This window comes from Olivibacter sp. SA151, assembly GCF_054130995.1.
Genome location: NZ_CP096391.1, coordinates 5,823,756 through 5,939,098, shown reverse-complemented (window position 1 = coordinate 5,939,098; position 115,343 = coordinate 5,823,756). Strand labels below are relative to the sequence as shown.

Sequence of the window (115,343 nt, the reverse complement as noted above, 5' to 3'; positions counted from 1 at the left end):
CAAAGATGAAGTTTACTATCTTTTTTAAATACACGACCCGGCTCCAATGATGGGCTAAATCGCAGGCACCTAAATGTTCCCAGAGGGGTTTTTATATTTTCTTTACCTAAATAGGTAATGTAGAGATAAGCTAAAGAGTCTTTTAGAAAATAAGAGAGCTTAAATGATTCTCCCTCCTTTATATTCGATAAGTCTAGTGTTCTCGAAAAATAATAGGCAGATAGCAAATCGAATGTCTGCGATTCTTTAGCGGTAAAATTGCCACGCGTTGCCTCAATCTTCTTTTTATCTTGATAAAATCGAATCTTATCGTTTCTCCTATATTTACCTTCTTTGATATCCTCGCTAAAGAAATAAGGAAGGTATGTTTTCTGATCAATATACGAATCGTATTGGTCACGTATATTATAAAAGATACTGAATGCCTTTGAAGTCTTACCAACAGCTGTTAAATGATATGTTGGTTTTCCATCAAACGTTAGATCAGACGGTAAGACTTTTAATACACCTTCTGCTGCCGAAATAAAGCCATATTTAAGCTTATAAGTCAGCTCTTCTCCCGGTTGAAATACGCCCTTTTTTAAATAGGGTAAGACCTGCGCGGACACATGGGCTGAAAACGTAACTGAGATAATAACCGCTAGTAGTTTCTTCATCATAAATTATTTATCGCTAAGCATTAACCAATGCTTAGACGATACTTTATGTCGTTCGTTTAAATATAGGAACTGTAGAACAAGGCTCACCGTACATAATACTTTTGGCAACTTTTGATAACTTATAAGCAAAGGTAACGAAGGCCGATTCCGGAATTTTTATGTCTCCGCAACCCTTTACTACTACTCGCTGGTCTCTGAACTGCTCTATGTCCAGATTGGATAAGGCACGCTCAAATAATATATCTTCAAAGGTTTTTTTGTCCCCGAAAAAAAGCTCATTTACATAAGGTTCCAATTTATTAGCCAGAAGCATATAGGCCCATGTAGGAACGATTGCATCTGCACTGCAAGTAATCAGCACATTTTTACCTGCGTATTTAGACCAGTCGTTTTCTTTTACAAAGGCACGAAAATCCTTTTCACGTAAAATAAGTCCCTGAAATAAATTGTCTTTTATATCGTAAACGGCTACTTCAGCTTTTGATTTGAGTGATGCTAAATCAAAGGTTAGCAGACCACTGTTTGCAACCCTGTTTACTATGTTTTCTTGAATTTCCATACCCCTCGAATAAATTACAAAATTCCTCTATTGCCACTAATGTTAGGCCGTCTTAAAATAAAAAATCCGGATAGTATGTTATAGCTATCCGGATACAAAGGTATGAATAAATAATTTTAGTAGAACCTCACACGATTATCCTTAATGTCTGCTTTATCTAATAAAGCTTGGAAGGATTGGTTGGAAGCCCGTTGTCTCAGTTGTTGTCTAACTTGTTGCTTTTGTTGATCAACTTTATCTAAGGCAGGAGGATTTACGAAGTCAGTAACCTGTACCACATATACACCTTGATTTCCTTCGATTGGCTTAGATAGCTGCTTCGGTTGTAATCCGAACACCGTTCCTACCACTTTATTCTCCTGTGCAACCCCCGGTAATATCGGGTTTGCAAAAACGATGTTTTGTTCTGCTTTCGGTGTTTTTCCAACTTTTTGTGCTATCTGGTCAATTGATTTTGCGCCTTGAAGAGCATCGTTCAACTTCTGTGCTAGCTTTGTGGCCTTTACCTTATTTAATACTGCCGGCTCGATTTCTTTCTTCACATCCTCCAAAGACAACTGTCCTTTGGGGCGAATATTAGTCAATTTAGCAATCACATATTGATTGTCAAGCTCGTAGACCTTGTCCGTTAAATCGCCTTTTTCGGCTTTGAAAGCCCACTTAATCACTTCCCTTGGTGTTTCAAGGTTAGGCAGATAGCCTTGCATGGGCGTAATGTTATCCGCATGTTCTACGGTCAAACCAGCCTTTTTGGCCTCTTCAGCAAAGTTTTGGCTATTTGCTTTTCCAAAGAAGTCGGATGCTTTGCTATAAGCTGCTCTTAACGTCTCATTGCTGCTACTCACGCTTTTATCGATAATAGCTGCCTTTACCACTTTAGACATCCCTTTTTGTGCATCTACCTTAATGATATGCACACCATATTGTGTGTTTAGAACGAATACATCACCTGGTTTTGCATCAAAAACAGCATTTTCGAAAGCAGGGATCATGCTGCCTCTAGCGAATGTACCTAATTCGCCGCCATTATCTTTTGTCCCGTCCGTACCAAATTCCACTGCCAGTGCAGCAAAGTTACCTCCTTTTAGAATAAGGTTTTTGATAGAGTCTGCTTTTGCCATGGCCTTATCGACTCCGCCTTCTGTTGCAGGATTTAATAAAATATGGCGTGCGGTGACCGAATCCGGACTATTGCGTACATCCAATATTTTTGCAGACTCGTAGACACCGTTCGAATATACAGGCCCTACAGTTGAACCTTTAGCCGCGCTAAATACCAGTGAATCCAAAGCAGGGCTCAAGGTTCCTTTCTTTATGTAAGAAACGGGTCTCTTTTGCTCCGAGTTGGATACAGCAAACAACGAGTCATTGGTAGACTTGGCCAATTCTTCCGTTAGTTTAGTAATCGTTTCCTTGGCTAAAGCCGTATCTTGTGCGGTTGGTTGCGCATTAAATACAACGTAGTCAAAAGAACGCGTTTCCATCTGATTCTTGAAAGCGGCCTTGTGTTCGTTGTAGTAATTTTGATAATCAGCGTCCGTTAACTTGATGTCTTTGTCGGGTATGGAAGCATAATCTAACAAAACGTAGCTAAAATTGGCAATTTTATTCCGTTGATTATAATCTTCGGTTGCTTCTAAGGAAGTTACGTAAACACTGTTTTGTATCAGGTTGTTATATTTCTGCTGTAGACGGTTATCTCTCATGGCTTCCAAAAAAGTACCCCACTGTCTACTTAGCTCGCTATTTGCAGGTTCTTTTGCAACATTGGCAAGAAATTGGTTCAATTGATTGCGATCTATTTCTCCGGTCTGTGGATTGCCGAAATTCTGCGCAATCATCGGTGATGGATTTTTACCGGTTACCATATCTTGCAACTCGTTCTTTCCTACACCCAGACCAATACGCTCGAGTTCTTTGTCGAGTAATAGCCGTCTTAAGTTTTGATTCCATGCATCTTCAACCGCATAGGATGTCATTTGTGGACTCATATTGCCCCCCATTTGCTGGCGCATATTGTTGATGCTTTGTTCCACTTGATTATTGAAATCCGTATACGATATAGATTCGCCATCTATATTACCCACCTCATTTTGATGAGATGCCCAAAACGGGGTGCCGAAGCGGATAACGTCGCCTAATAAAAATGCTACGATTGCTAAACCGATAATTACTACAATGATTATTCCCGCGCGGTTTCGCAAAAAGGTCATTAATCCCATATGCTCTTTATACTATTTTGATTGAAGGTTTTAAGTTCTTTATTATAAGTATTTAAAATAAAAATTCAACAAATTTTTAAATGAGGGCGCAAGATACAATTTTTAACAATAAAAAAAGTATTTGCGATGGAGTATTGTCATAATCCATCACCTTCTTTTAAATTGTATACTCCCCTTGCCCCGTTTATTTTCCGGTGTTCAAAATTTTCATCAGCCTCGAAGAAGTTCCCTTCCAATATACTTCCATCAGGACTGGTGATGGTCAATGGCAGTTTATTGAAGAAAATCCGTTTATCGTTATCCCAAAAAAGTTCTTCCGATTTGAAGATCGTTCCATCAGCCATGGTAACAACCACGTTATGCCTCAATTCGACCAGGTTTTTCTTTTCAAAGTATAGACCATATTTAGAGGTGACTCTTCTCTCCTCTTTTTTGTTTTTATCATAAAAGATCAAAAGCACATCTTTTGGGAACTCGTAAAAGGGACTATCTACATTATGCTTAATCATTTTGCTGGAAATCAACTTAGCTTTTACGACCGCCGAATCACTGTAAATGACGGTAACACCATAAGAGACATCAATCGGTTCTTCAGCATTAATGTTCGCTATGCGCTCGACATCCTTTAGGTCATTTTCGCAAGAACATAGGAATAAGACAGCAAAAAACAACGAAACCATGGTTTGTTTAAAAACCATGGCTTGTCTTTTTTGGAACCTATAGATTAATTGATGAGTCACCAAATACATTTCATTTGCCCCATTCTCTTTGCTTAGTCGTATCGATACCGTTGGAACCAACGATCGTTCAACATAAAGGAAACGGTAAAATTAAAATACCTTTCCTTAACCAGGTTATTGGTTAGGGTTCCTCTTTGTCCGTATTCCGCTGTCAGGTTGATTTTGTAATAAGCTTGAATACCCGACTGTGCCCGGATGGGAAGCCCTAAGCCCAGACTAACGGCCATATCCTTTATGTCTTGCCCGTTTAGATTTAAATAGGTTTTATCATAGCGTAATCCGAAACGGTAATCAACCACGTTCCAGTAGCGAATAGAAGTAATATCAGGAGTCCATTGGCCTCCAAGGCTAGCCCCGTAACTGTCTTTGAATTTCGTTTGATCGTCCAGGACAGATCCATCTTTATAATCGGACCACTTAGCATAACGAAGATCAGCGCCTAGTAACCATTTATTAGCACGGTTAATACTGAAGCCAAAGCTATGGCGCATAGGGAGTGTTATCTTTTCTTCATTACCAAAATAAGAAGATACGGTATCCAAAACCGAATTGATCGTACCGTCAGATATATTGCTCGATATACGTGTTACAATTTCGGAAGCAGTAGAATTAAGCTTAGTGCCCAAACTGTTGGTATAGCCAAGTGTTAGGAGCGTTTTTTCATTCAAGGTGGTGTGATATTGAAGGCCTAAATCGTAATTAAAGCCGTTAATATCCCGTTTATTCTCAATTCTCGAATTAGTAGCTCCTAGTTGGTTAGGATATTCGATTCCACTAATATTATTTAGTTTTCCGAACAAATACGATACATTCGCTCCCACACTGAAGTATTTGCCGATCTGTACCCCGTATCCAATATAAGCTTTACTGAGACCGCCTTCACCCGCAAAAGCTCTGTTCGCCCGTGTTGTATCTCCGGAGCCGAATGACATAGGCGAGGCATAGTTATAGCCCATATCCGAAAAGGGCATAAGGCCAAAACTAAAGGCAGAACGCTGACTTAAAGGAATGGCAAAATTAATATGATTTAAAGCAAAATTTCCGCTTGCTTCACTGTTTCCTCCTTTTTCAAGGATGGTTCTGTTCATGTAAGCTCCGATATCAAACGTTGATAGGCGAATGCTGGAATAGGCGGCCGGATTGGCTACGTTAATATTGCTATAGCCTCCTAAACTACGCACCCCTGTTGACAGTCCACCCATTGCCCTGTATTGCGGTAATTGGTCGCCCCTTAAAGCGCCTAGCCCAAATGCCGAATAAGGTGAGCTGCTGTTCGATTGTGCACTAGCGGTTGCACTAACGCATATTCCAATGATATAAAGGTATTTCTTAATGTGTAATCTCATGCGGATCTACTGTTCATGAAGCTATATATGTCAATTCAAGACTGCAAAGCTATTTATTTTTTAGTTGTGAAGTGGGGTGTTTTTGTTAAAAAAGGTTAAAACAAACAGTTTTACTTGGTTAAAAAAGTTGAAAGTATAAAATGGCAATGACTAAAATAGCGTATACGCTTTCATAAAACCAACTGGTTTTCGCGAAATTAAAATAGTAGGCCATATAAATAGAGATAGGCGGTGCGCATATTAAAAAATGATATTGCGGTGCATCGGCTTTCAAATAATAAGAGAAAATGCCGAACAGAAACATAAAAAACAGCAATTGAAAGGATTTTCTTACATGGACAATGCTTTTATAAAAGTTTTCTCTCAGGGTATTTAAAAAGAGAATCAAAACCAGGGCCAAGGGCATTAACACCCAATAATCATAAAGCTCAATATGAAATGATGTGGGAATTGGGTTGGTTAAAGGCTTCCAGATGGCGTAAAAATCATTAATGCGATCCTTCCAAAGATAAATGATGCCCAGTAAAAAGTAGATGGTTATAAAGCCAAGCAGTCCGGCAATCCATTCGCGCCAATCAAAAGGTCTGAAAATAATGAGTGCTATCCATAAAAGCAAGAACATGAGGATGAAAGGAAAATAGAATAAGGTTCCGAGCGCAACCAACATGCCTAAATCGTATAGGGTAGATTTTACTTCCGCACGATGATAGGTTTTCAGCAATTTATCGATCATCCAGATCAATAAAAAATTACAGATGAGTGTAGGAGTTAAAGCGAGAAAGGGCAGTAAAAGACTGGCGGTTGTTACGTACATTAACGCAGGCAAAAAAGTGGGTCTACCCAGTAAATTATGATTGTCGACGATCCGATTTAATAACAGCGCTTGCGCAATGGTAATCACTAGGGTGAGGAGAATACTTGCTAAAGGCGTAAATGTTAAATCGTTTGCGTTTTTCACAAACGTCATAATAGCTTGCTCAAAAAGAATCGGATGGAACGATTCCGGCATGTGAATAAAAGCCCCTATACAAAGGAAGCAGGCGATGATTATTAAAAATAGAAGATTAGAGGGAGTAAATTTTCTAAATAAATTGATCATTACCTGTTTTGCTTTTTACCTATCTGTATAGAACTACAATATTAGTGTAATCAAAGTAAAAAGTAAAAAGTAAAAGTAAAAAGCTGTCACGTTAGAAGGATATCCGTTGAAAAAGGAGAGACAGACTTCAAGCATTGGGGATTCTTAATCTTCAGCTTTCAATAGCGCCAACAACTTGTTTACGTTCAGTTTTTCATTTAGGTCTTCACTTTCAAAAGGATCAATCTCCTCTGATGCAGTATTTGCCATTTCATCTTTGCTGTAACGGTAAATTTCCCACTTACCTTTGTTGTATTCCAAGGCAGTCAGGTTCTCAACCCAGTCGCCGGAGTTTAAATAAGTAACCGTGCCATTTTCTGTTTCTATTTCCTTTATTTCCGGTTGGTGTATGTGGCCACAAATCACATATTGATATCCCTTTTCAATGGCTAGCTCGGCAGAGATCGTTTCGAAGTTGTTGATAAACTTAACAGCATCTTTAAAACTTGCTTTGATTTTCTTGGAAAAACTCATCTTTCCCCTGCCCATTTTAACTAAACACCAGTTTACAAAGCTGTTAAGCAAGATCAGTGAATCATAGCCAATGGCACCTAAGCGTGCTAGCCATTTTGAGTGCTGCATGGTTACATCAAAGATATCACCATGGAATATCCAGGCTTTGCCGTTTGATAACGGAAGTACCAATTTATTGCTAAGCTGCAGAGAGCCAAGATTGAAATCAGCAAATTTTCGAAGCATTTCATCGTGGTTGCCCGTCAGATAATGAACAGGGATACCTTCGGCCACAAATTTGAGCAGCTTACGGACCACTTTCATATGGCTTTCCGGCCAATAACGTTTGCTAAATTGCCAGATATCAATGATATCGCCGTTTAATATGATTCTTTCAGGTTTAATGCTCTTGAGGTAATTTAGGAGCTCTTTAGCGTGACATCCGTAGGTCCCAAGATGAACATCTGAGATAACCACCAGCTCTATTGCACGTTTTGACATCAAAGTATAAACTTTGTATACAAAGTAACATTTATATTGTTAAGTTGCTGTTAATTAGTTGTTATATTTCGTTTGCATCGGCTCTTCGATATCAACTTTTTATGCCTGACGCTTCCAAATTCATATCCATTATTTCATTTAGCCGAAAAATTGGTTCCATAATCCGACCTTTTGGAATTGATGGCGCTGATTTGTCAAACTACTTTTGTGTTGTAAAAACAAATTAATAAGAATCATTAAGCAGCAATTTTTTTGGATAGAAAGACGCTATCAACTTCTTAGTAACAATAATGAGAAAAACTTACAATTAATTTTAAAAACATGAAAAAGGCAATTAAACTGAGTACATTTATATTAGCTGCATTAACTTTGCTTACATTTTCTGCTAAGGCGCAAGACCGCGAAGGCTTTCGTCTAAGCGTTGGACCGGAGTTTGGTTTACCGGTAGGAGATTTCGGAGATGCTTATGATTGGAGCGTGGGAGGTTCAATACAAGCTGAATACCCGATCCTGAAAAATGATTTATACGTAACCCTGAATGCAGGATTCAGTAATTTCTTTGCAAAAGATTTCAATGGCATTTCCGGCGAAGACTTACAATTGCTTCCTGTAAAAGCAGGCTTGAAATATTTTCCTGTCGGGAACTTTTATGTTCAAGGCGAGGCTGGGGTGTCTTTCTTAACAAACAAAGACGATATAGGCGCCACTAAATCTGCTACATTTGCCTATGCACCACAAGTAGGCTATCAATTCAATTTAGGTGGTAAAAGCTACTTGGATGCGGGTGTACGTTTTCAAGGTAATAGCAAATTTACAGACAATGGAAGTAGCAATAACTTCTTTGGTTTACGGATAGCTTATGGTTTCGGTTTGTAAGAACCCCTAGATGCTTAGTGATTTTTGTTTATTTTAAATTTGGCCTGTTTCCTTTTGGAAACAGGTTTTTTTTGCCTGTTTTTGACATTAAACCTATGTTAATATGATATTCAATTTACCTTGTTACGATAGGATATGCTTTGCTTTGCATGATCAAAAGGTAATATATGAGCAATTCCTTAAATAAATTAGTAATAACTGAGAAGAACGATCCTGCTTTCAACTCCGCAGTGGACAAAAACCCCCACTTTATTGTCATGCAGGCTAACCGAAATACCTTAACAAGTTTATCTAATTTTCATTTACATGAATACATGTCTCTTATTCTAAATGTTAGAGGAGAGGGAATAGTCAATATAGAAAATTATTCATTTAAGCTAGCCCCGGGGACGCTGTATCTTATTAAACTGACACCGGCAACAGTGTTTGAATCACTGACAGCCGATATCCAGAGCTATATTATTCTTTTTAAGAAGGATTTTATTATTAATGCAGTTTTTCAAGAGCCATTGATTGAAAATGTATTGGTGAATGGTTTTGATGAACCCGCTATATGCACGTTAACTAAGCCTAATTTTGCTACCATTCAGATAACTTTCAAGCGACTACATCAAGAATATCACAACAGTAAGTTGTTTCGCGACAAGATGTTGCGACTGCTGTTTATTGAACTTCTTCTGGAAACGAGTCGCGCCAGTACGCATGTTTCGGCCAAGGCACTGACTTTGCCTTCGCGGCAGCAGCAGCTGGTCAATAAATTTAAACGACTTATTGATGATCATTTCTTAACCAAAAGAACTGTTCAGGAGTACGCGGAGCACCTTTTCGTGACCGCAAAATATCTCAGTGAAGTGGTTAAAGAGTATACAGGAACAACGGCATTGTATATGATACACAGCAGGATCATGGAAGAGGCCAAATATTGGTTAACCACGTCAGACCTAAGTGTTAAAGAGATCGCCGGTAAACTTAATTTCGACACAAGCTCGCATTTTAGTCGTTTCTTTAAGCATATCGCCGGATATAATCCGACTGCGTTTCAGCAACTTTACAGTTTGCAATATGCGAGATAGCACGAGCGCAATTCGTTTCAAAGCTGTGAAGAGTCTGTAATGAAGGCTAACTAGGTCATTCGCTATCAATAAAAGGCAAATAATTCTTATCTTTGCACCTTAAAAAACATTAAACGCCGTTTGCAGCGGTATCAATGACATATGAAAGCATATCAAACCTTGCTGTATTATTGTTACAGCCCAATCGAAAACGCAGAAGAATTTGCCGAAAACCATCTAGCTTTTTGTAAGTCTTTAGGACTTGTCGGACGTATTATTGTGGCAAATGAAGGACTGAACGGAACAGTATCAGGTACACCGGAAGCATGTCAAGCGTATATGGATGCCGTGCATGCTGATCCTCGTTTTGCTAAGACAGATTTTAAAGTGGACGAGGTGGATGAACCTTCATTTGTTAAGATGCATTGTCGGTATAAACCGGAGATTGTGCATTCGGGATTGAGAGACCCGCATATAATTGATCCAACAAAGAAAACAGGTGTACATTTAGAACCCAAGGAGTTTCTTGAAATGAAGGATCGGGACGACGTAGTGGTATTAGATGTTCGGTCTGATTACGAACATAAAGTTGGCCATTTCAAAAACGCAGTACGTTTAGACATTGAAAACTTTAGGGAATTTCCGGAAAAGATTAAGGAACTTGCTAAGTATAAAGACAAGAAGATCCTTACCTATTGTACCGGCGGAATAAAATGCGAGAAAGCATCCGCTTTACTCTTGCATGAAGGTTTTGAACAAGTATACCAATTACATGGAGGGATTATAAAATACGGGAAGGAAGCTGGCGGAAAAGACTTTGAAGGGAAATGCTATGTTTTTGACAACCGTGTGGCGGTCGACGTGAACACCGTAAATCCCTCAGTCGTATCTACTTGCTTTAATTGTGGCACACAAACCACTAAGATGATCAATTGTGCCAATCCTGAATGCAATGAGCATTTTACCCAATGCGACGAATGCGGATGGAAGATGGATGGATGTTGTTCAGATGCGTGTAAAGCACACCCTAGAAAAAGAGAGTACGACGGAACGGGATATTATGTCAAAATTCCACAAACTGTCAATCTCAGCAAAAGAAAACATAAAAAATTTCCGGCAAAGACCTAATTTAGCCTGTATGCGCAACAATTGGTCGTTTTCTTTTAGCCTATTAGTTCTGTTGCTTCTTAGCCTTTCGCTTAAACCGGCAATGGCGCAGCCAAGTAGGCCAAGAATCGGAGCGCCTGTTGCTAAACAAACAGTTGCTATGGGCGATGTCCATTTTGCCGGTGCGCCTCTTGTCCAAAATTTCAGTAAAACTTTCTACCAGGCGGGGAACCAGAACTGGTCGGCAAGCTACGGGCCCGACGGGCGAATGTATTTTGCCAATAGCGATGGTTTGCTTTCTTTTGACGGGCAGCATTGGGATCTAAATACCATGCCGCGCAAAATTTTGGTGAGAGGTGTTGCTGTTGGAAGGGAGGGGGAAATATATACCGGCGGATTTGGCCAATTCGGTGTATGGGAAAGAAATGCTTTCGGTTTGCTGGTATACCGCTCATTAAGTGATCAACTGACGGAAGCGGACAAGGTCAATGACGAAATTTGGAAGATTTATGTTGATGATGAGCAAGTGCTTTTTCAATCCTTTTCTGCCATCTATACCTACAAAAATGGAAAGTTAAGCGTATTAAAGACAAAAGACCCTTTTTTATTCTTATATCAAGTTAATGGACGTTATTTGGTAGAAATAATATCAAAAGGCTTGTTCGAGTTCAAAGACGGAAAGCTCGTAAAACTTTTAGATAAACAATTCTATGGAAATTCAATCATTCTTTCCATACTTCCTTTCACATCCAATGCCTTGCTTATTGGTACGGCCAAAAGTGGTTTGTTTATCTTTGAAAATGGAGATGCTCGGCCCTGGATCAACGAAGCAGACGTAGCGCTAAGACAATACCAACTCAATAATGGGCTGAAAGTACTTGGAAATCAATATGCTTTCGGGACCATTTTAAATGGGGTTTACATACTTGACCAAGCAGGGAAGCTCATTCAGCACATAAACAAAAGCAATGGCCTGCAAAATAATACCGTTTTAAGCTTACAGTCGGATGCGTTTCAAAATATATGGGTTGGTTTGGACAATGGAATCGATCGTATAGAAATCAATTCACCTATTTATTACTTTGACGATCGCGCGGGGATCTTAGGTACTGTTTACACCTCGAAAATCTACAAAGGCAAACTCTATATCGGGACTAATCAGGGACTCTATTACAGTAATTGGCCAGCCAACAATAATCGTTTCGATTTCCGACTAGTAGAAGGCTCACAAGGACAAGTTTGGGAGCTCTATACCCTAGGCGACGAATTGCTCTGCGGTCATAACAATGGAACTTTTCGGGTCGAAAACGAGCGGCCACACTGGCTATCAACGGTTACCGGAGGCTATACTTTACATACCTTACAAGGGAAGAGTGATAGCCTGATACAGGGAACCTATACGGGTTTAGCTCTTTTTAAGAAGAGTAATAATCGTTGGACTTTTGATCGGAAACTAGGGAACTTCAACGAACCTGTTCAATACCTCGAGCAGATAAGTAACAACCGATTCTGGGTAAGTGGATACAAAGGCCTGTATGCTGTCCAGCTAAATAATGAAGCTACCCTTGTTCGGCATCAAAAGAAATATACAGAGGATGATGGGTTACCTCAAAGTCCGTATGTCAACGTATTTAATATAGCCGGTAGAGTCGTTTTTGCAACAGACTCCGGGTTTTATTTACATGATGAGATAGCGGATCACTTTCATGCTTATACCCAACTGAATGAACGCTTGGGTACCTTTGCCAATGCAAACAAGGTAATGCCGGCTGCGGGTGGCAAATATTGGTTCATTCGTAAAGGACATTTGGCGTTGGTTGGTTTTGGTGATGGTGGCAAAGTCCATATTGATTCTACTGGTTTCACGGTGTTGAATAACCGTATGTTGAGTTTTTATGAAAATGTAAACTTGCTCACGCCAAACCTATCGTTAGTTAGTTTAGATGACGGTTTCGCGCTTTATAGAAAAGTCACCGGATCCCCGCAACAACAAATTGCCCCGCCAATTATCCAGAAGGTAGAAGATATTGCTGATAGTACAGCCAAACCAATCGCATTTTATCAATCGAGCGAAATTATTTTGGAAGCCAAACAAAATAATATACGTATTACTTTCGCGTTGCCCTATTTTTCTACCAATACCATTCAGTTTCAATATCAACTGGAGGGAAACTCAAAGAACTGGTCGGCCTGGAGCAGTATCACTCAGAAGGAGTTTACCAATCTTTCACCGGGTAAATACATCTTTAGGGTAAGAGCAAATGTAAATGGTTATGTAACGTCGGTCAGTGCACTTTCTTTTGAAATAAGTGCCCCTTGGTATAGAAATAGCTTGGCCTGGATAGCCTATGCGTTGCTGTTTTTGCTGCTGCTTTACGGCGTTAGACGTTATTACTTATATAAGCTTAAAAGGCATCGCGAGGAAGTGCAGCAAAAAATGTTGCATGAGCAGGAGGAGCGGTTACAAAAAGAAATGTTTGAAAATGAGCAGCGACTTTTCAGGATGAAAAATAGTCAATTGGAAAAGGAGCTTGCGAGCAAAAATAGAGAATTGGCCAATTCAGCCATGAATATTGTCTATAAAAATGAGTTGCTGAATAATGTACATGATGAGTTGCTTCAATTGAAGGACGGAGATGGACGCAGGTTATCAAGTGATCAACTAAAAAGGATCAGCAAGATTATAGACGACGCTCGGAGCGATGAGCGCGATTGGAATCTCTTTGAAGAAAGTTTTAATGAAGCGCACGAGAATTTCTTTAAAAAGTTAAAAGCCAACTATCCCGAGTTGGTACCTAATGACCTAAAACTGTGTGCGTATTTGCGAATGAACATGTCAAGCAAGGAAATTGCTTCCTTACTTAATATCACCACTCGAGGAGTTGAAATCAGAAGATATCGATTACGGAAAAAATTAAACCTTGGGCACGACCAGAATCTTACCGAGTTTCTAATGGATGTGTAGTGGCCCTCTTGTTTTGGTATATCCTTATAGACCCTATTAGATGTAAGGTAAAACACTACATCATTACCTCATCAAACACTTCGTGTATTAAGTACACACTTACCGATAAATATGAGAGGTGATGTATCAGATTATTTATTTGTTAATCAGCGTTTTAAAAAAATATAATCCAGAAATGAGCAAGTGGTTTTACGCTTGATGTATTGATGTAGAGTCTCTTTTTTTCCAAATTTTAAAACAATCGGGCAACTTTGTTTTGTTAACCACTAATGAGGGTGCGCTCACTTAGGAGAGTAAAACCCAACTATATTAAAGAGACAATTTATAACCAATCAAAAAAGCTATGAGGTACAGATTTACGTACTGCCTAATGGTTTTATTTATTTTTATCGCAGCGCCATCTTTCGCGCAGCAGGAAATAACCATTCAAGGTAAGGTAACAGATTCGCTCGATGGAACAGGGATTCCAGGCGTGAGTGTATTAATCAAAGGGACGGGTAAAGGGACCCAGACGGACGCCAATGGTAACTATAATGTCAAGGCACCGTCGAATGCCACCCTAACATTTAGTTTCATCAGTTATCGAAGACAGGAGATAGCCGTAAACAATCAAACCACCATTAATGTTACCTTGGCCAGTGAGAGCGAGGTATTGGATCAAGTGGTAGTTGTTGGTTACGGTACACAAAAGCGGAGCCAGATTGTCGGTTCAGTAAGCTCCGTTAAATCAGAAGAAATTACCAAACAGCCCGTGTTGACAGCGGCACAAGGCCTACAAGGAAAGGCATCAGGCGTACAGATTAACGCTTCGGGACAGCCTGGTTCGCAACCGCAAGTAAGAATCCGTGGGGTAGGATCAATTACAGGGAACCAAAATCCGATTTATGTGGTAGACGGTGTAATTACGGACGATATTACGAATATTAATAACTCGGATATCGCTTCCATTGAAGTGTTGAAAGATGCGTCTGCTCAAGCAATTTACGGTAGCAGGGCTGGTAATGGTGTGATATTGGTTACTACAAAAACCGGTCAAAGTGGTAAAATGCAAGTGAATGTAAATGCTTACGCTGGTTTTCGAAACATGACTAGCAAGGTAGATATGGCTGGTGGTAGAGATTATGCGATTTATACCAATGAAGCGATCATTAATGGGACACCCGTGGGAGAAGAACCTGAATTGTTATTCGATCCGAATAATTTGCCTAATCAAACCACTGACTGGATGGATGCCGTAACTCGCCAAGGGTTAGTCCACAATTATGACGTAAGCGTGAGTGGGTCGTCAGAAAAGACAACGTACTACTTTAGTGCAGGTTACTTTGGCGATCAAGGTATTCTAAAAGGATCAAAATATGATCGCTTTAACGCAAGGGTAAATAATGAGTATAAGTTAGCTCCAATTCTCTCTGTTGGTCATAATCTTACCGTAACCTACAGCAAGTCGAATAATATTCCCGGAAGTGTTTTTGCGTCAGCCTACCGGATGTCGCCTGCGGCCTCTATCTATAATGAAGACGGTAGTTATGGGTATCAACCAGGGTTAAATGTTGGAAACCCTGTAGCGACGATTAATTATACCAATGACTTTACCAATACGTTACGTTTGCAGGGAAATGGCTTTATCTCTTTAAAACCCGTGGAGGGTTTGACTTTACGAAGTGATTTTAATTTCGATAAGACAAATGGAGATGGTCTTCAATATGCTCCTGTGTACACCGTTTTCAGTGCGCAGCAAAATAATCGCTCGAGATTAAATGTATTGGATAACAACCGCTTCTATTACATTTGGAATAACCAAGCTACTTACAATAAAACTTTCGCGGAGAAGCACGAAGTTAACGCCACCGTAGGCTATTCCTTTGAAAGAGACCGTGCAACAAGGTCAAACGTTCAAGTATTAGATGTCCCTAATCAACGAAATCTATGGTATATCAGTCAAGGAGATGTATCGACAATTACTATTGATCCAAACAACAATATTAATGGCGGTGATTTGGTACGCCGCCAATCCATTTTTGGAAGATTAACATATACCTATGACGGTCGATACAACATTAGTGGTTCTTTGCGTAGAGACGGGTCAAGTTCATTCCCTGTCAATAATAAGTGGGGAACTTTTTACTCAATTGGTGGTTCGTGGAATATCGGTGAAGAGAACTTTATGAAGGATCAAGATTTATTTGATTATTTACGGCTAAGAGTTGGGTACGGTAAAGTTGGAAATGACATCAGTATTTCAGGGAATAACCTGGCAGCTTTATTAGGCGTTTCTCAAACAGGGTATTATCCTTTTGGTTTTCCTAATTTTGATCCGGTGCTTGGGATCAATTATAATCAAATACGGGATGCGGGCGCTTCGTGGGAAACGACAAAAGGAGTAGATGCTGGATTGGAGTTCGGTATTATTCAAGGAAAGTTATCTGGAAGCTTTGGATATTACAATAAGTTGACCGACGCCTACGTTCCGGTAACAATTCCTTCGCTCTTCGGCGATGCAGACAGAGTTGTCTATACACAAGCAGCTCGTGTTCGGAACAGAGGATTTGAAGTTGCCTTGAATTGGGATAATCGGGTAAACGACGATTTCTCCTATCGATTTGGCGGAAATGTTACTTTCAATAAAAATATCGTCGACGAAGTTACTGGAAACCTAAGGTTACAGGGAGGAAGTCTTGGCAATGGACAAATTGTTACCATGACCCAAGTAGGCGAACCCGTGGGCAGCTTTTGGGTTTATGAAGTGACTGGCCATGATGATCAGGGGAACTTTACTTACCGAGACGTAAATGGAGACGGTACTATCGACGACAACGATCGTGTGTTTGTCGGGTCTTATCAACCAAAAGCTTATTTCGGATTCAATGCGGGTGTGAATTATAAACAGTTTGATCTGTCGTTTGATCTCTACGGAAACTTAGGAAACAAAATTTTCAATGGTAAACGCGCTGTACGATTTGGCAATGATGCGGTAGAACAAGAAGTCTTTGCTAATCGCTGGACACCGGAAAATCAGAACGCTTCTGGGCCTGCTGCATCCAATACTATTCCTCGGCCCTCTACATATTATGTCGAATCCGGTAATTTCTTGCGAGTAAACAACATTACATTAGGCTATACGTTTGACAATCAAAAATGGACATTCTTAAAAGATAGTAAGTTACGTGTGTTTGCAACTGCACAAAACCCGTTTGTATTCAAATCTTATAGCGGATTTACTCCCGAAATTGGAGGTGCAACCTCAGGAAATATTTCCGATGCTGATCGGCGTAATGCGGGCTCGGCAATTAATTCAGGTATCGAATTGGATGTATATCCAATTTATTCAACCTATATGTTTGGTTTAAATTTGACATTTTAAGATCATGAAGAAATTCATCCATCATATCAGTATACTAACTGTCCTTATTTTAGGTATAGTTGTATCCTCATGCAGTAAAGACTGGTTAAATCCCGCTCCCGAAAATCAGGTTTCGGGCGACGATTCAACATTTACTAATCCCCAGAATGCTCAACGCTTCGTCAATTCAGCTTATACCAACCTCCTTACTTGGGATCAAAGTTCCTTTGCTTGGATCGGCGTGACAAGTATTACTTCTGATGATGCAGACAAAGGAAGCTCGCCAGGTGATACCGGATCCGATAAAGACCAATTGGATAACTTCACTTTTAGCGCGTCAACTCCATCCTTTTATAGTATGTGGAGCAGCAACTATTTAGGTGTAAATTATTGTAACCGGGCTCTGGAAAATGTTCCACAATTTTCTATAGAGGAGGCTTTGAAAACTCGATATGCTGCAGAAGTACGTTTTCTGAGAGCATACTATTATTTTAACTTGGTAAGAATGTTTGGAAACGTCCCAAAAATAGACCGTGTTATAGATTACGAAAATGTCGAAGAACGTGAAACAGCATATACACAGTTACCAGCTGATTCAATTTATGCATTTATTAAGAGCGATTTAGAATTTGCGTTGAACAACTTGCCGAAGAACACCGAATATGCTGCGCAGGATTTGGGACGAGCTACCATGGGTGCGGCTGCAGGTCTGTTGGCAAAGGTGTCTATGTACAGGAAGGAATGGAATCGTGCTTATTCCTTGACGGATAGTATTATCAATGGGGCCGTGGGAGCTTATGGATTAGTAAACGATTATACTACTATTTGGAGAGAGTCGGGGGAAAACTCTTCCGAATCCTTATTCGAAATCCAAAGCAGTGGATTGAGAAATAGCAGTGTTCAACAATTTAGTCAAGTGCAAGGCATCAAAGAGGGAGCCTTTAATGTGCCTTCTTCACAAGTATTTCAAGGATGGGGGTTCAATACGCCTAGCGCTGATCTGTATAACGCTTATAGTGAAGGTGATGTGAGACGGGATGCGACAATCATCAGTGTAGGGAATACACTTTTTGACGGAGTGCGCGTAATATCGGCATTTAATCCAAGATATAACTACAAAGCTTATCAAAGCATTTTAAAGGAAACGTATGGAGGTAGTACTGATTACTCGAATGTGAACATTCGGATTCTCCGTATGGGCGAAATATACCTTATCCGGGCCGAAGCGGCTAATGAGTTAGGCAATACTTCTGTAGCGTTATCTTCGGTAAACGCGATTAGAGCGAGAGCAAGGGGAAACAACCCAAATGCAGTACCTGATATCCAAGCCGCAGGTCAAGATGAACTTCGTCGGTTAATCTGGAATGAAAGACGGCTCGAAATGGCGATGGAATTTGACCGTTTTTTCGACTTGGTTCGCACCGGTCAAGCAGGAGCTATTTTGAGGGCGCAAGGTAAGCAGTTTGTGGATGGCAAGCATGAGCTATTTCCAATTCCTCAAAACGAGATCATTGCTAGTGAAAATAGATTGCGGCAAAATCCAGGCTATTAATTCGACAACTTGCAAATCTGGAAGTCTTACCTTCCAGATTTGTTGATACCTTCCTTCAGATACAAACGAATCTGTCTGAGTTACTACACCAAAAAAATGTGTAATAGCTTGGGCGGGCTTCATCACCAAAAACAAACATCAATGAAAGTTTCTTCTTACGTATTATTATTAGCAATTCTGTCTCTTTCCTTTTCCTGCTCTCAGTCGCCCTCTAATAAAGAAGCGCAACAATCAGAAGAAAAGATGGATACACTTTCCAACGATTCCTTACTGACGCTTGTACAACAACAAACCTTTCAATATTTCTGGGAGGGTGCTGAAAAGACGTCTGGCTTAGCACGTGAACGTATTCATCTAGACGGTGTGTATCCGGAGAATGATCAAGATGTGGTAACCATTGGTGGGGGTGGTTTCGGTGTTATGAATATTTTGGTCGGAATGGAACGTGGTTTTATTACCCGTCAAGCCGGAGTACAAAGACTAGAGCAAATTGTTAATTATCTGGAGAAAGCAGATCGTTTTCATGGTGCATGGCCTCATTGGTTGCATGGCCCTACCGGTAAAGTAAAGCCCTTTGGCCAAAAAGATAATGGCGGCGATTTGGTAGAGACAGCCTTTATGGCGCAAAGCCTCCTATGCGTACGACAGTATTTGGCGGGGGGCAATGAGCAGGAGAAAGCGGTTGCGGACAAAGCGGATCAATTGTGGAAGGAAATCGATTGGAGTTGGTATCGTAAAGGTGGGCAGAATGTATTATACTGGCATTGGAGCCCTGAATATGGCTGGGAAATGAATTTTCCAGTAACGGGCTATAACGAATGCCTGATTATGTATGTGCTGGCAGCTGCCTCTCCTACGCACAGCGTACCTGCCGCGGTATACCACGAAGGTTGGGCAAAGAGTGGAAAAATTAAAACCGATGCGGAACAGTACGGACATAAAATCGTTTTGGACTTTAATGGACATAAAGGAACCGTTGGACCTATGTTCTGGGCTCATTATTCTTACTTGGGATTAGATCCGAGAGGATTGAAAGACCAATACGCCGATTATTGGGAACTCAATAAGAATCAAACACTCATTCAACGCGAATATTGCATCGAGAACCCCAAACATTTTAAAGGCTACGGCGCCAATGCTTGGGGTTTAACTGCGAGCTATTCGGTAAAAGGTTATGCCGGGCATAGCCCCAAAGAGGATTTAGGTGTAATCAGTCCAACGGCAGCCTTGTCTTCTTATCCTTATACGCCTGAATATAGTATGCAAGTCATCCGTTATCTTTATGATCAATTAGGCAGTAAAGTATGGGGAAAATATGGATTTTATGATGCTTATAGTGAAACGGACAATTGGTTTCCTCAACGTTATTTAGCGATTGATCAAGGACCGATACCTGTCATGATCGAAAATGAACGGAGTGGATTGCTTTGGAATTTATTTATGAGTGCTCCGGAAGTAAAGGAGGGATTAAAGAAATTAGGTTTTTCAAGTAGTCAACATACTTTATAGTTATGAATTATCAGTTGTTAGCCACCAGAGGTGTTACCCATTGGCCGATTATTAGAAGGGCAGTTTTCGTTTTTTTAGTATTCGGATTAAACCTCCAGGTACATGCGCAACATCAGCAGACCTATTGTAACCCGCTCAATCTGGATTATACTTATATGATCTACAATGCCCATAACGATATTTCTTACCGTTCGGGCGCTGATCCCGCTGTTGTTAAATTCCGGGGAGAATATTATATGTTCGTTACACGGTCAATGGGTTATTGGCATTCTACCGACTTAACAAACTGGAATTTTATTACACCGGAAAAATGGTACTTCCAAGGCTCTAACGCTCCGGCAGCACACAATTATAAAGATTCTGTACTTTACGTGACCGGGGATCCTTCGGGCTCTATGAGCATTCTTTATACAGATAATCCAAAAAAAGGAGATTGGAAAGCGGTTCCTGCTATTTTAAATGATTTGCAAGACCCGGATCTTTTTATAGATGATGACGGCCAGGCTTACATGTTTTGGGGATCTTCTAATAAATTTCCGATCAGAGCGAAAACGCTGGATCGGTATAAGCGGTTCAGGCCTTCAGAGAAAACTTATGAGCTATTTAATTTAGATCCGGACAGACACGGATGGGAGCGCTTTGGCGAAAATCATCAAGATACGGTTCTCGGAGGCTATATCGAAGGGCCATGGCTAACCAAATATGGTAACAGGTACTATATGCAGTATGCTGCACCGGGTACGGAGTTTAATGTCTATGGTGATGGCGTTTATGTCAGTGATCACCCGCTCGGCCCCTATCGTTACGCGCCAAATAACCCCATCGCCTATAAACCGGGAGGCTTTGCCAATGGCGCCGGACATGGTAGTACGGTATTAGGATCAGAAAATCAATATTGGCATTTCGGATCGATGGCCGTTTCAGTCAATGTGGGATGGGAGAGGCGCATCTGTATGTTTCCAACCTATTTTGATGATGATGGCTTAATGTATACTAACACCCGTTTCGGCGATTATCCGCACTATGCTTCGGGAAGCCCGAAGCAAGGTGAATTCACGGAATGGATGTTATTATCCTATCATAAACCTGTTTCCGTTTCATCAACTGCGGGGGAGTTCAATGCACAACATATCGTAGATGAAAGTATAAAAACTTTCTGGCTTGCGGCAGCGAATGATGATAAACAATGGGTGCAGATCGACCTCTTGAAGCCGGCAGCGGTACATGCTGTACAAATCAACTATCATGATTATAAATCGGATATGTATGGACGGATTCCGGGCCTTAAGCATCAATATATCCTAGAAGGGTCATTGGATGGAAAGAATTGGAAAGTGATTGTTGACAAACGGAATAGCCTACAGGATGTGCCGAATGAATATGTTTCTTTAGCTTCTCCGGAACGTATTCGATATGTCCGTTATAAAAATATACACGTGCCGACTCCCCACCTCGCTATTTCCGGAATACGTGTTTTTGGCAAAGGTGAAGGGAAAAAACCTGCTAGGGTCAACAACTTCCAAGTAGAGAGGCATCAAGATAAAAGGGATGTTACCATAACATGGAATCAACAGAAAACCGCGCAAGGCTATAATGTCTTATGGGGTATTGCACCAGATAAACTATATAGCGCATGGATGGTATATGATAACAATAAACTGAATATGAAGAGCTTGACAACTGATCAAACTTATTATTTTGCCATCGAAGCTTTTAATGAAAACGGTGTATCTGAAAGAACGAAGGTACAGGAAGTGAAATAAAGCGATTAGCTTTTAGGTATTAGCTATTAGTTAACGCCTAAGACCTAACAACTAGTAAAACATGAACAAACTAATCATACCAAGCATGGCAATTGCGCTGATGATGGCAGTACCATGTACAACACAAGCACAGCGAAAGGTGGATAAGAAACCCACATTGGCGATCAAGCCGACAGATAAAAGCAAGATGAAGGCTTTTATTGATGAATTGATGGCCAAGATGACCGTTGACGAAAAGATTGGCCAGTTAAATTTGCCCACCGGAGGAGAAGCAACTACGGGATCAGCGGTAAGTACTGATCTGGAAAGCAAAATCAAAGCGGGTCAAGTGGGAGGTGTATTTAGCTTAACTACGCCTGATCGCGTAAGGAAAACACAGGAATTGGCTGTCAATCACAGTAGACTGAAGATCCCATTAATATTCGGACAGGATGTGATACATGGTTATAAAACACTTTTTCCAATCCCCTTGGGGCTTTCGGCGACTTGGGATTTGGCCTTAATTGAAAAGACAGCGCGCATTGCCGCAACGGAAGCGAGCGCCGATGGCTTAAATTGGGCTTATTCCCCAATGGTTGATATTTCACGTGATCCGCGGTGGGGGCGTATTTCCGAAGGAAGCGGCGAGGACACGTATCTAGGTTCGCAAATTGCTGCCGCCATGGTGCGTGGTTTACAGGGTAACGATCTGGCAGCGAATAATACCCTGATGGCCTGTGTAAAACACTTTGCCCTATACGGTGCCGCTGAAGCTGGGCGCGACTATAATACAACGGATATGAGTTTGCATCGTATGTATAACGAATATCTTCCATCCTATAAGGCCGCAGTGGACGCAGGGGCGGGCAGCATTATGACGTCTTTTAATGATATCAACGGCGTACCTGCTACCGCTAACCACTGGTTATTAACCGATGTGCTACGGAAACAATGGGGATTTAAAGGGATGGTCGCTACCGACTACACTGCGATCAATGAATTGATTGATCATGGTTTGGGCGATCTGCAACAGGTTTCCGCTTTATCCCTTAAGGCCGGTGTTGATATGGATATGGTAGGAGAGGGCTTTTTAACAACCTTGAAGAAGTCGTTACAAGAAGGGAAAGTCAGCGAGGCCGATATTGATCGTGCTTGTAGAAATGTATTGGAAGCCAAGTATAAACTAGGGCTTTTTGATGATCCGTATAAATATTGCAGTGAGGAACGTGCAAAGAAAGAGATCCTAGCAAAGGAACATTTAGATTTTGCACGTGAAGTAGCGGCACAATCTTTTGTGTTGTTAAAGAACGAAAATAATGTCTTGCCTTTGAAAAAATCGGGGACTGTAGCTTTAATCGGTCCACTGGCCAATACCGGAAGCAATATGCCGGGGACATGGAGCGTCAATGCGGATCTAAAGAATACACAGTCATTACTGGAAGGTATGCAGGAAGTGCTAGGGTCGAATGTGAAAATACTCCATAGCTTGGGAGCCAACCTGTTGGAAGATGCTGCCTATCAAGAACGGGCTACGATGTTCGGTCGGGAAATTCCCCGAGATAATCGCTCGGAAGAAGCTTTGATACAAGAGGCGGTAAAGACAGCGCAACAGGCGGATGTGGTGGTGGCCGCATTGGGAGAAAGTTCTGAAATGAGCGGAGAAAGTTCGAGTCGTACGGACCTGAATATCCCTGCCGTGCAACAGCGCTTACTCGCAGCTTTATTGAAAACAGGAAAGCCGGTGGTATTGGTGGTTTTTGCCGGTCGACCACTTACACTCACTTGGGAGCAGGCCCATGTACCTGCCATTTTGAATGTATGGTTCGGTGGTACGCAAGCTGCTAAAGCCATTACCGACGTGTTGTTTGGTGATGTCAACCCTTCCGGTAAGATCACAGCCACTTTTCCTAAAAATGTAGGACAAATACCAATTTATTATAGCCATAAAAACACCGGTAGACCACTAGCGGAGGGAAAATGGTTCCAAAAGTTCCGCTCCAATTACTTAGATGTGGATAATGAACCGCTCTACCCCTTTGGTTACGGTTTAAGTTATACCTCATTTGCTTATAGCGATATCAAATTAAGCAAGAACGCGTTCAGTGCGGGAGATTCCTTAGCGGTATCGGTTACGGTGACCAATACAGGGAAGATGGCCGGTAAAGAAGTGGTGCAATTATATACGCAGGACTTGGTTGGCAGTATAACCCGTCCGGTTAAAGAACTTAAAGCGTTTCAGAAAATTGAACTAAAGGCAGGCGAGCGCAAACAGGTGGTTTTCCATCTTTCTGCAGAAGATCTGAAGTTTTATAATGCCGACTTGCAGTATGTAGCAGAACCGGGTGATTTCAAAGTTTTTGTGGGAGGCAATTCGCGCGATGTGAAAGAGGCTCAGTTTAAGTTGCAGTAAAGTCAGTTTATTATTAGCTAATTAGCCAATGTGATCATTAGCCGATTAGCTAATACTATCGATTAGGTATGCTGGCGAGCGAATTGATCGCACGAACTTAGCATTACCTGGCTCATGCAAAGTTACTGCTACTTGCAATCGTCGTATATATAGCATTGATAATTCATCCTTCATAATTCCTGCCTACCGGCAGGTAGGCATCACTACAAAACACCGTTCATCACCAACAAACTACAACTTATAAGACCTGTAGCTTTTTCAAATCCTATTCCGTTATGTAGGTTGTGTAAAGAAAGATAAACTAAACAAAAAAGGAATATGAAAACGAAAAATTACTTTGTCCTCTTGATGATGTTGTTTGTGGGAGGATTAACTTTTAGTGCGTGTAGTAACGATGATGACGGTTATACCTACTTACCTCAGTCGGCTGTACAGTTCGTGAATGCTTATCCTTATGAGGAGGCATTGGGCTTTAAAATGGACGGATATACAGTGAATCGACAAGGGAAAGTTGATTATGGCATGTATTTACGATATCAACCCTTTGGTGTAGGAACTGGAAAATTTAGCGCAGGCATCTCCGGAACAGATGAATCCATAGTTGATAGTACGATTACACTTAAAGATAGCACTAGTTATACTTCTATCGTATATGGCACAGAGGAGGTAGCAACCAGCATATTGGTAGAGGACAAGAGGCCAAGTGATTTTGATCAAGGAAAGGCTTACGTTCGTTTCTTCAATGTAGCAGATAATACAGTTGCTATGGATGTTAATTTAATCAACGCTAGCCAAACCACTGAAGTTTTTACCAATAGAGGATATGATAATCAAACAAGTGCTACCGCCAATCAAGGTTTCATAGCCGTTTCCGCGGGAATATATACAATTCAGTTTACAGATGTAAACGGAACAGAGTTAGCTAAGCGAAATGAAACAGCTGATCTGAAACAAGGTGGATTTTATACCATTATTGCTAGAGGGATAAAAGATAATACCTCTACCCCGTTGGCTGTAGGGTTGGTGTCCCATTAGTTTTATCAATTAAACAAAGCATACAACCACTCGCCGAGCAAATAACCAAAGCGAAGCGATAGGGCAATGATTAATAAAATAAAAGCCAATCCAAATGCATATTTGTAGATTGGCTTTTTTAGTTCTTCTTTTAATCTGTCTGTGAATTGATTGGCCATCGCCGCTCTCCCATAATCTTAACGTTTATCCACACTATATTTTCCGGGCCCTACTAAAGCCAAACCTATAAAGACAAATAAGAGCTCTATTGGATGTCCGGCCGACATAAAGCCTTCGGTCTTGTAATGATGCAGCGCGGCTACCAGCATGACGAAAGCCAGTAACAAAGCAGCTGGTCTAAAAGCTAGACCTATGATTAATAGAAAACCGCCTAAGGTTTCCGTGATTGCCGCAAGAAAACCCCAAAACGTATAACCAAAAGTAATGCCAACATGGTTCATCGAAGTGCCTACACCCCTCCACATTTCGGGGCCACCCATAATTTTTGGATATCCATAGGTAATAAACATAGCGCCTAGCGCCAAGCGGATAATCAATAATCCCGTGTTTTTGTAATTTCCAAGAGTCGAAAGTATTGCCATTTTTTTAAGTATAAATTCAAAATTCAAAAAGCTGGCAACTCGCAACTAGCAACTATACCTCCAAGCCTTACACCTTATCCCCTTACACCTATTGCCTATTGCCTACTGCCTATAGCCTACTGCTCATCTATATAAGCCAAACATACATGGTGCTCATTGACACTTAAACTAGCTTGCGCACCAAAAATTAAGGTGTAGTTATTATCAATATGTCCTGCCGGAAAGTCAAAGGCAACCGGATAACCGTATTCGCCTACGATTTCCAAAATCAGCTCTTCTAGCGTGATCCCAAAGGGTACTTTATTATCTTTTAAGTTGGTGAAGCCACCTACCAAAAGACCTTTCAAATTTTTTAGTTTTCCTGCTCGTTTCAAAGTCCACAACATTCGGTCGATGGAATAATAGAACTCTCCCACATCTTCAATAAACAAAATTTTTCCATCATAGTCCATGTCCGAAACCGAGCCCAGTACGTTAACCAATAGAGCCAAGTTACCTCCAATCACGACGCCTTCACCTTCACCCGGGATATTCGTATGTTCACTTTGATATTCGTATAACGGCATTTCACCAAAAAGCGTATCCTTTAAGCTGAGCAATGATTCCTTGGTAGCATCAGGAATGGTAATAGGCATTTGCCCATGTATGGTTGGGATTCCAAAATTTCTGTGAATATGGCTATGAATAACAGTCACATCACTGAATCCGATAATCCATTTGGGCTTTGCGGCAAAATGTGAGAAATTCACTAAATCAATCATCCGCACACAGCCATAGCCACCTCTCGCTGCAAAGACAGCTTTTATTTCGTCGTTATCGAGCATGGACTGGAAGTCCTGTGCCCGCAGTTCATCGCTGCCCGCATACTGCCGGTAGCTGCTGTGAACGGTTTTACCGACCACAACGTCAAGATCCCACGATTTTAAGAGCGCTATAGCGTCTTCCAAATCATTATCTACCTTCCATGCCGGGCATACAATACCCACCTTGTCACCTTTTTTTAAATAAGGAGGTGTTTTCTTCATATCTGTTTATTATGAAGTGCAAATTGATGTATCTTTGCCGAATTAACAAATCATTTTTGAAAAAAGCGCTCGCGTTATAAGTGATAAGTTGTAAGTAATAAGTACTATCTACTGCTTAAAACGTACAACTTAACACGTACAACTTGTTACAACAAAATGAAAGATTTTAAACGTTATACCATCACTTCTGCCCTGCCGTATGCCAATGGGCCTTTACATATCGGTCACCTCGCCGGAGCCTATATTCCTGCCGATATCTTCGTGCGCTTTTTGCGGATGAACAACAAAGAGGTGGCTTTTGTCTGTGGTTCGGATGAGCATGGGGCTGCAATTACTATAAAAGCCAAAAAAGAAGGGATTACGCCTCAAGAAATAATCGACAAGTATAATGCACAGATAAAAGAGAGTTTTGAACAGTTCGGCATTTCTTTCGATATCTATCATCGTACCTCTTCCAAAATTCATCACGAGCTTTCGCAAGAATTCTTCCTCAACCTCTATGATAAAGGGGAGTTTGTGGAGAAGTACTCAGAGCAGTATTACGACGAAGAATATCATCAATTTTTGGCCGATCGCTACATTGTAGGGACCTGTCCGAACTGCCATAACGAAGGAGCTTATGGTGACCAATGCGAAAAATGCGGAACCTCCTTGAGCCCAACGGATTTAATCAATCCAAAATCGACCTTAAGTGGTAAAACACCTGTACTTCGTGAAACCAAACACTGGTATTTGCCTTTAGATAAATATCAAGCTTGGCTGGAAAAATGGTTATTGGAAGGTAAAAAGGATATTTTAAAATCAAATGTATATGGTCAATGCAGCTCTTGGTTAAAATCCGGTCTGCAAGCACGATCCATGACCCGTGATTTGGATTGGGGAGTGGATGTTCCTTTAGAAGAAGCAAAGGGAAAAAAGTTATACGTTTGGTTAGATGCGCCTATAGGCTATATATCAGCTACGAAGCAATGGGCCTTAGATACAGGAAGAGATTGGGAGAAATATTGGAAGAAGCAGGAAAGTCCAGCGGATGACGCCTGCTTGATACATTTTATTGGGAAGGATAATATTGTCTTCCACTGCATTATATTTCCTTCTATTTTGCATGCACATGGCGAATATGTTTTGCCGGAAAATATTCCTGCAAACGAATTTTTGAATTTGGAAGGAGATAAGTTGTCAACTTCTAGAAACCATGCGGTATGGTTGCACGAGTACTTGGCTGATTTTCCGGGTAAGCAAGACGAGCTACGTTATGTTTTGACCTCTATTTTGCCGGAAACATCGGATAGTGAGTTTACCTGGAAGGATTTTCAAGCACGTGTGAATAATGAATTAGTAGCCATATTCGGTAATTTTATCAACCGTGTACTGGTCTTATCTCATAAATACTTTGATGGTAAAGTGAAGGCTGGGGGCGAGCTTAGCGATAAAGATAAATTAGTGCTCTCCGAGTTGGAGCGTTATCCTAAAACCATTAGTTCTTCGCTAAGTCAATATCGGTTTCGAGAAGCCTTGGCGCATTTTATGAATGTGGCGCGTTTAGGGAATAAATATTTAGCCGACGAGGAGCCTTGGAAATTAATCAAGACGGATGAAGACCGCGTGAAAACGGTGCTTAATATCGGTTTGCAGATTGCCGCTAATTTGGCGGTATTGGCGCAGCCTTTTTTACCGCATACGGCAGAAAAGCTATTCCAGATGTTAAATTTTCAGGATCGGGATTGGACGGCTGCCGGTAATCCTAATTTGTTGGAAAACGATCATCAATTGGGCGAGGTACAATTGCTTTTTGAAAAAATAGCGGACGAACAAATCGATGCGCAGCTAGCCAAATTAGCACAGGCTAAGGTCGACAACGCAAAAACGCAAACAAGCACCGCGGAGCCGGCGAAGGCGAACATTGCCTTTGATCAATTTACACCCCTCGACATTCGCGTCGGCAAAATCTTAACAGCCGAAAAGGTGGCGAAGACAAAGAAGTTGCTGAAGTTAACAATTGATACAGGAATTGATCAACGCACGGTAGTATCAGGCATTGCGGAATTCTTTAATCCTGAAGATATTATTGGAAGACAAGTTTCTATATTAGTCAATTTAGAACCGCGCGAAATCAAAGGCATTCTCTCACAAGGGATGATCTTGATGGCCGAGGATGCCGATGGACGCCTTGATTTCGTGGCGCCGCAATCAAATATCCAACCAGGAAGCATAGTGAGGTAAGAGGGAGTAAGGTTTAAGGTTGAAGGGTATAATCCCAACCTTATACCTTTTTGTTTTTATTGGGCCCCATACTTACACCTTTCGCCTTCTACCTTAGAGCCTTTACCTTTCTAATAGCCACTGCTTAAAAGCTTCGTAATCAGCTCCAAGTTCCTCTTTTTGGCTGGGTTTACTTTCCAATTCTTTTACTTGTTCAGGTATGAAGATGGCTTTCTGTTTTTCTTCAGAAAATACATCGGGAAACTTGCATGGGTGTGCAGTTGATAAAAATATAGTTGTATAGTTTCCACCTTGCTCTTTTTTATAAGCTTGCCCTGCTAAGTAAGCGATGGCGGTGTGTGGGCAGGCAAGATATTGATAGCTGCTATAAAGCTCGTCAATAGCGCTGCGAGTCTCCTCGTCGCTATACGCGTAAGCTGTTACCGTTTCTTTCAATAACGCGCGATCGTCTTCAAAAAGATCCATAATGCGAACCCAGTTGCTTGGATTGCCTACATCCATTGCGTTAGATAGGGTGGCTATTGAGGGGCGCGGTTCATAGTAGCCGTCTGATAGGAAACGTGGAACCGTATCATTCACGTTAGTAGCAGCTAAAAACTGCCTAACAGGTAAACCCATTTTATAGGCTAATAAGCCAGCGCCAATATTACCGAAGTTTCCGCTGGGAACAGAAAAAACGATATCAGTTATTCCTTTTCTCTTCATTTGCGCATAGGCATTGAAGTAATAAAAAGTCTGTGGAATCAAACGGGCTATATTGATCGAGTTGGCAGATGTTAATCGGAACCGTTGATTAAGTTCAGCATCATTGAACGCCTCTTTTACCAAAGCCTGGCAGTCGTCAAAGGTGCCATCGACCTCAATGGCTCGAATATTCTGACCGTTACGGGTCAGCTGTTGCTCTTGAATAGGGCTTACTTTACCCTTAGGATATAAAATGGTTACCCGAGTGCCTTCTACACCTAGAAAACCTAAAGCCACGGCTCCTCCCGTGTCTCCCGAAGTGGCTACTAATACATCTAAAAGCTTGCTGTTTTCCTCGGTTTTAGAAAAATAACCCATAACGCGACTCATGAATCGGGCACCGAAATCTTTAAAGGCAAGGGATGGTCCGTGAAAAAGTTCTAGTACTGCCGTACGGTCGTCAAGTGATACTACAGGTGCTTCAAAGTTGATAGCGTCATCCACTAATAATCGAAGATCATTGGCCGGAATGCTGTCGCCAATTAAGTGGTGAGCCACTTCAAAAGCGATATCGGGTAAAGTAAACTGATCAAGATTATTAATAAAATCCGCAGAAAGCGAAGGGATCTCAGTAGGCATATAAAGCCCCTTATCTGAAGGCAAACTGTTAAATACGGCTTCTTTAAAAGAAACTCTTAGCTTTTTATTATTAGTACTGTATAGTTTCATGATGGTTGTTTGTTGTTAGTTATTGGTTGTTTGTTGTTAATTATCTGGTTGTTAGTTATTGGTAGTATAGTTAAATCCAATAACTATTAACGAGTAACTAATAACGAAACTATAACTCCCTCGGCCCCTGTTGATTTACTGCCGAAACGTAGCCGTTGCTATCAATACCTTTCGATTGCAGATGCTGTACAATTTGCCGGGTGATGTCCGATGCGGTTGGATGGTTATCGGCAAAAGCAAAAACAGAGGGTCCAGAGCCGGAGATGCCAAACCCAAGTGCTCCTACTGCCATGGCAGTTTGTCGCATTTCATAAAATTCAGGAATCAGAATAGCACGAACAGGCTCAATCAGGACATCCTGCATACTGCGACCGATTAAGCCATAATCGCTCATAAACAGACCACTTACCAAGCCCGCAATATTGCCCCATTGAACCACCGCATCTTTCAGCTCGATTTTAGAACGAATCATCTGCCGAGCAGCACGCGTTGGCACATCTACGTGGGGAAACACTACAGAGCAGTATAAGCTTTTTGGAACAGGTATTGACACGACTTCCAGTGGCTCGTAACTTTTAATCAAGGTAATACCACCAAATAAAGAAGGGGCTACATTATCCGCGTGCCCGTGCCCACAGGCCAATTCTTCGCCTTTCATCGCAAAAGGAAGCAATTCTTGTTTCGTTAAAGGTTGTCCAAGCAGCTGATTAATAGCGAATAAACCAGCTACCGTACTTGCAGCACTGGATCCTAATCCACTTCCGATAGGCATGTGTTTATGCAACTCTATTTCCACTCCCACATCTTCACGGTTTAAATGCTTCAGTAACATCTGAACACAAGCGCTAACTGTATTCTTTGCCGGATCGAGCGGTAATCGGCCGTCATCGCCCGTAATCTTTAACAGTTTAACGCCGGGCTGGTCCGAGCGTTCCATAATCACCTCATCTCCCGGTTCGTCCAGGGCTAGTCCCAAGATATCAAAGCCGCATACCAGGTTAGCCACGGTAGCCGGTGCAAACACATGCACGCGGTCTTTTTCTTTTCGGGCCTTACCAGCGGGTTCTTTTTCTGTTGTTAATTCCATTTATTAGATAAGTAAAAATTCAAAAGTAAACCTGCCTACCGCAGGCAGGAAGTAAAAGACCTATCGTCGTTAGACGCAAATCTTGTCTCAGTGGTCGATTTCGCATTACGTACATTGAGTGTAATTTGGCTATAACCTTTCATAGGCTCATTTTCACATTAGCTAATTATCACATGTAATTTATGCTCCCGCATTCATCAAATCAGCAAATACACCGCCTGCTGTAACCTCGCTACCAGCGCCTGGCCCTTTTACCACTAACGGTCGTTCTTTATAACGTTCAGTAGTGAATGAAATGACGTTATCGCTACCCGAGAGGTTGAAGAAGGGATGCTTTTCATCCACCAGCTCCAAGGCAATGGATACCTTTCCATCCTCCAATTTTCCGATATAACGGATCGCTCGGTTCTCCCGTTGAGCTTTTTCTTTAAGCGTATCGAAGTAAGCCGCCTCCTTTTGCAGTTCTAAGTAAAAGTCCTCAACACTCGCTGCATCTAAACAGGCTTTGGGTAGGATCGCTCCTAGATCGACGTCCTTGGCTTCGATGGCTAAACCGCTATCCCGGGCCAAAATGAGCATCTTACGCATAAAATCAGTACCTCGTAAATCATCCCTAGGATCGGGTTCCGTATAGCCTAAGGCCTGGGCTTTCTTCACTACATCGTGAAATGAAGCATCGCCAATGAAATTATTAAAAATATAAGAGATAGTACCCGAAAGTATAGCCTCAATACGGATAATACGATCACCACTGGTCATCAGGTCTTTCAGCGTGCGGACAATCGGAAGACCTGCGCCCACATTCGTCTCATAGAAAAAGTCGACGCCGTGCCTTCTGGCCGTATCGCGTAATTGTTTATACTGTGCATAGCTCGAGGAATTAGCAATTTTGTTGCAGGTCACTACCGATATATTCGATTCAAAGATTTTAAGATAGTGCTTGGTAGGCTCCTCGCTTGCGGTATTGTCCACAAATATACAATTAGGTAGATTTAATTGTTGCATTCTGCTAATAAAGGTCTCCAAGCTAGCAGTTTCTCCTTTGCTGTCCAATTCCGTCTGCCAGGAGGTCAATGAGATGCCTTCCACATCAAATAACATTTTGCGGGAATTACTCATGCCGACAACCTTTACCTGGATATCACTGTTGTCGCGCAGAAAAGCTTCCTGTTCTAATAATTGCCTAAACAAAGTAGATCCGATATTGCCGGTGCCAAGATTAAAAACATGTAAGGTTTTCTTTAATGCTGTAAAGAAAGCATCATGTACCGCATTCAGCGCTTTGGACAGATCTGCTTGGCTAATAATAACCGAAATGTTGTATTCCGATGAGCCTTGCGCAATAGCCCGTACATTAATACCATTGCGTCCCAAAGCATGGAATAACCTGCCTGACATGCCGGGGGTTTGTTTCATGTTTTCACCCACGATAGCAAGCACCGATAATTCATTTTCTATGACGGGGGGCTCTAATTTTTTTGCAAGCAGCTCCAGTTCAAATTCAGTTTCAATAAGATGTTTGGCTCTTAAGGCATCTGCGGGATGAACAGCAAACGTGATGCTATGTTCGGACGATGACTGGGTGATCAGCACAATGTTTATTTGTTCATGCGCTAGCAAGGAGAATAAGCGACCGCTAAAGCCGGCCTTGCCGATCATGCCACTGCCGCTTACATTGATAACGCTAATGGCATTAATCGAGGAGATACCTTTAATAGGATAAGATGTTCTGCCGCTATCATATTGGATAATAGTACCTGGAAAGCTTGGATTAAATGTATTGCGGATAACGATAGGCACCTTTTTCATGAAGGCGGGAATCATGGTTGGCGGGTAGATCACCTTCGCTCCAAAATAAGATAGCTCCATTGCCTCGGTATACGATAAAATCGGTAAAGGAAACGCTTTTTTTACCATGCGTGGATCTGCCGTTAACATACCATCCACATCGGTCCATATTTCGATAGCTTCCGCCTGTAATGCGGCACCGAAAATAGCAGCTGTATAGTCACTACCTCCTCTTCCCAGGGTAGTAATCCGACCATTGACATTAGAAGCGATAAAGCCGGTTACAAATAAAAATTTGCCTGGATTTTCTTGCACGAACTGACGGATGAGTAATTCGCTTTGTTGTAAATCTACCCGTGCGTTACCAAAATTGCTATCGGTTTTTATAAGGGAGCTGGCTTCGACGAATAAACTCTCCGGGAAGTACTGAGCCGCAATCTTAGAGACCAAAAATGCGGAACAACGCTCACCGTAACTCACAATGAGATCCTTGCTTTGTGAACTCAGCTCCCGCAGATTTAATACACCTTGTAAAAGATCCTCAAGTTCATTTAAGTAAATTTTAAGTTGCGTAAAAACAGGATTCTGATTCTTAATTTGAATGAGTTGCTTAACAACTGTGAAGTGTCTCGATTCCAATTCCTTTAAAGCAGGGCCGAAGCTGATTCCTTGTTCTGCTTCTTCAGCCATTTTGGTAAGGAGGTTTGTAATTCCGCTCATGGCCGATAAGACAACAATTGGCTTTTCGCCCTGTTCATACCCTTGTTTTAGGATGTCCAATAATGCATTAATGCTTTCGGCCGATCCGACTGAGGTACCTCCAAACTTAAGTATCTTCATTTTTTCTATTTATCCTTAAAGTCATTAAATAAGAAAGGCGCTTTCTCATCGAGAGAAGCGCCTTTTATGTTTTATCGCTGTTATTACAACATAAAGATTACTTCCCTCGGTGTTTTGTTATCCCGGTGGTAATCGTTGTGGATGTTGTAATAGATATAATTGCTTTCATTTTTGTAATTGGCAGTAAAGTAAATGGTTTATTTTTAATTTATCAAGAGAATTTTAATATTTTTTAGATTTTAGCAATTCGCATACGTATTATTAGTTGGACGTTTTAAGTAACTTTTAATGATGAATTAGGCCTGCCTACCAGTAGGCTGGAGCGCCGAATGATTAATAACGGTGGCGGTAGCACAGGCTCATCTCAAAGCTTCAAGCTTATTGCTAACAACTTATCCGATTGTTTCTCGTGGAACAAAACAAGTAAAACCTTATGAGGCAGCCGTATTTAACCGGCCGTATGTATTGACTGCTGTCTGCTTGGCTTGCAAGAGGGCACTTAACATGCAGTAAGGTAGTTGTTGCCGCTATATTCGCACTATATCCGCTCTATAGAAAAGCAAGAAAACATAAATAGGCAGCGAATGTATACAGAAGCATAGGTGGATCTGACGTGGAATAAAGGTGGACTTCACGTGGACTTGACGTGGATTCAAAAATTGAAAAAATCTGAAAGGGACGGATTAGTGTATTGAAATGAGGTCGTGATACCTTTCAAAGGTAAAAAAAGTTATTTTAAAATGGATCAGGTACTTCAGCCCCTTTTCTGTGGTGTTTTGCCATTGAATAAAAAATCTTATTTTTGGGCAAATTTGCAATAGCATGAAATATTCATCGTTATAAGCATTTAATTATTTCTTATAGCCTTAGAAAATATTGTATTCATATGAATGACCTAATAAAGTTACAGTTAGAAGACGCTAATGATTCCATGCAGAAAGCTATTTCGCACACCGAATCAGAATTGACAAAAATTCGCGCAGGTAAAGCAATGCCTTCCATGTTGGACGGGATCAATGTAGATTACTACGGAACACCTACTCCATTATCTCAAGTGGGAAACATTAATACGCCCGACCCTCGTAGCTTGGTTATTCAACCATGGGAAAAGAATTTATTAAGTGCAATTGAAAGGGCTATTATTGATTCCAATATCGGATTAAACCCACAAAATGACGGTAATATTATCCGTTTAGCGGTTCCTCCTTTGACCGAAGAGCGCCGTAGGGAATTGGTTAGAAAGGTAAAGGAGGAGGCAGAAAAAGGAAAGGTTGCTATTCGCAACATCAGAAAGGACGCTAATGACGGAATTAAAAAGCTTAAAAATGATGGTGTCTCGGAAGATGAAATAAAGGTGGGAGAAGGTGAAGTTCAAAAATTAACCGATAACTTTATCGCGAAAGTTGACAAATTAGCCGAAGCCAAAGAAAAAGATATTATGACCGTTTAAGAAAATTGAAATTATTAGTGAAAAAACCACGGATCGCACCGTGGTTTTTTTGTTCGTAGCTGCCGTTAACCACTCGACGATTCGACAACTTTACTAACCCACTAAATTGTTGCGCAAATAGCGCATTTCCATCACAAATTGCTTGTATTTTTAGACCAAAGTTTACATCGTATGAAGAGAATATTACTTTTTATCATCTTAACCTATTTCAATCCCGTATGGGCACAACAAAAGACTAACTTAACAGTTGAAAAAATAATGCGCGACCCTAAGTGGATGGGCGTGTCGCCCGAAAATATTAGGTGGGGAGAATTTGATGGGCACATCTATTTTAGATGGAATCCGGAAAATCTGGATTATTCACCCTTATACAGTATAACGGTGCGTGATCAAGAGCCTAAAAGACAAGAGGAGGATGTGACGCGAAGTTTTACACAACAAACGCAATACAATCGAAGTGGAAATCGAGCGGTATATGTAAAGGGTGGTGATATTTTTATATACGATTTAAAAACACGCAGCGAAAAACAATTGACGGCGACGATCGAGGAAGAGTCTAAGCCTCAATTTAATGTGCGTGAAGACGTTGTTTTCTTTAAACGTGAAAATAATTTATACAGCCTCTCCTTGATAAATGGCGAATTAAAACAGCTTACCAATTTTGTTAAGGGAAGCAAAAAGAAGGGTGACGCCCCTAAACTCTCCGATCAAAATCAATGGCTTAAAGAAAATCAATTGACTTTATTCGACGTGCTCAACGATCGTAAACAGAAAAAACACCGAGCTGATTCGTTAGAAGAACTGCAAAGGATAAAACTGCTGAGAGAGCTGCCTATAGCAGAAAATGAAATTGTTAGAACAATTGCTGCTAGCCCTAATTTGCAATATATTGCCTATATAAAATATAGTCCTGCGAAAGATAATCGGAGTACGATCGTACCAAACTATGTAACTGAATCCGGTTATACGGAAGACATACAGACTAGAAACAAGGTTGGAGAAGAACAGGGTGCTACAGCTGCCTACCTTTATAAGGTGAAGGAGGATACGGTTGTGCGTATTACAACCGCTAATTTAGAAGGGATAAAAGATATACCTGCATTCTATAACGATTATCCCGAGAAGAAAGATTCACTAATTAAGTTAGATAAAGATCGGGCGGTTAATATAGCCGGCATTTATTGGAATCCTGTCGGAAACAAGGCTCTTATCACGGTTTATGCACAGGATCATAAAGATCGTTGGTTAACGCTTTTAGATCTGTCCACGGGAGCCTTACAAATGATCGATAGACAGCATGATGATGCATGGATTGCAGGCCCTGGCATTGGTGGAAGCTGGGGAGGAGAAAATGTCGGATGGATTGACGACCATCAGATTTATTTTCAAAGCGAGCAAACGGGATATTCGCATCTTTACAGCATGTCAGTAGACTCCCGTGTGAAAAAGCAATTAACAAAAGGGCGATTTGAAGTGCAAGACCTCGTTCTTTCAAAGGATAAAAAAACGTTTTATTTGACAGCTAATAAAGAGCATCCCGGAATAACACATTTTTACAGCATGCCGGTTAGTGGAGGAACGTTGCAGCAAATAACCTCTATGAAGGGAGGTAACGAAGTGAGCCTTTCGCCTGACGAAAAATGGCTAGCGATACGCTATTCAAGTAGTAACAGGCCCTGGGAGCTTTATCTGCAAGAAAACAGGCCGGGTGCAAAAGCGAAGCAGATCACCGAATCGCGAAGCGCCGAGTTTAAAGCCTACCCTTGGCGCTCGCCTGAAGTCATTAGTTTCACCAACCGTCATCAAGATAGTGTTTACGCTCGCTTGTACCGACCGGAAACGCCTAAGAAAAATAGTCCGGCAGTCATTTTTGTTCATGGTGCCGGCTACTTGCAGAATGTTCACTACTGGTGGAGTTCTTATTTTAGAGAATATATGTTTCATAATCTGTTAACAGATCTTGGCTATACCGTCCTTGACATCGACTACACAGCAAGTGCCGGTTATGGACGAAACCATCGCACCGGAATATACCGACACATGGGAGGAAAAGATTTATCCGACCAAGTAGATGGGGCTAAGCTGCTAGTGGAAAAATATCAAGTTAATCCTAAAAACATCGGTATATACGGCGGCTCCTACGGCGGTTTTATTACCTTGATGGCGCTCTTTACGCAACCGGAGGTGTTTACAGCAGGTGGAGCCTTACGTTCGGTAACCGATTGGGCGCATTATAACCACGGCTATACTTCCAATATTTTAAATGAACCGATTAATGACCCCAAAGCCTACCAACAATCTTCTCCTATTAATTTCGCCGAGGGCTTGAGGGGACATTTATTGATGTGTCATGGTATGGTGGATGTTAATGTTCATTTTCAGGATATTGTACGCCTTAGCCAGCGCTTGATTGAACTTGGAAAGAATAATTGGGAACTGGCTGTATATCCCGTGGAAGATCATGGTTTTGTAGAACCTAGCAGCTGGACCGACGAATACAAACGTATTTTAAAGCTTTTTGAGGAAAAACTTATAAACGAATAGCTCCTTCAATGCGTTATGTGGAAATATCGGATCCTTTGTTTGCTGCTGCTGCTCACTTCTTGCCGGTATGAGAGAAGGGCACAGCCTGCATTTTACTTCTGGAAAACACAATACCAACAACGGGAACAAGAGCACACGGCCCTTCGTAAGTTAGGCGTTAATCAGCTGTTTGTACGGATAATGGACGTCGATTTGGACGAAACCGGAAAGGCTGTTCCTGTTTCGCCGATTACTTTCAGAAACAACCTACCTGACTCCATCGATATTGTGCCTGTTGTTTACATCGTGAACAATGTCTTACGCCAACAATCGGAACAGACGTTAACCATACTCGCCAATCGAATTTTAGCATTTACCGAGGCGAAAGTAAAACAAAGCGGTAAAGATAAATTTACAGAACTGCAAATTGACTGTGATTGGACGCAAACGACACGTGAAACCTATTTTTTGCTGTTAAGAAAAATGAAAGCCCTGCTGGCAGATAAGGCTGTTACCTTGAGTGCAACGCTACGCTTACACCAAATAAAAAATAGACACGCGAGCGGTATACCACCGGTGGATAAAGTACTGCTAATGTGCTATAATATGGGAAACTTGCGTAAATATGGTATGCAAAACTCCATTTTGGACATGAAAGAGATGACCACCTATTTAAAAGATTTCCTGGGAAGTTACCCTTTGCCGATCGACGTTGCTTTACCTTTGTTCAGCTGGTCGGTGGTTTTTAGAGATAAACAATATGTGGGTATCTCTAAGCATCTCGACAGTTGGTCTTTGGCTGATACGAGCCTGTTTTATCGGCAAGAGGGCACACCCTTGTACCACTTAAAGCGAAATCTTCCAAAAGCCGGATTGCGGGTAAACGATGTGATTAGAAAAGAAGAAGTGAGTGTGCAGGATTTATTTGCTGCTTCTGATTTTTTATCTCGATATTTGCCTCGAAAGGATCTGAAGGTGCTTTTTTACCACCTAGATGCCGACCTATTAAATCGCTTTTCGGATGAACAACTACAAGAAATTATCGATCGCTTTTAGTTTTTTTATACTTCTGTTTTATGGCGAAATTGCAATCAATATTGCTTGCGGTCCGGAACCCGATCCTTATGATTATTACGTTTCCTATTTTCACAATGACATACAGGGAGATGCCTATGCCGCATTTTCTTTTACCGATTTAAGTTTTTTGTACAGTGAGGATGAGCCGCAAAAGGAGAGCCAGATAAATTGTGATGAGTGGGCTCAATATTTGGGCGGAGATGTAAAGGCAACGGATGTATTTTCCGTAATGTATCGAGCAGATAACAAGACAGACTCGTTGATCAGTGCTTGGAGGACGAAAAAAAGCATAACCCTGCCAGATACGTTGAAAGATAATACTTTTTTAAAAGCTATTGCGAAGCATAAGAGCGCATTCGATTATTATTTATTTGCCAAAGACTGTGAGGAGGCTTCTGCCTATGCATATGATATGTGGGATCCGGCACCTCGAGATACAACATCGATGGATTCGTTGGCTGAAAAGGCCATAAAGCGATTGAAGAAGGTTAAGCGCGACGAATTTTTACGTTTACGATATGCTTACCAAGCGGCAAGAATGTACCATTATTCAGCACGCTATGAAAAATGTTTGGCGGTCTATGAAGACTATATCGAACCGCTGTCTTATCGGAGCGCGGTACGGGGGTGGGCCTTGGCCTTAAAAGCCGGAGCCCTAAGGTGGTTGGGCGACAAAGAACAAGCGGCTTTTCTTTTTTCGAAGGTTTTTGAAAGTAATCCGGAAAGAAGAATCCAGGCTTATAAGAATTATCACTACATTGACGTGAGCACGCCATCGGTTCTTGCCTTGGCAAAATCAAAAGAAGAACAGGCAGTAATTTGGAGCATAGAGGGTTTTAACAATCCGAGTTTGAATCTCCATACGCTTGATACGGTATATAAGCTGGCTCCCACCAGTGTTTTAAACGGGGTGTTATTAATAAGGGAAATGAATAAGCTGGAAGGGTACCTAAATGAGTCACCCCTCAGCAATGATGTTTACGGATATCGGAATTATTATTACGGAAGCGATTCGTCGCAGCTGAAAGCTAAAAGTTATGCCGATAGTTTATTTCGCTTCTCGCTTCACTTAGCAAGTAACAAAAAATACCGAGAACCAGCCTTCGCGACGATTGCGGCAGCGTACATCAGTTGGATGCAAGGAGAAAATAAGAGAGCTTTTGATCTTTTACAACAATTAAATCCGGAACATCTATCACCCAAGTTACAGGATCAATACCGCATTACAGAATTATTGGTACAAGCCAGTAATATAAAAAAGGGAGATAATTTTAACCCAAATGCGCTGGTACCGGCTTTAAAATGGCTGGATGAGAAATGCATAGTTGAGCGGAAGGATAAGGTTGATAGCTTTTATGGGCAAAAAGATTTACGCTTTAGTCGAACAACGAGGCATTTTTATCAAAGTTTATTAGCTCCAAAATATCTAGCACTGCAGGATACGGCTATGGCCGCTATTTTGATGGTAAAAGGCGATTTAGAATGGAATCAGAGCCATACGCGTGATTCGCTTTTTAAATACAGCTCTAGTGAAACGATTAATTTTTGGCGGCAACAACTAACGCCTACATCATTGTTACGTATAAAGACATTAAAAGAAAATACCCCGAAAGATGGGTTGACGGAGTATTTAGTGAAAGTACTGCCTGCTCTTCCAAATGATGATTATTATGAGCTTTTGGGAACCGGTTATCTCCGAACACATGAATACGATAAGGCAGTCGCTGCTTTCGACAAGCTAAGTCCAAACTATAAATTCTGGGTGGCATCTGATTGGTATGGCTCGAGTGAGGACGCTGCATTACACGCTGACCCATTTTTAACCACGATTAACGATTACCCGAAGGCCTATGCAGACAGGGGATTAAATAAGAAGGAATTTGCTGAGCAGATGGCCATGTGGCAACGGAAAATAAAATCAAATCCGAAAAATGCAGCTAAATACTACTTTGCGATGGCTAATGGTGTTTATCAAACGGGAATCTTTGGTAATTCTTGGTATCTTATCAGCTATAGCTGGAGCCATTTAGATGCTTATGTATCAGGTACGAATTACTATGATGACGACTATAAGCATGCAAAACAAGCGATCATTTGGTATGAAAAGGCACGATCCTTAAGTAAGGATGTAAATTTTAAAGCAACATGTACCTTTATGCTGGCCAAATGTGAGCAAAAGAAATATGGTTATCGTTCAGTGAATGATTACTATTCGAGCCATAATTATGGCGAACCTGATTCCTTGTGGTTATTTAGCATGAAAAATAAATATTTTGTTGAGTTAGAAAAATACTATAAAGGGACTGCGTTTTATAATCAAGCACTGGGTGAATGCAGCTATTTGAGCGACTTTATAAGCGCTAGATCCAAATAGCTATTCTTTATCGGCTATTAGGCTCTGCTATCATTCCCATGGTATATACTTAGGTAACTCTCGTAGCGGCTTGTTTCGATTTCTCCTTCTTCCAGTGCTCCTAATACGGCGCAGCCGGGTTCGTTGATATGCCTGCAATTATTAAATCTACACCGGTTCATCAGTGCACGCATTTCAGGAAAAAAATGACTGAGCTCTTGTTGCTCGATATCGATTACGCCAAATTCCTGAATACCGGGAGTGTCAATGATATAACCGCCTTGTATTAAAGGCAGCATTTCGGCAAAGGTTGTTGTATGTTTTCCCTTATCTGACCAATCGGATATTTTTCCGGTACGGAGAGAAGCTTCCGGTATGAGTCGATTAATGAGTGTTGACTTTCCAACGCCGCTATGTCCCGAAATCAGCGTTACTTTATGCGTCAAAGACGCCTCTATAGCATCTATATTAATGCCTTTTAAAGCCGAAATTTCAAAGCAAGGATAACCGAGATGTTCATAAATTGATCGATAGTCGGCTAGTATTTCCAAACCTTCTTCGCTAAAAAGGTCAAGCTTATTAAACAATATACCGGCTGGGATATCATAGGCTTCCGCTGTCACTAAAAATCGATCAATAAAACCCAGCGAAGTTGGCGGTGAAGCTAAAGTAACTACTAAGTAAGCTTGGTCTAAATTGGCTGCAATAATTTGCGCCTGTTTCGATAAATTGACCGATTTACGAATCATATAATTCTTTCGGTCGTATAATTGGATAATAACAGCAGTTTCTTGCTCGGGTTCAGGTTCAATTTCAACCCAATCACCTACAGCGATCGGGTTGGTCGTTTTAATGTCCTTTGTGCGGAATTTGCCCTTTATGCGACATTCATAGCTTGTTCCTCCCGCTGAAACGGTATACCAACTGCCGGTAGATTTTGTAACAAGCCCTTTCATTTATCCTAAAATAGCGGCGAATCCCTTTTTCATCCGTTCGATCGTCTCATCTCGGCCGAGCAATTTTGCTATATCGAATACATGAGGTCCGAATTTACCGCCAACCAGCATAATGCGTAGTGGGAGCATTAGCTCCCCCAATTTTAACCCACTGGATAGGATCGCATCTTTATAATATTGTTCCAGCGCTTCTGTTTCCCATGGTTCAAAGGTAGTGAGTGCAGGAATAATGGTGTTAAAAAAGTTTGTCTTTTCATCACTCCATTTTTTTTGTATAGCTTCTATATCGTAGGTGGTAGGTGGTATAAAGAAGAAAGAAGCTTGTTCCCAAAAATCCTCAATAAAAGTGAGGCGATCTTTTACTAATGCTAATACCTCTATCAGATAATCATCTGCCACATCCCTTATGCCGTGTGTCTCCAAGACACCTTTAACCATCGGAAGAAGCTTTTCATTTCCGCTACGCTTGATCCATTCATGATTGAACCATTTCGCTTTCTCGAAATCAAACTTCGCTCCTGCTTTACTGATTCGCTCAATTGAAAACTTGTCGATGAGTTCGTCAAGCGTAAAAATCTCCTGATCGGTGCCATCATTCCAACCGAGTAACGCCAGCATATTAATAAAAGCTTCCGGAAGAAAACCAAGCTCGCGAAAGCCTTTGGTGAGATCGCCCGTTTTTGGATCGGTCCAATTCATGGCATAAACCGGGAATCCCAACCGATCTCCGTCGCGCTTGCTAAGCTTTCCATTTCCATCCGGTTTTAAAATCAATGGAAAATGAGCCCATTGCGGCATTTGTTGCTTCCAGCCAAGATATTCCCATAGTAATAAATGAACCGGGGCTGAAGGTAACCATTCTTCGCCTCTGAAAGCATGTGTGATTTTCATTTGATAGTCGTCTACTACCACAGCTAAGTGATAAGTAGGCATGCCATCTGCTTTCAAGAGTACTTTGTCGTCTACTAAAGAAGTATCAAAATTGACCGCCCCTCTAATCATATCATGGAAGCCAATCGTTTCTCCTACAGGCATCTTTATACGAATGACATGCGGCGTGCCGGTGGCCAAAAGTTCTTCTACTTCCTTTGCATCCAAACTGAGTGAGTTACGTAACTGCAGTCGATTCTCATGGCTATATTTAAAATTCGGAATAAGTTGGCGTTGGGCATCCAGCTCCTCCGGTGTATCGAACGCATAATAAGCATGACCGCTTGCTACCAATTGTTCTGCAAAGGTGCGGTATCGATCTTTCCGTTCACTTTGCCTATAGGGAGCATAGGGCCCGCCATGTACAGGACTTTCATCGGGTGTCAAGCCGCACCAAGCTAAGCAAGACAGAATATATTCTTCAGCGCCGGGTACATATCGCGTTTGATCGGTATCCTCGATTCTTAATACAAACTCACCGCCCTGGCTTTTAGCAAAAAGATAGTTAAACAAAACAGTGCGTACACCGCCAAGATGTAGGCCACCCGTCGGACTCGGTGCAAACCGTACCCTAACTTTATTCTCTATAGACATAAGCGCAAACTTAGATAAAAGGCTTTGGATATGCAATCTTCACAGTGTCATATCCATTTTATTAATCATTTTGCATAAAATTTGTACTTTGCACCTTTCTAGTTATTAGTTGGTCGTTGTTGTTTATTGATTTTAGGTTTATAGGGTTAACCTTGTATTAAATCACTTAAACCGAGGGCGGACAACCAATAACAAAGAACTAATAACGAATTAAATGAATCCATATCAGCATAGTCAACGGTGGAAATTTTTATTACTCATATTCGCTGCAATTATTGCAACGGCATCCCTTTGGTATACAAATTTTCTGGTCCAAAACCTTTCGGAAGCAGAACGCACGAAGGCATCTGTTTGGGCAATTAGTACGCGAAATATGTACGCCATGCCGGATGTGAACGATGAGTACATAACCTATATCTATAGCGTTCGGGATAGCTTAAAGGTACCGGCGATCATTACCGATTCAAAAGACAGCATTATCTACTACCGCGGTCTCGACTCAACAAAGACCTTGTACAACGTGACCGGAGAAAATCAAGGAACAAACCTCCCGAAGTATGATCCTGAATATTTCGATTATCAACTGGCCATTATGAAAGAAAGGCACCCACCGATAGAAATTGAATTGTCTGGTGGAGAAAAATGGTATGTTTACTATAAAGACTCCCTGTTGCTCACCCAATTGCGTGTATTTCCCTATGTTCAATTAACGCTCATTGCTATATTTCTCGGTATCGCTTATACGGTATTTAACAGCATGCGAAAATCGGAGCAGAATCAAGTATGGGTGGGGTTGGCCAAAGAAACCGCACACCAACTGGGAACACCGATTTCGTCACTTATGGCATGGCTCGAGTTGATGAAGGCGAAATTTGATGCGGAAGAAGATCCTTTGCTGATAGAGATGGAAAATGATGTGAAACGTCTGGAAATTGTAGCAGACCGATTTTCTAAAATCGGCTCTAAACCGGTGCTTGAGAATCATGCTGTCTACCCGGTAGTCAGTAATTTTGTGCGTTATTTTAAAGTTCGCACGAGTGATAAAATCAAATTTTCCGTATCAGGCGATAAAACTGTCGAGGCGCAATTGAGCGTTCCTTTATTTGACTGGGTGATCGAAAATATCTTAAAGAATGCAGCCAATGCCATCGAATCGGCAGGTGAAATTAACATAATTATCAGTGAAAATATTGCTAAAGAGCAGATATTTATTGATATTAGCGACACAGGAAAAGGTATCCCAAGAAATAAATTCGATGCAGTCTTTCAACCGGGATATACAACTCGAAAGCGGGGATGGGGCCTTGGTCTCTCCTTAACTAAGCGAATAATTGAAAATTACCATAAAGGACAAATTTTTGTTAAGGATTCGGAAGTAGGAAAAGGAACTACCTTTAGAATCGTATTAAAAAGCAGTTTAACCTATGAGCCAGCTAAAATCTGATGAATTCCCGGCCTTTTATGCTACTTACATTGATACCGTTTTTGGCGACGTCATGCACGTACTAAATGAGCAAATTACTAGTTTTCCTGCATTTTTAGAGGCCATTCCTGCGGGGCGGTCCGACTATGCCTATGCCGAAGGGAAGTGGACCATAAAGGAAGTGGTTGGGCATGTATTGGATACGGAGCGGATTATGGCCTATCGAGCGCTTCGTTTTGCTCGGAACGACACCAAAGCGCTCCCCGGCTTTGAGCAAGAAGACTTTGTTTTAAATGCTCGCTTTAATGAACGAAGTTTGGCTTCCTTAGCGGAGGAGTTTGTTTTATTACGGAAATCGAACATGGCCTTGTTCAATACCTTTAACGAAACCGAACTGAATCGAAGGGGTTTGGCCTCTGATCGTTTAATCAGCGTTCGGGCTTTTCTCTATATCGTTGCCGGACATCTCAATCACCATAAAAATATTATCAAAGAAAGGTATTTGGATACCATGGTGTAATGCCTGTTGGTGATTTTGCTATATATTCGACAACTTTTAAAGCTAATTTTAAAACTATTTAACACCTAAAGTGTTTTTATCATATCAATAAGGCCAGGTAATGGTTTTGTGATAAGGTTTAGGTTTTTGGAAACGCCCCGATGTGAAATTGAGGCGTTTCTTTTTTTGCCACTAATTTCATCGAAACTTCCAACTTAAGCAACCGTTTGCATGAATGTTTTTGTTTAAAATATGGAATTATTTTATTAGCCTTGTAAATACAATGTTAAATTTTTTCATATTCAATTTATATATTGAACAAGATACTTAAACTCACTTTCACATGAACCAACATCCCAGCGCTAATGTCACGAAAAGCGGTGTAAACCCGATTGTTATTATCGGAGCATTATTCTTCATCTTTGGATTTGTTACCTGGCTTAACTCCGTTCTTATTCCATATCTCAAAATTGCTTGCGAACTCAATCATTTTCAATCCTACCTGGTAGCCTTTGCTTTTTATATAGCATATTTTGTAATGGCTCCTTTATCCACCAAAACATTGAAAATTTTTGGGTTTAAGAATGGTATGTCGGTGGGATTGATAATCGTAGCAATCGGTGCACTTATTTTTATTCCCGCTGCCATGACAAGGACGTATGCCCTGTTTTTATTGGGCTTATTTGTTCAGGGGAGTGGTCTTGCCATCTTACAAACAGCGTCAAATCCTTATATAACTATCCTTGGCCCTGCTGAAAGTGCGGCAAAAAGGATTAGTATTATGGGGATATGTAATAAGTTAGCTGGGGGGTTGGCTCCGGTTATTTTAGGTACGGTTATGCTCAAAGATGCAGATAAGCTGACCGCTAGAATAGAAACGATGCCGGAAGCGCAGAAGATAGCTGAACTTAATGAGTTGGCCTCACGCGTAATTTTTCCTTATATCGCTATAATAGCGGTCCTTGCGCTGCTTGCCCTTTTAATTTATCGTTCCGGTCTTCCAGAAATAGATACAGATGCGGAGGACGAAACGGTTGCAACTACAAATGAAGGTAAAAATAGTTTATTTGATTTTCCTCATTTGATCTTGGGTGTTTTTACTTTATTTCTTTATGTAGGGGTAGAAGTAATGGCAGGCGACACGATCATTAGCTATGGTTCATCTCAAGGAATCGCCTTGGAAACAGCTAAATATTTTACGTTGGGAACCATGATCAGTATGGTCATCGGATACATTATAGGTATCGTATGTATACCGAAGTATCTTAAGCAAGAAACCGCAATGAAATTATGCTCTTTGTTGGGATTATTCCTATCACTCGGCGCTATTTTTACCAGCGGATATGTATCAGTAGCTTGTGTGGCTTTACTGGGCTTGGCCAACTCCCTGGTTTGGCCCGCAATTTGGCCGTTGGCCTTGGCCGGTTTAGGACGTTTTACCAAGGCGGCTTCTTCCGTATTGGTGATGGGGATATGCGGTGGGGCCTTAATTCCACTTGGCTATGGTGCCTTAGCCGATGCCTGGAATCCCCAACAAGCCTATTGGATTATGGTTCCTTGCTATCTGGTAATTTGGTATTACGCGATTGCAGGCCATAAGCTGGGTAAAAAATAACGAATACATACATACCAAGCCTTCAATGATACCCTCATTGAAGGCTTTTCATTAAACTAAATTATGAAGAAAATTTGCCTGTTTATCGCTATACTAAGTATAGCTTATGCGCAAGCACAAGAAGTAAATCGAGCTATTATTCAGGAACTTAAGGATCCCTATCCTGCTCCGGCTAGTGACTGGCTTCAGGTTGAAAACGGATTAAACGCAAGTTTTGTTTCTATAGACGATGCTTTTAAACATACAGCGCCACCCAAAAAAAACCAATTGAAAGACCAATGGAAGGAAAGGGCTTGGCGAGGCGAAAAGGTGCATGCACAAGCTTTGGTATGGTCAAAAACGCCCATAGAGCAAATCTCCCTAACGGTTTCTGAATTAAAAGATGATCAGGGAAGCCGCATTGCCCCTGATAAAATAAAGATAGGATATGTTCGCTATGTACTAACGGATCATTTGGGAGATCTTAAGTCGGGATGCGGTATTCCCAAGGGTTTAGATACCTCCCTTGTAGCCGATTTAATAGATACGAGTACGGTCCTTCCGCTAGTGGAAAATACGACGCGGCCTATATGGCTTAGTATACAAGTTCCACAAGAGGCCAAATCTGGCAGTTATCGAGGACAGCTGATCATCAAGTCTGCGCAAGAAACGAAAATATTACCCTTTGAAATCAACGTATTGAATCGGATTCTTCCCGAAGCCAAAGATTGGTCATACCATTTAGATTTATGGCAAAATCCGTATTCCGTTGCCCGGGTTTATGGCGTGAAGCCCTGGACGAAAGCACATTTCGATGCGATGAGACCGTATATGGAAATGTTGGCGCAGGCAGGGCAAAAATCTATTACAGCAAGTATTATCTATGATCCATGGAACGGACAAACATACGATATATATGAGAGTATGATTAAATGGACGAAAAAGAAAAATGGGCAATGGGAATACGACTATAGCATTTTTGATAAATGGGTAGAGTTTATGATGAGTTTGGGAATCAAGAAATTTATAAATTGTTATAGTATGATTCCCTGGAACCTGAAATTCTATTACTTTGATGAAGCGAGTGGAAAGAAGCAAGTGTTGGAAGCCAAGCCTGGAGAGACAGCGTATAAAAATCATTGGAAAGGCATGCTCGTAGATTTTGCAAAGCATCTCAAGTCCAAGGGCTGGTTTGATAAGACAACCATTGCAATGGATGAGCGCGCGATGAAGGATATGTTAGAAGCAATTGCAGTCATCAAAGAAGCAGATCCAAACTTTAATATCTCACTTGCGGGAGCCGACCATCCGGAGCTGTACGATCAGTTGCTGGACTACTGTGTTGCTTTACGACATGAATTAAGTCCCGATTTAATTAATAAACGGCGGCGCAGTGGTTTTACAACCACGTTTTATACTTGTTGTACCGAACCTTTCCCTAATACGTTTACATCATCCTCTTATGCTGAATCCACCTGGCTGGCATGGTATGCGCTCAACAAGGATTTTGACGGCTACTTGCGCTGGGCCTTTAACTGCTGGGGGCCCCGTCCTTTGCAAGATACACGTTATGGTACATGGTTGGCGGGCGATGCCTGGCTGGTTTATCCGGGAGTTAGGAGTTCCATTCGGTTTGAAAGACTGGTGGAAGGAATACAAGATTACGAAAAGGCGAAGATAATACGGGCACAGTTGAAAAAGGAGGGGCGAAACGAAGAGCTTCAAAAGTTGGAAATGAAAATCAAAGCGTTTGAAACGGATGCGCTATCTGAAACACCGGCCTCTACTTTCGTCAACGAGGCGAAAGCTATATTGAATAGTTTTTAAATGAATTTATTGCTCGATCTTTTTTGGCCATTATTTACCAATGCTAAATGATGCATTACTGATAAATTTTCATGGCAGGAAGTAGGCAGAAATACTTATCTTCGGGACAAAATAGCATTATTGGTAACCATACTTTTTATCCTACACATTTTATGAAACGAAATTTTTTGAATATTGTCATGCTTATGCTGGCCTTGTCTACACTGACTATAGACAACGCTTTTTCTCAAGGATTAAAAATGCCTGCGGCAAGTAGCAAACAAACCATTACACAAGACTTAGGTATCAGTCAGATTACCATCAGCTATGCAAGGCCAAATGTAAAGGGGCGTAAGATTTTTGGTGGCTTAGAACCTTATGGTGCTGTTTGGCGTACAGGTGCAAACGGTGCTACCACGCTTACATTTAGCGGGGATGTAATAATTAACGGAAAAACGATACCTGCCGGCACCTATGGCTTGTTTACGATCCCTAATAAAAACGAGTGGACTATCATCTTGAATAAGGATAGCAAACAATGGGGTGCTTATGAATATAAGCAGGCGGACGATGTGTTGCGTTTTAATGTGAAGCCGGAGCAAACAAAAAGTAAAGTTGAAACTTTTACTATTAGTTTTCCGGAAGTTACAGCCACCGAAGCGACGTTAGCTATCGCATGGGAGAACACAAAAGTTACCTTTCCTATACAGGTAAATCAAGATGCCGAAATTATGGCTTCCATTGATGAGGCGATGAAGGGCGATAAAAAACCCTATTTAGCAGCTGCACAATACTATTTAAATAACAATAAGGATTTGGATAAAGCGCTTACTTGGGCGGACGAAGCGGTAAAAGCGAATCCGGCCTTGCCTTATCCGTACTATTGGAAGGCACAAATACAACTGAAAAAAGGAGATAAAGCCGGTGCTAAGGCGACTGCAGAATTGGGTAAGCAGGCTGCCGAGAAGGCAAAAAGCGACGAGTACATCCGTCTTAATAGTCAAATTATAGAGAAGGCAAAATAATTCTGTATCTTTGTGGCCCGTTACTATGTTAAGTAAGTGACAGGCACTTAGAAGTCTTTTTATCCGCCTTACAAAGGTGGATTAGTTGATCTGAGATAGAATTTATTTTTTACTTTTGAATTTTTACTTAATCTATGTTTGATAGTTTACAGGATAAGTTAGACAGAGCCTTTAAAGTTCTAAAGGGGCAGGGAAATATTACCGAGATTAACGTAGCGGAGACCGTAAAGGAAATAAGAAAAGCCTTGCTGGATGCCGACGTTAACTATAAAACAGCTAAAGCTTTTACCGATGAAGTGAAGCAAAAGGCTTTAGGTGAAAATGTCCTCACGAGCATTTCTCCGGGCCAGTTGTTAACCAAGATCATGAATGATGAGCTTACCCAACTTATGGGTGGCACTGCGACAGATCTGGAGCTTGGTAAAAATCCAACGGTTATATTAATTGCGGGGTTAAATGGTGCGGGTAAAACAACTTTTACCGGGAAGTTGGCGAAATACCTAAAGGAGAAAAGAGGTAAAAAACCTTTGTTGGTTGCGGGTGATGTTTACCGTCCTGCGGCAATCGATCAGCTTGAGGTATTAGCCCAACAAGTGGATGTACCTGTATACACGAATCGGGAGTCTAAAGATCCTATCGCCATCGCCGAAGAGGGAGTTGCTGCGGCTAAACGTAATGGGCAGAACGTAGTTATTGTTGATACCGCGGGTCGCTTAGCCATTGACGAGGCACTCATGAACGAAATTTCAGCTGTTAAAGAAGCCACGAATCCGCATGAGATTTTGTTTGTTGTCGACTCCATGACCGGTCAAGATGCCGTTAATACAGCAAAAGTTTTTAATGACCGCTTGGATTTTACCGGTGTTGTGTTGACTAAATTAGATGGTGACACAAGGGGTGGTGCGGCGCTTTCGATCAAATCGGTTGTAAACAAGCCGATTAAGTTTATCGGTACCGGTGAAAAGATGGATGCTTTGGACGTGTTCCATCCTGACCGTATGGCGTCCCGTATCCTTGGGATGGGCGACGTAGTATCGTTGGTTGAACGTGCACAGCAACAGTTTGACGAAAAAGAAGCGGCCGCGTTACAGAAAAAAATCCGTAAGAATAAGTTTGATTTTAACGACTTTATTAGTCAGATCCAGCAAATCAAAAAGATGGGAAATATGAAGGATTTGATGGGAATGATACCGGGTGTTGGGAAGGCTATTAAAGATATTGATATTGACGATGACGCCTTTAAGCCGATCGAGGCTATTATTGGATCGATGACGCCATATGAACGGGAAAATCCGGACGCAATCGACCAGAAAAGACGTATGCGAATCGCAAAGGGTTCGGGTACCGATATCAATGACGTTAATAAATTAATGAAGCAATTCAGTGATATGCGGAAAATGATGAAGCAATTCTCAAATCCTTCCTTAGCTGCTAAAATGATGCGAGGAATGCCCCGTACGCCTTTTGGAAAATAGGTCAGGCAGTATAAAATGGCTTAAATGGGCGGTATCTCTTTCGTGATACCGCCTTTTTTATTATCTTGGGGCTTCTTAACTGTACTAAACCTAAAAATATGTTAGTAAAAACTTTTAGCAGCGCAGTTTATGGAATTAAGGCCACAACAATTACTATTGAGGTCAATATATCCTCGGGGACACAATACTTCATCGTCGGACTGCCCGATAGTGCTATAAAAGAAAGTACATTTCGAGTAGAGAGCGCTCTACACAGCGCCGGTCTCCGAATGCCGAGGCAGAAAATCGTTATCAATATGGCACCCGCTGATATTAAGAAGGAGGGATCAGCCTATGACTTAGCGATGGCTATAGGTATCTTGGCAGCTTCTGGCCAAATTAATGCACATAAGCTTGATAAATATCTTTTACTGGGCGAATTATCACTGGACGGTAGCCTACAAGCCATTAAGGGAGCCTTATCGATTGCTATCCAAGCGCAAAAGGAGGGATTCAAAGGTATCGTGTTACCGGCGATCAATGCTCGAGAAGCAGCTGTAGTCGGAGATCTGGAGGTATATGGCCTGGAAAATATCAGTGAAGTGATTGCTTTTGCAAATGAAGAGAAGACCTTTGAGCGAATATTCGTTGATACGAAAGCCGAGTTTTTAAATAATGCCAATAATTACGACACCGATTTTGCTGATGTACAAGGGCAAGAGAATATCAAACGCGCATTGGAAATTGCGGCAGCAGGCGGGCATAATGTTATCCTGATTGGCCCGCCCGGTGCCGGTAAAACGATGCTAGCCAAAAGATTACCGTCTATCCTGCCGCCGTTAAGTTTATCAGAGTCGTTGGAAACGACTAAAATACATTCAGTGGCCGGGAAGATAGCCGCTTCTAGCTCGCTCATGACGATAAGGCCCTTTCGTGCCCCACATCATACGGTTAGCGATGTGGCATTGGTTGGTGGTGGAGGGAACCCCCAACCGGGCGAAATTTCATTAGCACATAACGGTGTGTTGTTTCTGGACGAGCTCCCCGAGTTTAAGCGTTCTGTTTTAGAGGTGTTAAGGCAACCTCTTGAAGAAAGACAAATCACTATTTCCCGCGCTAAGTTTACCGTAGATTATCCCGCTAGTTTTATGCTAATCGCTTCCATGAATCCCTGTCCTTGCGGGTATTATAACCATCCGGATAAAGACTGCGTATGCTCACCTATGCATGTTCAACGCTACTTAAGTAAAGTGTCGGGTCCTCTACTTGATCGGATCGATCTACATGTAGAAGTTACACCCGTAAACTTTCAGGAATTAACAGCGAAGCAACGTGCAGAATCGAGTAAAACAATAAGGAGTCGCGTAATACGAGCAAGGGAGATGCAAGAGCAGCGATTCAAGAGGGAAGACAAAATGCATAATAATGCCCAAATGAATACAAAGAAAGTACGTGAGCTCTGTAAAGTCAACGCCGCCGGGCAAACACTGTTAAAAAATGCGATGGAAAAATTGGGGCTTTCAGCTCGAGCTTACGATCGTATTTTGAAGGTCGCCAGAACCATTGCCGATCTTGATGGAAATCCGGAAATCGAAGTGCATCATTTAGCTGAAGCAATCCATTATAGAAGCTTAGACAGAGAAGCTTGGGCAGGGTAGTAATCGTTATTTGTTATTAGTTGCTGGTTATCCGTAACTAACTTCTTAAATAAGTGACTAGGTCCATTGAAACAGAAAAAGCCTTCCTGAATTTAAAGAAAGGCTTTTCTGAAGAATGATTATTGCCGATTGGGTTACTAACAACTAATAACCAGCAACCAACAACTAAAATAATTAAGCGCCTAATTGCACGCGTTTAAATGCAGTGACTGTTAATCCCTTGGAAACACTATCAAGGAATTGAGCAACACTTTTTGAGTTATCTTTAACAAACTCTTGATTCAATAAAGTTGAATCTTTGTAGAATTTGTTCAATTTACCTTGAGCAATTTTTTCCACCATATTTTCAGGTTTTCCCTCAGCACGGATTTGCTCTTTTGCAATTTCTAATTCACGTTCAATTGTACGAGCATCAACGCCATCTTTATCAATAGCAACGGGATTCATCGCAGCAATTTGCATAGCCACATCTTTACCTGCATCTTCTGCACCTGCCACGTCTGCGCTTAAGCCTACTAATACACCTAAACGATAGTTACCATGAATATAAGGAACGACTTTATCTGCAGTCACCACCTCATATTTAGAAACCTCAATTTTTTCTCCGATTTTACCTGTTTGGTCTATCAATAAATCGGCAATTTTTGCCCCATTGATACTTAATGCTTTCAAATCCTCCAAAGTAGCCGGAGCAGCTTCGATAGCGGCATCGGCAACGCTTTCAGCAAAAGCAATGAAATCAGCATTTTTTGCAACAAAGTCTGTTTCGCAGTTTACTTCAACAACTACGCCACGTTTGCCATCAGCAGTTGTTTTTGCAATAACAACACCTTCGTTAGAGTCGCGATCCTGGCGGCTAGCAGCCACTTTAGCTCCCTTTTTACGTAAGTAATCAACTGCGGCCTCAAAATCGCCGTTGGCTTCCACTAAGGCCTTTTTGCAATCCATCATACCAGCACCTGTTTGTTGGCGCAATTTATTTACGTCTGATGCAGAAATTTGTACTGTAGACATTTTATTTTCCTTTTTTAATATGCTTTATAAATAAGTTATGGGTTACGAGTTCCGCACGGTAAGCATAACTTCAGCAAGCTTACCGGAGGTGACCCCTAACCCATACTTGGATTTAATTATTCTCCGTCTTTTGCTTCCGTAGCTTCTGCTTTACGTTCACGTTTAGGAGCAACTTCAGCTGCCGGCTCTTCCCCACTATCAACTTTCGCCTTTGCTGCTGCAGCTTCTTTCTCTGCTTCCTCTTCTTTATCACGTTTACGTTCTTCCAATCCTTCTATAATCGCTTGCTTGATTACGTTTGTAATCAACGTAATTGATTTCGTAGCATCGTCATTCGCCGGGATGGGGAAATCGATGTTGGTAGGATCGGAGTTTGTATCTACCATTGCGAAGGTAGGAATGTTTAATTTTAGCGCTTCGCTAACTGCAATGTGCTCTTTCTTTACATCAATAATGAAAAGCGCAGCAGGCAAGCGGTTTAAATCGGCAATACCACCTAATAGGTTTTCCAATTTAATACGCTCACGTTGAATCATTAACTTCTCCTTCTTTGATAATACGTCGTAAGTACCATCTTTAGTCATCTTATCGATGTTAGACATCTTTTTGATAGACTTACGAACAGTAGCAAAGTTAGTAAGCATACCACCCAACCAACGCTCAGTAACATAAGGCATGTTTACTGCTTTTGCTTGTTCAGCAACGATATCTTTAGCTTGCTTTTTTGTAGCTACAAATAATACTTTACGTCCTGATTTTACGATTTGCTTAATAGCTGAAGCGGCTTCTTCAAGCTTTGCTAAAGTTTTGTTCAAATCGATAATGTGGATGCCATTGCGCTCCATGAAAATGTACTTAGCCATTTTCGGATCCCATTTACGGGTAAGGTGACCAAAGTGTACACCTGCATCCAGTAATTCCTGATATGTTGTTCTTGCCATTGTTTGATCCTCCTTAAATTAACGTTTACTAAATTGAAATCTTCTACGTGCTTTACGACGTCCCGGTTTCTTACGCTCAACCATCCGGTCATCGCGAGTCATCAATCCTTTGGCACGTAATGCAGATTTCACCTCTGGGTTAAGCTCTACCAATGCTTTAGCAATTGCTAAACGCACGGCCTCTGCCTGTCCTTTTACGCCTCCTCCAGCTACGTTAACTTTTACATCAAAATTACCGGCAACTCCGGCAACTTCTGTACTTTGAGTAACAATATATTGCAATGGCAATGTAGGGAAATACTCTTTGTAATCTTTACCATTTACGGTAATGTTGCCGCTACCAGCAGATAAATAAATACGGGCAACAGCGGTTTTTCTTCTTCCTGAAGTGTTTGTTGTTGACATTTCTTCTCTCTTTAGAATTTAACTGTTTTAGGATTTTGTGCCGCGTGAGGGTGCTCAGGACCTGCATACACAAATAAATTTCTGTACAAAGCGCGACCTAAACGATTTTTAGGAAGCATGCCACGTACCGCCTTCTCAATCACACGGGTAGGGTGCTTTGCCAATAATTCTTTGGGAGAAATGAAACGCTGACCACCTGGGTAACCAGTGTAAGAAACATATTGCTTTTCGCCTAATTTGTTTCCTGTCAACTTAATCTTGTCTGCATTAATAACAATGACGTTATCTCCGCAGTCTACGTGTGGGGTGTACGTAGGCTTGTGCTTACCTCTGATTACCTTGGCAATCTGAGATGACAAGCGCCCCAAAATCTCACCTTCAGCGTCAACAACGATCCATTCTTTGTTAACGGTGTTTTTGTTGGCTGAGACAGTTTTGTAACTTAACGTATTCACTTGCTTGATTTTGAATTAATTAAACAATATACTTTTTTCCTTATTTTAAAGGACTGCAAAGGTAGACAGAAAAATTCGTATTTTAAAAATATTATTAAAAAATATATTGATACTGAGTAAGTTTTCTCTTTTTACAACGACATACCGTCCGTGATTGCAATATGTTTTTTCAATCGTAAAAATCGTATTGATAAAAAAATGGACACTAAGCTGAGGCCAATAATTAAGCCTGTCCAGATACCAGGAGCTTTCATATCTAAATTAAAGGCTAGGAAGTAGCCTATGGGCAAACCCACTACCCAATATGCAATACCTACCAGGAAGGTCGGAATTTTCACATCTTTCGCTCCCCTCAATAGTCCAACGGAGATCGCCTGCGTGGCGTCGGATATTTGGAAAATAGCTGCAAAGATCAGTAAGTAGGAAGCTAATTTTACCACTTCTACATTATCATTAAAAAGCATTGGTAAAAAGTCGTTAAAGGATATGAAAATTACAAAACAGAGAACGCCGTAACAAAGCGCCGTCAGGATACTGCTCTTGCCAATAGTCAGAATATGGTTCCAATCGTTTCGACCGTAAGCATTGCTTACGCGGATCGAACCTCCTTGAGCCAATCCCATGGATACCATAAAGGTAAAAGCGGCACAGTTCATGGCTATCTGATGCGCTGCCTGTTCGACAGCGCCAATGGTACCAACCAATATAGCGGAAACAGCAAAAACCCCAACCTCCATACCGGCCTGTAAACTGCTGGGTATACCGATCCTCAGCAATTCTTTGATCGTATGCCAACTGAATTTCCAGTGTGTACGACCAGCGGCCATGTAACGTTTAAAAGTTTTATGTTTAAGGATTGTAAAGGTTAGTGCTAAAAATATAAGCGTTCTGGTAATTAAGGTTCCCCATGCCGCTCCTACCAATTCTAGCCTTGGCAGCCCCCAATTTCCAAAAATCAGTAGCCAGTTAAGAAATGCATTGAGAGGCAAAGCAATAAGGGATAGCGTCATGGCTGTTCGTGTATATTCCAAGCCGTCGGTGAACTGTTTTAAGGTCATGAACAGCATCATGGGAATAATGGATATTCCGATAATTCTTAAAAAGGGGACGGCCATTTCGGCTACTTCCGGATCCTGCTTTAAGTGGAACAAGATATCTTTGCTGCATTCTAATCCGAGTGAAATGATGATGGCCGTAAATGAGCAAAGGATAAACCCATTGTATAAATAATGAGAGACCTTTTGGGCGTCATTTCGCCCGTGGGCCATGGCTACCATTTGAGAAACGGACATCGTCATGCCTATCCCTAAGACAAAAGGGATGTTCACGACACTCATTACCAATGCCGCAGCTGCAAGTTGCTTATAGCTAACAGAGCCGACCATGGCAGTATCGATAAGGCTTAATGCCATTTGTGCCAATTCACCTAAGATTATAGGGCCTGCAAGTTTCAAAGTCTTGCCCGCCTCATTACGAAGCAATCCTAATCCGTGCATATTGATAGAAGAAGAAAAAGCTTGTTGTAACAACAAGCGTATTATATGACCTCAGTTTTATTGTAAGATGACGTTTCTCCTATCCATTATCTTTATACTCGGGAGAAAAATAGGAGAAAAAAAAATCCCTGCATAAAATAAGCAGAGATTGAAAGCGGTCCGGACGGGACTCGAACCCGCGACCCCATGCGTGACAGGCATGTATTCTAACCAGCTGAACTACCGGACCTAAACATTAAATTTTATAAAGAACTTCGAAAGCCTATTGCTTTCTTCTCAGCGGTCCGGACGGGACTCGAACCCGCGACCCCATGCGTGACAGGCATGTATTCTAACCAGCTGAACTACCGGACCTACTTCCCCTCTTTTGAGGACTGCAAATATAGCGCGTTTTTTTAAAATTAAAATCTTTTTGTTAAAAAAATTATTCGAGACCGCCTTCTTTCATTTTTTCAGCATTTTCAGCAAATTGAAGCGCATCGATAATTTCCTGAATGTCACCATCCATAATAGCCGGAAGGTTATACATGGTCAAACCAATACGATGCTCGGTTACCCGCCCTTGGGGATAGTTATAGGTGCGTATTTTGGCCGAGCGATCGCCGGTAGATACCATCGTTTTCCGTTTGGCCGCAATATCCCCGTGTTTCTTTTGTACTTCCAGTTCGTATAATTTAGTCCGTAGCATCTCCATCGCTAGCTCACGATTCGCTAGCTGTGAGCGCTCTACTTGACATACAACTACAATCCCCGAAGGTTTGTGCGTTAATTGCACCTTCGTTTCTACTTTATTAACGTTCTGACCACCGGCACCTCCCGAGCGGGATGTTTGCATTTCAATATCAGCAGGATTGATTTCCACATCCACCTCCTCTGCTTCGGGTAGTACTGCGACAGAAGCGGCTGAAGTATGTACTCGGCCTTGAGTCTCCGTATCCGGTACGCGCTGTACGCGATGTACGCCTGATTCATATTTTAATTGGCCATAAACGTCTTCACCACTTACTTTTAAGATAACTTCTTTATATCCTCCTGCAGTACCTTCCGTAACATCCATTACTTCGACCCGCCACCCTTTCTGGTCAAAATACCTAGTATACATACGATATAAATCACCTGCGAATAAAGCAGCCTCGTCCCCACCGGTCCCCCCTCTGATCTCGAAAATGGCATTTTTGGCATCCTCCGGATCTTTGGGAATCATCATAAGTCTTACTTTTTCTTCTTTTTCTTCTTTCTGAACAAGTAAGGCATCTAAATCTTCTTTGGCCATCTCCCTCAGTTCCTGATCCTTCTCATTGGCTAGTATATCCTTATTGGTTTCTATATTGCTGATGATATTTTTGTAGATATAATATTCATCAACGATTTTACCTAAGTCTTTATATTCTTTGTTAAGCTTTGCAAAACGCTTCATGTCGTTTACGGTATCCGGATTGCTCAATTCACGTTCTACTTCTTCCCAACGTAATTTTATCGCTTCTAACTTCTCTAACATACTAGTATGATTTGCTTTTTCACCCCGTTGGGCAAAAAGTTTACAAACTTAGATAAAATGCTTTTCATATGCAATTGCGATAGTTAGCCAAAAAAACTTACTTTTGGGTAATTATAAACTTAAAAGCCTTATTATGCAAGCGATTGAACGCAACAAACTTTTTGTAGCAAGCTGTTTAGCTTTGCTGGTAACCTCTCTTTCTTTTGGTATAAGGGCAGGTATCATGAATCAGCTAGTTATCGATTTTCATTTGAGCACAGCGGAACTAGGTGTCATTACGGCGTCTGCATTTTGGGGTTTCCCCCTGGCGATTATTATCGGCGGTTTTGTGGTGGATGCTATCGGAATGAAAAAGCTACTAGTGGTGGCCTTTATACTGCATTTGTCAGGAATATTATTAACGGTATTTGCAGCCGGTTATTGGACACTGTTTATTTCAACACTACTGATAGGTATTGCTAATGGTACGGTTGAAGCGGCATGTAATCCCTTGGTTGCTTCACTGTATACTGATAATAAAACAGTTAAATTGAACCATTTTCACTTGTGGTTCCCTGGTGGGATCGTTATTGGTACCCTCATCGTTTTATTGTTGAATACGCTGGAAATTGGCTGGCAGTGGCAGGTGGCGATTATGATCATTCCTACGCTAATCTATGGTTATCTGTTTTCCTCTTTAAAATTTCCGGTTACAGAGCGTGTGGCTTCCGGATATTCTACAACCGATATGTACAAAGCGGTACTATCTCCTCTATTTATCGTTATGTTGATCTGTATGTTTGGTACGGCAGTCACTGAGTTGTTTACCGGGCAATGGATAGACGTGCTGTTGAAAAATTTAACAAATAATGCCATCCTCATATTAACACTTACTACCGGTGTAATGGTAGTGGGGAGAGGTTTGGCAGGACCTATTGTACATCGCTTGTCGCCACAGGGTGTGTTGCTTTTATCAGCAATGGTTTCGGCAATAGGCCTATACCTTCTCAGTACCTTAACCGGTAATGCTATATTTTTTGCGGCTATTGTTTTTGGTATAGGGGTTTGTTATTTCTGGCCAACGATGATCGGCTTCGTCGCAGAACATATTCCTCAATCCGGCGCATTAGGATTAAATCTAATGGGAGGCGCCGGAATGTTCGCCGTATCTATTTATAGTATTTTTATGGGGAACTTTTACGATGGGTTGGTACTAAATTATCTTCCTGCCGGTGCTGACCTTGCCACTTATTTGAGCGCAGCGGAAGGGACATCGATGAATCAGGCACTCAATCAGGCTAAAAGTTTAGCAGGACCGGAGGTAATTAGAATTACACTCGTTATTCCCATTGTATTGACCATTATTTTTGCCGGATTGGTTTTATATCTGCGGTCGAGAAAAAAGATAAAAACACCACCCGCCTTGCAAGCGGATATATAGCGAATAATGTGTTAGCGTATGAAAATGATAAGGAGGCGTCACTATCTGCTAATAGGCTGGTAGTGGCGCCGGATATTCGGTTAAGGCCGTAACCATGTAAAGCTATCGTGTTACCTATCACCCTTCAAATGTTTTTAGTTCCAAATTATGCCCATCAAAAACAGCATATGTGTTGTAGTTTACCCATTCGCCAAGGTTGATGTATCGACTGTTGTTCCCCAGATCGATGTCTAAGGGTAGATGCCGGTGACCAAAAACCAAATAATCGAAATGTTCTTTTTGTAATACTTCTTTGGAATATACAATCAGCCATTCTTGTTCAGCTTCCTTGCGCCATTCTTTCTTATTATTGGCGATTCGACTGTTTTGCGACCACCGCAGCGCGATTCCAATTCCTAGATTGGGGTGAATGCGGGCAAAGAGCCATTGGCAAAATTTACTTCTAAAGAATTTTTTAAGAAACTTGTATTTAGCGTCCCCTGGGCCCAGGCCATCTCCATGATGCAGATAAAAACGCTTTCCTTGCCGTTCAATAATCAATTCGTCTGCTATAATTTTAGCCCCAAGCTCCTTTTGAAGATAACTGAACATCCACATGTCGTGATTGCCCTTGAAGAACGTGATCTTGATTCCGCTGTCTGCTAATTCTGCGAGCTTACCTAAAAATCGAACAAATCCTTTCGGTACGGCTGTTGCATATTCGAACCAAAAATCAAAAATATCTCCCAAAAGGTAAAGCTCGGCGGCATCATGTTTAATGGATTCAAGCCAGCGAACCAGTCGGGCCTCCCGTTCACGGCTTTTCTCATAGGTTGGCACGCCTAGGTGAAAATCGGAGGCGAAATATATCTTTTTGTTTTCTACCATCGACGCGAAGGTAACCAAAAGCAAGCTTATTTAAAAAGCTTGCTTTTGGGATATGGCTTCTGCTTATCTGTATAATAGGCTAGGATTATAGGAAGGCTTCCCTTAATCAAGTTTTTGGCAAGTGAGATGAAACTAAAAATTATCAAGCCAAAGCGAGAAAGAAATAAAACCTTCGTTTTACAGTGAGCTGTTATTCGGAAATCAGTACCGCTGTTTGTTTCACGTTCCAACCTGCGTTTGTCAAAACAACTTGTTTGCCTCGAGTTAGCGCAGGATCAATACTTATCATGACCGTCTTTTTTTCGCCGGGGACTACCGATAAATAATTGTCACTATAAAAAGTTGGCAAGATCCGTTGGTGCGTACGATTGTCGACCAAAGCAAGCCGGTTGAAAAAGGCAATATTATCGTGTTCATTATTGGCCAGTGTGACCGCATATTCTCCAGGTGTGATTTGTTTGACTTGAATATCGAGCTTACAGTTGGCCATATCTGTTAAACCGCTATAATAACCTTTCGCATCAGGCAACCAATAGAAATTGTCGCTTAATAGGTGTTGCCCTGCATCCATTAACTGTAGACGCAAAAAAGCCCCTTTGTCTTTTGCCAATTCGTCGATTTGCTTTTTGATGGACATGATTTTTTTAACAGATGAAGGTTCCATAAATGCAAATACCTTTGTTATTGGATAAGCTTTCCCTTGCATGTCGTATGCATGAATAACAAGCATTATATTGTTACGTTTTTCAAAATGGTTGTTGACAATGGAAACAAAACCGTCTACTGGATTATACATAGCATGTAATGGTTCGCTGCCACTCCTTAAGCCATAAAGACCAGCATTTGGATCGAGGTAATAGTCGTACATTTGACCGCGCAAGGAAGTCCAGGGGTTCTGCGTCTTCCAGATGATTGTACCCGTATACCAATCCCACATATGGGCACTAAAGCCCTCCATCAGGCCCCTGTATTGATTATAATTGACTAGTTGCGCCTTGTTTGCGAAATCTTCCAAATTGTTTGTTTTTCCATAAGGCGCTATATGTTCACCATAGCCAATATAGGTGTGATATTGCCAAACCGAGTCTACGGTTTCCTGTACTCGACCCTCGGCGTTAAAGCCCGTGAATAAGGGTGCAATTTGATTTTCTTCCGGTAAAAATCGCTTCAATGATTCCAGGTCGCCCACACCAACGGAGCCAACTTCCGAATTAAAGGGCCAGGTCTTATCAGCCCAAAATGTTTTGATGTCCTGTATTCCGTATGGGCCATCGCCGTTCCCACCAATGTCGTTTTGCGACATAGCATCTGAATTGGAATAATCAACAAACCATCTGGTGCCATCCAATTTCGGCAAGATGGAATCCCGGAGTGGAACTAAAATATCATCAGGAGGTGTGATTTCGTTACCACCGCAATAAAATGCTAAAGAGGGATGGTTTCGAATCATTTTGATCATATTGGCAGCAGATTCAAGAAATAATTGATGGTCATCCGGGTATTGTCGCCTTGTCCATTGATCGTCTTTCTTCAATGGATCTTCCCATCGTCCGTTACAATCGCCGGACATCCAAAAATCCTGAAAGACAAGTAGCCCATAACGATCGCAAGCTTCGTAAAATTCCGGTCGCTCCACCAACGCACCACCCCAAATTCGAATAAGATTTAGATTCATATCCCGGTGAAAGCGAATTTCGGCGTCATAACGTTCTTTTGAGAAGCGAAGCATCGCATCTGAAATGATCCAATTGCCACCTTTGATGAATATTTTTTGACCGTTAACCGCTACCTCCCGGCTACGTGTATGTGGATTCCAGTAGGTTTGAATCTCCCGGATACCTATTTTCAGATCTTTTTTATCACTAGTGGTTTTGGCTGCATTGGGTACAAAACTTAGCTCCATGGGATACAAATAGGGTTGTCCATAATTCGATGGCCACCATAACTTTGGGTTCTTTAAGATTAAATCCGGGAGTTTTATTTCCTTTTCTTCCTGAGGACGAAGAGTAACACTTTGCTTAACTAATTGTCCATCTAAGCGATACTGCAGCGCGCCACTTATAGGTCTATTGGCCGCGTTGCGCAAAGTTGTGGAAACTTTAATAATGGCAGGTTGCTGGATGCCACTGGTTTCCCTTTTTCCGGGAACTTCCGTAATGATATGGGGATCGATAATGGAAATAGCACCCGTTTTTTCAATCGTTACTTTATCCCATATGCCGGTATTTCTATCCCGTATAGGTTTAATCCAATCCCAACCAGCAGTGTATTGTAACCCAACATTTTTGGCGATGGTGCCATCTCCGCCTTGTCCGCCATTTGGATTGCCTACAACGTCAGGTGGGTACACAATGACGGCTAACCTGTTTTTGCCATTTGAAGCAAGGAGCTTTGTAATATTGAATCGCTTGCGGATATACATCCCTTTGAAGGGTTTAGTATTCACTTTTTTACCGTTGAGAAAGATTTCACAACTATAGTTGATTCCTCTAAAATGCAACCATACCTGTTTATCGCCGGTTGGAATGCCTTCTTCAAAATCATTCACGAACCAATAGGTGTAATAATCCCTGCCAACTGTATAAATATCCGGGATCTTGTTGTTATTCATGCCAAAAAAAGGATCCGGAATCTCCTGATTGTTCAGCATACCGGTCAATACTGTTCCCGGTACAGTGGCCGGCTTCCAACCTTGAATGACTGAAGAAGGATCAGAAAGTTTCTCACCCGACAAGGATACTTCTTTGTAGTTCCTGAATATCCAACCTTTGTTCAATTCGTATGATTGTGCAAAGGAAAATAAGGAGAAAAGCGTGAGAAGAGTTAGTAAATAAATCGTTTTAGTCGACGGTAAAGCGGTATTCATTTGTAAGTTTTATTAAAACAGTTTGGCGGAAGCTTTTTCCTTGGCAAACCTAAGGATTTATTGTAAAAATAAGGAAAGGAATCGATTCCGTATTCAAAAGAGGCTTTTTTATTTGTAATATTGAACAAATAATTCACAATGTAAATTTTATTTATTCAACATGGTAAAAACGTACTCAGGATTGTTGCTGCTAGCATCTTTTTTGATGGCATGCAACAATAATCAAAAAACCATCGAACCAGCTACAGCTATGAAATTAAAGCCTTATCCAAAAACAAAAAAGATTGATCTTGTTGACGATCATTTTGGCACGAAAGTTCCTGATCCATACCGTTGGTTGGAGAACGATACAGCGGCGGATACCAAAGAATGGGTGTTAGCCCAAAACGAAGTGACAAATGACTACCTTTCTCAGATTCCCTTCCGAGACGCCATCAAGCAACGTTTGGAGAAATTGTGGAATTACGAGAAAATATCGGCTCCCTTCAAAGAAGGCAATTATACATACTACTTTAAGAATGACGGACTCCAAAATCAATCGGTTATATACCGAGAAGAAAAAGAGGGTAAGAGTGAGGTGTTTTTGGATCCCAATAAATTTTCGGCCGACGGAACCACATCTTTGGCAGATATCAATTTCAGTAAAGATGGAAGTTTAGTAGCCTATCAGGTTTCAGAAGGCGGTTCCGACTGGCGCAAAGTAATTGTTTGGAAAGCAGAAGATAAATCAGTCGTAGGTGATACATTGATCGATGTTAAATTTTCAGGCTTGGCTTGGAAAGGCAATGAAGGATTCTATTACAGTAGCTATGACAAACCGAAAGAGGGGAGCGCGCTGTCGGGTTTGACACAATATCATAAATTGTATTTCCATAAACTAGGCACTCCCCAAAGTTCAGATGAACTGATTTTTGGTGGCGAAAGTACGCCGAGGCGATATATCGGGGCTTATTTAACTGAGGATGAAAGGTTTTTGGTTATCACGGCAGCAAATACCACAAGTGGCAATGAATTGTATATCCAGGATCTAAGCAAGCCGGATTCTAAAATCGTTCAGGTAGTAGATAATTTTGACAAAGAACACAGCATAATCGATAACGAAGGAGACTCGCTATTTATCTTAACAAACTTGGGGGCACCAAACTATAAAGTGGTAACAGTTGATATTAACGATCCAAAACCCGCCAACTGGAAAGATTTGATCTCGGAAACCGAAAATGTGCTGAACATAAAGAAAGGCGGCGGCAAATTGTTCGCCATTTACTTAAAAGATGCTACGTCTTTGGTAAAACAATTTGATAGGCGTGGCAAAGAAGAGCGAATCGTAGAATTACCTGGACTTGGTACGGCCAATGGCTTTGAGGCAAAACAGACCGAAAAGGAGCTTTACTATTCATTTACATCATATGTATATCCACCCACCATTTTCAAATATGATATAGCTTCCGGTAAGTCGACGATATACAAAAAGCCCGATGTGTTGTTCAACCCTGAGGATTACGAATCCAAACAGGTGTTTTATGCGTCTAAAGATGGCACGAAGGTTCCGATGATTATAACCTATAAAAAAGGGATCGTACTTGATGGCAGCAATCCAACGATGTTATATGGATATGGCGGCTTCAATATCAGTCTAACGCCTTCCTTTAGTGTATCAACAGTTTTATTGTTGGAACAAGGAGGTGTTTATGCAGTAGCCAATTTGCGTGGCGGCGGCGAATATGGAGAAAAATGGCACTTAGCAGGAACTAAATTGAAGAAACAGAACGTGTTTGATGACTTTATAGCCGCCGCCGAATACCTCATTAAAGAAAACTATACATCAAAAGAGCGTTTGGCAATTTCCGGTGGATCCAATGGTGGTTTACTTGTCGGCGCCGCTATGACGCAACGACCGGATTTATATAAAGTCGCCTTCCCTGCGGTGGGTGTTCTGGATATGTTACGTTATCACAAATTTACGGCCGGCGCTGGTTGGGCCTACGATTACGGAACCGCGGATGATAATAAAGAAATGTTTGATTATTTGTATAAATATTCGCCCTATCATGCATTAAAAGAAGGGATTGAATACCCGGCAACGATGGTAACAACAGCCGATCATGACGACCGAGTTGTGCCTGCTCATAGTTTCAAATTTGCGGCGCGCTTGCAGGAATACAATAAGGGAACCAATCCGGTATTGATTCGAATCGAAACGAAGGCCGGACACGGTGCAGGTAAACCAACAGCTATGATTATTCAGGAACAAGCCGATAAATGGGCTTTTATGTTTCAGAATATGGGGGTTGGGTATAGCGAATAAATGTGAAATATAGAACTAATAAAAGAGGGGAGCTAAAAATTCGTTTTTAGATCCCCTCTTTTGTTTATCAATACACGGGTTTTACTGTGTACCCTCTTTTTCTCAAAAGATTAATAACACCTTTATCCCCAGCCAAATGACCAGCCCCAAAAGCAAAGAAGGTGGCTTGAGATTTTGCACTTTCTTCTATAATGGAAATCCAATTGACGTTTCTATTGTACAGCATTAGGTCTAAATAATCCTGCATGAGCGGATCAGTTATCGTTCGACTGTGCAAGGTGTGGATATCCTGGCTTTTATAAAGGTTGATAAGCTCGTTTATTTCCGTAGCCGTGCTGTCCAAATTAAATACCATTTCTTTTAGTTGTTCTGCTTGAACTTTATAAGGAATCGTATCAAAAAGCGCAGCCTGGCTCTCTACCGTTTCTAAGCCGGCGATATTCATACCTTTGGCTTTTGCTAAATCCACCAATTGCAATTCCCAGCTAGCGGGCTGACATTGTAATGCACCCATTAAAACAATGGAATATAGGCCAAAGGGCTTCATGTTATTTAGCGTTTCCAGACGAATATGCGCTATTTTTTCCAGGCTGTCACTTACTTGGCGATAGGTTAGGCTATCATATAAATCATGGTATGTCTTGCCTCGCATGCGCATATTTTCCATCATTTTCATACCGATCTGAGGATCCGAAAAATCCAGCTCAAGGTATAATTGTTGACTTGCTTCGAGCTTTTGCTTGAGGGCCTCTGTAAAAATTAAATCATTCGGACATAAAAGATGGAAAGTGCCAAACAGGTAAGAGGGGGTCGAAAGGCCATTTCCCGTGAATTCCCAAAGCGTCGTCCGATCTGTTGATGTTTGTGCTTTCGATGTAATAACGAAAGAAAACCATAGGAGCCCGATTAATAGAACAAATCGTTTCATAACATTCTTATTCTTGATGCATTCTATTCATCTTCCTTCAAATTTTCATTGTCCAGATCCTCCAAAATCTTATTGACGTCTGCTTCGGTTTCAGTTAGTTTACTTTTGCAGATTTTGATTAACAATGCCGCACGCTTCACTTTGTTTGAAAGCTCGTCTACCGTAATTTCTCCATCTTCGATTTCTTCCACAATTGTCTGAAGTTCTTCAAATGCTGATGTATAGCTTAATTGCTTATCCATTTTATTTCTTTATTTCGTTTACAAAAGTAACCTGACTATCTGTTTCGCCAAATGCTAAAATCGTCTTTACCTTATCGCCCACCTTCAAGACCTGCGCATCAGTTACAGCTTTTCCCTGAAAAAGCATGATGCTATACCCTCTTTTCAGTACATGTTGTGGGTCGAGTATAGATAGGTGGCGCTCTTGATTGTCCAGTGATTTAATCGCTTCCACTAATAATCTCTTGGTGCCAGGTGCTAGATTTTTATGTAATGTTGTGAGAGCTGCATGGTGCTTTTTTGCGATTTGATGGCTTTGGCGGATTAGTTGATCTCTGATTTGCCGAATTACCTGTCTTGAACGCTTGCTTAAATGGAGGTTCTCACGTTTCAATCGTTGTCCTAGAAAAGTGATGGCCTGTTTTTCTTCCATTAAAGTGCGCTTTGACTGCGTGGATAATTGGCTTTTAAGGCGTTGAAACGATCCTTTCTCCTGGATCAGTTGATATTTGCTTTGTTGAAGTGTACGGTTACGTAAATTCGCTAATTGATGCTTGTTTTCATGTAACATATTCAAGCTCGCCATTCTAAAATAGCGGATGTTGTTATTTAGCAATTGTTGCTGATTATCGAAGAGCTGCCGCGTTTTCAATCGAAGTACCTGTTCCGCATAGGTTACCGGGCGAGCAAAGTTGTGAAAATGTTGTAAAAGATAATCAGCCAACGCGCTGGGCGTGATGGCATTTTTATAGGCAACTAGCTCTGAAACGGTCTCATTGGTCGCATGGCCAATTCCGGTTATTACAGGGATAGGAAAAGTGGCAATGGCTTTCGCTAATAACACATTGTTGTAAGAGCTTAAACCAACCTCTCCTCCACCTCCTCTTATGATCGCAACGACATCAAAACGTTGCAGTTGTAAACGGATCTTGGCTAGCTGATCGATGATGGAGATCACGGATTTTTCACCCTGCAAAAGAGCCGGGAACAACTCGTACTCGAAACGATAACCGAAAGAATTATGATCGATAATCTTTAAAAAATCGGCTAAGCCTTTACTCGTTTCTACCGAAACGATGGCGATACGTTTAGGCAGTAAAGGAAAAGGCAACAGTTTGTTTGCCTCAAAAAGGCCCTCTTCTTTCAGCAAAGCAATACTGGCCTGTTTTTCTCGTTCCAATTCTCCTAACGAGTACGAAGGGTCGATATCGACAATATGTAGGCTCAATCCATGTACAGGATCGTAGCTAATTGATGCTTGTAAAAGTATATTGATCCCATTCTTTAATGGCTCTTTAATGATTTCGACAAAACGCTGATTAATACGCTCATAGTCGCTTTTCCATAATGTTGCCCGAATTTCTGCAATGACCTTTCCCTCTTGCTTCTCCAACAGCTCGGGATAACAATGACCTGAATGAGAATAGTGATTTAGTTTGTTCATTTCAGCCTTTATCCAATACAAGCTTTTATAGCGGTCTGCTATTGTCTTTTGGATGCTGCGAGCTACCTCCGCCAATGAAAAGATAGTTTTATCTGCAATTATTTCGGGCATACTCAAACTTAGATAAAATGCACGACATTCGCGAAGAGGAGTTGATTTTTTACACTACGCTATAGTGTAGATTCTTAAATAGCTTGCAGAAATACCAGTCTAAAAGCGTCGATTGTATGAAGTACGCTTCGACTAACGACCTCCCCACTAAAATAGTTTTAAGGCTATCCTTAATGTATTTGTTTGATTGAGGGGCTGGGCAGCACTTCTTGAATGCGCATACATTAGTCGGATCATTTTCCATTGTAAACCAACATGCAATTCACTGTAATTACTTAATTCAGACGTGTGTAGGTAATGCAATCCAATAAGCTCTTCAAGCTTCAGCTTTCGTAATAGGGGCACCTTACTGACGAACATACCGCCGAGATTATACTCCATATGGGCTTCCACGAAATTGGATGGAGTGCTGTACTGATAATAATCTAAGGCTAAAAAGGAACTTAGCTGCTGGTCAACGAGTAAGATTCTATTTCCATTAAAGTGTTTGTAATCCGGATAAAAAAGCTGCTTATTGTTAAAAAAGCTTCCAGCGGTAACTGAAAAGGACACCTTGCCGTATAGACCTAGGCCCATATTGTTTTTTTGAACACTTGTGGTAAGCAAATCGTAATCGACATCTGAGCCTAAGACATTCTTAATGCCTTTAATATATTGGATACCAAAGGTTGGATATTTAGAAACCAGATAACGTTTGCCCGTTGGGTACATGGCATAACGATTTGAAAAGTCATAACTTAAACCGACCCGGACTTTTGTGGATTTATTGTCTGTGAAAAGCGGAACGTCGGCGTCCGGTTGTAAGGGATTGTTGGAGGTAAGCTTATTTGAATTGCGATCCCGGAACGTAAAATCGCTAGCATTGGGTAGCCAATGGCGGTTTGACCATTCCGCTTGCAGGCTGATTTTAATATTGCCCGGCAAGGTATTGCTCCACGCTATGGAAGCAAAGGTTTTTTCGTAGAGTTTTTGATAATTTTCCCCGACAAATAAGGTGTACAGGCTATTTAATAAAGTGGGAAGTGAACCCTGGTTGTTTAGATCGAGGACATCCCTACCGCCAGATAGTACGAAGGTTTGATTCTTAACAGGAAGATCCGTGCTCACGATACCATTGAGGTGTTTGTTTGCAAATCCATATCGAATGCGTCCATTTATACGAAAATATCGATTTAGCCCGCTGTCGAGTTGTCGATTGTAATTTATACCGTAATTAATCGCCAAACCTTCAACGCTATTAAAGAGCATTGATGTTAAGAGGCCGTTAAAGCGAATGGATTCTTTCTTATAACGATTGCGGTAGTTATACCCACTCGTTAGAAATGTCAGTGGTTTGAAGCGATTATTCTTTCTGTCGATGGAGTCCAAATACGCTTTCGATTGATGAAAACGATATAAACTATCTTTTGCTATATAGTCTTTTTGTTCTTCCGGACTTAATGGAACTGGCCTGTTCTTCGCCCAATACAGGCTGTCTTTCTTATTCACGTCTCCACTTATAGATAATACCTCCCGAAAAAGTCTCTTATCGGGCGCATCGATAAAGGTATAGTTTTGATAAATAGCCGTAAAATAACCACCAACTTGAAAGCCAAGTAGACCAGCCTTAAAATCCAATTGGATATTAGAAGGCATCCATTTGTTTTCCGTTACTTCTGTATAAAGCTGTTTGAGATTCAACGAATCGACAAAGTTGATGCTCGACTCCTTATCAAGTAGAAAATTCACACTATGAATACGCCATTCACCTTCAATAATATATATATTGCCTTTATAAAGTGGCTCTGCCTTTCTTTTAGGAATTACTTTAATTTTGATAATCGTCTTCCCTTTCTCTTCTGCGGTGCCTAGATATTGATATCGATAATATGCTAAAGCATTATCGGCAATGGGAGAAATAAAGGGCCTGTTACTCAAACCTTCAACAATATGTTGGTAGTTCTCGTAAAAATTAAGTTGAAGCTCAGAGGCCCTATTGAAACTAAAGGCTTTATTATCGCCTGAAATTTTGGAACTGATCATCTCTTCCTTGAAATCCTTGGGCGGATTGACGGTAATCTTGGACTCCGATTCAGATAAATAAATGATGCCTCTTCTTGCAGAATCCAGGCCAATTTCTTCTCCAATTTCGTTCATATCAACACCAAAGAATTTCTTTGGTGCTTTAAGTAAACGTTGCAAGCCTTTTATATATACATGTGCGTGATAGGGGCCTGTTTCTTTTAAATAATAGGGCCTTTTCTTTATTGCCTTTCTAATGATGGAATAAGCGGGGTCTTCCCGGTTTCCGATAACTACCTCCTGTAATGTGTAAATCTCCCCATCTAAGTGAATGATAAGACTGTCGTGTTGAGGCGGTTTCACGGTGATTGTTTTTTGCTTGTAGCCAACTGCCGAAATACTTAATTGGTGCCGGCCTTCCGGTAGCGATAGGTTAAAATGTCCCTCTTTATTTGCCGAGGTGCCAATCGAAGAGCCTTCTTTAACAATAGTCGCAAATGGTATCGGAAAGCCATCAGCATCGCGTATCGACCCTTTTAAAGTTAGTTGTTGAGCTGCGGCAATATTTGTAAACAGAAAGAAAATAAGGGTAACGATTCGATTCATCAGCATATGAGATATGCTCTTAAGATGGTCTGCAAGCTTGAAAGGTTACATTTATTTTTGTTAAAGTATGTTAATAAGGGTTTACGTGCTAAACCCGATATAACGAGATGAGCAGGTTAGACCGGGTTTTATTTTAAAAGGCCGTTAACTTTTAGTAGTTTAATGGAAATTCCTATTTGGCCTAAATGGTAAAGGTCGTGATGTATCATCCCTTCCAACAGCGCTTGAAAGGTGTATGTACCGCATTCCTGAGCGAGAAAGGCATCATCCCGTATTTCAATCAAGCGTATCAAGTGGTATTGAGAAGCATAAAAATCATCTTTCAGTTTTTTCCATCCTATCTGCTTTAACTCATTGTTCGAACGCCAGTTTTCGTTGCTTTCTATGGTCAATGTGCTTTTTTGGCCTTGCAGCTTACGGATACAATCCCTTCTCCATTCCAACAGATGTGAAACGATTTCGGCAACACTGTGTATATCGGGAATGGGCCGAGTGAGCGCCTGCTCCGGTGTTAATGTATCAATTTTTTTTATGAAGTTTTCATCTAACCATAGGTCACCGTCTTGAACATCCTGTAATTGCTTTACTAGATTTTGTATTAACAGATTACTCATAAAATAAGGCTTAAAGTATAATGGTTTACAGTATTCCAAAGATAAAAAATCCGGCACAGATTTAACATATAGTTAATCGGAGTCGCTATATGTTTAGATCGATTACCGAAAGATAATCATTTCTATCATCTTTTCAGCTTTTATCATTAAATCTGTATTTTTACCGCAAATCACTGAATTTATGTATAAAACACTTCAACCTGTATTGCAAAAAGAATTGGCCGAAATAGAAGAGGCAGGCTTATATAAGCGGGAACGTATTATCACGACTCCTCAAGGCGCGGATATAAAAGTAAGTGGAGGCAAGGAAGTTGTGAATTTTTGCGCGAATAATTACTTAGGGCTTTCGTCTCATCCAAAAGTTATTGATGCTGCAAAAAGAGCAATAGACACACATGGTTACGGCATGTCTTCCGTACGATTCATTTGCGGGACACAGGATATACATAAAGAACTGGAGGCAAAAATAGCTAAGTTTCTTGGGACGGAGGACACCATTCTGTATGCGGCAGCCTTTGACGCGAATGGGGGTGTTTTTGAACCGTTATTTGGAGCAGAAGACGCCATCATTTCTGATGAATTGAATCATGCGTCTATTATAGACGGCGTTCGCCTATGTAAAGCACAACGTTTCCGATACAAGAATGCGGATATGGAGGATTTGGAAAAGCAATTAATTGCTGCAAAAGGCGCTAGACATCGTATTATTGTTACCGATGGTGCTTTCTCGATGGATGGGGTGGTCGCTCCGCTGGATAAGATCTGTGATTTGGCGGATAAATACGAAGCCTTGGTTATGATTGACGAATCGCATTGCACGGGCTTTATCGGTAAAACAGGAAGAGGTACACACGAGCATTTTGGTGTTATGAGCCGCATTGATATTATTACAGGGACCTTGGGAAAAGCCTTGGGTGGTGCTTCCGGCGGATTTACTTCGGGGAAAAAGGAAATCATCGATATGCTTCGTCAACGTTCAAGACCCTATTTGTTTTCCAATACACTGGCACCGGCCATTGCCGGCGCTTCTATCGCAGTTCTGGATATGTTAAGCGAAACGACGGCATTACGGGATAAACTAGAATACAATACCAAGTACTTTAGAGAGAAGATGGCGGAAGCGGGATTTGATATTAAGCCTGGATTCCATCCCATTGTTCCGGTGATGCTTTACGATGCTAAATTAGCACAAGAGTTTGCCGCTAAAATGCTGGAAGAAGGGATCTATGTAATCGGATTCTATTATCCTGTTGTTCCTAAAGAAAAGGCCCGGATCCGCGTGCAATTATCCGCTGCTCATGAACAGGAACATCTAGACAAAGCAATCACCGCTTTTACCAAGGTAGGAAAGCAATTGGGCGTAATTAACTAGTTAAGATAAATTGATAATTGTATGGAATTAATTAATGCAAACAGGAAGGCCGGTGCTTCGCTGCTGTTCGTGAATTTCGAGCATTTTATCTAAGTTTGCAAAAAATAAACGGCCCATTGGCTGGGCTTTGTTTATTTTATAAAGAGTTAAAAATGAGTATACAGGAAAAAATTAATCAATATACAGAAGAGATAAATAATTGGACTCCTCATTCACAACAAGAAGTCGAAAACTATCGACTGAAATTTTTGGTAGCGAAAGGGATCGTCAAAGGATTGTTTGAAGAGTTCAAAAATGTTTCGAGTGAAGAAAAGCGGCTTTTGGGCAAAGTGTTGAATGAATTTAAACAATTGGCAGAAGCAAGATATGCCGAAACAAAGGATTTATTCGAGGTATCAACTGATTCTTCGACGGATACGAAAAAACAAGACTTAACCCTGCCTGGACCAGGTTTTGAAATTGGTACTCGCCATCCTTTGTCCCTTGTACGAAAAGAGATTGTGGAAATCTTCAAAAAACTTGGTTTCATTGTGGCCGAGGGTCCGGAAATTGAAGATGATTGGCATAATTTTACGGCGCTTAACTTTCCGGAAGAACATCCCGCAAGAGACATGCAGGATACCTTCTTTATCAGGAAACAAGAAGGTAATGATATTGCACTCCGTACGCACACTTCATCGGTGCAAGTACGAATGATGGAAAGTGGGACTCCTCCTTTCCGTGCTATTATGCCGGGACGTGTCTATAGAAATGAGGCAATATCCGCTCGAGCACATTGTTTTTTCCATCAGATAGAGGGTTTATATATCGATGAAGGTGTTTCTTTTGCTGATTTAAAACAGACCTTATACCATTTTGTTCAGGAACTTTTTGGTGAAGGAACCAAAGTTCGTTTCCGTCCATCTTATTTTCCTTTTACGGAACCGTCTGCTGAAATGGACATTTCTTGCACCATTTGCAAAGGAGCGGGATGTAATATGTGTAAATACACCGGTTGGGTTGAAATCCTAGGATGTGGTATGGTGGATCCGAATGTGTTAACAAACAGTAAGATTGACGCAAAGAAATATACAGGCTTTGCCTTTGGAATGGGCATTGAGCGCATAACTAACTTGAAGTATGAAATCAAAGACTTGCGTTTGTTTTCTGAAAATGATATACGTTTTTTAAGACAATTTGAAACCGAGACAATTTAAGACAAAGAGCTTCCTCTGGAAGATATGTCCGTTGCTGATCTTTATCGTCTGCGGCTGTGGAAAAGACTATTATGGGATTCCTGAGGTGGTTGTTAACCAAACGTTTTCTACCACCCAATACCACGAACTGGAGGTGGCGGGAGGCTACGCCGTGTCGGAAACCGGTGGTGTTGCCGGTATAATTGTTTATAATACAGGAAGCGGTTATGTAGCCTACGATCGTTGCAGTACAGTTAATCCGGAAAAAAAGTGTGCTGTAAATGTGGATGACACCGGTATTATTTTGGTAGATCCATGCAGCGGTGCGAAATATGATATCAGAAGCGGTATGCCTTCAAAGGCTCCGGCTGAGCGACCGTTAAAACCTTACCAGGTGAGGAGAGATGGGAATCTTATAAGAGTTATTAATTAAATGGAAGCAGATAAAATTAAAGAAAGTATCAAACGGTCGGCAAAGGATCTCTTCCGACGCTATGGTTATAACAAAACCAGCGTCAATGAGATCGCGAAAAAGGCTAAAATAGCCAAAGCTACCATTTATAAATACTTCGATAGCAAGGAAATGGTTTTACACGCCATCCTAATGGATTATATTCAGGTCGGCGTAGACGAACTCATACATAACCCAAGTACGGCTACCGATCAAGGCACGTATTTAAGTAATCTTATTTTGAAGGTCAGTCGTTTAACCTATACCATCTGTAATGAATTTATTGGCTGGGATTTCATTCGAGAGTCGGCCAATGCACAAGAGTATTTAAAAACGCTTTCTGACGATTTGGAGAATTTACTGATCAGTTCTTTTAACGAGAGCCATATTATTGATCCCGGTATACCTAAAGAAAACTTAGTATTTTTAATTAAGTCGAGCAAAAGTATTGTGTTTTCGTTCGCTTTTACGGCCGTAAGTGTGGCCGATGTTCGAAAGTATTTTGTTTCCTTTCAAAAAGAGATACTACCTTATTTAGTGAAAGCAACCGTCAGTTAACCCTTACTCGGGTACTTTTAGGACTTAGATTCTTCGTTTTAAGGCATCAATTTTTTGATATGCGAGGTATTATAGCCTGGATTAAGGTGGCAAAGAACATGACCGAGACACAACCGACTAAATTAAGCCATAAAAAGGCCATCATATCTGCGCGCCAACAAATAATGACTAAAATTTCGGCAAAAATAGCAGCAATGAAGGTCGCAGTTCCCTTCGCGCGTTTCATATAAAAGGCAACAATAAATATGCCCAAGATGGTGCCGTAAAATAAGGACCCCAGAATATTGACCGCTTCAAGGAGATTACCAAGACGATTGGCATATAGTGCAATGATAATCGTAAATATACCCCAAAATAAGGTCATAAGCCTCGACACGTTTAGATAATTACTGGCACTGCCATCCCGATGAATAAATCGTTTGTAGATGTCAATAACAGATGTTGAAGCCAGCGAATTGAGCGCACTCGCGGTTGATCCCATCGAAGCTAAAAAAACAATGGCTATTAAGATGCCTACGAGCCCTTTGGGAAGCTTTTCCGTGACGAAATTAAGAAAGATATAATTGTTATCATTCGTATCTGCTTTCGGGTCATTCTTTTGCATGAGGCGGGTTAGTTCTTCCCTGATTTCGGTCGTTTTTTGGTTGGCGCTATGTAAATCTTTTCTGATGTCGTCAATTTCAGCATCAGAATGCGTGTCCAACGCGTTGCTCAATTTATTGATTAAACGATGTTTCTCTTGAAAAACCGTATTGAATTGCTCTTTGATCTGCTGTAATTCAGATTGATAGGGACTTTTTTCAATTTTGTTTAATTCCAGTTTATTAAAAAAAATAGGAGGCTGATTGTACTGATAGTAGGCAAAAACGAGGACGCCGATCATTAATATCAGAAATTGAAGCGGAACTTTAACAAGGCCATTCATTAGTAGACCCAGTCGACTATCGCGTATCGAGGAGCCGGTCAGGTAGCGTCCAACCTGACTTTGATCGGTGCCAAAATAAGACAATTGTAAAAAAAAACCGCCTATTAAACCGCTCCACAAAGTATATTGGTTATTCCAGTCGAAAGAGAAATCAATCGCATTGGCTCTCCCGGATTTTCCCGCTATATGCAGGGCTTTTACCAAACCGATATCGGATGGTAATAGGTGGACAACCATTACACCCGCTGAAAGCAAGCCGATAAAGATGATACCCATCTGTAGCAGTTGGGTATAAGAGACGGCCTTCGTTCCTCCCCATACCGTATACATCACCACCAAGCAGCCAATGAACAAGGTCGTATAAGTAGCATCTATCTGCAAAATGCTCGAAAGGATAACAGAAGGAGCATAAATGGTAATGCCGGTGGATACACCGCGCTGTATAAGGAACAGAAATGCAGTGAAGACACGTGTTTTTACGTCGAATCTTTTTTCCAGGTATTCATAGGCGGTAAAGACCCGCATTCGGTGAAAAATAGGGACAAAAGTGATGCTCAGTACGATCATCGCCAAGGGTACGCCGAAGTAGAACTGTGCAAAGCTCATACCCGAGGAATAAGCAAGTCCGGGAGCTGAAAGGAACGTAATGGCACTGGCTTGTGTAGCCATTACGGAGAAGCCTATATGATACCAAGGAAGTGTTTTATTCCCTAATAGATAGCCATCAATATTGCTGCTGCCACGGCTCTTATATACGCCGTAGACAACAATCAGCAACAGCGTGCTGAAAAGTACGATCCAATCGATTAAACTCATTCAAAAGTTATTTTGAATAAGTAAAACAATAGAATCAGCGCAAATAGCCAAATCAACACTATCCAGTAGAATTGATGCCAGCTATTTACAAAAGGGGGGAGGCCTTTATCTTTAGGCAGGTTCTTCCTCACTTCTGCGCTTTACTAAAGCATTCAAGAAAAACATAGCGATAAACAGACCAATAACCAATCCGCCTACTACGCCCCAAAAAGATTCGGCGCAATAGCCTCCGGTTAAAGCGCCAAAAAAAGCACCGATAAGATAGAATAAAGAGTCTGTGTTGATTTTCTTTTCTTGATTTTCCATGTTTAATTGTTTTCTTTTGCGAGCAAATTTACAAATAATCTATAAGCACCGGGCACTCCTGCCGGTAATTCTCTGAAAAAAGAAAGAGATGTGTAAACATATTTACCTTTTCCATACTTTGCTACTAAAAGTGACCCTTTGCTCTCTGCTTCACCCGAGTCATTCATAGCCAAAGGTAATTGGTAATGACTATCGGTATTGGATGCAAAGTATAACCCCCGTTCTTGTATCCAGCCTTCGAAGTCGTCCGCCGTTATTTTGTTGGGATATTGAAGAATGGGATGTTGCGGTTCGATGAGGCGAACCGGTGCATTTTCGTTAGTAACACGCTCTCTGGTGATAGTAAAGGGGTATGGACCAATTTGGGTGGTTTTCAGTCCGCCACTTACATTATATTGTTCTACAAGCGTACCGCCATTTTTTACATAATCCAGTAGTTTGGGTTGTATATAACGGATACGATCATTCACGTTATAGATTCTAATCCCTGTAATAATGGCATCGTATTGTTGAAGATCTTGATGCATAATATCGTTTTCGGATAAAACATCCACCTGTAACCCTATCTCACGCAATGATGCGGCAACGAGGTCACCGGCTCCAGGTAAATAGCCAATGCGCTTGGCGGATACCCCGGTCTCAATTTTACTTAAACGAGCACTTGCCGGCGGAAACCAGTTGATTCGTGGAATGTGGTCGTAGCGAATGGTCCGTATCGATTTCGCTATTTCATTTTGGCCATTTCTATAACGAACCTCGAAAGAGAGAGAGTCGTTCATGGAAGCGTTAGATGATGGATAAATGGTTGCTAGTTTAACCAATTCGTCGTCTTTTTCTTCCAAATCGACCGAAAAGGATGCCGGTTCCATCCGCCAGCCTTGCGGAAGCACGGGCGTAATATCCGCTTGGCTGTGATGACCGTTAGACGTAAAAGAGACCTCGATTTGCTTTGGTTCATTTCCATTAAAAATGATCGCTTTTTGATTGAGATTGACGGTCAGGGGGGGCGCTATAACAATCGGATTATTTACCTCACCACGTACGGGATCATTATATGAATAGGTGACGGGAAAAATATAGTCTATTTCTTTTCCTTCGATAGACAAGGTGGCAATTACCTGTGGAAGAAGATTGCCGGCTTCCGGTTTCCCAATGAGCTTTTGATCTTTTACCGTAAATGAACCTAGTTGATGCGGAAAGGCTAACCAGTAGGGTTGCGTAATTGTTTTTGCTTCAAAGGTGGTTTTTATTTGTTGCGGCTGATTATACGATAAATTGGTTGTACCGCTTAAAAAAGACTCGGTTTGATCACCGTTTTTTAGTGCCAAAAGCGAAACAGATAACCCGGGTTTTTGTACCACCAAATGAGTGCTCGCGTGAACAGTTTCACCGAGCGCGTATTTTTCGTCATCGGCTAAGCAGGCGCCCCAGATCCCTGCACAATCCAAAATAAGCCCTTTTACTTCTTTTATTTTTTGAAGAGCCCAATAATTATTTCCCAAGCCCTCTAGCTCGGTAAGAAGTTCCGTAAGCTTTTTAATAGAATATTCGGGATGCGCTAAATTGTAATGCTCTTGTAACTGCTGCACCAATTCTTGTACTTTTCTCGAAGCGGGAACTCTCGACCAGCTGGTATTGATGTCGTCGAATAAACTTTTCCGGGGAGGGGTGCCTCCTAAACTTTCAAAATATTCATACATTTCGCCCCTTTGAGCGGTGGTGCCAAAGCCCTGACTTTTGTGGTTGGTTCGACTGATAGCGGCAATCTCACCGTAGGTTCTGCCAATAAAAGAATTGTATTGTCCTAAATCTTCTCGAAATTGTCCTTCCTTAATTGTATTCGCGCTGCCAAAATTATAGGTGTTCCAGAGAATTCGAGTGGTCTTCCAAGGTTTTACATATTTTAGCTGTTCCGGAAAACGAGATGGATCTGCTGCAGCTTTAAAGGCCTCCTGTGCTAAGAGAGACGAGGCTTGGTGATGTCCATGTCCCGCTCTTGGGTCGCCCGGAAATCGAGTTATAATAACATCAGGTTGAAAGTTCCGGATTACCCAAACAGCATCTGCCAAAATTTTTTCTTTATTCCATATTTGAAAAGTCTCGTCAAAAGTTTTGGAAAAACCGAAATCGTTGGCTGTCGAGAAAAATTGTTCTCCGCCATCGTCCCTTCTCGCCGCTAATAGCTCTTGAGTCCGTACCAAACCAAGCTCTTCGGCTTGTTCGGTACCAATAAGGTTTTGTCCGCCGTCGCCGCGTGTTAACGACAAGTAACCGGTTCGATAAAGCCGTTCATTTGCTAGCCAGCCGATCAGCCGTGTATTTTCATCATCAGGATGTGCTGCAAAGTAAAGCACACTGCCCAGCGTGTTTAATTTTTGGATTCGCAATCTGATAGATGCAGCGTTATTAGTGGATGCGTTCTGTGCCAACAAGGGTTGGACAAATAGCGTAATCAAACTAATAATAAGCAGGGGAAGCAATTGTCTACGAGGCATACGGCAATGTTTAACGATTCTTGAGAAAGGTAACTAATTTCTGTATGGCGACCGCCCGATGGCTGATCTGATTTTTTTCGTTGGCCGACATTTCCGCAAAAGTTTTTATGTAGCCATCCGGAATAAAAATTGGGTCGTATCCAAATCCTCTTAATCCAATACGTTCCTGTGTAATCGAGCCCTTAACAATACCTTCAAAGAAATGGTGCTCTCCTCCCAATCGCAAGGAAATAACGGTTCTGAACTGCGCTTTCCGATTGGTTTTGTCAGCTAATTTGGATAATAGCAAGTCGATGTTTTTTTCCATGTCTCTCGAACCACTATAGCGAGCGGAGTAAACACCCGGTTCTCCGTTTAGCGCTTCCACCTCCAGCCCGGAATCGTCGGCAAAGCAATCGCGGGCATAATTACTTAGGATGTATTCACTTTTAAGCGAAGCATTGCCTTCAAAGGTGTCGGCGGTTTCCGGGATATCGACCTCACACTGTATTTCTGATAAGGATTGAATGGAGAATAGACCTTTCACCATTGCTTGAACTTCTTCCAGTTTATGTTTATTGTTCGTTGCAAAAACCAGTTGTTGCATATCTTCCATGTGTTAAAATTGCTTGTGTTTAAAAGGCTTTTACGGCTTGCCAAAAGAGTTTCTTCTTATTTGTATCTGTTAACATTTCCTCAAAAGAATAGGTGTAAAGTAATTCGATGGATTGTTGAGAAGACGCTATATTAAGAGATAAGCCATCTATGCCTACTTTAGCGGGTGATGGTCCGGCGAATATAATCCGTTGAGGATCAAAATAACTACATAGGTCTTCAAAATTTACGCCCGCTTCTATTTGAGCAAGATTCAGAACCGCCACATCATCCAGTGCAAGACCTAAAGCGTGTAATGTTTTGGTAAAGGCATCCAAGGCCGCCGGTGAGAAATGCCTTTCGGTCATATTTTCTACCAAATAGAGAATACGGCTTTTATTGGCTCCAAGAACGTTGAAAGTTGGGCGATCAATATTTGGTGATTGCTCGGTTGCTGTAGGAAAGTCAGCTTCGAAATCGAAGAGCAAATCATCCAGTAGGTAACGTAAAGCAAAAGGATTGGTAGTATTCAACTGCGTCATAGTACGATTGTGGTAAACCCAAACGAAAATAGAAGAATCTACACCGAGATGCAAACTTAGCGAGCGAATTCTAGTTATGAAACGGGTTTTTTACCTTTCTTTAAGAATTCCAGTAGATTACTGTTCGTGTTTTTTTTATGAAACCACTCGGATCGCTCAAATAGCCAAATAAGATGCAACGCGAAAAAAGTGCCGATCAGCGATCCTGCTAACAGGTCTTTGAAAAAGTGCTGAGATAGATATACACGTGATATGGCTACCAAGAGAGCAATCAAAAAGAACCAGGGTTGGCGTCTTTGGCTGACAAAGATGTAAGATAAAGTGATGGTAAGTGAAAATATACAGGTGGTATGGCCGGAAGGGAAACTAAGTGAGTTTTGTAAGACATAATCTTTAATGGTATAAATCGCTTCTCCGTGCTCAAAAAAAACAGCTGGTCGTGGGTGCTTAACAATCATCTTTATTAGCTGCGTAAAGAAACCGGTATAGAGCATAGTAGATACCAATAAAAATGAGTGACGCCAATTAATGAAAAGGAAAATAAAAGCTATAGCCACTGTAACGGGCCAGTCACCCAAATGCGTAATGAGCATAAAAATCTGATCGGCCATGGGGTCATGTAGACGATTGACCCATAAGAATAACTCGGCTTGCGAATAAATAAGCGAGCACGTGATACCAATTAGCTGAAAGCAAACTAGTAATAAAATAAATACGGGGAATTGCTTTAAAAATGTTAGATAACTGTATTCGTAAGAGGCCGATGTATTCATTTTTTTATGCTTAACATTTCAAACATAATGAAAATGTTTATGTTTTTGCAAGCAGCAACTTGTTACTTAGGCAGCCATTTTTAACGTACAATAGCTTGTAATATTAAAGGAACGATTATTTTTGTCACTTTTTTCCGCAAAAAGTAACCAAAAACTCATCACTTGGAACTTTGCTATAAAAGGTAGTGCCTCAACGTGCAAACCGCAAATTTCCTAGGTGATATTTTAATAGAACGGAGGGCTTTTGCGGGCAGCCGACAAGGCCACTGGTGTGGGGTAAAACGGCCTTGGAGGATACCGATGCAACGAGCAGCAAAGCATTTGCACCATTGTTCATATTGCACTATCCAAGCGGATTGAGGAAGTGAAACGGCTCCAATACGCGCCGTTGATGCTTTGCCATCAGGTGCAAGGTAGCCTACACGAGCCTTGATTTTGCTCAACTTTTATCAAGAAAAGTTGAATAAAATAATCGTTCTTTTATACGATCAAATTAGAGCATTACGCACTGTGAATTGTTGTCATCGGAAATAAAGGGTCAACAGTGAACCATTTTCTTGTTAAATTTCGTTAAATATGGAATAGAGTGTAATGGATTTGTGTAACTTAGCAAGCTATTAAAACTGCTTAGTATAAAAAATAGAATTTAACAAATGAAGAAGTTTGCTGGTTTGTTGACACTTATCTTCCTCGCGTGTGCGGGAGCACTGAGAGCTCAAGATGTACAGGTAATAGATAAAGTGGCGGCCGTTGTTGGTGGAAATATTATTCTCCAATCGGATATAGAGATGCAGTACGCGCAATATCTTTCCGAGGGTAACCGTGCTGATCCAGGGGTCAAATGTATGATTTTAGAGCAGCTGTTAACAAACAAGCTTTTAACACAGCAGGCAGCAATTGACTCGATCGAGGTAACCGAAGATGAGGTGGATGATAATATCAATAACCGTTTACGATATATGACACGTCAAGCCGGTGGTCAGGAGCAATTGGAAAAATTCTTGAACCGATCGTTGCTTCAATACAAGGAAGAAATGAGGCCCGCTGTCAAGGAGCAATTGATTGCACAGAAAATGCAGGCGAAAATTACAGAGAAAACCGGGATTACCCCATTGGAGGTGAAAAGGTATTTCGAGAAAATTCCTAAAGACAGTTTGCCTAATTACAATACGGAAGTTGAGGTCGGAGAGATCGTCGTATTTCCAAAATTGACGAAAGAAGAAAAACAGCCCTTTTATGATCGTGCAGAATCTCTTCGGATGGGGATTAAAGCCGGAGACGACTTTGGAACAATGGCAAGGTTATATTCTCAGGATCCGGGGTCAGCTTCTTCAGGCGGTGATCTAGGTTTTTTTGATAGAAGTAGTATGGTAAAAGAATTTACCTCGGTTGCTTTTAGACTAAAACCAGGTGAGATCTCCAATGTATTTGAATCGGAATATGGCTTTCACTTTTTACAAGTACTTGAACGTAGAGGCGAACAGGTTAGGGCACGGCACATATTGATTGGCGTAAAACCAAACGAGCAAAGCATGGAGCGGGCTAAAAAGCAGATTGATAGCATTTACACACAAGTTAAAGACAATAAAATACCATTCTCTACGGCCGCAGCCCTATATTCCGGCGATGAGATGACTAAATATAATGGTGGGATGATGCTTAATGCGATGAATCAGCAAACGCGTACTACATACATTCCTGTAGACCAGCTGGATGCAGCAGATTTCTCCGCTATTGACACCTTGAAAGCCGGCGAATACTCGAAGCCCTTTGCTTTTTCCGACCCGCAGACTAAAAAAGAGGGCTACAGATTCTTGTACCTTAAGTCGCGCACCGAACCGCATAGAGCTTCTTTAGAAAAGGATTATGCGAAAATTAAAGAGTTGGCGGAAGCGGATAAACTGAATCGTGTAGTCAGTGAGTGGTTCGAAGAACGTAGAAAGACTACCTATATAAGAATTGATGATGAATTCAATACCTGCGCAGAATTGAAAGATTGGGTTCGAGAGAGTGAAATAAATAACGCGCAAGCACAAGTCAAAGAATAAAATTGATTAAAAAGGTAACGGGGCGCATATCTATATGCGCCCCGTTATTTTTATACCCATTTTGTGTAGACTATTTCTCAAAATACATATCAACGCTTACTTTCCACATGGAATCTTCCTGTAGTTCCCAAATGCGAATATAATAGCATTTTGTGACTTTATTTCCCTGGCGGATGATGGCATCGCCCTGACTATATGCTAACTCACCACTATAAGTACGGTCTACTTTGTGTTCTGTACTTTCGATATTGATGTCCGCTTTCTTTAAAAAGGCACGAATGTCGTCTATGCCGATAACCGGAGTATACCCAGGGATATAAATCCGGGCATAATCTGTTAAGAACTCCTTGAAAGCGGTTTGGTTATCAGCTTTCAAAATAGTTGAAAAAAGCTGATCAGTACTTAATATGATATCTTCCCGTTGTTTTAGTCGAGCCTTCGATCTAGACTTTCGATACTTATTGTCTACCGGGCTCTCCAGAATGGCAGGTACATGCTCTGTTGGTGCGCCATGTTCGCTGATTGCACGATAAGCAATTTTCCACTCACCCTTGCGATCCAATTTCCATAGACAGAAATACTCGCCATATTTCTTCTTGTATCCTACGTTTTGCCATGAAATAGGGCCCGTTGTAAAACCCCATTCATTACTTTTTGATACTTTGGCGTAAACCGGCTTCCATGTCATCACATCCGGTACACGAGCTTTGCTTTTAAAATAAATTTCGGCTTGGGTCGGTGCGGGGGTGAAGAACACCGTATTTTCATCGCTATAGTTCTTATAAGCTGCTAAAACACCTCTATTGGTGGCTAAAACGCCCATGTTATACTCGGCGGATACTAGTTGATTTATTTGATCGGAGGATTCTTGCTGAGCCCACACTGTGTCGCCTAAAAAGGCGATCATACTTAGGGCAACTAAAATAAATCTAAACATTCTTTTTATAAATATTTTTAAGGCTTCTCCCCTGCCAAATTAATGCCAAATTTTTTTTGTGGATTTACGACTTGCTCCAAACGGTACCTTCCTTACTGTCTTTCAGTTGGAATCCCATTTCCTGTAAACTATTGCGAATCAAATCAGATGTCGCGTAATCTTTGGAAGCTTTGGCTTCTTGTCTTAGTTTAATAATGAAGTCCATTAATTTTTCCAAATCCCCATTATTCTCCGTTTGATCATCTTTTAATCCAAGGATATTGAATACGAAATCGTTTACCAGTGTATTCAATTGCGCTAAGCCCTTTGCATCAATTTTGGTTTTATTGTCGTACACACTGTTGATAATACGTACAACTTCAAACAGCTCGGCAATCAGCACCGGACTATTGAAGTCATCATTCATGGCAGCTATAAAACGTTGCTTTATTTCTTCAAAGTCAACTTCCGAAGACGCTGAAGCCTTTAATTTGGGTAGTAAAGCAATGGCGTTCATTAACCGACGATAGCCTTTGTCAGATGCTTCCAGAGCCTCATTCGAAAAGTCTAGCGTGCTTCTATAATGGGCTTGCAGCATAAAGAAACGAACCGACATAGGCGAATATCCACGGGTTAATAAGGGATGATCTCCGGTGAACAATTCCCTTGGAAGAAATCCGTTTCCCGCAGATTTCGACATACGTGCGCCATTAACGGTTAACATGTTTGTATGCATCCAATATTTAGCAGGGTTGGTATGATTGCAAGCTTGCGATTGGGCAATTTCGTTCGTATGGTGAGTTGCTGCCAAGTCCATTCCCCCTCCATGAATATCGAACTGATGGCCTAAATATTTGTTGCTCATCGCTGAACATTCGATATGCCATCCCGGAAAGCCTACGCCCCATGGCGATGGCCACCGCATAATGTGCTCTGGTTTAGCTTTAATCCACAAAGCGAAGTCGAGTCTTCCCTTTTTTTCGTCCTGGCCGCCCAGTTCACGGGTATTATTTAGCATGTCTTCAAGCTGCCGATTGGTAAGAATTGTATAATCGTTATTTTTGCTGTACTTTTCGACATCAAAGTATACCGTGCCGTTTACTTCATAGGCATAACCGTTTGCGATGATTTGTTTTACCATCTCGATTTGCTCAGAAATGTGACCGGTAGCTGTAGGTTCAATGCTTGGAGGAAGCGTATTGAATAATCGTAGAACATCATGGAAGCCGATCGTATACTTCTGTACAATTTCCATTGGTTCCAATTGCTCCAGCTTCGCTTTTTTTGCAAATTTATCATCCCCCTCATCACGGTCTCCTTCTAAATGTCCGGCGTCAGTTATGTTTCTAACATAACGAACTTTATAGCCCGAATACAACAGATAACGATATATCAGGTCAAAGGATACGAATGTACGGCAGTTGCCTAAATGCACGTCACTATAAACGGTAGGGCCACACACATATAAGCCTACCATGGGCGGGTTTATGGGTTCAAAAATTTCTTTCTTTCGGCTAAGCGTATTATAAATGACTAAATTGCTGCTCATTCGTTTTATTTTTAAGGAATATGTTTTATGGGTACAAGGTACACCGCTAAGTAGATTTTGCGAATTTAGTAATTTCCTTTCATTCCATGCTATTTTTAGAATCCTGTTGGCGAGAAAGGACAATAAGAAGACGTTGCCTCAAACTCGCTATAAGGCAAGATCACTCCAAACAGCATAATGATCGGATAACTTTTTCTTCAAAATCTGATAATGCTTAACCTCAAAGGTCTTAGATGAAAGTATATAATCTATTTGAAAGTTTGGAAATTCACCGTTGTAAGTAATCCCCCAACCCGCGCCCTTCTTCTCGAAACTATTGTTCAAATCGCTAGATACGGTGTGCACGGCAAAAGATAGAGGGGTGTCATTGAAATCGCCGGTTATAATTACCGGTTTACGACAGCGATTAATCTCTTCCTTAATTCGCTTCGCTTGCTCACTCCGTTCAAAAAAAGCATGTTTTAAGCGAGAGCCAATACGTTTAGTAGATGCAACATTATCATTTTCAAAACTCCGACTTTTTACGTCTTTTACAAAGGCGTAATCCTGTGGTTGAAAACCGATAGATTGCAGGTGGATATTGTAAACGCGGAAAGCACGACCATTTTTTACGATATCGGCATATATAGCTCTATTTAATGTTCGTTTCCCTTGATAATTAGGAATTGATCCGGCATTTTTTATCGGATAACGCGATAAAATAATGAGGCCGTAAGCTTCGTACTCATTTTCAACTACAGGATGGAAATAGCTGTAAGAAAGTCCTAAAGCAGGAGCCATATTTTGCCGGCTGTTGTATTTTCCTTTTTTCCTTGTATAGAACTCCTGCATACATACAATATCCGGTGACACACTTAGGATAAGTTCGGTTACGGCTGTTTTCGTTTTTGGTCGCACGTCCTGATCTTCTTTCCGAAATAAATGTACATTATATGTTAATACTCTTATACTACTGCTGTCGGGCCGCTTAATCGATGCCTCGTCTGGTTTACTGCGAAAACCTATATGCTTTTTTAGTGGAACGTAGCCACAGAGAATACAAAGCAGTGATAAAATAAGGTATTTGGATTTTTTTAATGCCCAAAGAATGATGAATACCAAATTAGCTAATAAGAAAATAGGGTATCCTAAACCAAAAAAAGCGAGCGGCCAAAAACTTTGCGGGTCGATGTAAGGAGCTAGGTAACTTAGACATAACAACAAAACGCACAAAGCATTAATACCAAGCAGCACGAATTTTCCCAGGCTTCTTTTTCTTTTCCCTTTCCTTATTTTTGCGCCCATGGAATAAATTTAATCTTGATCTTGCTTCCCCGCATTAAATAAGGCTTCCTTTTCCGCTTTACTTAAGCTATTATATCCGGATCGGGATATCTTATCCAGAATGCTATCAATATATTCTTGATTGGTGAAGGTTTCCTTGCTCTTTCGAGGGGCATCATTTTTTATAATCCGAAGCTTCTTCTTTTTAGCCTGGATTAGCCTGCTCCAGTCATTGCCTTTACGAAGCTGTAAGATATAAACGAATCCCAAAAGCCCTCCACCTAAATGAGCGAGGTTTCCTCCTAAGTTTCCACCTCCAAGGCCTAATAAATTTAAGACGATAAAAGCTACTGCCAAATATTTTAAACGAACGTTTCCGAAAAACAACAGACGAATGGTATAATCAGGCACCAAGGTTGCGGTAGCAACGACGACCGCATATACAGCTCCGGAAGATCCTATTAGCACAGCAAAGCCGGCACCTAAAGAAGGAAACAGATTATAAAGGATTAAGAATAAAATGCCACCAACTAAACCACCCGCGAGATAGGTAAAAGTAAATTGTCTAGTATTTAGAAAATCAAGAAAGATAAGACCAATCCAATAAAGCCAAAGCATATTAAATAAGAAGTGAAAAAAATCCACTTGCGTAAACATATACGTGGCGATAGACCATGGCCGGTACAATAACCTGTTCAAATTGGCAGGCAAGGAGAGCTGTTCAACCAAAAAAGAACTTACGGGCGTTTTTGCGAAGAAATCTATTACCGAAAAAAGTCCCATCACAATGAAAACAATCGTGTTGATGGCTATAAAGAAGTTAAGCGTATTTCCCGATCGAAATGCCTTATAGTAAAGTTCGCCAAAAAATGATCTCTTCATAATTTTCTATCTCGTTGATCTTTATATTAAAGCTAACCCCATAATCCCGGACGTTTGATTCCCCAGATCTTAATGAGAATAAAGCCGAACAAGGCTCCTCCTAAATGTGCAAAATGGGCCACAGAATCGCCTGAGAATTTTGATACACCCAAAAATAATTCCAATACAATATAAATCGGAATAAATATTTTCGCTTTTATTGGGATAGGAATAAACATCAGGTATAATTCGGTATTTGGAAACAAATAGCCGAATGCAACCAATAAGCCGAATATAGCACCGGAAGCGCCTACCATAGGGGTAAAGTATACGGAAGCGAGGGTATCAAAGTTAGCTTTTGAAATACCGTCTATTTTACTTGCGACCATCCCCGTTTCAAAATTAAAATCCAACACGCTTTTAGCAGAAGGCGATCCGGTAATATTGAAGACCTCAAAAGCTTGTACGCCAAATTGAAGTGCAAGTGCCCCGAGTCCGGTAATAAGGTAAAAGTAAACAAATCGTTTAGAGCCCATGATCCGTTCCAATATGGGGCCGAACATGTATAAGGCGAACATGTTAAAAAAGATGTGCGCTAAACCTCCGGCATTGATATTCCCATGCATGAACATATAGGTGATTGGCTGCCACCAATGAAACATGGGCGAATCAAAATAATAGACGGGAAAGATTGTATATGCATATTTAAATACAAAATTTGCGCCAATGAAACAGATGATGTTTGCGATCAGTAAGTTCTTTACCACTGGCGGAATCCCACCAAATTGAGCGGATGAGTTATTAAACATGTTCTCGTTTATTTTTCAAATTTTTCTAACAGTTCCTTGAGGGTAAAGGTAATAATTATGGGTTTACCACTCAAAGAAACATTAGGTGTTGAACAGGCAAAGAGCTTATCGATAATGTCATTCATTTCATCAATGTTTAGGGCTGTACCGCTTTTAATAGCCGCATTGCGGGCCAGGCTCCTTGCCAGGTTCTCCCTTTTGGTTAACTTTAAAGTTGATTGATTATTTTTATAGGCTTCCAGTAATTGCTCAAGTACTTGTGATTCACTGAGTCCACTGCCTAAATCAGCCGGGATTCCTTCTACAATAAAGGTGTTCCGTCCAAAAGCCCTAATTTGAAATCCCAATGCATGGATATCAGGTAGTAAGTCGGTGATAAGTTCAAAATCCGCTACGCTCAAATCAACTGTTTGCGGAAAGAGGCTCTGCTGACTGGCCCCTTGGTGTGTCTCCAGTTGTTGTAAGAACCTTTCAAATAAAATTCGCTCATGAGCCGCTTGTTGGTCGATAAGGATAAAACCGGATCGGATCTGCGACAAAATAAAGCGGTTATGAATTTGAAAGATGAGCTTACCGGCTGGTTTCTCTTGGGTTTTTTCTATTGCCGATTCCTGCTGTTTATCTTCCGAATCAATACTTAACTGCTGATGGTGGGCTTTCTGCGTAATCTCATAGAGTGTTTCCCAATTCTGCGGAATGCCACTCTTTTTCTCAAAAGAGCGAGAGTAATTGTCTTGTCGTTCCTTTTGCTGAGAGCCTGTGTCAAAGGGATTGAATTGCGGATTAAAACTAATGGTCGGCGGGACAATATCTTCCGTTTTCTTGTGCGAAATCATATGGCTGAAACCCGTTTCCTGGTTGAAATCCAAAGTTGGCGTAATGTTGTACTTCCCTAGGGATCGCTTAACGGCCGAACGGATAATGGCGTATATCGATCGTTCATCCTGATACTTGATTTCTGTTTTTGTGGGATGGACGTTAACATCAATTTGCGCTGGATCAATCTCGATGAACAATACATATAGCGGATAGCTTTCGGAAGGAAGGATCTCTTCGTAAGCATTGAGTACCGCATGATTCAGGTAAGGATCTTTTATAAAACGGTTATTGACAAAAAAATACTGTTCGCCCCGGGTTTTTTTCGCATATTCCGGCTTTCCGATAAAACCATTTAGATTAATGATCGTTGTGGACTCTTCAACAGGTACTAAACGCTGGTTGTAATTACTTCCGAAGATGTGTATGATGCGCTGTTTTAGACCTTCTGAAGGAAGGTGAAAGACCTCGTTTCCATCGCTGTGCAGGGTAAAGAAGATCTTAGGGTGAGCTAAGGCAATCCGTTGAAATTCTTCAATGATATGGCGCATTTCAACCGGATTACTTTTCAGGAAATTACGTCGTGCAGGCGTGTTGAAAAATAAATTTTTAACGCAAATACTTGTGCCGGCAGGCGTTGCTGTTGGTTCTTGATTTATTATTTCGGATCCCTCTATCATAATGCAGGTCCCCAGCTCGTCTTCATGTCGTCTTGTTTTAAGCTCAACGTGAGCGATGGCGGCGATAGAAGCCATGGCTTCACCCCGAAATCCCATGGTTCTGATAGCGAAGAGATCTTCAGCCTTTCTTAATTTTGAGGTCGCATGGCGCTCGAAACAAAGGCGTGCATCTGTAACACTCATGCCGCAACCGTTATCGATTACCTGGATAAGGGATTTACCTGCGTCTTTTACGATTAATTGAATTTTATCTGCACCTGCATCAATAGCATTTTCTATCAGCTCCTTTACTGCCGATGCCGGACGTTGTACTACCTCCCCTGCCGCAATCTGATTGGCTACTGCATCTGGTAGTAATTGAATGATATCTGACATACCCTGCGAATTTACAAATTAGATATGAGACTACCTTGTTAGCTCCGCAAGCTTTCTGTCAAACAAACTGATTTCTTCTTCGCTGGTGTCAAACGAACACATTAGCCGAACTTCATGCATATGCTCGTCCCAAAGGTAGAAAAAAAGCGTCTCTTGTAGCGGCTTGATCCAATTAGGGGGTATTTTGGCGAAAATGGCATTGACTTCCACCGGTTTGGTAATGATGATCTGGGGATATTTCCTTAAGACGGTAGCTAACTGTTGCGTTCGTTCCAAAACAATGTTGGCATACTTTCTATAGGTGTCGTGATTTAATAGGGCTAAAAACTGGGCAGAGATGAAGCGACTTTTAGACGCTAATTGCATACTGCGTTTATGAAAAAAAGGACTGTCGTGAATATGTTCATTAAAAACAAGCACGGCCTCGCCATAAAGCATGCCCGACTTTGTTCCGCCCAATGATAAAGCATCAACTCCACTAGCCTGTACAACATCTTGTAGCGTACAATTCAAAGCTGTGATGGCCGTAAATAGACGGGAGCCATCCATATGGATTAAAAGATCGTTTTCATTTGCTACGCGATGAATTCCTCTCAATTCGTCTAAGGTATAAAGCGTTCCGTATTCAGTAGGTTGTGTGATACTCAGTACTTTAATTTGCGGGTGATGTAAATCACCACGACGCTTCACAGCCCGTTGTATGGTAGCGGGTGTTAACTTGCCTGTTTCATCGATAGGTAGCGGTATAAGCCGGCAGCCGGTGAGGCCTTCGGGCGCCGTTGATTCATCGACATATATATGCGCGGTTTCTGCACAGAGAATCGCATCGTATGGTTTGGTCAATAGGCTTAAGGCCAATAGATTGGCTCCTGTTCCATTAAATACCAAGTGCAATTTGAACTGATAATTAATGAGTAGTCGTAATTCGTCTTTTAACCTTTCTGTCGTTTTGTCATTTCCATATGCGACAGCATGATCTTGATTTTCATGCAGGAGCGCCTGCATTACTTCCGTAATAGCTCCTGCATAATTGTCGCTTGCCAGTGATTTCATTTTCGAAATGCGTTTTTCAGGCCAAAGGTAATTAAATGTGTCGTAACACAAAGACCGCCGAGTGAACACTACTCGGCGGTCTTTGAAATTAACAATTAAAAAATCTTGTTCTTTAAGTTGGCTTAACTGAATGACACATCACTGCGTGAATCAAAAATACTATGAGGTGTATAAAAGCGACTTAAAGCATTAACCTTTAACACTAGTAAATTTACGAAAATTAAACCGTTCATGTAAATTAGTTTTCAACAGAAAAGTAGGTTTTCAACATATTTCTGTGGAAAAGTTTGATATCCTGAGACTTATTGCTGTTGGAGAAATCGGGAACGCGTTTGCGACAGCTTGTATCATAAAAAAAAGCGGTACTGCTATTACAGTACCGCTTTTTGCGTTAGCAGATGAAACGCTATTTATCGATAGAGCCCAACACACGTTTCATAAAAGTGTTCAGGGCCTCTTTTTTGTCCATGCCTTGCTCTTGAACTAATTTATTCACTTCAATAGCACCATACATGTTGGATATTAGCTCACCGATAACGTCTAACTCTTCATCTTTCAATGAGGAGACTTCGGTAAGAGATTCAAGCGTTTCAATTGCTTCAATCACAAAATCCTCATCATTTTCCTCAATGAATTGAGTTAAATGCTTAATTACTGGTAACTTCATTTACTAATTGCGTTAAGGCATCCAGTTTATTTGTCTGCACTTGATTGAGCAGTTTGCCGCCTTTAAAAGCCGCGAATGTAGGTAAATTAGTCACATTAGCGAGCTTTCTTGATTCCGGCAACTTCTCGGCATCAACAATAACAAACGGTATATTTTCGTTTTCTGAAGCCAATTTTTTAAACTTTGGTTTCATAATTTTGCAGTTACCGCACCAAGTTGCAGCGTATTGAACCAATACGACATCATTCTGGTTAACGATATCTACCAAATTATCTTGTTCTAATTCTTGTAACATAATAAATTAATTTGCGGATAAGTAGCTAGCCACACCCTCACGATTAGCATTCATCGCTTGCTTTCCTTCTTCCCAGTTGGCAGGGCATACTTCTCCAAATTGTTGAACATGAGAATAAGCATCAATCAAACGTAAGTATTCTTTTACATTACGGCCAACAGGCATATCATTTACACTCTCGTGGAATACTTTACCATCTTCATCTACTAGATAGGTAGCTCTGAACGTAACATTAGATCCTTCAATAATCAACGAATCCAATTCTTCGTCATAAGCTGCTTTTTGTATATCCAAAATGCCCAATACGTTCGCTAAATTACGTGTAGTGTCTGCTAAGATTGGGTAAGTTACTCCTTCGATACCGCCATTATCTTTTGCGGTGTTTAACCATGCGAAGTGTACTTCGTTGGTGTCGCAAGATGCGCCAATTACAATAGTATTTCTTTTTTCAAATTCAGGTAAAGCTTCCTGAAATGCATGCAATTCGGTAGGGCAAACGAAGGTGAAATCTTTTGGATACCAGAATAACAATACCTTCTTTCCTTTTTTAGTAGCCTCTTCTAATACGTTAATTCTTAAATCATCGCCCATGTGATCCATGGCGTCAACAGTAATGTTCGGGAATTTTTTACCTACTAAGCTCATATTAAATTTTTTTTCGTTTTTGATGCCACAAAGATAAGGCTTTCTGCTAGGTTAAAGTATCTTATTTTCTTATGGGGTTATAAATAAAAACTATACTTAGAGCGCGATGGTATTGTAAAATAAAATAGTCAAATCTTTTAAACGTTAATCAGAAAGCAATGTCAGAAGCCCCGCTAAGAGCAGGCATGTCAAAGTGCAATCGTATTACTGCTAATTGTCTTGTAAATTGCATATAAGCGGAAATTTATCTAAGTTTGCGTTCCAAAATGGCCCTGTAGTTCAACGGATAGAATAGAAGTTTCCTAAACTTTAGATATGGGTTCGATTCCCGTCGGGGCTACGAAAAAAGCGGATTATTGCAAAATAAGCCGCTTTTTTGTTTGAAGCTGATGCCCGCTCTTCAATAAATGCATGTTAATGAGCTTTTGAACAAAGCATATTGAACTTTTAAACAAAATCTACCGTCTACTAAGAGCCTACTTTTGTATTGTATTAAATATATAAGACAATGGAAAAAGTATGGTTTATAACAGGAAGTTCCAGGGGATTGGGACGTAGCCTGACGGAAGCAGTGCTGGCTAGCGGCGATAAAGTAGTCGCAACGGCCCGTAATATTAATCAACTAAATGATTTGTTAAAGCAATATGCCGATCAGGTACTGCCAATAGCTTTAGATGTGACCGATTATAAGCAGGTTTCACAGTCGATGGCTGAGGCGGTAAAACATTTTGGTCGTATTGATGTGCTGGTTAACAATGCCGGTTTCGGTATCATTGGTGCGGCGGAAGCCTATACCGATGAACAAGTACGGAGTCAGCTAGAAACGAATCTATATGCTCCGATAGAAATCACTCGAGCCGTGTTGCCCTATATGCGCAATCAAGGAGGAGGCCGTATTCTGCAAATTAGTTCCATCGGCGGCCGAGTAGGTAATGCCGGTTTAACGATGTACCAAGCGGCTAAATTTGGCTTAAGTGGCTTCACAGAGGCATTGGCAAAAGAGGTAGCCCCATTGGGCATTTACGTTACCAGCGTAGAACCAGGCGGCTTCCGCACGGATTGGGCCGGTGCTTCTATGACCTATGCGCGGGAGATAGAAGATTACCTAATGGTGAAGCAGCGGACAGATTTTTTTAAAAGTGGAAAATTCATTGCCATGGGCGACCCTGTAAAGGCTGCCAAAGCTATGGTGGAATTGGCTTTTCATCCAACGCCGCCTATACATTTGGTATTGGGCAGTGAGGCTGTCGGCATGCTGAAAATTGCAAATGAGACCAGGCAGGCCGAAATGGAAGAATGGATGGAGGTTAGTTTATCTACCGATCATGACACTTCTGAGAACTTTCTTGATACACCTCAAGGTCAGTGGTATACCGGTAATCTGCAAAGAAAACATTAATATTGTATATATATAGGCGGCTAGTTTCATCGCTACGGCTATGTTGACGACTATCCGCCTATTTTACAAATTGCCTATGTCCAAACCAAAAACAAATGGAAGATCGTCACCAATTGCGTATTCATGCTACTTCAATCGTAACCGTGAGGGCGAACAGTTTGCACCGGAACACGTATTCAGTTATCAATTATCGGGTACACTGCTAATAAATACAGGAGACAGTGAACATGTTTTCAATGAAGGCGATTTTCGATTTATCAAAAGGAATCAACTTTTGAAGTTTGTTAAACAACCGCCAGTCGGAGGCGTTTTTAAATCGATCTCAATTTACCTTGATCAGCCCATGTTAAGGGACTTTAGTATAGTATATGGGTATAAAGCCATAGAAGAGCCGTTCAGAGGAGAAGCAGTGATGCGGTTAAACGGAGGAGCGTTATGTAAAAGTTTCATGGATTCATTGATGCCTTACACCGGAAGCGATCAAGCGATCCCTCAACAGCTTCAAGTTTTGAAACAACATGAGGCGGTTATGATTTTACTACAATCCAAACCTGAATTGCAGAATATATTATTTGATTTCACGGAACCGGGTAAGATCGATTTGGAGGCCTTCATGAATAAAAACTTTCATTTTAACGTACAGCTTAAACGCTTCGCCTACCTTACCGGTCGCAGTTTGGCTACCTTTAAGCGTGACTTTGAGCATATTTTTCATACCTCTCCAAGTAAGTGGTTACAACAAAGACGATTGCAGGAGGCTCATTATCTAATTAAAGAGAAGGGGCGTGCTCCTTCTGACGTATACTTGGAGATCGGATTCGAAGATCTTTCGCATTTTTCCTTCGCCTTTAAAAAAATGTATGGCATGCCGCCGTCTAAGTTAGTTTAATAACAAAAGAATTTAAAATATTCCGATTATCGGCGTGTATTTGTGCTTGCTAAGCTTTCTTTGTGCTGTTTTCATGTCTGCAATACGAGATTTTGTGCCTTTTTTTGTGTCTATATTTCGTGTTTGTTATATTTTTACCGATTCATCGGCTTTTTTTAGTAATTTTTGATTTGATTTCTTGTGTTTATCTTCTGTTTTGCTATTTTTGTGTATAAAACAGCTTTTTTGTGTTAATAATGAAAAAATAGATAGATTGTTGTTTGATGTAAAATTTATCGAATAAATTAAAGGATGGATTGAATACGGCTTCTCGGCAACTATTTTTTATGATATCAGTTTTTGACTGTCATTGAGCTATTACATTTAACTAAGATTTAACAATTCACTGTTGTTCGTATGGACAACTTTACATACTTTTGACCCCGATCATGAAATGGCTCGTTAGATTTTTTCTATCGCTGTGTTTGCTCTTCTTGAGCAGATACAATCACCTACACGCTTACGCGCATCAAGACCATATACGTTATTCGTTGGTAAAAATTTTTGAACGGGTAGCTTATGAGCAGATAGGTGAGGCGAATGAATTGGTTTTTAAGCCAGCGCCGCTCAACGAAGAAAAAGTCACCGAAAAAATACGGGCTACAGACAAGGAGGAAGAAGATGACTCGGTTTCTTCCCGAAAATATTTAGAAATCAGTAATTATTTTACTGATTTTTTTTATGCCTTAAATGCGAGGTATTTTTGGCGACAGATGAAGCAAAGTTTGGCTTCCTCAGAGCATGCTCCGTATACCTCGTCCCGAACCTACCTCCTGTTTCGGGTTATTCGAATTTGATTTTTCTCTGCTAACGGAAAAGGCCTAACCTTGCTATTCCGTTATTTCTACATTCCATAAATAATACATGCTAATGGTTTAAACGTGAGAATAAACCTGAGGTGTTCTTGTGTACAATTTTCAAAAAATATTAAGAATCATATTGCTTCGATAAGCGAATTATTATGAAGAGAATTTTCATGCTCATGGGCCTGGGGGCGATGTTGTGCCATGCCGGTTGCCAATCGAAAAAAGAAGAGAAAGAAGAGCAAACCAAATTTTTGGTAACAACGCCCGTCAAGATGGATACGTCGATCATCAAAGATTATGTATGCCAGATTCGTTCCGTACAACATATTGAGTTAAGAGCGCAGGAGCGCGGTTATTTACAGAAGATTTTTGTAGATGAGGGACAGTTTGTGAAGGCAGGACAGTTGTTGTTTCAAATTATGCCTAAACTGTACGAAGCTGAGCTGCAAAAAGCACAAGCAGAGGCAAACTTTGCCGAAATAGAATATAAAAATACCAAAAGCTTAGCTGATAGTAACATCGTAGCGCCGAATGAATTGGCAATGGCGAAGGCTAAGTTTGACAAAGCGAAGGCCGAACTCGCGCTAACAAAAGTGCATTTGCAATTTACCGAAATCCGGGCACCATTTGATGGAATCATCGATCGGTTCCATGTACGGCAGGGAAGTTTAGTAGAGGAAGGCGACTTACTAACGGAGCTTTCTGATAATAGCAAGATGTGGGTATATTACAATGTACCGGAAGCCGAGTATTTAGACTATAAAACGAATCTTAAAAAGGACAGTTTAACGAAGGTTGATTTACTAATGGCTAATAATCGGTTGTTCGACTATCCGGGTAGGGTGGAGACCATTGAGGCCGACTTTAACAATGAAACCGGTAATATTGCTTTCAGGGCAACCTTTCCTAATCCCAAAGGATTGTTGAGACACGGCGAAACGGGTAACATTCAAATGAAAACTCCCTATAAAAACGCAGTGATTATTCCGCAAAAGGCTACGTTCGAGGTGCTTGAAAAGAAATATGTGTATGTACTGGATAAAGATAATAAGATACAATCAAGAGAGATTAAAATAGCTGCAGAGTTGCCACATCTCTTCCTTATTGAATCAGGTTTGTCTGTAGATGATAAGGTTCTCCTAGAAGGTATTCGGCTAGTTAAAGAAAACGAGAAAATTGAATACAAGCTGGAAGACCCCAAAGATGTTATATCGCATTTGGAGTTATATGCAGAATAGTGGATTAACTTAAAAAAAATCAGATGTTCAATAAATTCATACAGAGGCCTGTATTTGCGATTGTAATATCTATTATGATTGTATTTGTAGGTTCCTTGGCAATCAAACAGTTGCCCATATCACAATTCCCCCAAATTGCGCCAACAACCGTTAATGTTTTTATAGCTTATCCTGGATCTAGCGCAGATGTATTAGTGCAGTCGACGCTGATTAACTTAGAGAACGCGATTAACGGTGTTCAGGGTATGCGTTATATAGCCACCGATGCAACCAGTGCGGGGGAAGCTACCTTAAGGGTTATTTTTGAACCCGGTACCGATCCTGACCAAGCGGTAGTCAGGGTGAAAACCAGGGTCGACCAAGTGATGCCCCTCTTGCCCGAACTGGTTCAGCGTGAAGGAGTAGTCGTCTCCCCCATCCAGCCGAGTATGTTGATGTATGTCAACCTGTACGCAAAGGGTAAGAACATGGACGAAAAATTCCTGTATAACTATGCCAGCGTAAAAATGATCCCTGAAATCAATCGGATTAAGGGGGTGGCAAGATCGCAGATATTAGGTAGTAGAACCTATGCTATGCGGGTTTGGCTAAATCCCGACCGTATGCGAGCTTACCATATATCGGTAGACGAAGTGATGGACGCGATGGCTGAACAAAGTATTGTTGGTCGTCCGGGACGTATCGGACAGAGCTCAGGTATCAAAGCGCAGTCATTAGAGTACGTATTAACCTATAAGGGCAGGTATAGTGAACCCGCTGAGTATGAAAATATCATTATTCGCGCCAATGCGGACGGTGAGCGTATTCGTTTGGGAGATATAGGTAAAGTAGAGCTGGGAAGTGAGTTCTTCGATATTTACTCCAACCTTGACGGTCATCCTTCAGCTTCCATATTGTTAAACCAAAACTATGGTAGTAACGCGAGTGATGTAATCGCTGCTGTAAAAGACAAACTTGCGGAGATGAAGGAAACGTTCCCTCCCGGATTGGATTATAAAATCAGTTATGACGTTTCCCAGTTCCTTGATGCCTCTATCGAACAGGTTGTCCATACGTTAAGGGACGCCTTTATCTTGGTGGCAATCGTTGTGTTTGTTTTCCTGGGCGACTGGAGATCTACGCTTATTCCTATATTGGCGGTGCCGGTATCGCTTGTAGGAGCATTCTTTGTTATCCAATTTTTCGGATTATCTATTAACTTGGTAACTTTGTTTGCCCTTGTATTAGCGATCGGTATTGTGGTGGATGATGCCATTGTGGTGGTGGAAGCGGTCCACGCCAAATTTGATGAGTTTCCTAGCATGACGCCCTACCAGGCTGTAAAAAGGGTGCTGGGAGAAATTAGTGGTGCGATTATAGCGATTACGGCAGTAATGGTATCGGTGTTCTTACCTATCTCCTTCATGACGGGCCCTGTGGGTACCTTCTATCGGCAATTCTCTATTACGATGGCGAGCTCGATTGTGATTTCGGCCATTATAGCGCTTACCCTCACACCGGTACTATGTGCCATGTTGTTAAAAAACCATCACACACACCACGCAAAGCCGAATATATTTACCAAAGCACTTGATAGCTTTAACCGTGGTTTTGATAAGCTTACCGGTAAATATGTCGGCGTATTAAAGTCTATAGTAAGCAGAAGAGTACTAACATTTGCTGTCTTAGCGGCATTCTGTGCAGGTATCTTCTTCGAAAACCGGGTACTTCCTGCTGGTTTTATCCCCAGTGAAGACCAGGGTACTATTTACGGGATTATCCAAACACCTCCGGGATCTACGCTGGAAACGACCAATGAGGTATCGAGAAAGCTTCAGGGAATTTGTGAACATGTAGACGGGGTAGAGTCGGTATCCTCCCTTGCCGGCTATGAAATTATGACAGAAGGTCGGGGTTCTAATGCAGGTACCTGTATGATTAACCTTAAACCATGGCATGAAAGGGAACACTCCGTTACCGAGATCATGAAAGAATTAGAAGAGAAATCCAAAGGCTTGGGGGCAACCATCGAGTTCTTTGAGCCGCCGGCTATTCCCGGATTCGGATCATCAGGCGGTTTCTCCTTACGGTTGCTAGATAAAAATACAACCACGGATTACCAGGAATTTGATAAAGTGAACAAACAGTTCCTCGAAGATTTGCGTAAACGTAAGGAGCTTGCCGGATTATTTACCTTCTTTGCGGCAAATTATCCTCAATATGAGCTTGAAGTTGACAACAATTTAGCCATGCAAAAAGGTGTCTCTATTGGTAAAGCAATGGACAACCTGAATATTATGATTGGTAGTACCTATGAGCAAGGTTTCATCAAGTTTGGCCGCTTCTTTAAAGTATATGTTCAATCCGATCCTAAATTCAGAAGACTACCATCTGATATACTTAATCTTTTCGTCAAAAACGATCACGGTGAAATGGTGCCTTATTCGGCATTTATGAAGCTTAAAAAGTCGCAAGGGCCAAACGAGATTACCCGATACAATATGTACAATTCGGCAGCCATCAGGGGACTTCCGGCAGCTGGTTATACTACTGCAGATGCTATTCAGGCTATTCGCGAAGTAGCGAAAAAATCGCTTCCTAACGGGTATGATATTGCATGGGAAGGACTTTCTTATGACGAGGCTAACAGAGGGAATGAGTCGCTCTATATATTCCTAATCGTACTGGCGTTTGTGTACTTTGTTCTTGCAGCACAATATGAGAGCTTTATCATCCCACTTGCAGTGGTATTCTCCTTGCCCGTGGGGGTGTTCGGTTCGTTTTTACTCCTTAAGTTAATGGGACTTCAAAATGATATCTACGCTCAAATCGGACTTATCATGCTTGTCGGACTGCTTGGTAAGAACGCTGTATTGATTGTTGAGTTTGCCGTACTCAAACATCGCGAAGGAGCCTCCATACTGGAAGCGGCTATTGAAGGGGCGAAGGTCCGTTTCCGTCCTATCCTGATGACATCGTTTGCCTTCATTGCGGGATTAATTCCGTTAATTATTGCAACAGGTGCCGGCGCGATTGGCAACAGGACCATTGGTGCATCCGCGATGGGCGGTATGGTATTCGGTACTGTCTTCGGTGTAATTATAGTTCCTGGACTATACTATATTTTCGGTTCCCTTGCTAGCGGAAGAAAACTGATTAAGGGTGAAGATGAAAACTCATTATCCGATGAGTTTGTACATCAAATAGATAAATTCGATAATGGTGATGAAAATGAGTAAGATGTCTAAAAAATATAAATATGTATACGTTATAATAGGCTGCTTGGTACTAATAACGTATACAGGATGTAAAACACCTGCATTAGTTCAGCGTGAAGCAAATACAAAGACTCCTGCGAGCTATAATGGTTCGCAGGATACCGTTAACACGGCAAAATTGACTTGGAAGGAGTACTTTACTGATCCTTATTTAGCGGCGTTGATTGATACAGCTTTGAAAAATAATCAGGAACTGAATATTACCTTACAGGAAATTGAAATTTCAAGGAACGAGATTCGGGAGAAAAAGGGGGAGTATCTCCCATTCGTGGGGATTAAAGGGGCAGCTGGTGTTGATAAAGTAGCTAGATATACTAATATCGGGGCATTAGAACATCACGTGGAAATAAAAGAAGGAAAGGAAAATCCCGAGCCACTCCCTGATTATATGTTGGGACTTTCCGCTACTTGGGAAATAGATATTTGGAAGAAGCTGCATAATGCAAAGAAAGCGGCTGTAAGCCGGTATCTGTCGACCGTAGAAGGGAAAAATTTCGTTATCACCAATCTGGTTGCCGAAATCGCCAACTCATATTATGAGTTATTGGCACTGGATAACCAGCTGGATATTGTTAAAAAGAATATCGAAATTCAAAGTAATGCCTTAAGAATAGTAAAAATGCAGAAAGAGGCCGCACAAGTTACGGAGCTGGCGGTGCGCAGATTTGAGGCCGAGGTGTTGAACACCAAAAGCCTTCAGTATGCTATTCAGCAACGTGTTACAGAAACGGAGAATCGAATTAACTTTTTATTGGGAAGGTATCCGCAGCCTATTCAACGGACGAGTGATAATTTCGAGCATTTGATACCCGAGGCTGTACATACGGGTTTACCTGCGCAATTGTTGGCAAATCGTCCGGATATCAAGCAGGCTGAATTGGAATTAGCAGCGGCGAAACTGGATATTAAGGTAGCAAAAGCCAGGTTTTATCCGTCTTTAGGAATTTCAGCGGCCATCGGTTACCAAGCTTTTGATCCTACTTATCTCGTGAAGACCCCAAAGTCTTTGCTTTATTCCCTGGCGGGCGATATCACAGCTCCTTTAATTAATAGGAATGCCATAAAGGCTGCGTATTATAATGCCAATGCCAAGCAGATACAGGCTGTTTATAATTATGAACGGACTGTTTTAAATGCTTATGTTGAAGTGGCTAATCAATTGGCGAAAATTAACAACCTGGAAAAAAGTTACGATTTAAAGTCAAAACAAGTGGATGCCCTTTCGCAGTCGATTGGTATTTCCAATAGCCTTTTCAAATCAGCTAGGGCAGATTATATGGAAGTGTTATTGACGCAGCGTGATGCCTTGGAATCCAAATTTGAATTGGTTGAAACAAAAATGCAGCAGATGAATGCCATGGTAAATATTTACAGGGCATTGGGTGGTGGATGGAACTAGCTAAATTTTTTTTTGGATTGATTGAGGCCCTCGAAACGGTTGTTTTGAGGGCCTTTTTGATTCAATTGATCTAATAAAAGGGTAAACTTTTTAACGAGCATCTTGTTCCCCTTTATGAGAGCTAATAAAAGGAAAAATGATGATACTTGTGTTGTTATGTACCTATACGCTTCTTCAATCCAATGCACCGCAGGATTATAAGCAGCTCCGCGAAAAAATGGTTATTGAACAGCTAGAAGCTCGTGGAATACACCACGATGCCACCTTGCAAGCGATGAGGCAAGTAGAACGACATTTGTTTGTACCCTCTCCTTACCAATCCTATGCTTACGAAGATCGTCCGCTTCCAATTGGTTTTAGACAAACAATTTCCCAACCCTTTATAGTGGCAAGCATGACACAAATGCTTGACTTAAGTAAAGACGATCGCGTACTTGAGATTGGAACCGGATCGGGTTATCAGGCAGCGGTGTTAGCAGAGATTGTAGCGCAGGTTTATACGATTGAGATTGTGAAGGAACTGGCTGAACGTACCAAAAAGTTATTGCGTCAGCTGAATTATAACAATATAGAAGTTGTCATTGGTGATGGCTATCAAGGCTTAAGATCAGCCGCGCCTTTTGACGCCATCATTGTTACTGCAGCGCCGGAAAAAATACCGGAACCACTCGTCGAGCAGTTGAAAGACGGCGGAAAAATGATCATACCGATTGGACCTACCAAAGGCATGCAAACCTTAAAGCTCTTAAAGAAAAAGAAAGGGAAGCTTGTCGTTCAAGATCTTATGCATGTTCGTTTTGTCCCATTTACAAGGAAAAAATAGATGAGATGGCTTGTTTACCGGATCATTTTTTTAGCGATCGAGCCTAACATTGCAAGTTTCTTCTCAAGTTCATCCGACCATTGTAAGCCGTAGCTCAAACGCATACAATTGTTAAATTGATTTTGAAGGGTAAACATACGACCGGGTGCAATGCTTATTTTTTGGCGCATAGCCTGATCGTATAGCAACGGAACATTTAAATTGGGATTCAGTTCTACCCAGAGTACAAATCCTCCCTGAGGCCTGCTGACCCGGGTTTCTTCTGGAAAGTAGTCGTGAATAGCTCGCGTAAAGTGTAGGCTGTTTGCTTGCAATGTACGACGCATTTTTCGAAGGTGGGCCTCATATCGTCCATTTTCTAAAAAATCGCCAATAACTTCCTGGGTGAGTGTGGTGGATGAAACGGCATGTAGTAGCTTAAGGCGGATAACTTGCTCCTTAAACTTCCCCGGCGCAACCCAACCTACCCGATAGCCGGGAGCCAAGGTTTTAGATACTGACCCACACCATAGAACCAAGCCCTTTTTGTCGAAGGCTTTGCAGGGTTTAGGTCGGTTTTCTCCAAAGTAAACATCACCATATAAATCATCTTCTATAAGCGGTATTTCGTGTTCCGATAACATGTTTACCAATGCCTTTTTATTCTCTTCGGGCATACAACTTCCAAGGGGATTGTTGAAGTTACTTACCACTAAGCAAAGTTTTATGCTAGGTAACACCTTTCGTAATGCATCGAGTTCCATACCGGTTATGGGATGGGTTGGTATTTCCAGCACTTCAAGCCCTAAGCTTTTCGCCAATTGCAATATACCAAAGTAAACAGGACTTTCCACCGCAATGGTATCGCCCTTTTTAGCAAGGGCCATCATACAATACGACAGTGCATTCATGGCACCGGCAGTAGTAACTAAATCATCCGCAGTGAGCATACCTCCCCAGGTGAAAGACCATCGCGCAATATTGCGACGCAATTTAAAATTTCCTTGAATTTCTTCGTAGGCAGTGCCACTTCCGTCAAGCGTACGGGTAGCTTGTAATAAGCTTTTATTCAGCTTGGCTATTGGTAAAAGTTCATTGGCTGGAACACCTATGGAAAACCGAGTAATAGAGGTGTCGTTTAACGACCGGTAAACCTTATCGATCAGGTTTTCCGCTTGTTCCTGATGCGATAAGACAGAAGGATTACTGGTGGTGGGAACAGGTAGTCTGCTTCTCGAATGCCTGGAGACATAGAAGCCCGATTGGGGGCGTGATTCGATGAGTGCTTTTCTTTCCAGTTCGAAAAAAGCACGTGTCGCTGTATTCATGCTTACGCCATATTCTCTTTTTACCGTACGAATAGAGGGTAACTTATCTCCTATTTTTAATACATTATTGCGTATTTGCTGCTCAATTGCCTTAGCTATGACAATATATAATGCTTCTTCTTTCATAATATGAACTGTATCCTTCAAATATAAAAAAATTGTATCTGTACTTCTTTTCTTTTTTTTCTCTTCTTTGTATAAGAAAAAAATAATCATGGAAATATTAATAAGTTATTACCAACCGGATAAGCAAACCTTTTTTGAGAAATTCAACAAAGCGTGGTTAAATAAATATTTTACCGTTGAACCTATTGACAAATATGTGTTAGAGCATCCGGAAGAGGCTATTCTTCGAGACGGGGGCGAAATTTTATTTGCAGCATATGATGGTGTAATTGTGGGCACGGTAGCGCTAAAAAAAGTTAGTGAGGAGGTTATGGAGTTAACTAAAATGGCTGTTGACGAATCTTATCATGGACTTGGGATCGGTAAGGCTCTGTGTGCACATGCCATCGAAAAGGCGCGCGAATTGGGAGTAAAAAAGCTGGTGTTGTATTCCCAAAGCATCTTGCAGTCTGCTTTAGCAATTTATAGAAAGTATGGTTTTTATAACGTGCCCGTGGATAACCCCAAGTACAAAAGGGCGGATGTAATGATGGAGTTAGTTTTATAATCCTTTTTAGATATGCAGCATACATTTCAAATAAAAATAGGTGTTGACGAAATGGATATGAAACTTATTCATACCTTTTTATCAAAAGAAAGTTATTGGGCTAAAGATATTCCGCTCGAACTGGTAGAGGAATCCTTAAATAACTCTTATTGTATCGGGGTGTTTGACGATAATAAGCAAATTGCATTTGCCAGATTAATTACGGATAGGGCAACATTCGCTTATTTGGCCGATGTTTTTGTAATAAAAAGTTATAGGAAACAGGGGGTCTCAAAAATAATGCTTAATCATATTATGCGTTTACCCTGGGTAAAAACTTTGCGACGGATGATGTTGGTTACTGCGGATGCGCATTCGCTTTATGCCGAATATGGTTTTGGACCACTCGCTGATATAACACGACATATGGAAATATATACACCAAACCTTTACAAGAAATGAAAGCAGAAAAATTCAACCGGTTTACAAGCGACTGGATTAGGGCTTGGAATAATCACGATTTAGAAGAAATCATGACCCACTATGCGGATGATATTGATTTTCGTTCGCCAATCATTCAGCAGCTTGGAGTAAGCGAAGAAGGACAAGTACGAGGTAAGCAACAATTAAAGGACTATTTTGAAAGAGGCTTGAAGAAGTATCCGGATTTGGCCTTTGAACTGTACCATGAGCTCCACGGTATAAATTCGGTTGTTTTAGTATATCGGAGTGTTAATAACTCCATCTCTGCCGAATATATGGAACTAAACGACGAAGGTAAAATTCAACGGGTTCGGGCGCATTATCATTGGCATTAAAATTGACTTTGAAAGCGTATGAATACATTGGAAGGATGTAAAACATATTTGGAGAGTGTAATAAAGCAGTTCCTGTACTATAAAAAGTTGGGCGAACAGGCGATTGCCCAATTGGACGATACAAGTCTTCATTGGCAATACAATCAAGAAAGTAATAGCATCACTATTATCGTGCAACATTTAACAGGAAATATGTTGTCGAGATTTACAGATTTTCTAACTACTGATGGTGAGAAGACCTGGCGCAAGCGGGATGAGGAGTTCGAAGACCAACCAATTGATAGAAAGGAGTTGATGATTGTTTGGAATAAAGGTTGGACCTGTTTGCTCGATACCATGTATAATCTGCGCCCATCCGACCTTGATTCTATTATATATATAAGGAACGAGGGGCATACCGTCGTGGAAGCAATAAACAGACAACTGGCACATTACGCTTATCACGTAGGTCAAATTGTTTATTTAGCAAAAATGATCAAAGACGATACTTGGGAAACCTTATCGATTCCACGTAACGGCTCTGCACAATATAATCGAAAAAAATTTAGCCAAAAGAAAAGTAAGCGTCATTTTACAGACAAGCCCTAATGATAACTATTTAAAAGAACAATCCACCTCGTGGTCATTTACCATGCCAACTGCTTGCATATAGGCATAGCAAATGGTACTTCCAAAAAATTTCATTCCTCGTTTTTTTAAGTCTTTCGCAATGGCATCGGATTCAGCGGATGTTGTCATAAATGACCTGTAGTTATCAACTTTATTGTTGATTATTTGCTGATTGGGCATAAAAGAATATAAATAGCTATAAAATGATCCGAATTCTTTCTGAATGCTTAGAAATATAATTGCGTTGGATATGGCTGCTTTCACTTTTCCTCTGTTACGTATTACTTCAGGGTCTTGAAGGATACGATCTACATCTTCGTCCGTAAATTGAGCGACCTTTTGAGCATCGAAATCGGCAAAATTCCGTCGATAGCCTTCTCTTTTTCGTAATATGGTGATCCAGCTAAGACCGGCCTGTGCCGACTCCAAAATCAAAAATTCAAATAAAGTTTTATCATCGGTTACCGCTTTGCCCCATTCCTCATCATGGTAAGCCATGTAAAGCGGGTCATTGCCGCACCATCCGCATCTTTTTATCATATATACGTCTCTGTTATTGTTATAATTCGTTCAGTGGGTCCCAGTAAATGGTCTTGAAGTTAACTACTCGATCGTTTTCTACTGTGATTCCTTCGTTTTCTAAGAGCTGCTGCATCAAGGTGGGATGACCGAAAGCTGCTTTAGCACTTAACTGGCCTTTGCTGTTTAGTACGCGGTGTGCCGGAACCGGTGGATCAGCTTTTCCGGCATTTCCCATTGCGTAACCTACCATTCGTGCAGCACCGTCCCTTCCAAGTGCCCGTGCGATAGCTCCATAAGAAGTAACCCTTCCTTCCGGAATCTGTCTAACCAACGCATAAACACACTCGTAAAAATTTAGTTCTTCCACCGTGTAACTTGCTTAAATTGCTAAATTAGTTATTTTCCCTATTAAAAACTGCATCTTTGTGTCATGTCTAAAGGAACGTTATATTTATTGCCGGTACCGTTATCTGATCAGGCAGCATCGGCGTCTTATACCACTTATTTTTCTGAGGTCATCAATGCGATTGATGAGTATATCGTCGAAAACGAAAAAACGGCCCGTAAATTTTTAAAGCAAGCAGGATTGAAAATGCCGCAGCAACAATTGGTCCTTCATGATTATGGGAAACATGCAAGAGATGAATACGATAAAGATCGCTTTTTTAAGGCCTTGCTGGAAGGTAAGGACGTCGGTTTAATGAGCGAGGCGGGTTGTCCGGGAATTGCGGATCCAGGCGCAGATATTGTTGCCCGAGCCCATCAACTGGGTATTAAAGTGAGACCGCTTGTGGGGCCTAACTCGATGATATTGGCGTTGATGGCTTCAGGATTCAATGGGCAAACTTTTGCGTTCCATGGATATCTGCCTATTGATAAAGCGGCCCGTGCAAAGAAAATAAAAGAATTAGAACAGGTTGCTCAGAAAGCTAAGCAAACCCAGTTATTTATGGAAACTCCTTTTCGGAATAATCAATTGTTGGAAGAAGTGTTGAAGGTATGCTCTCCTAAAACCCGTTTATGCATTGCGTGCAATATTACCGATCCGGATGAATGGATCAGCAGTGATAGCATTGAGAACTGGAAAAAGAAAAAGGTGGATCTGCATAAAAAACCAGCGATTTTTTTACTGCTTTAAGGATTATCTTAAATAAGTAATGCTGTTATTCCAAACAGCGCGTACCTTAAAATTTAATCTTTTAGTACACGCTGTTAATTTGTACAATGGGAATCAAAACGTTTCCGTTCGATTATCATCCCATGCTTGGTTCCATTCAATCTGAAATTGATTCTGTTTGTCTGCATCCACTAGTAGTTTACCTTTAAACAGTAACTGTACATTGTTTTTTATGGAGCTGCTGACTGTAAAGGTCCTCAATAATGTATCGTCCTCATCATAAACATTTACGACATAACCTAATTCAACAGGGTTGCTTACATCCCCAATGAATTGATTAAAACTTAAGCTTTTATGATCGCTATTGAATAGTGGATAAAATACAATGTTTGTTGCTTCATCTTCTACGGAACTTGGAGAGGTGCTAAATGGGGTGTAAACAAGTGGGGCATGTTCGCTATGGATGCTAATCTTCCGTACATGAGCCAAGTCTTCTTCGTCCGTAAATTCAAATTTCACCTGACTAAAATACCGTTTCAGGCTAACGTCGATTTGTGTATTGCTGTTAACCTCCAAATGGGGGATGTGCGCCCCGAAGATATGTGCATCGTGGTTGCTGAAACGATTAGAAAGGTATAGATCAGAGGCCGTTGTTAGGACTTGTGGCAATAATAACTCCGCTTTTGAAACATTGGAGGTAATGAAGGCGTAATAGCTTCCCGAAGATAATTTAAAGGATAAATCAACTCCTTCGTCCGAAGGATTGAACGTCGTACTGCCTTGCAATGCTAGTAAATGGTCGTCCGCATTAAAGATAAAATAATGGATTTTGCTAATGTTGTCTGTCGGCTCTTCCGGCCTGTCTTGATTATAAATACCGGAAAGGCGGAAGTTATCGAGTTTAAAAGTACCACGATTTGGATCGAAATCGTTCGCATCTCCCCTTTCGCCTTCAAAAGGCTCTATCTTGATCGTTAAACGTTGCGCTTGTATAATCGTACGCAGATCCGATAAATTAAACTCATAACTATTTCTAGCATTGTCTTTCGTGTTGGCAAACTGATTGTCGGCTGATAAAAGCGTGTAGGAGTTGCCATTATCTGTTGAGAAATACAGGCTAAAGTTCTTCGGACCGGTTCCCGAGCTTCCTGCATCAAAGGCCAGTTTGCTTATCTCAGAAACGCCCGTCAACGGCATAGTAATCACCAAAGATTGTAAGCCTTTTAAACTTAAGCTTCTACCAGCTGGATAAGGACTCAATCCGTAACCAGCTGTAAAACCAGGTGATGTGTCAGCTGCTTGAAAGGATATAGATGCTGATGAAGTGTTGATTGCTATATCCGGTAATAAATTTTCCTCATTAAAAGACCAAAAGTATACATATTGTTCCTGAGGACTCGGCTCTAATGGCATCGCAGACACTAAGCTAGGGGCTCCGTGGCTAGACAATCGCGACAAACTCAAGGAATGAGGGCTTGCAAGTGGTGTAATACTTGTTGAAAAGCCCTTAAGCTTGAAACGAACAGTGTGTAAGGTCTCTTCCTGCGGTTTGGTTGGAAGCTGAGGTGCCGGTTTCTCACAACTTAAAAACAGAAAAGGGAAAAGGAGAAACAAGAAGCAAGATTTGTAAAGTAACGTTTTCATAATCCGTTTAGTTTTTTAGGTTATAGGTAGGTTTTCCTTATAAAGCGATAAGAAAACCATGAATGAGACGGATAATGTCAATTATCGGTGACTCTCTTTGCAATAATAGCTAATTCTGCCTTAACTGTCTAAGACAGAGCTAAGAATGAACAAAGTGAACAGGATGATAAATTGCGTGTGGGATAGGTTAAGCGTGCCTAAAGCCATTTCGGTTTTAGGCACGCTACTAAAGAGGAGGCTAGTAGTTTATAAGGTCAAAGCCAATATCTCTCCTAAAATTTTTACCCTCAAAGTAAATCCGCCCAGCATCAGCTGTGGCTTGCTGTAGGGCTTCCAGCAGATTGTCTTTAAGAGCAGTTACAGCAATAACACGGCCTCCGGCCGTTTTGACTTCTTCGTTAACAAGCGTTGTACCGGCATGGAATAGCAAAGATTCTTTGACATTTTCCAATCCGCTGATTATTTTGCCATTCTCATATTTCCCTGGGTATCCGCCGGATACCAACATGACAGTAGCTGCAGTTTTTTCTGACACTTTAAATGATTTTGTCGCTAGATTTTCTTCGGCTACTCCCATTAATAAATCGACGAAATCACTTTCGATACGAATGAGTACGCTCTCCGTTTCCGGATCCCCCATTCGTACATTGTATTCTACGACATAAGGATTACCGTCGTCATTCATTAAACCTATAAAGATAAAGCCTTTATAGGGAATATTATCCTTTCTTAGGCCTTCGATGGTGGGCTTAATGATGTCCTTTTCGACTTTAAGCAAAAAAGTTTCGTCCGCAAAAGGTACAGGAGAAACGGAACCCATCCCACCGGTGTTTAAACCTGTATCGCCTTCTCCTATACGTTTATAGTCTTTTGCTGCTGGTAAAACCTTATAGTCTTTTCCGTCTGTCAAGACAAAAACAGATAATTCTATGCCTTTTAAAAAGTCCTCAACAACAACCTTGTTGCTTGCTTCGCCGAATTTAGCATCGGCCAACATGGCGCGAAGTTCCGTTTTTGCCTCTATCAAATCAGCGCAGATCAGCACTCCCTTTCCGGCGGCTAAACCATCTGCTTTTAAAACGATGGGTAATTTTCTGGTCTCGAGGTATTGTAAACCTTCTTCCAAGGTTTCTTTTGTAAACGAACGGGAGGCTGCTGTTGGAATTGCATGGCGTTGCATGAATTGTTTAGAAAAGTCTTTACTCCCCTCTAATTGGGCTCCGTCTGCCGTCGGTCCAATCACAGGAATATTGCTCAACTGTGCATCTTGCAAAAAATAATCATGAATACCCTTTACTAACGGCTCTTCCGGGCCAACTACTACAAGGTGGATATCGTTCTCTAGTGCAAAGGTACCTAACGAAGCAAAATCAGTAACCTTGATATCTACGTTTTTTCCGTAAGCGCCGGTGCCCGCATTCCCGGGAGCAATAAATAATTGTGAGGTTAATGGACTTTGAGCAATCTTATAAGCAAAAGCACTCTCCCTTCCCCCGGAACCAATCAATAAAATATTCATATGTAAATAATTATTCATTCGTGTTTGCATTCAATTGTATTCATGAATGCTTCGCATTTTGTTCTTTAATGGTCATACCCGCCTACCGGTAGGCAGGTGGAATATCCAGATTATTTTATTCGTAACCTGTTTGTTTTTTATACACTCATGCTACTTCGTGGTCATTGAGTTTATGTTTGGCAATCATGGATATTTCATTTCTTAAATTTTGAGGATATTCCTACCAATACCGCAAAGTTATTTTTTTTCATGAATTATTGAGCTGCTTTATGAAAGCTTTTTCCTTTTATCAATCATCACCGGAAAAAGTGTATCTTGTGGAATCGTTAAGTAGTTGAATAGCGAAGTGGTTGAGTAGTTGAGTAGTACATTTCTATCAAAGTTGCAACAATTACTCACACCGAATAACCAATAACGGATAACAAATAACTAACAGCCAAAGAACATGGAATATTTAAAATTGGAGATAAGAGAGCATATTGCTCATATCATGCTAAACAGAGGAAGTTCCAATGCATTACATGCCGAAATGGTTGCGGAATTAAAAGATACGCTTGAGATCGTAGGGAATGATGAACGCATCGGCGGAATTATACTTTATGGGAAGGAGGGCTTTTTTAGTGCCGGATTGGATTTAATCAGTTTGTACAATTATGATGAGAAGCAAATAAAAGCTTTTTGGTATCAATTTCTAGATCTTGTAAAAACGTTTGTTTCCTTTCCCAAGCCGGCTGTTGCTGCTATTGGTGGGCATAGCCCGGCAGGCGGATGTGTGCTGGCTCTTTGTTGTGACTACCGAATAATGGCAGAAGGTGATTTTATTATCGGACTAAACGAGGTGCCTGTCGGTATTATTGTACCCGAGAGCATTTTTGAGCTATACAGCTTTTGGATAGGAAAGGCCAAAGCTTATCGGTATTTGCTTACGGGCGAATTATTACAGCCGCAACGCGCTTTAGAAGAAGGGTTGATTGATGAGCTGGTACCAATAAATCAACTACACACGAAGGCCGATAAGCAAATGAAAAGGTATTTGAATTTTAATTGGAATACCTGGCAACAAAGTAAGAGAGAATTACGCAAGGAGCTTGTTCATCGATTCAATCAAGATGCTACAGAAGTAGTTGATAAATTGCTTGCACAGTGGTGGGAACCTTCCACAAGAGGCATACTCAAGACAATCATTGGTAATTTAACAAAGAAGTGATGTTCAGATGAAAGAATTTCTAAGGTAAGTTTTTAAATAGCCACAAAAGTCTGCATAATTATGGAAAAAATACAAGGCGCGCTACGCGATGATGCGCTTAAAGGAAAAACAATAGTTGTAACAGGAGGTGGTACCGGTTTAGGGAAAGCCATGAGTACCTACTTTTCGGCACTTGGCGCCAATTTGATCATTGCGAGTAGAAGGCAGGAAGTGTTGGATAATACGGCAAAAGAAATCATGGATAGCACAAAAGGCCAGGTATTGGCGATTGCCTGTGACGTTCGCAAAACAGAGGATATAGAAACCGTTTTGGTTAAGGGAGTGGAAAGCTTTGGTAAAATAGATGCGCTCGTAAATAATGCAGCGGGGAACTTTATATCGCCTACAGAGAAGTTATCCGCTAATGCCTTTTCAGCCGTGATCGATATTGTCTTAAAGGGGACGGTTAATGCGACGCTTGCCTTTGGAAAATATTGGATAGAAAATAAAATAAAAGCTTCGGTTTTAAATATAGTCACAACTTACGCGTTTACGGGCTCTGCTTATGTTGCACCTTCGGCAGCAGCAAAAGGAGGTGTGCTGGCTTTAACACGATCGCTCGCAGTAGAGTGGGGAAAATATGGTATTCGGCATAATGCCATTGCCCCTGGTCCTTTCCCAACTAAAGGAGCATGGGAGCGCTTATTGCCGGGAGCGCTTGCTGAAAAGTTTGATTTTCGAACTAGAGTTCCGCTTAAACGGGTTGGCGACCATCAGGAGTTAGCCAATTTAGCAGCCTTTTTGCTCTCTGATTACGCGCTCTTTGTGAACGGTGAAGTGGTTACGATAGATGGAGGTGAATGGTTGCAAGGTGCCGGACAGTTTAGTGCGATGGAAGCTATTCCGGAAGAGATGTGGGAACAGCTCATACAGCAGGGAAAAAAAACGAAGGGAAGCTAGCACAAAAAAAATAAACATTTGTGAAAAAAAGTAACTTTATCTAAGTTTGCTAAACTTATCCGGATATTAATTTGACGTATTCATTAGCTCGACTGCCTCGCTTTTAATGGGGATTTCCAGTGAGTAATAATGAAATTTAGATAGCGCTTTGAACAATGAAGATGGCTGAAACACAAGTACAGGAAGAGACCTTTACACTGGAAGAAATTCTCTCGGTTACTAAAGAGTATCATCGGTTAATCTTGTGGAACGATGACATAAATACATTCGACCATGTAATTCACTGCCTAATGAAGTATTTAGACTATAGCGAAAGTCAGGCTGAGAAAATTGCATGGAAGGTGCATAACGAAGGGAAATGTGCGGTACTGGAGGGCACATACACTGAAGTGGATGTTTATAGGAAAATTCTGAAAGAAGAGGGCTTAACCGTTAGCATTGAGTAGTTCCTTCGTTATTGAAGTGTACCGATCGCCTCTTCAAACTCGTCTTGTGTGGT

The 115,343-nt window shown here is 41.2% G+C and carries 93 protein-coding genes and 3 tRNA genes (2 of these 96 cut by a window edge); 45 read left to right on the top strand and 51 right to left on the bottom strand.

All coding sequences use genetic code 11. The annotated features are described in order from the left end of the window. From M1D52_RS24255 to M1D52_RS24225, 7 genes are all read right to left on the bottom strand, one after another. A protein-coding gene (locus M1D52_RS24255; protein ID WP_130855137.1) for a DUF3108 domain-containing protein crosses the window boundary here: on the bottom strand, positions 1-656 show its 5' portion. 121 nt of this gene lie to the left of the window's left edge; only the first 656 of its 777 coding nucleotides appear in the window; it begins with the start codon at positions 654-656; its stop codon lies off the left edge, out of view. A gap of 46 nt (positions 657-702) precedes the next feature. Next, positions 703-1,218, bottom strand: coding sequence for a DUF2480 family protein (locus M1D52_RS24250; RefSeq protein WP_013664700.1), 516 nt, complete (start codon positions 1,216-1,218; stop codon positions 703-705). Positions 1,219-1,334: 116 nt separating this feature from the next. Next, the gene (locus M1D52_RS24245; protein WP_013664701.1) at positions 1,335-3,440 is read right to left on the bottom strand and encodes a SurA N-terminal domain-containing protein; all 2,106 of its coding nucleotides are present in this window, start codon (positions 3,438-3,440) and stop codon (positions 1,335-1,337) included. A 137-nt stretch (positions 3,441-3,577) separates the two neighbouring features. Then, on the bottom strand, positions 3,578-4,138 hold the full coding sequence (gene lptC / locus M1D52_RS24240; protein WP_013664702.1) for an LPS export ABC transporter periplasmic protein LptC: 561 nt from the start codon (positions 4,136-4,138) through the stop codon (positions 3,578-3,580). Positions 4,139-4,212: 74 nt separating this feature from the next. Continuing rightward, a complete protein-coding gene (locus M1D52_RS24235; RefSeq protein ID WP_013664703.1) occupies positions 4,213-5,526 on the bottom strand; it encodes a porin family protein in 1,314 nt (437 codons plus the stop codon). Between the two features lie 118 nt (positions 5,527-5,644). Further along, complete coding sequence (locus M1D52_RS24230; protein WP_013664704.1) at positions 5,645-6,625, bottom strand: DUF6427 family protein; 981 nt, start codon at positions 6,623-6,625, stop codon at positions 5,645-5,647. 144 nt (positions 6,626-6,769) lie between these two features. Then, a complete protein-coding gene (locus M1D52_RS24225; RefSeq protein WP_437394163.1) occupies positions 6,770-7,618 on the bottom strand; it encodes a UDP-2,3-diacylglucosamine diphosphatase in 849 nt (282 codons plus the stop codon). Between the two features lie 321 nt (positions 7,619-7,939). Between M1D52_RS24225 and M1D52_RS24220 the strand changes: the two genes are divergently transcribed. The 10 genes from M1D52_RS24220 to M1D52_RS24175 all read left to right on the top strand — a co-directional run bounded on the left by M1D52_RS24220 (position 7,940) and on the right by M1D52_RS24175 (position 25,206). Then, positions 7,940-8,494 carry an outer membrane beta-barrel protein gene (locus M1D52_RS24220; protein WP_130854570.1) on the top strand — a complete coding sequence of 185 codons (555 nt, stop codon included), beginning with the start codon at positions 7,940-7,942 and terminating at the stop codon, positions 8,492-8,494. 167 nt (positions 8,495-8,661) lie between these two features. Then, the gene (locus tag M1D52_RS24215; RefSeq protein WP_437394164.1) at positions 8,662-9,567 is read left to right on the top strand and encodes a helix-turn-helix domain-containing protein; all 906 of its coding nucleotides are present in this window, start codon (positions 8,662-8,664) and stop codon (positions 9,565-9,567) included. 141 nt (positions 9,568-9,708) lie between these two features. After that, entirely contained in the window at positions 9,709-10,674 is a 966-nt protein-coding gene (gene trhO, locus M1D52_RS24210; RefSeq protein WP_013664708.1) for an oxygen-dependent tRNA uridine(34) hydroxylase TrhO, read from the top strand. Then, positions 10,556-13,618 (top strand): ligand-binding sensor domain-containing protein, encoded by a 3,063-nt coding sequence (locus M1D52_RS24205; RefSeq protein ID WP_457941741.1) that lies wholly within the window; start codon positions 10,556-10,558, stop codon positions 13,616-13,618. The genes trhO and M1D52_RS24205 overlap by 119 nt, the downstream gene beginning before the upstream one ends. 343 nt (positions 13,619-13,961) lie before the next feature. Continuing rightward, positions 13,962-16,979: a SusC/RagA family TonB-linked outer membrane protein gene (locus M1D52_RS24200; protein ID WP_437394165.1), complete on the top strand. Its 3,018-nt coding sequence runs from the start codon at positions 13,962-13,964 to the stop codon at positions 16,977-16,979. A gap of 4 nt (positions 16,980-16,983) precedes the next feature. Then, positions 16,984-18,510, top strand: coding sequence for a RagB/SusD family nutrient uptake outer membrane protein (locus M1D52_RS24195; RefSeq protein WP_130854567.1), 1,527 nt, complete (start codon positions 16,984-16,986; stop codon positions 18,508-18,510). A 141-nt stretch (positions 18,511-18,651) separates the two neighbouring features. After that, on the top strand, positions 18,652-20,019 hold the full coding sequence (locus tag M1D52_RS24190) for a glucoamylase family protein (protein ID WP_437394166.1): 1,368 nt from the start codon (positions 18,652-18,654) through the stop codon (positions 20,017-20,019). Positions 20,020-20,021: 2 nt separating this feature from the next. Further along, positions 20,022-21,782 (top strand): family 43 glycosylhydrolase, encoded by a 1,761-nt coding sequence (locus M1D52_RS24185; protein WP_437394167.1) that lies wholly within the window; start codon positions 20,022-20,024, stop codon positions 21,780-21,782. Between the two features lie 61 nt (positions 21,783-21,843). Beyond that, on the top strand, positions 21,844-24,171 hold the full coding sequence (bglX, locus tag M1D52_RS24180) for a beta-glucosidase BglX (protein ID WP_437394168.1): 2,328 nt from the start codon (positions 21,844-21,846) through the stop codon (positions 24,169-24,171). Between the two features lie 318 nt (positions 24,172-24,489). Further along, the gene (locus M1D52_RS24175) at positions 24,490-25,206 is read left to right on the top strand and encodes a DUF4397 domain-containing protein (RefSeq protein WP_013664715.1); all 717 of its coding nucleotides are present in this window, start codon (positions 24,490-24,492) and stop codon (positions 25,204-25,206) included. Positions 25,207-25,382: 176 nt separating this feature from the next. On the opposite strand, the gene M1D52_RS24170 is transcribed toward M1D52_RS24175, so the two are convergent. Then, positions 25,383-25,787 carry a DoxX family protein gene (locus M1D52_RS24170; protein ID WP_309010735.1) on the bottom strand — a complete coding sequence of 135 codons (405 nt, stop codon included), beginning with the start codon at positions 25,785-25,787 and terminating at the stop codon, positions 25,383-25,385. A gap of 116 nt (positions 25,788-25,903) precedes the next feature. Beyond that, the gene (locus M1D52_RS24165; RefSeq protein WP_013664717.1) at positions 25,904-26,812 is read right to left on the bottom strand and encodes a S66 peptidase family protein; all 909 of its coding nucleotides are present in this window, start codon (positions 26,810-26,812) and stop codon (positions 25,904-25,906) included. A gap of 156 nt (positions 26,813-26,968) precedes the next feature. Here M1D52_RS24165 and metG point away from each other — a divergent pair, with 156 nt between their 5' ends. Beyond that, on the top strand, positions 26,969-29,035 hold the full coding sequence (gene metG, locus M1D52_RS24160; RefSeq protein WP_437394169.1) for a methionine--tRNA ligase: 2,067 nt from the start codon (positions 26,969-26,971) through the stop codon (positions 29,033-29,035). Between the two features lie 102 nt (positions 29,036-29,137). Here metG and thrC read toward each other — a convergent pair whose 3' ends face one another. From thrC to thrA, 3 genes are all read right to left on the bottom strand, one after another. Then, positions 29,138-30,448 (bottom strand): threonine synthase, encoded by a 1,311-nt coding sequence (gene thrC / locus M1D52_RS24155; RefSeq protein ID WP_437394170.1) that lies wholly within the window; start codon positions 30,446-30,448, stop codon positions 29,138-29,140. 109 nt (positions 30,449-30,557) lie between these two features. Next, on the bottom strand, positions 30,558-31,535 hold the full coding sequence (locus tag M1D52_RS24150; protein WP_013664720.1) for a homoserine kinase: 978 nt from the start codon (positions 31,533-31,535) through the stop codon (positions 30,558-30,560). Between the two features lie 180 nt (positions 31,536-31,715). Continuing rightward, positions 31,716-34,163: a bifunctional aspartate kinase/homoserine dehydrogenase I gene (thrA, locus tag M1D52_RS24145; RefSeq protein ID WP_437394171.1), complete on the bottom strand. Its 2,448-nt coding sequence runs from the start codon at positions 34,161-34,163 to the stop codon at positions 31,716-31,718. Between the two features lie 886 nt (positions 34,164-35,049). Between thrA and frr the strand changes: the two genes are divergently transcribed. The 4 genes from frr to M1D52_RS24125 all read left to right on the top strand — a co-directional run bounded on the left by frr (position 35,050) and on the right by M1D52_RS24125 (position 41,587). Beyond that, on the top strand, positions 35,050-35,613 hold the full coding sequence (frr, locus tag M1D52_RS24140) for a ribosome recycling factor (RefSeq protein ID WP_013664722.1): 564 nt from the start codon (positions 35,050-35,052) through the stop codon (positions 35,611-35,613). Positions 35,614-35,784: 171 nt separating this feature from the next. Further along, on the top strand, positions 35,785-38,157 hold the full coding sequence (locus M1D52_RS24135; RefSeq protein ID WP_437394172.1) for a S9 family peptidase: 2,373 nt from the start codon (positions 35,785-35,787) through the stop codon (positions 38,155-38,157). Between the two features lie 15 nt (positions 38,158-38,172). Beyond that, positions 38,173-39,192 carry a hypothetical protein gene (locus M1D52_RS24130; RefSeq protein WP_437361159.1) on the top strand — a complete coding sequence of 340 codons (1,020 nt, stop codon included), beginning with the start codon at positions 38,173-38,175 and terminating at the stop codon, positions 39,190-39,192. Then, the gene (locus M1D52_RS24125) at positions 39,158-41,587 is read left to right on the top strand and encodes a hypothetical protein (protein ID WP_437394173.1); all 2,430 of its coding nucleotides are present in this window, start codon (positions 39,158-39,160) and stop codon (positions 41,585-41,587) included. The genes M1D52_RS24130 and M1D52_RS24125 overlap by 35 nt, the downstream gene beginning before the upstream one ends. A 17-nt stretch (positions 41,588-41,604) precedes the next feature. On the opposite strand, the gene rsgA is transcribed toward M1D52_RS24125, so the two are convergent. Next, entirely contained in the window at positions 41,605-42,522 is a 918-nt protein-coding gene (rsgA, locus tag M1D52_RS24120) for a ribosome small subunit-dependent GTPase A (RefSeq protein ID WP_377613190.1), read from the bottom strand. Continuing rightward, complete coding sequence (gene gltX, locus M1D52_RS24115; RefSeq protein ID WP_013664726.1) at positions 42,523-44,046, bottom strand: glutamate--tRNA ligase; 1,524 nt, start codon at positions 44,044-44,046, stop codon at positions 42,523-42,525. Between the two features lie 214 nt (positions 44,047-44,260). Here gltX and M1D52_RS24110 point away from each other — a divergent pair, with 214 nt between their 5' ends. The 7 genes from M1D52_RS24110 (at position 44,261) to M1D52_RS24080 (ending at position 53,505) form a co-directional block, all read left to right on the top strand. Continuing rightward, positions 44,261-45,490, top strand: a complete 1,230-nt coding sequence (locus tag M1D52_RS24110) for a sensor histidine kinase (RefSeq protein ID WP_013664727.1) — start codon at positions 44,261-44,263, stop codon at positions 45,488-45,490. Next, a complete protein-coding gene (locus M1D52_RS24105; protein WP_437394174.1) occupies positions 45,471-45,989 on the top strand; it encodes a DinB family protein in 519 nt (172 codons plus the stop codon). Before M1D52_RS24110 ends, M1D52_RS24105 begins: the two co-directional genes overlap by 20 nt. A 322-nt stretch (positions 45,990-46,311) precedes the next feature. After that, entirely contained in the window at positions 46,312-47,583 is a 1,272-nt protein-coding gene (locus M1D52_RS24100) for a sugar MFS transporter (RefSeq protein ID WP_013664729.1), read from the top strand. A gap of 63 nt (positions 47,584-47,646) precedes the next feature. After that, the gene (locus M1D52_RS24095; RefSeq protein ID WP_437394175.1) at positions 47,647-49,389 is read left to right on the top strand and encodes a DUF4091 domain-containing protein; all 1,743 of its coding nucleotides are present in this window, start codon (positions 47,647-47,649) and stop codon (positions 49,387-49,389) included. Positions 49,390-49,541: 152 nt separating this feature from the next. Continuing rightward, complete coding sequence (locus M1D52_RS24090; protein WP_437394176.1) at positions 49,542-50,393, top strand: DUF2911 domain-containing protein; 852 nt, start codon at positions 49,542-49,544, stop codon at positions 50,391-50,393. A gap of 134 nt (positions 50,394-50,527) precedes the next feature. Then, a complete protein-coding gene (ffh, locus tag M1D52_RS24085) occupies positions 50,528-51,868 on the top strand; it encodes a signal recognition particle protein (protein WP_013664732.1) in 1,341 nt (446 codons plus the stop codon). 98 nt (positions 51,869-51,966) lie between these two features. Next, positions 51,967-53,505 (top strand): YifB family Mg chelatase-like AAA ATPase, encoded by a 1,539-nt coding sequence (locus M1D52_RS24080; RefSeq protein WP_013664733.1) that lies wholly within the window; start codon positions 51,967-51,969, stop codon positions 53,503-53,505. A gap of 174 nt (positions 53,506-53,679) precedes the next feature. Here the strand turns inward: M1D52_RS24080 and tsf are convergent, their stop codons facing one another. From tsf to prfA, 8 genes are all read right to left on the bottom strand, one after another. Then, positions 53,680-54,519: a translation elongation factor Ts gene (gene tsf, locus M1D52_RS24075; RefSeq protein ID WP_013664734.1), complete on the bottom strand. Its 840-nt coding sequence runs from the start codon at positions 54,517-54,519 to the stop codon at positions 53,680-53,682. Between the two features lie 116 nt (positions 54,520-54,635). After that, on the bottom strand, positions 54,636-55,460 hold the full coding sequence (gene rpsB, locus M1D52_RS24070; protein ID WP_013664735.1) for a 30S ribosomal protein S2: 825 nt from the start codon (positions 55,458-55,460) through the stop codon (positions 54,636-54,638). A gap of 18 nt (positions 55,461-55,478) precedes the next feature. After that, positions 55,479-55,865 carry a 30S ribosomal protein S9 gene (rpsI, locus tag M1D52_RS24065; protein WP_013664736.1) on the bottom strand — a complete coding sequence of 129 codons (387 nt, stop codon included), beginning with the start codon at positions 55,863-55,865 and terminating at the stop codon, positions 55,479-55,481. 11 nt (positions 55,866-55,876) lie between these two features. Further along, positions 55,877-56,320: a 50S ribosomal protein L13 gene (gene rplM / locus M1D52_RS24060; RefSeq protein ID WP_013664737.1), complete on the bottom strand. Its 444-nt coding sequence runs from the start codon at positions 56,318-56,320 to the stop codon at positions 55,877-55,879. A 131-nt stretch (positions 56,321-56,451) separates the two neighbouring features. Next, entirely contained in the window at positions 56,452-57,852 is a 1,401-nt protein-coding gene (locus tag M1D52_RS24055) for an MATE family efflux transporter (protein WP_437394177.1), read from the bottom strand. Between the two features lie 119 nt (positions 57,853-57,971). Then, positions 57,972-58,045, bottom strand: a tRNA-Asp gene (locus M1D52_RS24050). Positions 58,046-58,096: 51 nt separating this feature from the next. Further along, positions 58,097-58,170: transfer RNA gene (locus tag M1D52_RS24045), tRNA-Asp, on the bottom strand. Positions 58,171-58,240: 70 nt separating this feature from the next. After that, a complete protein-coding gene (gene prfA, locus M1D52_RS24040; RefSeq protein ID WP_013664739.1) occupies positions 58,241-59,314 on the bottom strand; it encodes a peptide chain release factor 1 in 1,074 nt (357 codons plus the stop codon). Between the two features lie 133 nt (positions 59,315-59,447). Between prfA and M1D52_RS24035 the strand changes: the two genes are divergently transcribed. Beyond that, positions 59,448-60,734, top strand: a complete 1,287-nt coding sequence (locus M1D52_RS24035) for an MFS transporter (RefSeq protein WP_437361141.1) — start codon at positions 59,448-59,450, stop codon at positions 60,732-60,734. Between the two features lie 117 nt (positions 60,735-60,851). On the opposite strand, the gene M1D52_RS24030 is transcribed toward M1D52_RS24035, so the two are convergent. Together M1D52_RS24030 and M1D52_RS24025 are read right to left on the bottom strand one after the other, a co-directional pair. Then, complete coding sequence (locus M1D52_RS24030) at positions 60,852-61,601, bottom strand: UDP-2,3-diacylglucosamine diphosphatase (RefSeq protein WP_041387168.1); 750 nt, start codon at positions 61,599-61,601, stop codon at positions 60,852-60,854. Positions 61,602-61,791: 190 nt separating this feature from the next. After that, positions 61,792-64,467 carry a glycoside hydrolase family 2 protein gene (locus M1D52_RS24025; protein WP_437394178.1) on the bottom strand — a complete coding sequence of 892 codons (2,676 nt, stop codon included), beginning with the start codon at positions 64,465-64,467 and terminating at the stop codon, positions 61,792-61,794. Between the two features lie 160 nt (positions 64,468-64,627). On the opposite strand from M1D52_RS24025, the gene M1D52_RS24020 reads away from it, so the two are divergent. After that, the gene (locus M1D52_RS24020; protein WP_013664743.1) at positions 64,628-66,772 is read left to right on the top strand and encodes a prolyl oligopeptidase family serine peptidase; all 2,145 of its coding nucleotides are present in this window, start codon (positions 64,628-64,630) and stop codon (positions 66,770-66,772) included. A 67-nt stretch (positions 66,773-66,839) separates the two neighbouring features. Here M1D52_RS24020 and M1D52_RS24015 read toward each other — a convergent pair whose 3' ends face one another. From M1D52_RS24015 to M1D52_RS23995, 5 genes are all read right to left on the bottom strand, one after another. Beyond that, positions 66,840-67,700 carry a TraB/GumN family protein gene (locus M1D52_RS24015; RefSeq protein WP_437394179.1) on the bottom strand — a complete coding sequence of 287 codons (861 nt, stop codon included), beginning with the start codon at positions 67,698-67,700 and terminating at the stop codon, positions 66,840-66,842. 23 nt (positions 67,701-67,723) lie between these two features. After that, positions 67,724-67,942 carry an exodeoxyribonuclease VII small subunit gene (xseB, locus tag M1D52_RS24010; protein WP_013664745.1) on the bottom strand — a complete coding sequence of 73 codons (219 nt, stop codon included), beginning with the start codon at positions 67,940-67,942 and terminating at the stop codon, positions 67,724-67,726. A 1-nt stretch (position 67,943) separates the two neighbouring features. Then, on the bottom strand, positions 67,944-69,476 hold the full coding sequence (gene xseA / locus M1D52_RS24005) for an exodeoxyribonuclease VII large subunit (RefSeq protein WP_437394180.1): 1,533 nt from the start codon (positions 69,474-69,476) through the stop codon (positions 67,944-67,946). 147 nt (positions 69,477-69,623) lie between these two features. Next, the gene (locus M1D52_RS24000; RefSeq protein WP_437394181.1) at positions 69,624-72,083 is read right to left on the bottom strand and encodes a DUF5686 and carboxypeptidase regulatory-like domain-containing protein; all 2,460 of its coding nucleotides are present in this window, start codon (positions 72,081-72,083) and stop codon (positions 69,624-69,626) included. A 128-nt stretch (positions 72,084-72,211) separates the two neighbouring features. Beyond that, complete coding sequence (locus tag M1D52_RS23995) at positions 72,212-72,697, bottom strand: DinB family protein (RefSeq protein ID WP_130854541.1); 486 nt, start codon at positions 72,695-72,697, stop codon at positions 72,212-72,214. Between the two features lie 181 nt (positions 72,698-72,878). Here M1D52_RS23995 and kbl point away from each other — a divergent pair, with 181 nt between their 5' ends. The 4 genes from kbl (at position 72,879) to M1D52_RS23975 (ending at position 76,253) form a co-directional block, all read left to right on the top strand. After that, the gene (kbl, locus tag M1D52_RS23990) at positions 72,879-74,069 is read left to right on the top strand and encodes a glycine C-acetyltransferase (protein WP_013664749.1); all 1,191 of its coding nucleotides are present in this window, start codon (positions 72,879-72,881) and stop codon (positions 74,067-74,069) included. A gap of 152 nt (positions 74,070-74,221) precedes the next feature. Beyond that, positions 74,222-75,265: a phenylalanine--tRNA ligase subunit alpha gene (pheS, locus tag M1D52_RS23985; protein ID WP_437394182.1), complete on the top strand. Its 1,044-nt coding sequence runs from the start codon at positions 74,222-74,224 to the stop codon at positions 75,263-75,265. Further along, positions 75,246-75,677 carry a Rieske (2Fe-2S) protein gene (locus M1D52_RS23980; protein WP_013664751.1) on the top strand — a complete coding sequence of 144 codons (432 nt, stop codon included), beginning with the start codon at positions 75,246-75,248 and terminating at the stop codon, positions 75,675-75,677. Before pheS ends, M1D52_RS23980 begins: the two co-directional genes overlap by 20 nt. Further along, positions 75,678-76,253, top strand: coding sequence for a TetR/AcrR family transcriptional regulator (locus tag M1D52_RS23975; RefSeq protein WP_013664752.1), 576 nt, complete (start codon positions 75,678-75,680; stop codon positions 76,251-76,253). Between the two features lie 46 nt (positions 76,254-76,299). Here M1D52_RS23975 and M1D52_RS23970 read toward each other — a convergent pair whose 3' ends face one another. The 6 genes from M1D52_RS23970 to M1D52_RS23945 form a co-directional block, all read right to left on the bottom strand. Further along, positions 76,300-77,994: a sodium:solute symporter family protein gene (locus M1D52_RS23970; protein ID WP_013664753.1), complete on the bottom strand. Its 1,695-nt coding sequence runs from the start codon at positions 77,992-77,994 to the stop codon at positions 76,300-76,302. A 111-nt stretch (positions 77,995-78,105) separates the two neighbouring features. Beyond that, entirely contained in the window at positions 78,106-78,300 is a 195-nt protein-coding gene (locus tag M1D52_RS23965) for a hypothetical protein (RefSeq protein WP_013664754.1), read from the bottom strand. 2 nt (positions 78,301-78,302) lie between these two features. Next, entirely contained in the window at positions 78,303-80,795 is a 2,493-nt protein-coding gene (locus M1D52_RS23960) for a PIG-L family deacetylase (protein WP_437361127.1), read from the bottom strand. A gap of 10 nt (positions 80,796-80,805) precedes the next feature. Then, entirely contained in the window at positions 80,806-81,381 is a 576-nt protein-coding gene (locus tag M1D52_RS23955; protein ID WP_437394207.1) for a non-canonical purine NTP diphosphatase, read from the bottom strand. Between the two features lie 28 nt (positions 81,382-81,409). Further along, positions 81,410-81,910, bottom strand: a complete 501-nt coding sequence (locus M1D52_RS23950; protein WP_437394183.1) for a hypothetical protein — start codon at positions 81,908-81,910, stop codon at positions 81,410-81,412. A gap of 74 nt (positions 81,911-81,984) precedes the next feature. Next, entirely contained in the window at positions 81,985-82,683 is a 699-nt protein-coding gene (locus tag M1D52_RS23945; protein ID WP_437394184.1) for a phosphatase PAP2 family protein, read from the bottom strand. Positions 82,684-83,336: 653 nt separating this feature from the next. On the opposite strand from M1D52_RS23945, the gene M1D52_RS23940 reads away from it, so the two are divergent. Beyond that, positions 83,337-84,731, top strand: a complete 1,395-nt coding sequence (locus M1D52_RS23940; RefSeq protein WP_013664759.1) for a peptidylprolyl isomerase — start codon at positions 83,337-83,339, stop codon at positions 84,729-84,731. Between the two features lie 70 nt (positions 84,732-84,801). Here the strand turns inward: M1D52_RS23940 and M1D52_RS23935 are convergent, their stop codons facing one another. From M1D52_RS23935 to M1D52_RS23890, 10 genes are all read right to left on the bottom strand, one after another. Beyond that, positions 84,802-85,668, bottom strand: coding sequence for a hypothetical protein (locus tag M1D52_RS23935; RefSeq protein WP_437394185.1), 867 nt, complete (start codon positions 85,666-85,668; stop codon positions 84,802-84,804). Between the two features lie 64 nt (positions 85,669-85,732). After that, positions 85,733-87,196 carry a cysteine--tRNA ligase gene (gene cysS, locus M1D52_RS23930; RefSeq protein ID WP_013664761.1) on the bottom strand — a complete coding sequence of 488 codons (1,464 nt, stop codon included), beginning with the start codon at positions 87,194-87,196 and terminating at the stop codon, positions 85,733-85,735. Positions 87,197-87,343: 147 nt separating this feature from the next. Continuing rightward, positions 87,344-88,480 (bottom strand): endonuclease/exonuclease/phosphatase family protein, encoded by a 1,137-nt coding sequence (locus M1D52_RS23925; protein WP_437394186.1) that lies wholly within the window; start codon positions 88,478-88,480, stop codon positions 87,344-87,346. 9 nt (positions 88,481-88,489) lie between these two features. Continuing rightward, entirely contained in the window at positions 88,490-89,341 is an 852-nt protein-coding gene (locus M1D52_RS23920) for a rhomboid family intramembrane serine protease (protein WP_013664763.1), read from the bottom strand. Positions 89,342-89,373: 32 nt separating this feature from the next. Continuing rightward, complete coding sequence (locus M1D52_RS23915; RefSeq protein ID WP_130854534.1) at positions 89,374-90,129, bottom strand: rhomboid family intramembrane serine protease; 756 nt, start codon at positions 90,127-90,129, stop codon at positions 89,374-89,376. A gap of 8 nt (positions 90,130-90,137) precedes the next feature. Continuing rightward, positions 90,138-92,000, bottom strand: coding sequence for a DNA mismatch repair endonuclease MutL (gene mutL, locus M1D52_RS23910; RefSeq protein ID WP_437394187.1), 1,863 nt, complete (start codon positions 91,998-92,000; stop codon positions 90,138-90,140). Between the two features lie 30 nt (positions 92,001-92,030). Continuing rightward, complete coding sequence (locus M1D52_RS23905; protein WP_013664766.1) at positions 92,031-93,053, bottom strand: threonine aldolase family protein; 1,023 nt, start codon at positions 93,051-93,053, stop codon at positions 92,031-92,033. 406 nt (positions 93,054-93,459) lie between these two features. Beyond that, entirely contained in the window at positions 93,460-93,720 is a 261-nt protein-coding gene (locus M1D52_RS23900) for a DUF6952 family protein (RefSeq protein ID WP_013664768.1), read from the bottom strand. Next, positions 93,701-94,015 (bottom strand): thioredoxin family protein, encoded by a 315-nt coding sequence (locus tag M1D52_RS23895; RefSeq protein WP_013664769.1) that lies wholly within the window; start codon positions 94,013-94,015, stop codon positions 93,701-93,703. Before M1D52_RS23895 ends, M1D52_RS23900 begins: the two co-directional genes overlap by 20 nt. 6 nt (positions 94,016-94,021) lie before the next feature. Then, a complete protein-coding gene (locus M1D52_RS23890; protein WP_013664770.1) occupies positions 94,022-94,660 on the bottom strand; it encodes a peroxiredoxin in 639 nt (212 codons plus the stop codon). A gap of 268 nt (positions 94,661-94,928) precedes the next feature. Here M1D52_RS23890 and M1D52_RS23885 point away from each other — a divergent pair. The 8 genes from M1D52_RS23885 to M1D52_RS23850 all read left to right on the top strand — a co-directional run bounded on the left by M1D52_RS23885 (position 94,929) and on the right by M1D52_RS23850 (position 104,510). Then, a tRNA-Arg gene (locus tag M1D52_RS23885) sits at positions 94,929-95,000 on the top strand. 168 nt (positions 95,001-95,168) lie between these two features. Then, complete coding sequence (locus M1D52_RS23880; protein ID WP_437394188.1) at positions 95,169-96,059, top strand: oxidoreductase; 891 nt, start codon at positions 95,169-95,171, stop codon at positions 96,057-96,059. 76 nt (positions 96,060-96,135) lie between these two features. After that, a complete protein-coding gene (locus M1D52_RS23875; protein ID WP_437394189.1) occupies positions 96,136-96,948 on the top strand; it encodes a helix-turn-helix domain-containing protein in 813 nt (270 codons plus the stop codon). A gap of 428 nt (positions 96,949-97,376) precedes the next feature. Further along, entirely contained in the window at positions 97,377-97,784 is a 408-nt protein-coding gene (locus tag M1D52_RS23870) for a hypothetical protein (RefSeq protein WP_149105160.1), read from the top strand. 164 nt (positions 97,785-97,948) lie between these two features. Beyond that, a complete protein-coding gene (locus tag M1D52_RS23865) occupies positions 97,949-99,031 on the top strand; it encodes an efflux RND transporter periplasmic adaptor subunit (RefSeq protein WP_013664775.1) in 1,083 nt (360 codons plus the stop codon). 23 nt (positions 99,032-99,054) lie between these two features. Next, positions 99,055-102,249 carry an efflux RND transporter permease subunit gene (locus tag M1D52_RS23860; RefSeq protein WP_013664776.1) on the top strand — a complete coding sequence of 1,065 codons (3,195 nt, stop codon included), beginning with the start codon at positions 99,055-99,057 and terminating at the stop codon, positions 102,247-102,249. A 1-nt stretch (position 102,250) separates the two neighbouring features. Then, entirely contained in the window at positions 102,251-103,687 is a 1,437-nt protein-coding gene (locus M1D52_RS23855) for a TolC family protein (RefSeq protein ID WP_437394190.1), read from the top strand. 136 nt (positions 103,688-103,823) lie between these two features. Next, positions 103,824-104,510, top strand: coding sequence for a protein-L-isoaspartate(D-aspartate) O-methyltransferase (locus tag M1D52_RS23850; RefSeq protein ID WP_437394191.1), 687 nt, complete (start codon positions 103,824-103,826; stop codon positions 104,508-104,510). A 14-nt stretch (positions 104,511-104,524) separates the two neighbouring features. Here M1D52_RS23850 and M1D52_RS23845 read toward each other — a convergent pair whose 3' ends face one another. Further along, complete coding sequence (locus M1D52_RS23845; protein ID WP_013664779.1) at positions 104,525-105,943, bottom strand: aminotransferase-like domain-containing protein; 1,419 nt, start codon at positions 105,941-105,943, stop codon at positions 104,525-104,527. An 88-nt stretch (positions 105,944-106,031) separates the two neighbouring features. Between M1D52_RS23845 and M1D52_RS23840 the strand changes: the two genes are divergently transcribed. Genes M1D52_RS23840 through M1D52_RS23825 form a run of 4 tightly spaced genes read left to right on the top strand, consistent with a single transcriptional unit; the run spans position 106,032 to position 107,875 of the window. Next, complete coding sequence (locus M1D52_RS23840) at positions 106,032-106,490, top strand: GNAT family N-acetyltransferase (RefSeq protein WP_437394192.1); 459 nt, start codon at positions 106,032-106,034, stop codon at positions 106,488-106,490. Between the two features lie 12 nt (positions 106,491-106,502). After that, a complete protein-coding gene (locus M1D52_RS23835) occupies positions 106,503-106,931 on the top strand; it encodes a GNAT family N-acetyltransferase (RefSeq protein WP_437394193.1) in 429 nt (142 codons plus the stop codon). Then, positions 106,928-107,287 carry a nuclear transport factor 2 family protein gene (locus M1D52_RS23830; RefSeq protein WP_130854526.1) on the top strand — a complete coding sequence of 120 codons (360 nt, stop codon included), beginning with the start codon at positions 106,928-106,930 and terminating at the stop codon, positions 107,285-107,287. The genes M1D52_RS23835 and M1D52_RS23830 overlap by 4 nt, the downstream gene beginning before the upstream one ends. Positions 107,288-107,305: 18 nt before the next feature. Next, positions 107,306-107,875 carry a DUF1572 family protein gene (locus M1D52_RS23825; RefSeq protein WP_437361099.1) on the top strand — a complete coding sequence of 190 codons (570 nt, stop codon included), beginning with the start codon at positions 107,306-107,308 and terminating at the stop codon, positions 107,873-107,875. Between the two features lie 6 nt (positions 107,876-107,881). Here M1D52_RS23825 and M1D52_RS23820 read toward each other — a convergent pair whose 3' ends face one another. Next, the gene (locus M1D52_RS23820; protein WP_013664784.1) at positions 107,882-108,436 is read right to left on the bottom strand and encodes a DNA-3-methyladenine glycosylase I; all 555 of its coding nucleotides are present in this window, start codon (positions 108,434-108,436) and stop codon (positions 107,882-107,884) included. A gap of 19 nt (positions 108,437-108,455) precedes the next feature. Then, positions 108,456-108,785, bottom strand: coding sequence for an MGMT family protein (locus tag M1D52_RS23815; RefSeq protein WP_013664785.1), 330 nt, complete (start codon positions 108,783-108,785; stop codon positions 108,456-108,458). A gap of 63 nt (positions 108,786-108,848) precedes the next feature. Between M1D52_RS23815 and M1D52_RS23810 the strand changes: the two genes are divergently transcribed. After that, positions 108,849-109,556, top strand: coding sequence for an SAM-dependent methyltransferase (locus M1D52_RS23810; protein WP_013664786.1), 708 nt, complete (start codon positions 108,849-108,851; stop codon positions 109,554-109,556). A gap of 93 nt (positions 109,557-109,649) precedes the next feature. Here M1D52_RS23810 and M1D52_RS23805 read toward each other — a convergent pair whose 3' ends face one another. After that, positions 109,650-111,179, bottom strand: a complete 1,530-nt coding sequence (locus M1D52_RS23805; RefSeq protein ID WP_437394194.1) for a hypothetical protein — start codon at positions 111,177-111,179, stop codon at positions 109,650-109,652. Positions 111,180-111,417: 238 nt separating this feature from the next. Next, entirely contained in the window at positions 111,418-112,698 is a 1,281-nt protein-coding gene (gene purD / locus M1D52_RS23800) for a phosphoribosylamine--glycine ligase (protein ID WP_013664788.1), read from the bottom strand. A 445-nt stretch (positions 112,699-113,143) separates the two neighbouring features. Between purD and M1D52_RS23795 the strand changes: the two genes are divergently transcribed. From M1D52_RS23795 to M1D52_RS23785, 3 genes are all read left to right on the top strand, one after another. After that, positions 113,144-113,905 (top strand): enoyl-CoA hydratase/isomerase family protein, encoded by a 762-nt coding sequence (locus M1D52_RS23795; RefSeq protein WP_013664789.1) that lies wholly within the window; start codon positions 113,144-113,146, stop codon positions 113,903-113,905. Positions 113,906-113,965: 60 nt separating this feature from the next. Further along, positions 113,966-114,844, top strand: a complete 879-nt coding sequence (locus tag M1D52_RS23790) for an SDR family oxidoreductase (RefSeq protein WP_013664790.1) — start codon at positions 113,966-113,968, stop codon at positions 114,842-114,844. Between the two features lie 155 nt (positions 114,845-114,999). Continuing rightward, positions 115,000-115,290 (top strand): ATP-dependent Clp protease adaptor ClpS, encoded by a 291-nt coding sequence (locus M1D52_RS23785; RefSeq protein ID WP_013664791.1) that lies wholly within the window; start codon positions 115,000-115,002, stop codon positions 115,288-115,290. Positions 115,291-115,298: 8 nt separating this feature from the next. Here the strand turns inward: M1D52_RS23785 and M1D52_RS23780 are convergent, their stop codons facing one another. Beyond that, positions 115,299-115,343: the end of a thioredoxin family protein gene (locus M1D52_RS23780; protein ID WP_437394195.1), read on the bottom strand. 552 nt of this gene lie beyond the right edge of the window; 45 of the gene's 597 nt are visible here — the last part of the coding sequence; its start codon lies off the right edge, out of view; its stop codon occupies positions 115,299-115,301.

What these genes read in the sequence shown, in the direction of transcription:
- M1D52_RS24250 (WP_013664700.1), bottom strand. Translation starts at nt 1,218, where the DNA reads ATGGAAATTCAAGAAAACATAGTAAACAGGGTTGCAAACAGTGGTCTG.
- M1D52_RS24245 (WP_013664701.1), bottom strand. Translation starts at nt 3,440, where the DNA reads ATGGGATTAATGACCTTTTTGCGAAACCGCGCGGGAATAATCATTGTA.
- lptC (WP_013664702.1), bottom strand. Translation starts at nt 4,138, where the DNA reads ATGGTTTTTAAACAAACCATGGTTTCGTTGTTTTTTGCTGTCTTATTC.
- M1D52_RS24235 (WP_013664703.1), bottom strand. Translation starts at nt 5,526, where the DNA reads ATGAGATTACACATTAAGAAATACCTTTATATCATTGGAATATGCGTT.
- M1D52_RS24230 (WP_013664704.1), bottom strand. Translation starts at nt 6,625, where the DNA reads ATGATCAATTTATTTAGAAAATTTACTCCCTCTAATCTTCTATTTTTA.
- M1D52_RS24225 (WP_437394163.1), bottom strand. Translation starts at nt 7,618, where the DNA reads ATGTCAAAACGTGCAATAGAGCTGGTGGTTATCTCAGATGTTCATCTT.
- M1D52_RS24220 (WP_130854570.1), top strand. Translation starts at nt 7,940, where the DNA reads ATGAAAAAGGCAATTAAACTGAGTACATTTATATTAGCTGCATTAACT.
- M1D52_RS24215 (WP_437394164.1), top strand. Translation starts at nt 8,662, where the DNA reads ATGAGCAATTCCTTAAATAAATTAGTAATAACTGAGAAGAACGATCCT.
- trhO (WP_013664708.1), top strand. Translation starts at nt 9,709, where the DNA reads ATGAAAGCATATCAAACCTTGCTGTATTATTGTTACAGCCCAATCGAA.
- M1D52_RS24205 (WP_457941741.1), top strand. Translation starts at nt 10,556, where the DNA reads ATGCGTGTAAAGCACACCCTAGAAAAAGAGAGTACGACGGAACGGGAT.
- M1D52_RS24200 (WP_437394165.1), top strand. Translation starts at nt 13,962, where the DNA reads ATGAGGTACAGATTTACGTACTGCCTAATGGTTTTATTTATTTTTATC.
- M1D52_RS24195 (WP_130854567.1), top strand. Translation starts at nt 16,984, where the DNA reads ATGAAGAAATTCATCCATCATATCAGTATACTAACTGTCCTTATTTTA.
- M1D52_RS24190 (WP_437394166.1), top strand. Translation starts at nt 18,652, where the DNA reads ATGAAAGTTTCTTCTTACGTATTATTATTAGCAATTCTGTCTCTTTCC.
- M1D52_RS24185 (WP_437394167.1), top strand. Translation starts at nt 20,022, where the DNA reads ATGAATTATCAGTTGTTAGCCACCAGAGGTGTTACCCATTGGCCGATT.
- bglX (WP_437394168.1), top strand. Translation starts at nt 21,844, where the DNA reads ATGAACAAACTAATCATACCAAGCATGGCAATTGCGCTGATGATGGCA.
- M1D52_RS24175 (WP_013664715.1), top strand. Translation starts at nt 24,490, where the DNA reads ATGAAAACGAAAAATTACTTTGTCCTCTTGATGATGTTGTTTGTGGGA.
- M1D52_RS24170 (WP_309010735.1), bottom strand. Translation starts at nt 25,787, where the DNA reads ATGGCAATACTTTCGACTCTTGGAAATTACAAAAACACGGGATTATTG.
- M1D52_RS24165 (WP_013664717.1), bottom strand. Translation starts at nt 26,812, where the DNA reads ATGAAGAAAACACCTCCTTATTTAAAAAAAGGTGACAAGGTGGGTATT.
- metG (WP_437394169.1), top strand. Translation starts at nt 26,969, where the DNA reads ATGAAAGATTTTAAACGTTATACCATCACTTCTGCCCTGCCGTATGCC.
- thrC (WP_437394170.1), bottom strand. Translation starts at nt 30,448, where the DNA reads ATGAAACTATACAGTACTAATAATAAAAAGCTAAGAGTTTCTTTTAAA.
- M1D52_RS24150 (WP_013664720.1), bottom strand. Translation starts at nt 31,535, where the DNA reads ATGGAATTAACAACAGAAAAAGAACCCGCTGGTAAGGCCCGAAAAGAA.
- thrA (WP_437394171.1), bottom strand. Translation starts at nt 34,163, where the DNA reads ATGAAGATACTTAAGTTTGGAGGTACCTCAGTCGGATCGGCCGAAAGC.
- frr (WP_013664722.1), top strand. Translation starts at nt 35,050, where the DNA reads ATGAATGACCTAATAAAGTTACAGTTAGAAGACGCTAATGATTCCATG.
- M1D52_RS24135 (WP_437394172.1), top strand. Translation starts at nt 35,785, where the DNA reads ATGAAGAGAATATTACTTTTTATCATCTTAACCTATTTCAATCCCGTA.
- M1D52_RS24130 (WP_437361159.1), top strand. Translation starts at nt 38,173, where the DNA reads ATGTGGAAATATCGGATCCTTTGTTTGCTGCTGCTGCTCACTTCTTGC.
- M1D52_RS24125 (WP_437394173.1), top strand. Translation starts at nt 39,158, where the DNA reads ATGAACAACTACAAGAAATTATCGATCGCTTTTAGTTTTTTTATACTT.
- rsgA (WP_377613190.1), bottom strand. Translation starts at nt 42,522, where the DNA reads ATGAAAGGGCTTGTTACAAAATCTACCGGCAGTTGGTATACCGTTTCA.
- gltX (WP_013664726.1), bottom strand. Translation starts at nt 44,046, where the DNA reads ATGTCTATAGAGAATAAAGTTAGGGTACGGTTTGCACCGAGTCCGACG.
- M1D52_RS24110 (WP_013664727.1), top strand. Translation starts at nt 44,261, where the DNA reads ATGAATCCATATCAGCATAGTCAACGGTGGAAATTTTTATTACTCATA.
- M1D52_RS24105 (WP_437394174.1), top strand. Translation starts at nt 45,471, where the DNA reads ATGAGCCAGCTAAAATCTGATGAATTCCCGGCCTTTTATGCTACTTAC.
- M1D52_RS24100 (WP_013664729.1), top strand. Translation starts at nt 46,312, where the DNA reads ATGAACCAACATCCCAGCGCTAATGTCACGAAAAGCGGTGTAAACCCG.
- M1D52_RS24095 (WP_437394175.1), top strand. Translation starts at nt 47,647, where the DNA reads ATGAAGAAAATTTGCCTGTTTATCGCTATACTAAGTATAGCTTATGCG.
- M1D52_RS24090 (WP_437394176.1), top strand. Translation starts at nt 49,542, where the DNA reads ATGAAACGAAATTTTTTGAATATTGTCATGCTTATGCTGGCCTTGTCT.
- ffh (WP_013664732.1), top strand. Translation starts at nt 50,528, where the DNA reads ATGTTTGATAGTTTACAGGATAAGTTAGACAGAGCCTTTAAAGTTCTA.
- M1D52_RS24080 (WP_013664733.1), top strand. Translation starts at nt 51,967, where the DNA reads ATGTTAGTAAAAACTTTTAGCAGCGCAGTTTATGGAATTAAGGCCACA.
- tsf (WP_013664734.1), bottom strand. Translation starts at nt 54,519, where the DNA reads ATGTCTACAGTACAAATTTCTGCATCAGACGTAAATAAATTGCGCCAA.
- rpsB (WP_013664735.1), bottom strand. Translation starts at nt 55,460, where the DNA reads ATGGCAAGAACAACATATCAGGAATTACTGGATGCAGGTGTACACTTT.
- rpsI (WP_013664736.1), bottom strand. Translation starts at nt 55,865, where the DNA reads ATGTCAACAACAAACACTTCAGGAAGAAGAAAAACCGCTGTTGCCCGT.
- prfA (WP_013664739.1), bottom strand. Translation starts at nt 59,314, where the DNA reads ATGTTAGAGAAGTTAGAAGCGATAAAATTACGTTGGGAAGAAGTAGAA.
- M1D52_RS24035 (WP_437361141.1), top strand. Translation starts at nt 59,448, where the DNA reads ATGCAAGCGATTGAACGCAACAAACTTTTTGTAGCAAGCTGTTTAGCT.
- M1D52_RS24030 (WP_041387168.1), bottom strand. Translation starts at nt 61,601, where the DNA reads ATGGTAGAAAACAAAAAGATATATTTCGCCTCCGATTTTCACCTAGGC.
- M1D52_RS24025 (WP_437394178.1), bottom strand. Translation starts at nt 64,467, where the DNA reads ATGAATACCGCTTTACCGTCGACTAAAACGATTTATTTACTAACTCTT.
- M1D52_RS24020 (WP_013664743.1), top strand. Translation starts at nt 64,628, where the DNA reads ATGGTAAAAACGTACTCAGGATTGTTGCTGCTAGCATCTTTTTTGATG.
- M1D52_RS24015 (WP_437394179.1), bottom strand. Translation starts at nt 67,700, where the DNA reads ATGAAACGATTTGTTCTATTAATCGGGCTCCTATGGTTTTCTTTCGTT.
- xseB (WP_013664745.1), bottom strand. Translation starts at nt 67,942, where the DNA reads ATGGATAAGCAATTAAGCTATACATCAGCATTTGAAGAACTTCAGACA.
- xseA (WP_437394180.1), bottom strand. Translation starts at nt 69,476, where the DNA reads ATGCCCGAAATAATTGCAGATAAAACTATCTTTTCATTGGCGGAGGTA.
- M1D52_RS24000 (WP_437394181.1), bottom strand. Translation starts at nt 72,083, where the DNA reads ATGAATCGAATCGTTACCCTTATTTTCTTTCTGTTTACAAATATTGCC.
- M1D52_RS23995 (WP_130854541.1), bottom strand. Translation starts at nt 72,697, where the DNA reads ATGAGTAATCTGTTAATACAAAATCTAGTAAAGCAATTACAGGATGTT.
- kbl (WP_013664749.1), top strand. Translation starts at nt 72,879, where the DNA reads ATGTATAAAACACTTCAACCTGTATTGCAAAAAGAATTGGCCGAAATA.
- pheS (WP_437394182.1), top strand. Translation starts at nt 74,222, where the DNA reads ATGAGTATACAGGAAAAAATTAATCAATATACAGAAGAGATAAATAAT.
- M1D52_RS23975 (WP_013664752.1), top strand. Translation starts at nt 75,678, where the DNA reads ATGGAAGCAGATAAAATTAAAGAAAGTATCAAACGGTCGGCAAAGGAT.
- M1D52_RS23970 (WP_013664753.1), bottom strand. Translation starts at nt 77,994, where the DNA reads ATGAGTTTAATCGATTGGATCGTACTTTTCAGCACGCTGTTGCTGATT.
- M1D52_RS23965 (WP_013664754.1), bottom strand. Translation starts at nt 78,300, where the DNA reads ATGGAAAATCAAGAAAAGAAAATCAACACAGACTCTTTATTCTATCTT.
- M1D52_RS23960 (WP_437361127.1), bottom strand. Translation starts at nt 80,795, where the DNA reads ATGCCTCGTAGACAATTGCTTCCCCTGCTTATTATTAGTTTGATTACG.
- M1D52_RS23955 (WP_437394207.1), bottom strand. Translation starts at nt 81,381, where the DNA reads ATGCAACAACTGGTTTTTGCAACGAACAATAAACATAAACTGGAAGAA.
- M1D52_RS23950 (WP_437394183.1), bottom strand. Translation starts at nt 81,910, where the DNA reads ATGACGCAGTTGAATACTACCAATCCTTTTGCTTTACGTTACCTACTG.
- M1D52_RS23945 (WP_437394184.1), bottom strand. Translation starts at nt 82,683, where the DNA reads ATGAATACATCGGCCTCTTACGAATACAGTTATCTAACATTTTTAAAG.
- M1D52_RS23940 (WP_013664759.1), top strand. Translation starts at nt 83,337, where the DNA reads ATGAAGAAGTTTGCTGGTTTGTTGACACTTATCTTCCTCGCGTGTGCG.
- M1D52_RS23935 (WP_437394185.1), bottom strand. Translation starts at nt 85,668, where the DNA reads ATGTTTAGATTTATTTTAGTTGCCCTAAGTATGATCGCCTTTTTAGGC.
- cysS (WP_013664761.1), bottom strand. Translation starts at nt 87,196, where the DNA reads ATGAGCAGCAATTTAGTCATTTATAATACGCTTAGCCGAAAGAAAGAA.
- M1D52_RS23925 (WP_437394186.1), bottom strand. Translation starts at nt 88,480, where the DNA reads ATGGGCGCAAAAATAAGGAAAGGGAAAAGAAAAAGAAGCCTGGGAAAA.
- M1D52_RS23920 (WP_013664763.1), bottom strand. Translation starts at nt 89,341, where the DNA reads ATGAAGAGATCATTTTTTGGCGAACTTTACTATAAGGCATTTCGATCG.
- M1D52_RS23915 (WP_130854534.1), bottom strand. Translation starts at nt 90,129, where the DNA reads ATGTTTAATAACTCATCCGCTCAATTTGGTGGGATTCCGCCAGTGGTA.
- mutL (WP_437394187.1), bottom strand. Translation starts at nt 92,000, where the DNA reads ATGTCAGATATCATTCAATTACTACCAGATGCAGTAGCCAATCAGATT.
- M1D52_RS23905 (WP_013664766.1), bottom strand. Translation starts at nt 93,053, where the DNA reads ATGAAATCACTGGCAAGCGACAATTATGCAGGAGCTATTACGGAAGTA.
- M1D52_RS23900 (WP_013664768.1), bottom strand. Translation starts at nt 93,720, where the DNA reads ATGAAGTTACCAGTAATTAAGCATTTAACTCAATTCATTGAGGAAAAT.
- M1D52_RS23895 (WP_013664769.1), bottom strand. Translation starts at nt 94,015, where the DNA reads ATGTTACAAGAATTAGAACAAGATAATTTGGTAGATATCGTTAACCAG.
- M1D52_RS23890 (WP_013664770.1), bottom strand. Translation starts at nt 94,660, where the DNA reads ATGAGCTTAGTAGGTAAAAAATTCCCGAACATTACTGTTGACGCCATG.
- M1D52_RS23880 (WP_437394188.1), top strand. Translation starts at nt 95,169, where the DNA reads ATGGAAAAAGTATGGTTTATAACAGGAAGTTCCAGGGGATTGGGACGT.
- M1D52_RS23875 (WP_437394189.1), top strand. Translation starts at nt 96,136, where the DNA reads ATGTCCAAACCAAAAACAAATGGAAGATCGTCACCAATTGCGTATTCA.
- M1D52_RS23870 (WP_149105160.1), top strand. Translation starts at nt 97,377, where the DNA reads ATGAAATGGCTCGTTAGATTTTTTCTATCGCTGTGTTTGCTCTTCTTG.
- M1D52_RS23865 (WP_013664775.1), top strand. Translation starts at nt 97,949, where the DNA reads ATGAAGAGAATTTTCATGCTCATGGGCCTGGGGGCGATGTTGTGCCAT.
- M1D52_RS23860 (WP_013664776.1), top strand. Translation starts at nt 99,055, where the DNA reads ATGTTCAATAAATTCATACAGAGGCCTGTATTTGCGATTGTAATATCT.
- M1D52_RS23855 (WP_437394190.1), top strand. Translation starts at nt 102,251, where the DNA reads ATGTCTAAAAAATATAAATATGTATACGTTATAATAGGCTGCTTGGTA.
- M1D52_RS23850 (WP_437394191.1), top strand. Translation starts at nt 103,824, where the DNA reads ATGATGATACTTGTGTTGTTATGTACCTATACGCTTCTTCAATCCAAT.
- M1D52_RS23845 (WP_013664779.1), bottom strand. Translation starts at nt 105,943, where the DNA reads ATGAAAGAAGAAGCATTATATATTGTCATAGCTAAGGCAATTGAGCAG.
- M1D52_RS23840 (WP_437394192.1), top strand. Translation starts at nt 106,032, where the DNA reads ATGGAAATATTAATAAGTTATTACCAACCGGATAAGCAAACCTTTTTT.
- M1D52_RS23835 (WP_437394193.1), top strand. Translation starts at nt 106,503, where the DNA reads ATGCAGCATACATTTCAAATAAAAATAGGTGTTGACGAAATGGATATG.
- M1D52_RS23830 (WP_130854526.1), top strand. Translation starts at nt 106,928, where the DNA reads ATGAAAGCAGAAAAATTCAACCGGTTTACAAGCGACTGGATTAGGGCT.
- M1D52_RS23825 (WP_437361099.1), top strand. Translation starts at nt 107,306, where the DNA reads ATGAATACATTGGAAGGATGTAAAACATATTTGGAGAGTGTAATAAAG.
- M1D52_RS23820 (WP_013664784.1), bottom strand. Translation starts at nt 108,436, where the DNA reads ATGATAAAAAGATGCGGATGGTGCGGCAATGACCCGCTTTACATGGCT.
- M1D52_RS23810 (WP_013664786.1), top strand. Translation starts at nt 108,849, where the DNA reads ATGTCTAAAGGAACGTTATATTTATTGCCGGTACCGTTATCTGATCAG.
- M1D52_RS23805 (WP_437394194.1), bottom strand. Translation starts at nt 111,179, where the DNA reads ATGAAAACGTTACTTTACAAATCTTGCTTCTTGTTTCTCCTTTTCCCT.
- purD (WP_013664788.1), bottom strand. Translation starts at nt 112,698, where the DNA reads ATGAATATTTTATTGATTGGTTCCGGGGGAAGGGAGAGTGCTTTTGCT.
- M1D52_RS23795 (WP_013664789.1), top strand. Translation starts at nt 113,144, where the DNA reads ATGGAATATTTAAAATTGGAGATAAGAGAGCATATTGCTCATATCATG.
- M1D52_RS23790 (WP_013664790.1), top strand. Translation starts at nt 113,966, where the DNA reads ATGGAAAAAATACAAGGCGCGCTACGCGATGATGCGCTTAAAGGAAAA.
- M1D52_RS23785 (WP_013664791.1), top strand. Translation starts at nt 115,000, where the DNA reads ATGAAGATGGCTGAAACACAAGTACAGGAAGAGACCTTTACACTGGAA.